The following is a 110,263-nucleotide window of genomic DNA, read 5'->3' on the forward strand; positions in this document are numbered from 1 at the left end:
TTCGTCCGTTCAAACTTTGCCTTTGCCATCGTCGAGGCGCCCCATGTCCGGGGGTCCGGAATGGACCCGATTAAACACGCGGGGCTACCTATTAGGCCAAGGGCCGGAAATCAAGCACCACTTGCAGAATGACCCTGCGACCAAGCCAGGCGCGACACCCGGGTTACGGGTTGGGTGGAGTGGCGGGGCGGGCATGCCCCCCCGTCCGGCGGGCTTCAGCGGCTGCGGCGGCCCGCGCCTCCTCCATCGCCGCCTCGTCCTCGGGGGTGAGCTCGAACCACTCGGGATGCTCCAGCATCCAGTCCTGAACTTCCTTCGCGGCATTGCGGGCGAGGTTGCGGAGCTGGCTTTCCGCATTCTGGGTCAGACCGGAGCCGACGAAGGTCGCGCCCGTCAGATTCTCCCAGATGGTGAGCTGCTTGGGTTCAGTGTTGATCTTCTTGCGCCGGATATCGTCCCAGACGTTGGCGCTGATGACCAGCACCGACTTCGGCGAAGCGACGACGGGAACCCCCGGCGGGCCAAGCGCATAGGCATCCACATTGATCGCGATGTGATAGAGCTTGCGCCCCTCATAGCTTCCGAACCGTTCCTGCACGGCGTCCCGGAGGGCGGTTTCAAGCTGCTCCGTCGTCACCGCGCGCGAGATGGGTACTTTCTGTGCATTCTTCGCCACGACAATGTTGTAGCCGAGACGGAACTCCCCCATCGGCGGCAGTTCGCTTTGCACGACACGTCGCTCGCCGATTCCCCCACAGGCAGCCAGCAGCAGAAGCAGCGCCGGAAGGGCGAGACGATGGAAGGCTCGGATCATCGGGGTCTCCGCATCGGATTTGGCAGCGCTGCGTGGCGGCAAGGTCGCCCCAGCCATAGCCGAGCGCCCCGCGCCGCGCAATCCGCCGTCCTCAGTCACGGGTGAAGCGGTTGTCCCTTGGGAAGCCGCGCGGTGCCATCCGCCCGGTGGAGGAACGCGCGGCCAGCCACTCCGTCAGGTCCGTTTCCGTCCGTGTCCGCCCTGCCGGATCCTTCCAGCTCAGCCCGTCGGCCAGCGTGAAAGTCCGTACGTCGGACAGGCCGCCGTCCTTGTATTTCTGAAGCCGCACACCCTTGCCGCGGCTCATCTCCGGCAGTTCTGTCAACGGGAAGACCAGCAGCTTGCGGTTGTCGCCCACCACAGCGACATGGTCGCCCGAGACGGGTTCACAGATTTTCGCCTTCGCCTCCCCCGACAGGTTCAGCAGCACCTTGCCGGCACGGGTCTGGGCGAGCGCATCGTCCCCCACTACGACGAAGCCGTCACCGGCATCGGATGCGACGATATAGCGCGCGCCCGGACGATGCACGAACAGCGCCACGATCTCCGCCTCGTTGGGCAGGTCCACCATCAGGCGCACCGGTTCCCCCATGCCGCGCCCACCGGGCAGGTTGGCGCCGATAAGCGTATAGACCCGACCGTTGGAGCCGAGGAGCAGGATCCGGTCCGTCGTCTCCGCGTGGAAGAGATAGCCCGGCCCGTCGCCGTCCTTGAACTTCATCTCCGTTCCCGGTGCGGCATGGCCTTTCAGCGCGCGGATCCAGCCCATGCGCGAGCAGACCACGGTGATCGGCTCGCGCTCGATCATCGCCTCATAGGACACGTCCTCGATCTGGCCGGCCTCCGCGAAGGTCGATCGGCGCGCGCCGCCGGGAGCGGACTTGCCGAACTGACGGTCAACCTCTGCCAGTTCCTTTCCGATCTGCTTCCATTGCCGTGCCTCGGAGCCGAGCAGCGCCTCCAGTGCTTCCCGCTCCTGCGTCAGAGCATCATGCTCCCGCCGCAGGTCCATCTCCTCCAACCGGCGGAGAGAGCGGAGACGCATGTTCAGGATCGCTTCGACCTGGACCTCGGTCAACTCGCCGTGCCCCGGCACGGGCGGGCTGTAGTCCTTCTCCGACATGGCGCGGACATGGGCGCGGGACCAGTCCTCCGCCATCAGCGCGCGCTTCGGATCGTCGTCGTAGCGGATGATGTCGATCACCCGATCGAGGTTCAGATAGGCGACGAGCAGCCCGGCCAGCACCTCAAGCCGGTGATCGATCTTCTCCATCCGATGCGAGGAACGGCGGATCAGCACTTCGCGCCGATGGTCGAGGAAGGCGCGCAGCACCTCCTTCAGCGAACACACCTTGGGCGTGCGTCCGTCGATCAGCACGTTCATGTTGAGCGAGAAGCGGATTTCCAGATCGGAATTACGGTAGAGCTGGGCCATCAGCACTTCCGCATCCACGTTCTTGGACCGCGGCTCCAGCACGATACGCACGTCCTCGGCACTCTCATCGCGCACATCGGCGAGGATCGGTACTTTCTTCAGCTGGATGAGTTCGGCCAGCCGCTCGATCAGGCGGGATTTCTGCACCTGATAAGGGATCTCGGTCACCACGATCTGCCAGGTGCCGCGCCCCAGATCCTCCGTTTCCCACCGCGACCTGAGCCGGAAGGAGCCGCGCCCCGTCCGGTAGGCCTCCACGATGGAATCGCGCGGTTCCACGATCACGCCACCCGTCGGGAAATCGGGGCCGGGCACCAGAGCCACCAGCGATTCGTCAGTGATCGTCGGCGTGGCGATCAGCGCGCGGCACGCAGCGACCAGTTCGCCGAGGTTGTGGGGCGGTACGTTGGTCGCCATCCCGACCGCAATGCCGGAAGCTCCGTTGGCCAGCAGGTTGGGGAAGGCGGCCGGGAATACCACCGGCTCCTCCAGCGTGCCATCGTAGTTCGGGCGGAAATCGACGGCGTTCTCCGCCAGGCCCTCCATCAGCGCCTCGGCCGCGGGGGTCAGCCTGGCTTCGGTGTAGCGGGAGGCGGCGGGATTGTCCCCATCGATATTGCCGAAGTTCCCTTGCCCGTCCACCAGGGGATAGCGGACCGCGAAATCCTGCGCGAGCCGCGCCATCGCGTCATAGATCGCGGTATCGCCATGCGGGTGATAGTTCCCCATCACGTCGCCGGAGATCTTCGCAGATTTACGGAACCCCCCGGAGGAGGACAGCCGCAATTCCCGCATGGCATAGAGTATCCGCCGGTGTACCGGCTTCAGCCCGTCCCGCGCATCGGGAAGGGCGCGATTCATGATCGTGGACAGCGCATAAGTCAGGTAACGCTCGCCAATGGCACGGCGGAGCGGTTCCGAACTGGTGGGCAGCCCGTGTTCGATATTGTCGGAGGCGTCGGTCATGGCCCGATCTAGCTTGAGCAGACGGGCACGGTCCAGCGGGAAGTGTGGCGGCAAGGGCTTTCACCGGGGCGCCGGCCGGGCCGTCGACGGATCGCGCGGGAACTGGACCTTCGTGACGCGGATGTGCAAGTTCGCGGCCCCGCCCACCGCACAAGGAAACGCATGACCCGCTCCATCCTCATCACCGGATGCTCCTCCGGCATCGGCCTTGATGCCGCGCGCCGACTCCACACCCTGGGCTGGCGGGTGTTCGCCACCTGCCGGAAGGCGGAGGATTGCGCGCGTCTTGAAGCGGAAGGGCTGGAGAGCCTGCCTCTCGACCTGGCGAGCGAGGACAGCGTCGCCGGGGCGGTCGCTGAGGTGCTGGCGCGCACCGGCGGCGGGCTGGATGCCCTCGTAAACAATGGCGCGTTCGCCTGTCCCGGCGCGGTGGAGGATCTGCCGCGCGGCGCGCTCCGCGAGGTGATGGAGGTCAACCTCATCGGCACACATGACCTGACCCGGCAGGTGATCCCGGCCATGCGGCGGCAGGGGCGCGGCCGGATCGTCACCGTCTCCTCCATCCTTGGGGTGGTGCCCGCTCCATGGCGGGGCGCCTATGTCGCCAGCAAATTCGCGCTGGAGGGGCTGACGGATACGCTGCGACTCGAACTCTCCGACACGCCGATCTGGGTGAGCCTCGTAGAGCCCGGCCCCATCGCGACGCAATTCCGCGTCAATGCCAAGCTTCATTTCGAGCGCTGGATCGACTGGGAAGCGTCCGCGCGCCGGGAACAATACCGCACGAGCCTTCTGGAGCGACTTTACGGCACGCCCAAGAAGGATCGCTGGGAACTGCCCCCCTCGGCAGTGACACGTGTCATCCTCCGCGCGCTGGAAAGCCGCAGCCCCCGCCTGCGCTACACAGTCACTACGCCCGCGCTGCTGGGTGTGACGCTCAAACGGCTGCTGCCGGATCGGGTGATGGATGCGCTGCTCCGGCGGCAGTAAGGGTGGCCTTGCGCCGTGAGGGGGCGTAAGACGAAACAAACACTGAAAGTCGGAGAACGCAGGGCCTTCGCGCGCCAGACCCGGATCGCCTGATCGAGAATCGCGGAAGACCCAGAGCCAACATCGGAGACAGCATGCTCCACGACCCCTTGTTCCTCATCGTGGCGATCGCCTGTTTCGCCGTGCTCATCATCCTGATGATCGGAGTGGGCGGTTTTGCCCGAGGGGGCGAGTTCAATCGCCGCCATGCCAACCGGATCATGCGTTACCGCATCATCGCCCAGGCGGTGGCCGTGATCCTGATCCTGATCTTCGTTTACCTGCGGAGAATGTGATGGTCGTGCTCAACCGCATCTACACCCGCACCGGCGATGGCGGAGAAACCGCGCTTTCCAACGGCGAGCGCGTCCGAAAGGACAGCCTGCGGGTGGAAGCCTACGGCACGGTGGACGAAACGAACGCGACAGTCGGCCTCGCGCGGCTGCACGCTGAAGGGGACATGCACGCGCGGCTCGGCCTTATCCAGAACGATCTGTTCGATCTGGGAGCAGATCTGTCGCGCCCGGGCATGGACCGGGACCATGAGGCAAAGTACACCCCTCTCCGCATCGTTGCCGCCCAAGTGGAACGGCTGGAGGCGGAGATCGACGAGATGAACGCCGCATTGTCACCGCTCCGATCCTTCGTGCTGCCGGGGGGAAGCGCCCTTGCCGCGCATCTGCATCTTTGTCGCACCGTGTGCCGGCGCGCGGAACGTCTGGCCGTCGCACTTGCCGCCGAAGGCGACGTGACGGAGGCGGCCGTGCGGTATCTCAACCGCCTGTCCGACTGGTTTTTCGTGGCGTCGCGCGTCGCCAACGACAACGGCGCGGCCGATGTGCTCTGGGTGCCCGGCGCGAACCGTTGACGCTGCGAAGCAGCACGAAGTGCGAATTTTCCCTGTCCTGTGCCGATCCAACTCGCTAACAAGCCGTTGGAGAGCATGAACCGCGCCTCTGAACGGGCGCACGGAGGGGAGTTGCCCATGAAGATATTGGTGCCTGTGAAGCGGGTGATCGACTACAACGTCAAGGTTCGCGTGAAGGCGGACGGTTCGGGCGTTGACCTTGCGAACGTCAAGATGTCGATGAACCCGTTCGACGAAATCGCGGTCGAAGAAGCGATTCGACTGAAGGAAAAAGGCGCGGCCGAAGAAGTGGTCGTGGTTTCAATTGGCGTGAAGCAGGCGCAGGAAACGTTGCGCACCGCACTCGCCATGGGGGCTGACCGGGCAATTCTCGTCGAAGCCGCCCCGGATGTCACCACCGACATCGAGCCGCTCGCCGTTGCCAAGATCCTCAAGGCCGTCATCGATGCGGAGCAACCGGGCCTTGTCATCACCGGTAAGCAGGCAATCGACAACGATATGAACGCCACCGGCCAGATGCTGGCGGCACTCCTCGGCTGGGCGCAGGCGACATTCGCCTCCGAACTGGTGATCGAGGGCGATTCCGCCGTCGTGACCCGCGAGGTGGATGGTGGCCTGCAGACGGTGAAGGTGAAGCTGCCCGCCGTCGTGACGGCGGACCTGCGGCTGAACGAGCCGCGCTATGCCTCGCTGCCGAACATCATGAAGGCGAAGAAGAAACCGCTCGAGGAAAAGACCGCCGCCGACTACGGCGTCGATGTCACGCCGCGGCTGAAGGTCATCAAGACCGTGGAACCGGCGGGCCGCAAGGCCGGGGTGAAGGTCGGCTCGGTCGATGAGCTGATCTCCAAACTGAAGAACGAAGCGGGGGTGCTCTGATGGCTGTGCTTCTTGTTGCGGAAGTGACGGGTGCCGATCTCGCTGTCGATGCGACGGCGAAGGCTCTGTCGGCGGTGAAGTCGCTCGGCCCGGTGACGGTCCTCGTCGCGGGCGAAGGCGTCGCCGGCGCGGGTGAAGCGGCTGCGAAACTGGATGGCGTGGCCAAGGTGCTCGTCGCCGATGCCCCGCTCTACGGGCACGGTCTGGCAGAGCCTCTGGCCGATCTCGTGGTCAGCCTCGCGGGGGATTACGAGCAGATCGTCGCGCCCTCGACCGCATCGGCCAAGAACGTGATGCCGCGCGTGGCCGCCCTGCTCGACGTGATGGTAATCTCCGACGTCTCCGGCGTGGTGGACGGCTCCACCTTCGAGCGCCCGGTCTACGCCGGAAACGCGATCCAGACGGTGCAGTCCTCCGACCCGAAGAAGGTGCTGACCGTCCGCACCGCCAACTTCCAGGCAGCAGGCGAAGGCGGTTCGGCGCCTGTGGAATCGGTAACGGCGGCAGCTGACCCGGCGCTGTCCTCTTGGGTGGAAGACAAGGTCGCGGCCTCCGACCGCCCCGAGCTCACCTCGGCCAAGATCGTGGTCTCGGGCGGGCGTGGCGTCGGCAGCCAGGAGAACTTCGCCGTCATCGAGAAGCTGGCCGACAAGCTCGGCGCTGCGGTGGGCGCGTCCCGTGCCGCCGTCGATTCGGGGTTTGCACCGAACGACTGGCAGGTGGGCCAGACCGGCAAGGTCGTGGCGCCGGACCTCTATGTCGCGGTCGGCATCTCGGGGGCAATTCAGCACCTCGCAGGGATGAAGGACAGCCGCGTCATCGTGGCCATCAACAAGGATGAGGAAGCGCCGATCTTCCAAGTGGCGGATTATGGCCTCGTCGGCGATCTCTTCACCCTTCTGCCCGAACTGACCGAAAAGCTCTGAGCCTTTCGGCAGCATCAGCGACATGGCGGGGCCTTCGGGCCCCGCTTTCTTTTGCACCCGCCTCTGTTGCCGCGGCGCGGCGCGCGCCCTAAGGTCTGCGCAAAGACGGAGGATGACATGCAAGTGAAAACGGTGGGCGTGATCGGCGCCGGGCAGATGGGCAACGGCATCGCGCATGTGTTTGCCCTGTCGGGCTACGATGTGGTGCTGAACGACATTTCGGCGGAGGCGCTGGAGCGGGCGAAGGGCGTGATCGCCAAGAACCTCGACCGGCAGGTTCAGCGCGAGAAAATCACGGCCGAAGAACGTGAGACCGCTTTCGCCCGCATCAGCACCACGACGTCCCTCCCCGATCTCGGCCCGACCGATCTGGTGATCGAAGCGGCGACGGAGCGGGAGGCGATCAAGCAGAAGATCTTCGAGGATCTGGTGCCGCATCTCAGGCCGCATACGATCCTGACGACGAATACCTCGTCGATCTCCATCACCCGCCTCGCCTCGCGTACTGACAGGCCGGAAAAGTTCATGGGGCTGCACTTCATGAACCCTGTTCCGGTCATGCAGCTTGTGGAGCTGATCCGCGGTATCGCGACCGATGACGAGACGTTCGAGACGATGCTGGCCATCGTGGAATCGCTCGGCAAGACGGCGGCCGTAGCCCAGGATTTCCCGGCCTTCATCGTGAACCGCATCCTGGTGCCGATGATCAACGAGGCGGTCTACACGCTCTATGAAGGCGTGGGTTCGGTGACCTCCATCGATGAATCCATGAAAATGGGAGCGAATCATCCCATGGGTCCGCTTGAGCTTGCGGACTTCATCGGTCTGGACACGTGCCTTGCGATCATGAACGTGCTGCACGAGGGCTTCGGCGACACGAAATACCGGCCCTGCCCGCTCCTTACCAAATACGTCGAAGCGGGCTGGCTTGGGCGCAAGGCAAAACGCGGGTTCTACGACTACCGGGGGGAAAAGCCGGTTCCCACGCGCTGATCAGAACTCCTCGCCGAAACGCCCGGAGACAAGCGTCTCGAGCGCGTCGGCGAGCTTCTCTGCCTCCGCACCCTTCGTCTCGACATGGATCGTGGTGCCCCGTGACGCGGCGAGCATGAGGAGCCCCATGATCGAATCGCCGGAAACAGTCATGCCGTCCTTGGATACGGCCGCCTCCGCATCGTGGCCTTCAACGACCTCGACGAACTTGGCCGAAGCGCGAGCATGAAGGCCCTTCTCGTTCACGATCCGCAATTCCCGTGCGAAGCCCGTCACGAAGCAGCCCGCGGTGCGCAAAGATCAATGCTGTTGATATATTTCCGCCCCGCATCCATCGCGACCTCGACCGCTTCCTGAACAGTGAGGTTCCGCGATTTCGCCAGCTTGATGAGCATGGGGAGATTGGCACCATAAAGAATACGACGCCCTCCCTGCGTACAGGCACGAAGCGACAGGTTGGAGGGCGAGCCTCCAAACATGTCGGTTACCACGACGACGCCGTCTCCAGTGTCCACCGCATCGGCGGCGCCGAAGATTTCTTCCTGCTTCGCCGCGCGATTATGGTCTTCCTCGATGGAGATCGCCCGGATTCCGTCCTGCTTGCCGACCACATGCTCGACGGCTGCCAGGTACTCCCGGGCAAGGCCTCCATGCGCGACGATCACGATACCGATCACGCCCCAGTCACCTCACGCCCTAGTGTCTCGAATGCTGCAGGGGCAACGGACCCTCTGCGCTCCAGTTCCCTATGTCTTTTTGACACCGGCCAGCCCGCTTCCGCAAGCGTCTTGGCCATTTTTTCTGCAGTTGCAACGGACCTGTGCTGTCCCCCTGTGCAACCGAAGGCCACCGCCAGATGCGTCTTGCCCTCCTCAACATAAGCGGGGAGCAAGCTTATCAGGAGATCCCTCGCCTTCACGAAAAAGGGATCGAACCGCGGATCCGCCTCCACGTAATCGGCAACGGCAGGATCGCGGCCATCCTTCTGGCGCAGAAGCGGATTCCAGTGTGGATTACGCAGGAAACGACAGTCGAACACCATGTCCACGCCACGCGGCAGACCCCGTTTGTAGGAGAAGGAATGCACGGATATCGCAAGCGCCCCCCCGCGCTCGTGCGCGAACCAGCGCGAGATTTCCTCCCGCAGATCATGCGGAGTCATTTCTGACGTATCGATAAGGACATCCGCGCGTTCCCGAATCGGGGCGAGAAGCTCAAGCTCCCGCTGAATCCCCAGCGCGGGCTGCTCCGAAGGGGCGAGCGGATGGCGGCGGCGCGTCTCGGAATACCGCCGCACCAAGACGTCCACCGCGCAGTCCAGATAGAGCAGATCGACGTCTATCTCCGGCAGCGCAGTCATGACATCTATGAGTTCGAGCGTCGCATCAGTGGAAAAATCACGGTTTCGCACATCGATACCCAGCGCGAGCGGATGGACGAGCGCTCCGCCTTCCAGCAGCTTCGGCACCATGCGAAGCGGCAAGTTGTCGATCGTCTCGTAGCCCAGATCCTCAAGCGCGGCGAGCGAACTGGACCGTCCGGCCCCGGAAGCTCCGGTCACCAAGACAATCCGGCTCTCGCCGGGAAGATCGTCCTGTCGCGTTCCATCGCCCGTCATGCGATTCGTCCCGCCTTGAGCCATTGCAGCAGCGCTGCGGGAAAATGGGGAGCGTCGACCCTGAATAGCAAGGGGAGTGCGACACCAAGGACATCATGGCTGCGCGGCTCGGGCAGCCGGGCCTTCTCCATCCGGTCAAGATCTGTCACCAGCGCGAGCGGAACGGCCTCCGCGGCAACCGCGGCGAGAATGCCGACCCCCCGCGCCTCCACCCGGCCGTGGATCGTCTCGGGCGACATCGCCATCACGATATCCTCCCGACGGAGGAGCCTCGTCCTGTCATCGGCCACAAGCTCCGCGCCGAACGCCATCAACTGGAGGACGAGGCCCGATTTACCGCTCCCCGACCGGCCAAGGATCAGCAGTCCACGTCCGGCGACGGACACCGTGCTGCCGTGAACCAATACGCCCTCCCCGGCTGTCGCCGCCGGTTGTCGTCCGTCTGCCCCCAATGCGCACCTCTCGCGGTCACGGCTCTCAGGGAGAGTGTATCACCAGCGGACGCCGATGGGTAACCTGACCTTTTGACAGCCTTGTCAACCAGAGCTGAACCGGTATCCCCCGCCATAGAGCGTGCGTATCGCGGCAAAAGCCGGGTCAACGGCACGAAACTTTCGGCGTATCCGCTTGATATGGCTGTCGATGGCCCGCTCTGCCCCACCCGCCCCAAAGGTGTCGAGCAGTTCCTCGCGCGTGCGAAGACGGCCCGGATAGCTGGCGAGCCGGTCCAGAATCGCGAACTCACGCGTCGTCAGCGGAACGGGCGCGCCTTTCCACCGCGCGACACGGCCGGCGCGGTCGAGATCAAGGCCGCCTCTCACAAGCGTATCGCTCTCCGGCACATGGCGGCGCAGAACGGCACGTATGCGCAACGAAAGAAGCGGAGGAGATACAGGCTTGCGCAGGAAGTCGTCGGCGCCGAGGCGGAGCGCGTCCGTCTCCGCCGCCTCTCCATCGCAGCCTGTAAGGAAGATAACCGGAAGACGACTGCGTCGCCGCACCCGGCGGAGCAGGCACAGACCGTCTATCAGAGGCATCCCGATATCCATGATCGCCAGGTCGGGCGGCCGCCGCCCGAAGGCTGCAAGAGCCACCCTTCCGTCCGCATATCGCTCTACCACGAACCCATCCCGCTCCAGCAACCGCCCAAGCGAAATGAGCATGTGACGGTCATCGTCCACGAGTGCGATACGCTCCCCTTCCGCCGCCATCACCCAGTCTCCCGAATCGCCTGCACCTCCCCAATGTAGGGGCAAAAAGGGAACAAACCCCTAACATCCTGTGCACGCCGCGAATTACTGCCAATGATGGCGCTAACCTTTTCGTGCTAGCGCTAACCCATTGAAAGCGTCCTATTCATTCTGAAATCCGTTCTGTAAGATTGATCTGTCACCCACTTCCGCCGCCATCGCACCGCCCGCGACGGAGAGTTATTTTCATCGCCTAATCTGGGGGCATCGGAGCTTGACTATGACAATTGGACACGTGAACCCCGCCTGCCGCCTTGAGGATCAGGGTCTGGCCGGGCTGGGGAACGTCTATTACAACCTCCTTGAGCCCGCGCTGGTCGAAGAGGCGCTGAAGCGGAACGAAGGTACGCTCGGCAAGGGTGGGTCGCTTCTGGTCAATACCGGCAGCCACACCGGTCGGTCCCCGAAGGACAAGCACGTTGTCCGGACTCCCTCGGTCGAAGACAAGATCTGGTGGGAGAACAACGCGCCGATGGCACCGGAGGCCTTCGACCAGCTGTATGAGGACATGATCGCGCACATGAAGGGGCGTGATTACTTCGTGCAGGATCTGTTCGGCGGTGCCGATCCCGCCCACCGGCTGGATGTGCGGCTGGTGACGGAGCTGGCGTGGCACGGGTTGTTCATCCGGCATCTCCTGCGGCGGCCGGAGCGGCAGGAACTGGACTCGTTCCAGCCGGAATGGACCATCATCAACTGCCCGACCTTCAAGGCCGACCCCAAGAAGCACGGCTGCCGGACCGAGACCGTGATCGCGCTCAACTTCGACAAGAAGCTGATCCTGATCGGCAATACCGCCTATGCGGGTGAGAACAAGAAGTCCGTCTTCACGCTGCTGAACTACATCCTTCCCGAAAAGGGCGTCATGCCGATGCACTGCTCGGCCAACCACGCACCCGGAAACATCGGAGATACGGCGATCTTCTTCGGCCTGTCCGGCACCGGCAAGACGACCCTCTCCGCCGACCCGTCCCGCGTCCTCATCGGCGATGACGAACACGGCTGGTCGGAGAGCGGCACTTTCAACTTCGAAGGCGGCTGCTACGCCAAGACGATCAGCCTCTCGCCCGAAGCCGAGCCGGAAATCTACGCGACCACCTCCAAGTTCGCGACCGTGATCGAGAACATGGTGTTCGAGCCCTACACCAAGGCGCTGGATTTCGAGGACGACAGCCTGACCGCGAACATGCGGGCAGCCTATCCGCTGGACTACATCTCCAATGCGTCCGAATCCGGTCTGGGCGGGCATCCGAAGAACGTCATCATGCTGACCTGCGATGCGTTCGGTGTGCTTCCCCCGATCGCACGCCTGACGCCAGCGCAGGCGATGTATCACTTCCTCTCCGGCTTCACCTCCAAGGTTGCCGGCACCGAACAGGGCGTGACCGAGCCGCAGCCGACCTTCTCCACTTGTTTCGGCGCACCGTTCATGCCGCGGCGGCCGGAAGTCTATGGCAAGCTCCTTCAGGAGAAGATCAACAGTCAGGGCGCAACCTGCTGGCTGGTCAACACCGGCTGGACGGGCGGCGCCTACGGCACGGGCAAGAGGATGCCGATCAAGGCCACGCGGGCGCTGCTCGCCGCTGCGCTCGACGGCTCGCTGAATGGCGGCAGCTTCCGCAAGGATCCGAACTTCGGCTTCGACGTTCCGGTTTCCGTGCCGCATGTGGACGCACAGCTGCTGGACCCGCGTTCGACCTGGGCCGATCCGGCTGCCTATGATGCGCAGGCAAAGAAACTCGTGGAGATGTTTGCGGCGAACTTTGCCCAGTACGTTCCCTATATCGATGATGAGGTAAAGGCTGCCGCGATCGGCTGAGCCGCCACCCACGTCAGTCAAGGAAGCCCCGGCGGAAACGTCGGGGCTTTTTCATGGCCATCGGACGCCAGGCGGACAGAGCGCATCTTGTCGGCAGGCAAGAGGGCTGCTAACCCACGCGACGGAAAATTCCCCGGCCCGGCAGGAAAGAGCCGCCTTGCGTCGCGGAGCCAGCCACAGAAAGCAATAACATGTCCACCTCGTCCCAAGCGGCCGCGGAGCCCGCCGCACCCGTCAATTCAAGAACTAACGTCATTCTGGCCAGCCTCGTCGGAACGACCGTCGAATTCTACGACTTCTACGTCTATGCCACGGCGGCCGTGCTGGTCTTCCCGCACCTGTTCTTCCCCGCCGGCAACGATACGACGGCGCTCCTCGCCTCATTCGCCATCTTCGGCGCTGCAATGATCGCCCGTCCGTTGGGCGCGATCTACTTTGGCCACTTGGGAGACAAGAAGGGGCGCAAGCTCACGCTGGTCGGCGCGCTGCTGACCATGGGGATCGCGACCTTCCTGATCGGCCTGCTGCCGACCTACCACATGGTAGGCTGGCTGGCGCCGCTGCTCCTCGTCATCCTGCGGCTGGCGCAGGGTTTTGCCATCGGCGGCGAATGGTCGGGGGCGGCGCTTGTCGCGACCGAAAACGCGCCAAAGGGCAAACGCGCCCTGTTCGGCACCTTCCCGCAACTTGGGGCACCGCTCGGCTTCATCATCGCGAACGGCCTGTTCCTGATCATCGCCGCTGTGATGCCCTCGGATGATCCGTCGCGCCCCTCCGAAGCCTTCCTGAGCTGGGGCTGGCGCATCCCGTTCCTGTTCTCCGCCATCATGGTGATCGTCGGCCTTTACGTCCGGCTGCATCTGGTGGAGTCGGAAGCCTTCACCAAGACGGTGCAGAAGGGCAAGGTCCAGAAAGTTCCGCTGGCCGCCGCGTTCAAGCTGCATTCGCGCGAACTGATCCTCGGCACGTTCTACATGCTGGCGACCTATGTGCTGTTCTATCTGATGACCACCTTCTCGCTGTCCTACGGGCGCGCTGCGACCTCTGCGGCACTGCCAGGGTTGGGCTACGATTACCGCACCTTCGTGCTGATGATGATTCTGGGCGTGGTATTCTTCGGTATCTTCACGATGGTTTCCGGTCCGCTGGCCGACAAACTCGGTCGCCGCAAGACGCTGATCTGGGTGACGCTGGGGATCATCGCCTTCGGTCTCATCTGGGTGCCGATGCTGTCCGCGGGCACCTTCGGCGTCGTGGCGTGGCTTATCCTCGGCTTCTCGCTGATGGGGATGACCTTCGGGCCGATGGGCGCGCTGCTGCCGGAACTGTTCCCGGCCAACGTCCGCTATACCGGCTCAGGCATCTCCTACAACGTCTCCTCCATCCTCGGCGCAGCCGTCGCCCCGTTCATCGCCGTGGCGCTCTGGAGCTATGGCGGGGGCAGCCCGTTCTGGGTCGGCGTCTATCTGTCGGTCATGGGGGTGCTGACGCTCATCGCTTTGCTGGTCGGCAACGAAACCAAGGATGTTGACATCAACCACTGATCCGCAGCGATCATGGTCCCGGGGGCGCGTCGCCGATGCGCCCCTTTTTCATGTCCGCTCGCGGAACCTGATCCGGTTGCCGAACGGATCGACCACCTCAAGCGGAAGCGCCCAGGGGGCTTCCTCCCGTCCGCGTCGGTTGAAGCGATATTGCTTGTCGAGCAGGTCGCGGTGAAAGGCGCGGATGCCCTCGGTCTTCACGAAAGCGGTTGATCCGGGGGGCGGGTCGCCATGGTGTTCGGACAGATGCAATTCGAAGCCGCCGCGCTCCATTCCCATGTAAAGCGGCGCCCGGGGGGCGAAGCGGTGCTCGAACAGGACGCGGAAGCCAAGAATGTCGCAGTAGAACTCCCGCGCCTTCGCCTCATCGAACATGCGAAAGATCGGAGAGCAGCGGGGAAAGCGTATGCCGGTCATGCCACGCCCACCTGTCGCGCGACGATCCCGGCCATGCGGGGGGGAGAGGTCGATCCCCCTCCTCCATCAGCGCCATCCGAAAGGTATCGGCCATCGCCCGCTGTATCGCCATTGGCTGCTCTCCTGATTGTGGAGGCAGTTTACCGGCTCCGCGGCGGAGCGCGCTGCAATTCTCGCCCCTTCACTCACCGCAGTTTCAGCGTCGCCAGCCCCACGAGTGCCAGAATGATGGACACGATCCAGAAGCGGATGACGATCTGCGGCTCCGCCCAGCCCTTCTTCTCGAAGTGGTGGTGGATCGGGGCCATCAGGAATACGCGACGCCCAGTGCGTTTGAAATACAGCACCTGAATGATGACGGAGAGTGCCTCCACCACGAAAAGCCCACCCACGATGGCCAGCACGATCTCATGCTTGGTGGCCACCGCGATCGCGCCCAATGCCCCGCCGAGCGCAAGCGATCCGGTATCGCCCATGAAGACCGCCGCAGGGGGCGCGTTGAACCACAGAAAGCCTAGCCCAGCCCCGATCAGCGCCGCGACAAAGATCACCAGTTCGCCGGTCCCGGGCACGTAATGCAGGCCAAGATAATTGGTGAAGTCCACGCGCCCCACGAAATAGGCGATGATGCCAAAGGAGGCGGCCGCGATCATCACCGGCATGATCGCCAGACCGTCCAGACCGTCGGTCAGGTTCACGGCATTGGCCGCGCCCACGATCACCAGCATCGCGAAAGGAATGAAGAACAGGTGCAGGTTGAACAGCGCGTCCTTGAAGACCGGCAGGGCGAGCTGAAACCGCAGTTCGGAGGGCTGAACCCATGCGCAGGCGATCGAGGCAAGCAGCGCGATCACCAGACCGATGCCGATGCGGACGCGACCGGAGACACCCTTGGTGTTGTTCCGCGTGACTTTCCGCCAGTCGTCGGCAAAGCCGATGGCACCGAAGCCCAGCGTCACGAACAGGACGATCCAGACGTAGGGATTATCGAGACGCGCCCAGAGCAGGGTGGAAGTCGTCAGCGCCGACAGAATCAGCGCGCCCCCCATCGTCGGCGTGCCCGCCTTGGTCACAAGATGGCTCGCCGGTCCGTCATCGCGGATGGGCTGGCCATGCCGCTGCTTTGACTTCAGAAATTCGATGAACGGACGCCCGAATATAAAGCCGATGACCAACGCGGTGAAGAACGCCGCGCCCGCCCGGAAGGTGATGTAGCGAAACAGATTCAGGAAGCCGCCGCCCTGCGCGAACTCCGCCAGCCAATAAAACACTATTCTCCTCCCGCCGCCTGGGCTTCGGGAGTTCCGAGACGGCGCAGCGCCTCCACCACGGGGGGGAGTTTGATCCCCTTGGAACCTTTCACCAGCACAACATCTCCTGCGTCGATCAGATGGCGGAGACGTGGAATAAGGCTCTCCGCCGTCTCATGCCACTCGCCGCGTTTCTCACGCGGCAGCGCGGCATGAAGTGCCCTCATCCGCGGACCGACGCAATGCACGAAGTTGAGGGTGGTCATGGCGGGATGCGCGGCAATCTGCCGATGCATCTCCATCTCCTCCGGGCCGAGTTCGAGCATGTCGCCAAGAATGGCCACCCGGCGGCCCTTCACGAAACGACCCGGCCCATCCTTCGGCTCCGTCGCCGCCAGCAGGTCAAGCGCCGCACCCAGCGAGGCCGGGTTGGAGTTGAAGGAGTCGTCGATCAGATCGAAAGCCATCCGGTCGTCGATGACGTCGAGCAGGATCCGCTCCCGCGCGCCGCGGCCTTCCGGCGGCGCCCAGCGGCCGAGGTCCAGAATCGCCATCGTCAGGTCCAGCCCGAGCGCGTCGCTGACCGCAAGCGCGGCAAGCCCGTTCATCGCGAAATGTCGCCCCGCCGAGCGCACGCGGAACAGGATCGTCCGTCCCTCCGCCAGCGCACGGGAGGAGGTGGCGCTGTCGGTGATTCGCGTTTCAAGAAGTTGCCAGTCACAGGCCGGGGTGGCCCCGAACCAGGTGGTCGCGACCCCCTCGGCCCGCTTTGCAAGAAGTGGCGTGACGGCCAGGTCCCCTGGCAACACCACATGCCCTCCCGGCTCCAGGCCGTCGAGAATGGAGACCTTTTCGATCGCGATCGCTTCCAGAGAATCGAACGCCTCGAGGTGCGCAGGCGCCACTGTGGTAATCAGCGCGACATGAGGACGGGCAAGCCGGGCCAGCGGCGCGATCTCTCCCGGATGGTTCATGCCGATCTCTATGACAGCGAAGTCGCTGTCTGCGGGCATCCGGGCAAGCGTGAGCGGCACTCCCCAGTGATTGTTGAAGCTTCGCACCGCCGCATGCACACGTCCCTGACCGGAAAGGATCGCGCGCAGCATCTCCTTGGTCGATGTCTTGCCGACGGAACCGGTGACGCCGACGACCCGTGCCGCGCTGCGTTCCCGCGCGGCCCGCCCCAGTTCTTCCAGCCCCCGCAGCACATCGGGGACAATCAGCAAGGGCGCATCCTCACCAATCCCCTCCGGCACACGGGAGACGAGCGCCGCCGCAGCCCCCTTGTGGAGCGCTTCGGCCACGAAATCATGTCCGTCACGCACGTCGCGCAGCGCCACGAACAGATCGCCCGGCACAATTTCCCGCGTGTCGATAGCGACGCCCGTCGCCTCCCAGCGCCGCGTGACGCGCCCGCCTGTGGCACGGGCCGCATCCTCCGATGTCCAGAGCACGGTCATATCCGCTTGCCGTCCAGAGCAGCGACGGCGATGGAAGCTTGCTCGGCATCGTCGAACGGATAGTCCTGATCGCCGATCGTCTGGCCCGTCTCATGCCCCTTGCCCGCGATCAGCAGGGCATCGCCCGGCTGGAGCGCGTCCACCGCGCGCAGGATGGCCTCCGCCCGGTCGCCCACCTCGTTGGCCTCCGGCGCCCCACCCTTCACGGCTGCGCGGATCACGGCGGGATCCTCGGAACGAGGGTTGTCATCTGTCACATAGACGACATCCGCATAACGCTGCGCGGCCTCTCCCATAAGTGGTCGCTTCGCCCTGTCCCTGTCGCCGCCCGCGCCGAGGACCACGATGATGCGGCCCAGCACATGCGGGCGCAGCGCCTTCAAAGCGGTCGCCACCGCATCCGGCGTATGGGCGTAATCCACGAAGACCGAAGCGCCGTTGGCGCGCGTGGCGACAAGCTGCATCCGCCCGCGCACGGTGGAGAGCGCCGGGAGCGCCTCGAACACCCGTTCGGCCTTGCTGCCTGAGGCGATGGCAAGCCCCGCCGCCAGCAACACGTTGTCAGCCTGAAAGCCACCGATGAGATTCAGCCGCACCTGACGCGGCTTTCCCTGCCAGTCGAACCGCAGCTCCTGCCCGGTCGCGTCGAACCGCTGGGCGGTAATGCGGAGATCTGCAGAACCGCGCCCCACACCCAAGACAGGAAGGCCCCGGTCATGACAGAGCCGCGCGATTTCGACGCCTTTCGGATCGTCCATGTTCACCACGGCGGAGCCGTCATCGGGCAGAACACGCGTGAAAAGCCCTGCCTTAGCCGCGAAATAGGCGTCGAAATCATGGTGATAGTCGAGGTGATCCTGCGTGAAATTGGTGAACCCCGCCGCGCGGAGCCGTACACCGTCCAAACGCCGCTGCTCCAGCCCGTGCGAGGAAGCCTCCATCGCAGCATGGGTGATGCCTTCGGCCGCCATCTCTGCCAGCAGCCGGTGGAGCGTCAGGGGCTCCGGCGTAGTATGGGTCGCGGGCGCGGAAAAGGCGCCCTCCACCCCCGTCGTGCCGATATTGGCGGCGAGATGGCCAAGCCGCGTCCAGATCTGACGGGTGAAGGTGGCGACAGAGGTCTTGCCGTTTGTGCCGGTGACAGCGACCATCACCTGCGGCTGCGCGCCGAACCATAGGGCCGCCGCCCCTGCGAGCGCGGCGCGGGCATCCTCCACCACGATCACCGGAATATCTGTCCCCGCCAACGCCTCCCGCGCCATCTCGGCACCGGCAGGATCCGTCAGCACTGCGCCCGCCTTCATGCGGAGCGCGTAGGGAATGAATTCCGCGCCATGCATCTTTGTGCCGGCAAGGGCGGCGAACAGATGGCCGGGCTTCACGCTGCGGCTGTCCACCGACAGTCCGGTGATCCGCGTCTCCCGTCCGTCGCGGGCGCGCAGCCCAAGTTCGGAAAGGCTCTTGGTCGTCTCGGGCATCGCAGGCTCTCCGGTCAGTTCCGCACGAGCGTTAACGCAGCGGGCTGCGCCGCTTCAACCTCGGGCCGCAAACCGAGAAGCGGCGCGATCCGCCGGATCATCTCCGCGGCGACGGGAACCGCGGTGAAACCGGCTGTCCGCCGCGGTATCGGGCCAGAGGTTTCAACGGCTTCGTCAAGGCTCACGATCAGCACGTATTTCGGGTCCGACATCGGAAAGGCGGAGGCGAAGGTTGCGATCACCTTGTCGTGAGCATATCCCCGGCCATTGCGGAGCGGTTTTTCCGCCGTGCCCGTCTTGCCGCCGACGTCGTAGCCTTCCACCTTGCCGTAGGTGGCACCCGATCCTTCCTCCACCACTCCGCGGAGCATCTCCCGCGCCATACCGGAGGTGCGTTCGGAAATCACACGCTCGCCCACGACAGGTTTGTCCTGCCGGATAAGCGTCGGATTGACCCGCGTTCCGCCGTTGACGATCGTCGCATAGGCGGAGGCGAGGTGCAGCGGGCTGGCCGACATGCCATGCCCGTAGGCGATGGTCATGGAGGAGATCTCCGACCAGACCTTCGGGATCAGCGGTCGCGCGCCCGGGGCCTCCGTCAGCTCGACTGTCGTCGGTGAGAGGAAGCCCAGCCGCTTCAGGAAGTCCTGCTGACGCGGACCGCCGATCATCTGCGCCAGCCGGGCGGAACCGACGTTGGAGCTTTTCTCGATGATGCGGAGCACGCTGAGCTGCGCGCCGTAGTTGTGCATGTCCTTGATGCGGAACCGGCCCCAGTTGAAGGGGCGCGTGTCAATTATCGTGCTCGGCGTCACGAGGCCGAGATCGATCGCCTGCGAGGCGGCGAAAATCTTGAATGTGGAGCCGAGTTCGTAAAGCCCCTGCACCGCACGGTTGAAAAGCGGGCTATCCGACGGGTCGCCTTTCACTGGCGGCAGGGGGCGGTCGTTCGGGTCGAAATCCGGGTAGGACACCATGGAGATGACCTCTCCCGTATGGACATCCATCAGGATGGAGGTGGCACCCTTGGCGTTCATCAGCTTGACCCCGCCCGCGAGGATCTGCTCCGCCGCGGCCTGCACGGAAAGGTCGATGGACAGCTCCAGCGGCTCGCCACCGTTGGCCGGATCGCGAAGATAGTCGTCGTAGATCTTCTCCACCCCCGCCGTGCCGATGACTTCGGCCGAGGAAACCCCCTCCCGCCCGAAGCCCGCACCACCCAGAATGTGGGAGGCGAGCTTTCCGTTCGGATAAAGCCGCATCTCCCGTGGGCCGAACAACAGGCCGGGGTCGCCGATGTCATGAACCGCCTGCATCTGCTCGGGCGAGAGCTTGCGCCGGATCCAGAGAAACTTGCGGCTGCCGGTGAAATCCTTGACGAGTTGATCTTCCTTCAGATCGGGGAAAATCTCCGCCAGCTCATGCGCGACCCGCACAGGTTCGATCATCTGCTGTGGCTGTGCGTAGAGCGAATGCGTGACAAGATTGGTCGCCAGGACCCGCCCGTTTCGGTCCACGATATCCGCTCGCTGGGCGACGATCGGAGAGCCGACACCTGCAATCGCCGGTTCCTCCGGCTCCACCGAAGCCAGCAACCCCATGCGGGCACCGATCGCGGAGAAGGCCGCGAAGAAGAACAACGACAGAACCAGAAGCCGCCCCTCTGCGCGCACACGCGCCTTGTCACGGGCCGTTTCCGCGCGGAGGCGGATGTTCTCCCGCTCGATGGCATCTGGATTCTCCCCCTTCTCGCGAGCGGAGAGAATGCGGGCAAGCGGGCGGAGGGGGGTCCGGGTCACGGGAGCGTCTCCTGATCGGTCGGGGCGGCAAGCGGATCTGGCACGGTGGGCAACGGATAGGTTACGGAAGCGACGCTGCCGAATTGCGACGGCTCCAGCGGCAGCAGCTTCAAGCGGTCGAAATTGATGATGGTCAGTTCCGCGAGCCGGTCGGGCCGGTTGAGGTAGGCCCATTCTGCTTTCAGAACACCCATCGCCTCATGCAGCGTGCCGATCTCCCGGCGCAGGCGTGCGGCCTCACGGGAAGCCTCCTGCGTGTGGTAATTCTCCTGATAGGCCCAGTAGGCGAGGCCCATCACGGCGAGGGCGGAGAGGACGTAGAACAGGCTCCGCATCTCAAAGTCCTTTCACCGAAGGCAAACCGAGCGCTGCGCGATCCGATTGGCGCGCGGCTGCGGATGTCCGCTCTCCCACGCGGAGCTTCGCAGAGCGCGCGCGCGGGTTTGCCAATACCTCACTCTCATCCGGTCCCACGGCGCGACGGGTGACCAGCCTGAAGGTGGCGGTTTCCTCGGGCAGGTCCGGGGCATACCGGTTTGCGCGCGCTGCAGCCCCTGCCCGGTCCTGAAAGAATCGTTTCACCACCCGGTCCTCCAGCGAATGAAAGGTGACCACGGCAAGCCGGCCGCCGGGGGCCAACGCGCGCTCGGCCGCCTCCAGCCCGGCGATGAGCTCACCGAATTCGTCATTCACCGCGATACGCAGGGCCTGAAAGCTCCGTGTCGCGGGGTGGGTCTGGCCGGGTTTCGGGCGCGGCAGGCAGGATTCGACGATCTTCGCCAGCTCCAGAGTCCGCGTGATGGGCCGCGCCGCGACAATGGCGCGCGCTATGCGTCGGGAGGCGCGCTCCTCTCCGTAGTTATAGAGAATATCGGCGAGCACTTCCTCACGCGCGGTGTTCACCAGATCCGCGGCGCTCGGCCCGGATTGCGACATACGCATGTCGAGCGGCCCGTCCTTGGCGAAGGAAAAGCCCCGGTCGGCCTCATCGAGCTGCATGGACGAGACCCCGAGGTCCAGCACCACACCATCCAGCCCGGTCGCGTAATCGTCCATCCGCCCGAAGGTGCCCTGCACAAGCTCCAGCCGGTCGCCGTACTCACCCGCCCAGCCCGCCGCCAGCCGGAAAGCCAGCGGATCCCTGTCCACCCCGATCACCTTGTCCGCGCCGGCTTCCAGCAGACCGCGCGCATAGCCCCCCGCGCCGAACGTCCCATCGAGCCAGACGCCGCGCACGGGTGCAACTGCGGTCAGAAGCGGACCCAGCAGGACCGGAATATGCGGTGCCTGCACCATTCACTCTACCTCGTCTTCGTCCGGCAGCAGGGAGAGCGGGTCGAAATCCTCCGGCTGCTCGTCCAGCCAGTCGCGGAGTTTCGCCTCCTCCTCCGCCCAGGCATCGGGATGCCAGATCTGGAACGTGGCGCCGGAGGCCACGAAATAGACCTCTCCGCCGCCCGGCGCGAGGTTCAGCCGCTCCCGCACCACGGGGGGCAGCACCAGCCGCCCGTCATCGTCGACCTGCGTGGGAAATGACTGCCCCTGCATCAGACGTTCCAATGCGCGGCGCTGGGGGGAACCCGTCTTCATCCGGGCAATCAGCCGGTCGATCCGGTGCGCCTCACGGACGGTATAGCATTCGATGAATTTGCGGCGGTGATCGCCATAGACCAGCACGATGCCCGAACCGTCACCTGGCTTTCGGTCGGGGTCGCAGGCGTCGAGCACGCGGCGGAACAGCGCGGGGATCGAGACCCGTCCCTTGCCGTCCACCTTGTTGAGGCTTTCGCCCCTGAACGTGTCCACCACTGCCCCGCACTCGTCCCTTCCGGTCCGTTGATCGGACCTTGGTCGGCCCGGAGGATCGCCAAGTCGTCCTCCGGATGGACTACGGCGGACCGGGCCGCTGCCACTGCCCGATCCGCCGCCCTCGTCCCATCACTGGGTGCGTCCGGTATTTCTGCGGCACATCCTGGGGGGATGCTGCTCTGCCGCGCCGGATCTCTTTCATCTGATGAAGGGGGTGCCTGTATGAAACTGCCTTTTGCCGTGGGGTCTTCCGCCCCTTTAGCCCATCCCTCATCGGATGGATAAGGAATGCCATGGGAATTCACGGGAAGCAATGGGAAACTTAGGCACCAGCATGGGAGAAAGCGGCGCAAAATGCCTAGGTTTCGCCGAAAAATTCGCCACGAACGGAATATATTGTGCCGCCCCGGCGCAATTGCGCCAGAACTAGCATGGGGAGGAGTTTGGGGTGTCGGCCGCGATCCTCGCGGATCCGTGGGCTGTTTGTGAGGAGTGATGCCGCAAAGCATCGCCCGCTCACCATGTTCTGGCTCACTTCCAGACGAGGCTTGGCGCATCTCAAAACTGCGCTAGCCGCGAATCGTTCCAGTATTTTTCAGAGATTTCAGGCCATTCCACCCGCGACGAGCCGTTCCGCCAAATGGGCATAGGCCTGGGCCTCGGGCGAGTCGCCTGCGGCGATCGGTGTGCCCGAATCTCCCGCCACGCGCACATCGAGACTGAGAGGGAGTTCCCCCAGAAACGGCAGAGCCAGCCGCTCCGCCTCAGCCCGTACGCCCCCATGACCGAAGATATGAGATTCGTGGCCACAGTTGGGGCAGAAGAAGCTCGACATGTTCTCGATGAGACCCAGCACGGGCGTGTTCAGCTTGCGGAACATGTCGATGGCCTTGCGCGCATCCAGCAGCGCTACATCCTGTGGAGTGGAGACGACCAGCGCCCCGGTGATGTTGGCTTTCTGGCAGAGCGTAAGCTGAACATCCCCCGTTCCTGGCGGCAGGTCCACGATGAGGACATCAAGCTCACCCCAGGCCACCTGTCCCAGCATCTGCTGCAGGGCACCCATCAGCATCGGCCCGCGCCAGACCACCGCCTCATCCTCTCTGAGCATGAAGCCGATGGACATGATGGTGACTCCGTGGGCCGTGAGCGGGATGATCGTCTGCCCATCGGGCGAGGCGGGGCGACGGTTGACCCCCATCATCCGTGGCTGAGAGGGCCCGTAGATATCCGCGTCCAGCAGGCCGACGCGCCGACCCTGGCGCGCCAGAGCGACGGCGAGATTGGAAGACACGGTGGACTTGCCCACTCCGCCCTTGCCAGAGGCGATCGCGAGAATACGGTCCACTCCGCGTACCGGTTGCGGTCCGGCCTGCGGCGTGGGGTGCCGCCCGATCTTGGGCATTGGCGGGGCGGAGCCGGCGGCAGAGGCGGGCGCGGTGAGCACCGCGGAAACCTTTTCCACCCCCTCGAGACCCCGCACCGCCGCCTCGGCCGCCTGCCGCGCGGGCTCCAGCCCCCGCGCCATTTCCGCATCGGCCGCCTCGATCACGAAACGGACCGTAGCTCCCTCCAGCGTCAGCGCTCGCACGAGATCGCGGCTCACCAGGGTGCCACCCCCCGGCACAGGAACGCCGGAGAGAGCAGCAAGAACGGATTCACGCGACAACGACATCTTTTCCCTTTCCTGCAGCGCCGAGGTTGCGAAACCGCAACCCCCGTAACTGCGACATTTTCGCCACCCCTTCGGGGCAATTCGTGGCAGACTGAACACCATCCCGGATCAGAAGGCCAGTTTTACTGGGAAATTCGGCGCGAAAAATAGGTCAGCATGGGTTATGCATCTTCTGCATGGCCGGATTGCCGCTCCCCCCCATTGTGCAGTCGCAGCATAAGCGTATGTTCATCCCCGAAGGCGCAGGACGAGAGAAAAAGCCCGCTGTGCCCGATCACAAGAGAATGGACTTACAATGGCCTACCTGAACCATACCCATGGGGCGGCCCAGAATGCTTCGGGTCTGAGCGATTTCGTTGCCCGTGTCCGCGAAGCCTGGGCGCAGCGCCGCCTGTATCGGCAAACCGTTGCCGAACTGCGGGAACTGAGCGACCGTGAGCTTGCCGATCTGCAGCTCAGCCGCTCGTCGATCTACTCCGTGGCCCGCGAAGCGGTTTACGGCAAGTAAAACGGATTTCGATCGCTCCCTCCTCCCTTGGCGATCGGAAAGGTGACGGCACACTCCTCCTCCCAGTGCCGTCGCCGGAATACGGGGCCTTCGGGTTCCAGACTTTGCGACAATCCCTCCTCCTCCCTGGATTGTCGTGAATAGGCAGCGGTCCTCCTCCCTCCCCGGGCCGCTGTCACCTCCCTCCGGCGGAGCATGCCGGAACAGATGCGCTGCGACCCCTCCTCCTCCCTGGGTCGTATCGCAGGCGAGAGCGGCGGCTCCTTCCTCCTCCCCTGGAGCCGCCGCATCCCCCTCCCGGTCGGGACAGACCGGACGGAATGCGATCGGCCTCTCCTCCTCCCTGGCTTGATCGTCATACAGCGGCAGCCTCCTCTCCTCCTCCCCGGAGGCTGCCGCGCCCCCTTACCCAGAAGCAGTTACATGCGCCCTGGCGCGGAGACTCCCGTCCCGACGCGCCTGCTCGGTAGGATAGCCCGCTTGCAGAGAGGCAGGCTTCCCCGGTGCTTCGCGCAGGGGACAGCAACGTTCCGCTGAACATCCTGAGCGGTCGTCTTTGCCTGCGCGCCAAGGGCTTTCATCTGTCTTTCATCCGGGACGGCAATCGGTCGCGTCCTTCGCCTCCGAACGTGGATGCGTAGGCCAGGCGGCCGGCCGCTGCCAGCGTTTGCAGAGGGGTTGAAGAGCAACATGAAGATCTCGAAAGCGGCGACCTCCGAGGCGGGGATCACATGACATGGCTTGTCACGGAGCTTGCTTTCAGCTCCCGGTTCCCCTGTGCCGTGGCAAGGGCCGATATCATTGAGGCAAGAGCGCACAGGGCGTGAAAAAGGCGCAGAGGAGTGCGTTCATCGAAGCCGGGAAACGGTGCACCGGACTGCGGCAGAAGCCGCCGCGAAGCATGCGCCGGGGCGTGGCGATGCTCGGCGACCGCAGGGCGCCACTCCTTGGAACCGTCAGGGAACAGGATTCGAAAACCCGGACCGGAAACAGTCAGAATTGTGACGCTGCGTCGGCATCTTAGAGGAGACTGGCGACCCCGGCAGGATTCGAACCTGCGACCAACCGCTTAGCCTACCACTTCGGCTTTCGCCGCAGGCCGGAGGCCCTTCGTGGTCTGGACTGTCCCTTCACCCTTCCGCGGTAGGCGGGGCGGGTGCCTGCCGTCCAGTCTCTACACCTTCCCCACAATGGGGCTTGGCTCGGGATTGCCACGCCGCAAGGCAGAGGTTTCCCCGAATTTGACAGGTTCTGCAGCGCCAGTTTCCCGGCGCGCACTCCAATTGAAGGCGGTTGCTCTATCCAGCTGAGCTACGGGGCCGTTAGTGGCTGCATGCCGAAATCACGGCGAAATAGCAAGAGCCAAGAACTCTCCCTTCGACCATGCTCCGTCCATTGGGAAGAATTTTATGAAGATAAGGGGCGGATTGGTGGAAAAACCGAATTAGTCGATAAAAAATTCCGTGATCTCACCGTGTTGGGAGACGGACCTGTCCAAAAAGACAGGTCGCGCGAGGATGTAAAATCTCTTATACCTATACGTGCATCAGGTGGTGTGGCGATTGTATTACCAAGTGTCAGTTTCACGAGTTCAGATCGCCTCGCCACCTGATGCCATCACCGGAAAATCGAAATGTTTAGAAGATCACCAAGCCCCGAGGGGGATGGTGGCCCGGAAGAGATTTGAACTCCTGACATTTCCGATGTGAACGGAACGCTCTACCACTGAGCTACCGGGCCAGCCTGGTCCCTGACGCATCTGCGTCCGGGCTTAAATGGTGCGGTCGAGAAGACTCGAACTTCCACGGGAGTTACCCCACAGCGACCTCAACGCTGCGCGTCTACCAATTCCGCCACGACCGCACTGCCTTGGCTTGGTGCGGCGGGTGATAGCGAAAGGGTTTGAGAAAGGAAAGGGGGAATCTGCAACTTTTTCCGGGCGCCTTTCCGAATCCCATCGTGCGCCATCCGCCCTCCACTGCTGACGACCTGCGGGAGGCGTGGAAACAGGCAACGGTGGTTGCAATCCCGGCGCGGTTCCTGTCTATCCGGCGGTGCGGAGCAGCGCCGCCAGGGCATCCCCGATGACCTGCCGCCGGACGCCCTCACCTCGCGGAGTTCAGCACGATGACCGAGTGGATCATATCAGACAACCGGATCGCCTATCCCGACGCCTTGGAGACGATGGAGCGGCGCGTCGCCGCCATCAGTGCGGGCACCGCTGACGAGGCTGTCTGGCTGCTCGAGCATCCACCTCTCTATACTGCGGGAACATCCGCCCGGCGCGAGGATCTCACAGATCCCGACCGCTTTCCCGTCTATGAAGCCCGCCGGGGCGGACAATACACTTACCACGGGCCGGGGCAGCGCGTGGCCTATGTCATGCTGGACCTCAACCGTCGCGGGCGTGACGTGCGCCGCTTCGTCTGCCGCCTGGAAGACTGGGTGATCGCGACGCTGGCGGAGTTCGGCGTGAAGGGCGAGCGGCGCGCGGGACGTGTCGGCGTCTGGGTGGTGAGACCGGAGAAGGCCCCGAATCCCGATGGCTCCCCGCGGGAGGACAAGATCGCCGCGATCGGCGTGCGCGTACGCCGCTGGGTGACGTTCCACGGCATCTCGATCAACGTCGAGCCAGAGCTGGAGCACTTTTCCGGCATCGTTCCCTGCGGCATCCGCGAGCACGGCGTGACCAGCCTCGTCGATCTGGGCCTGCCGGTGACAATGGGCGATGTAGACGCGGCGCTGGCGCGCACATGGGAGAAAGCCTTTGGCGATCACCCCGCAAGCGCCATCTGCACTCCATAATCGACACGAGCCACTGACAAGGAGCCAGCCATGCGCCGATTCCCCTGCGACGCCAGCGGACTTGCCTTGGCAAGCCTGCTCGCACTGGCATCTCCCTCCCATGCGGACGGCGACGCAGAGGCCGGAGCGAAGGCTTTCGTCAAATGTCGCGCCTGCCACTCCATCACCGCGCCGGACGGAACCGCGATCGTGCGGGGTGGCAAGACCGGACCCGATCTTTACGGGGTCGTCGGGCGCGGCGCGGGACTGGCGTTCAACTATTCTCCAGCCCTGCGGAAGGCACATGAGACGGGCCTCGTCTGGGACGCGGAGGGTCTGACGCAGTTCCTGGCCGACCCCACGGCGTTTCTGAAGGCCTACACCGGCGACGACGGGGTGCGCTCCAAGATGGCATTCCGCTTGACGCGGGGAGCAGAGGACATCATCGCCTATCTGGCCTCCCTCTCCAGCCCGCAACCAGACTAAAGTCCGACGCACAGGGGCAACATTTCCACACCGTGTTGTGATCAGGACGATTGCCCCCCTCGCCTGCGCGCTTTACAACCGCATGCAGAGAGCGGCGCGGGAGGAATGCACCCGGGCGTCGCCCCATCAAGATACGGGAGGCGGCAGCATGGCCGACGCAGCCATCCATGGCCACGAAGGGCACGACAAGCGGGGGTTCTTCACCCGCTGGTTCATGTCAACGAACCACAAGGACATCGGGATTCTCTACCTGTTCACGGCAGGTGCCGTCGGGCTGATCTCCGTCCTGTTCACTGTCTATATGCGGCTGGAGCTGATGCATCCGGGCGTACAGTACATGTGTCTAGAAGGCGCACGCCTCATTCCCTCTTCGGAAGCCTGTACGCCGAACGGCCACCTGTGGAACGTGATGATCACCTATCACGGCGTGCTCATGATGTTCTTCGTCGTGATTCCCGCGCTGTTCGGCGGCTTCGGCAACTACTTCATGCCGCTGCACATCGGCGCGCCGGACATGGCGTTTCCGCGCCTGAACAACCTCAGCTACTGGCTGTTCGTGGCCGGGACAGCGCTCGGCGTGGCCTCGCTCTTCGCTCCCGGCGGCAACGACCAGATGGGATCGGGTATCGGCTGGGTGCTCTATCCGCCCCTCTCCACGCATGAGACGGGTTACTCGACCGACCTCGCGATCTTTGCGGTGCACGTGTCGGGGGCGTCGTCGATCCTGGGCGCGATCAACATCATCACCACCTTCCTGAACATGCGCGCGCCTGGCATGACCCTGCACAAGGTGCCCCTCTTCGCCTGGTCGGTGTTCGTGACCGCCTGGCTGATTCTGCTCGCGCTGCCGGTTCTGGCCGGTGCGATCACCATGCTGCTGACCGACCGGAACTTCGGCACCACCTTCTTCGACCCGTCGGGCGGCGGCGACCCGATCCTTTATCAACACATCCTGTGGTTCTTCGGTCACCCGGAAGTGTATATCATCATTCTGCCGGGCTTCGGCATCATCTCCCATGTCATCGCCACCTTCTCGCGCAAGCCGATCTTCGGCTACCTGCCGATGGTCTATGCGATGGTAGCCATCGGGGTGCTGGGCTTCGTCGTCTGGGCACACCACATGTACACCGTGGGGATGAGCCTTGCGCAGCAGTCCTACTTCATGCTCGCAACCATGGTCATCGCGGTGCCGACGGGGGTGAAGGTCTTTTCGTGGATTGCCACGATGTGGGGCGGGTCCATCGAATTCAAGACGCCGATGCTCTGGGCGTTCGGCTTTCTGTTCCTGTTCACCGTGGGCGGCGTGACCGGCCTCGTGCTCAGCCAGGCGCCGCTCGACCGCTCCTATCACGACACCTATTACGTGGTGGCGCACTTCCACTACGTGATGTCACTGGGCGCGGTGTTCGCCATCTTCGCAGGGGTCTATTACTGGATCGGGAAGATGTCGGGCCGGCAATATCCCGAATGGGCGGGCAAGCTGCACTTCTGGATGATGTTCGTTGGCGCGAACCTCACCTTCTTCCCGCAGCACTTCCTCGGCCGTCAGGGGATGCCGCGCCGGTACATCGACTATCCGGAGGCTTTCGCGACGTGGAACCTCGTTTCCTCTCTTGGCGCCTTCCTGTCGTTCTTCTCCTTCGTGTTCTTCATCGGCGTGGTGTTCTACACGCTGACCCGTGGGCAGCGCGTAACGGAGAACAACTACTGGAACGAATATGCCGATACGCTGGAGTGGACCCTGCCCTCCCCGCCGCCGGAGCATACGTTCGAGACGCTGCCGAAACAGTCCGACTGGGACAAGTCACACGCTCATTGATCGCGCAGACCGATGCCGTATGAATGGGTCAAACGACCGGAAGGAGCCTCGGAGAAGTCCGGGGCTCCTTTGCCTTCGGGCGGTTCCGAGCCTTTGGCGGAATTACACCTCTGGCCCTACCGCTCGCTGCCACGCCGGGGCTTCGTTTGGGTGATAGGGGGTATGGCCGTACTTCTGTCCCTGCCGCTGATCGAGGTATTGGGATCGCCTGTGCTGTGGGGGCTGCTGCCCTTCGTGCTGGCAGCGCTCTGGGGCCTCTGGTTCGCTTTGAGCCGCAGCTATCGGGATGGTGAGATTCTCGAAAGGCTGACCCTCTGGCCCGACAGGGTCGATGTGCTGCGTGACGGACCACGGCGGGCACATTCTGAATGGCACGCCAATCCGCACTGGGTGCGGGTGGGCCTGCACCGACGGGAAGGGCCGGTTTCCAACTATCTCACCCTGTCAGGCGCCGGACGGGAGATAGAGATAGGCGCCTTTCTGTCGGAGGAGGAGCGCCTCTCCCTTTGGCCCGAACTGACCGACCTGTTCCGCCGCGCCTGATACCCAGTCCTTCTACTCTCAGTCCTTATGGGTCTGAGTCTTTATGTTCCGGGAGTCCCTTGCGCTTGGTGGCGGCGAATTCTTCCAGTTGCGCCTCGCTCATGTCGTCGTACATCTCGCGCGACGCGCCCTTGAGGCTGGACACCGGCTCTTCACCACGCTTGGCAGCGAGGGCCGCCCCCGCCGCCTTCTGCTGCGCTTTTGACTTGGCTGGCATGATTGTCTCCACCGCTGGGGTACCTCGAAAAACGCCAGCGTGCCGGCGTTGTTCCCAGCGAAAAGGCCTTAACCCAGCCGTTCCTTCACCTTCGGACCGACGGTAGTAAAATCCATCTGGCCGGTATATTTCGCCTTCAGCGCGGCCATGACGCGGCCCATGTCGCGCACCGATGTCGCGCCGAGGTCCGCGATCGTATCGGCGATCGCCTTCTCGACCTCTTCCGGACCCAGTTGCCGGGGCAGGAATTCCTCGATCACCTTGATCTCGGCCCGTTCCTTTTCCGCCAGTTCCAGCCGGCCACCTTCCTCGTAGGCTCGCGCGCTTTCCTGGCGCTGCTTCACCATACGCCCCAGGATGGCGAGAATATCGGCATCCGCCGCGCCCTGTTCGTTACCCTCCCCGCGGAGCGCGATGTCCCTGTCCTTGATCGCAGCGTTGATGAGCCGGAGCGCGGAGAGCCGGGCGGCGTCGCGGTTCTTCATCGCATCCTTGAGGTGCTGGGAGATCAGATCTCGGAGCTGCATGGCTGTTACCCGTGGCTGTTCGCGAAAGGTTTCAGATATACTCGCACCCGCGCGGAAACAACGGGCGTGATCGCCTTGACCCTGCCGAGAGGTTTGCCTAGTTTCCCGCAGATTTTCCGAAGGAGTCGTCTCATGACCGGTCTGTCCCCCCAGAGCCGCCCGACCGCATGCCTTGCCCTGTCCGACGGCACGGTGTTCTACGGGCGAGGCTTCGGCGCGACCGGCGAGACGGTGGCGGAGCTTGTCTTCAACACGGCGATGACCGGCTATCAGGAGATCATGACCGATCCGTCCTACGCCGGACAGGTCGTGACCTTCACCTTTCCCCATATCGGCAATGTCGGCGTAAACGCCGATGATGACGAAACCGCCGAACCCGTTGCCGCCGGCATGGTGGTGAAATGGGATCCTACCGAACCTTCCTCCTGGCGCGCGACGGGGGAGCTTACGGATTGGCTCCGCCGCAAGGGGCGGATCGGCATCGGCGGGATCGACACCCGCCGCCTGACCCGCGCCATCCGCCAGCAGGGGGCGCCCCATGTCGCGCTGGCCCATGATCCCGATGGCAATTTCGACGTGGCGGCGCTGGTCGCCAAGGCGCGGGGCTGGAAGGGCCTTGTGGGGCTCGATCTGGCCAAGGATGTCACCTGCGCCCAAAGCTATCGCTGGGACGAAAAGCTCTGGGCCTGGCCCGAAGGCTATACGCGTCGCGACGGGCCGGGGACCAAGGTGGTGGCCATCGACTATGGCGCAAAGCGGAACATCCTGCGCTGCCTTGCCTCTGCGGGCTGCGATGTGACGGTTCTGCCCGCCACGGCGACGGCTGAGGATGTGCTGGCGCTGAACCCCGATGGCGTGTTTCTGTCCAACGGTCCCGGCGATCCCGCGGCGACCGGTGTCTATGCCGTCCCGATGATTCAGGCCGTGCTGGAACGTGACCTGCCGATTTTCGGCATCTGCCTCGGGCATCAGATGCTGGCGCTGGCGCTTGGCGCGCGGACGGTCAAGATGAACCACGGCCACCACGGCGCGAACCATCCGGTGAAGGATCTGGAGACCGGCAAGGTGGAGATCACTTCCATGAACCATGGCTTCACCGTGGACAGCCAGACGCTGCCTGCGGGGGTGATCGAAACGCATGTCAGCCTGTTCGACGGTTCCAATTGCGGCATCCGCATGAAGAACCGCCCGGTCTTTTCCGTCCAGTATCACCCGGAAGCCAGCCCCGGTCCGCAGGACAGCTACTACCTGTTCGACCGTTTCACCGCAGCGATCCGCGACAAAAAGTCGAGTTGATCGGATTCCGTTAACTTCGCGTTAAGGTTGATTGACGGAAGTTGATCCCTGTTACAGGGGGTCAGCATGTCCGTCTCGCCGCTTCGGGTCATCCGCTCACGTCCTCAACCGGCGCTGCAACAGGGTCGGCCCGAAATCGGCGCCTTGCTGGTCGGCAAGGGCGCGCTCCTGCCGCCCGACCTCTTTCGGGCGCAAGCGGTGCTCGCGCGGCAGGAGGGTGAGCTTCCCGATATCCTGCTGGCGCGGGGCCTCGTGTCGGAGGCTACTCTTCTTGCAGCCTTTGCAGATCAATCGAACGCGCGGGTCGTCGATCCGCTGGCGGAATACCCGGACGCACGGCTGATCAATACCTTCGGCGCCGCGCGCTGTCTGCGGGAAGGTCTGCTTCCCTGGCGGCGCGCAGGCGGCGTGACCATCGTGCTGTCCTCGCGGCCGGACCGCTTTCACAGGCGGCGGGAAGAGTTGGTGACGCTCTACGGCCCGGTCGCTCTCGCCCTCGCCTCTGCTCCGGCGATCGAGGAAGCCGTGCTACGATCCGCGCGGGAAGAGCTGCGCGATCAGGCCGAATCCACCGTGGGCGAGGGAGAGAGCTGCCGAAACTGGCGGCCACAGCGTCTGGCCCGGATCGGCTTCGGTCTCGCGATCATCATGATACTGCTGCTCGCAATGTCCCCCCGGCTCGTGATGGGCATTCTGGCCACCATCGCGCTGCTTGTGCTGGCAGCAAGCACCACCCTCCGTCTGGCGGCTCTGGTGGCGCGGCTGCCGTCTCTGCTGGCCGAGCGCCGGCCTGCCGTCGCCTCCGACATTGCGGTTCCGCTGATGCGGCTCCCCGTCGTCTCCCTGCTCGTGCCCATGTTCCGAGAGGAGGATATCGCACCGCGCCTGCTGGCACGGCTCGGGCGGATCGACTACCCGCGGGAGCTGCTTGATGTCATTCTGGTCCTCGAGGAACGGGACGGCCAGACGCGAAAGGCACTGGCCGAAGCTGATCTGCCGCCCTGGATGCGGATTGTCACGGTTCCCGACGGACCACTCAGGACCAAACCGCGCGCGATGAATTTCGCCCTCGATTTCGCCCGCGGGTCTATTGTCGGTGTGTATGATGCAGAGGACGCGCCCCATCCCGACCAGATCAATCAGATCGTGCGGCGATTTTACGAAGCCCCACCGGACGTCGCCTGCCTGCAGGGCGTGCTCGACTACTACAACGCAAGGACGAACTGGCTCTCGCGCTGCTTTACCGTGGAATACGCAAGCTGGTTTCGGGTTATCCTACCGGGATTGCAGCGCCTTGGCCTGCCTATCCCGCTCGGGGGCACGACATTGTTCATGCGGCGCGATGCGCTGGAGGCGCTTGACCGCTGGGATGCCCACAACGTGACCGAGGATGCCGATCTTGGGATCCGCCTCAGCCGCCACGGCTATCGGACGGAGGTTCTTCCGACCGTGACGGAGGAGGAGGCGAACTGCCGCGCGCTCCCCTGGGTCCGGCAGCGCTCTCGCTGGATCAAGGGCCACGCGATCACATGGGCGTTTATATGCGCGATCCGGGCAAACTTCGCCGCGACCTGGGTTGGCGGGGGTTCTGGGGGATGCAGCTGATCTTTGCGGGCGCGGTGGCCCAGCCCCTTCTGGCGCCCGTGCTGTGGAGCTTCTGGGCGCTCGCACTTGGCCTTGGTCATCCCCTGTCGGGGATGCTGCCGCCTGCGGGATCGACAGCGCTGCTCACGCTGTTCTTCGGGGCGGAGCTGCTGAACATGGTCTGCGGGATGCTCGCGGTTGCCGTGCCGGGACGCCGGTTTTTGCTGCCCTTCGTCCCGACGCTGCATTTCTATCACCCGCTGGCGACGCTCGCGGCGGCAAAGGCAATCTACGAACTGGCGTCGCGCCCGTTCTACTGGGACAAGACCGCGCATGGCATCTTCGATGCGGCCGCCCCAGCGTCCCCCACCTCCCCGGCGTCCCCTCCTGTCACCGCGTGAGGATCATGCGGTCGCCGGCGATCTCCAGCCGCTCGAAGCGGCGGAGGTAGTCCATCCCGAGCAGTGATCCGGGCATCTCGCCCTCGCTCACCCATGCGATGACGTTACGCTCCGCATGGGGGCCGAGGCGCACCTCCTCCAACCGGACGCGGGCTGTCCGCACGAGGCCGTTTGCCGTCATGGCCTGCCCGAAATAGGGGAGTTCATCCGGATCCAGACCGATGGCGCGGGCATCCTCCCGTGAGAGAACCACGTTAGACGCACCGGTATCCACGATGAAGGAAACCGGCGTGCCATCGACCTCCAGTGTCAGATGGAAATGGCCATCCCGCCCGCGCGGCACCTCTATGCGGGAGCCGTCCTCCATCACCTGCTGGCGCGGCATGACGGTGGAGCGGATATCGCCCCACAGCCCAATGACCGCCAGCACACCGAAGAAAATCAGCCCCCAGAGCGCCGCGTGGCGCAGGAGTGTCATCCCTTCCCCGCGGCGGCGCAGAAGGAAGCTTCCGCCCACGGCGGCGAGAAGCAGCATGAGATAGATGAACTGTCCGGCGTCGTTTCCGCTCAACCCTGCTCCTCCGTTGCCGGAATGTGACATAAACCCCGCCACGGCGGCGACCAGCCCCTGCGACCTATGGTCCCGTCAGCAGCCCCATCTGGCGAATGCCGTCAATCACGAACTGCACCGAAAGCGCCGCGAGCAGCATCCCGAACAGCCGCGTTGTGACCATGATCCCCGTCGGGCCGAGACGCAGCGCGATCCAGCCGGAGGCCACGCACAGCAGATAGACGATCGCCACCACGGCCACCATCAGCAGAAGGATGATGGCCATGCCCAGTATGCCGGTGCCCGACTCGCCCATCAGCAGGATCATGGTCGTCAGCGCGCCCGGCCCGGCGATTAGCGGGATGGCGAGAGGGAATACCGACGGATCGGGCGTCGGCTCATCGGCATTGCGCACACGCCGTTCCGTCCGCCGCTCGAACAGCATGTCGAGCGCGGTAAGAAACAGCAGCAATCCCCCGGAGATGCGGAACGCCGGCATCGAGATTCCGATGGCGGAAAGGAGAGGCTCCCCCAGCAAACCGAAGGCTGCAAGAAGAAGAATGGCCGTGATGCTGGCGCGCAAGGCGATCTGCTGACGCTCCTGGGCATCCATTCCGGCGGTGAGCGTGATGAATGGAGCGACAAGTCCGATGGGGTCGATGATGACGAACAGCGTGACGAAGGCCGAAATGATCGCCGTCAGGGTCATCTACCCGCTCCCCCAGCTTTTGCGGTCCCCCACGTTCAAGGTTCCCGCCCGTTGAGACCCTCAGCCTTCTGCTGCCTCCAGCCGCTCCAAGGCTTTCAGCCAGAGAGCCTCTGCGCGTTGCAGGCCCTCCGCCACCTCAAGGCTCTTGGCCTGCCATTTCCGGGCATCCGCGACACGCTCGGGAGCATATAGCGCGGGATCGGCCAGAATCGCATCGAGTTTCTTGCGCATTTCCGTCAGCTTTTCGATGCGCTCCTCGGATTTGCGAACCTCTTGGCGAAGCGTCTGGACCTCGTCACGTTTGGGACGCGCCTTCTTCTCCGCCCGCTCCTCCCGCGTGTCATCGGAAAGCAGCATCCGGCGGTAATCGTCCAGATCCTCTTCGAACGGCGTCACGTCCCCGTCCTTGACCAGCCACAGCCGGTCGGCCACGAGGCTGAGCAGGTGCATGTCATGGCTGACCAGTACCACTGCGCCCGAATATTCTGTCAGCGCGACGACAAGCGCTTCCCTGCTTTCGATGTCCAGATGGTTCGTCGGCTCATCGAGGATCAGCAGATGCGGCGCGTCAATGGTGGCGAGCAGCAGGCTGAGCCGCGCCTTCTGCCCCCCGGACAGCCGGGCAACGACGGTATCTGCCTGATCCGCACCCAGGCCAAAGCCCGCAAGCCGCGCCCGGAGCCGGGGCTGCCCTTCTGCAGGACGGAGCCGCTGGACATGCTGTAGGGGCGTCTCGTCCAGATACAGCTCATCCACCTGGTGCTGCGCAAAGTAGCCGACACGGAGCCTGTTCGACACTGTCATCCGCCCTTCCAGCGGCGCGAGCTTTCCCGCCAGCAGCTTGGAAAGCGTCGATTTCCCCTCACCATTCCGACCAAGCAATGCGATCCGATCGTCCTGATCGATGCGAAGGTCCAGTTTCTTCAGCACCGCACGCCCGTCATAGCCGACCGAAACCTTGTCCAGCGCGACGATGGGGGGGGAGAGTTCCTCCGGCACAGGGAAGGTGAAGACATGGGCCTTCGCTTCCTCCGGCGCGGTTATCGGCTCCATCCGGGAGAGCTGTTTCAGCCGGCTCTGCGCCTGCCGTGCCTTGCTGGCCTTGGCGCGGAACCGGTCCACGAAACCTTGCAGATGGGCGCGCCGGAGTTCCTGCTTCTTGGCCTCCGCCGCCTGAAGCGCCCGCTGCTCCGCCCTTTGCCGCGCGAACTGATCGTAGTTGCCCTGCCAATAGGTGAGCTTACGGTTGTCGAGATGGAGGATGCCCTGCACGGACCGGTTGAGCAGCTCCCTGTCGTGGGAGATGATGATGACCGTATGGGGATAGCGGCGGAGGTAATCCTCCAGCCACAGCGCCCCTTCAAGGTCGAGATAGTTCGTCGGCTCGTCGAGCAGCAGCAGATCCGGCTGCGAAAACAGCACGCCCGCCAGAGCCACGCGCATCCGCCAGCCGCCGGAGAAATCCGAGCAGGGCCGAAGCTGCGCCTCCGCATCGAAGCCGAGACCCTTGAGGATGGAGGAGGCGCGTCCCTCCGCCGACCAGGCGTCGATGTCGATGAGCCGGGTGTGGATCTCCGCGATCCGCGCGGCATCGGTAGCGGTCTCCGCCTCCGCCATCAGCTCCGCGCGTTCGGTATCGGCGGAAAGCACCGTGTCGATCAGCGATACGTTGGAGGACGGCACTTCCTGCGCCACGCCGCCGATCCGCGCGCGGCTGGGCAGCGCGATCTCACCGCCCTCCAGCGACAATTCCCCCCGGATCAGCCGGAAAAGGGTCGTCTTGCCCGCGCCGTTTCGTCCGACAAGGCCCACCTTGTGACCGGTCGGAATCGTGGCCGAGGCATGTTCGAAGAGCGGTCTGCCCTCCACGCTGTAGCTGATGTCGGTGATCCTGAGCATCGGATGGGCATGTCCTCTGCGCGCAAGCTTGTCAATCCGGCGCCGTGAAATACAGGGCTGCGGGGCGGTACAGGGTCCGTGCCGCGCTGCAGCAGGTGGCGATTCATCCGGCAGGTGGAAGACGCGCGGCTTCCCATCGCGGACATCCCGTGCTAGCAGGACGCGGCAATCTGGGGCGCCCTGTCGGTGCCGCCGGCAAGAGGATATGTGACATGGCTATCGAACGGACTCTTTCGATCATCAAGCCCGACGCAACCGCCCGGAACCTGACCGGCAAGATCAATGCGCGCTTCGAAGAAGCGGGCCTGCGGATCGTCGCGCAGAAGCGCCTCTGGCTCTCCGAAGCCCAGGCCGGCAAATTCTACGAGGTCCATAAGGACCGTCCCTTCTACGGCGAACTGGTGAGCTTCATGGCCTCCGGTCCGGTGGTCGTGCAGGTGCTGGAAGGCGAAGGCGCGATTGCCAAGAACCGCGAAGTGATGGGCGCAACCAACCCCGCCAATGCAGCCGATGGCACCATCCGCAAGGACTTCGCCCTGTCGGTTGGCGAGAACTCGGTGCACGGGTCGGATGCGCCGGAAACGGCTGCCGAAGAAATCGCCTTCTATTTCTCCGGCCTTGAAATCGTCGGCTGAGTGCCTGGGCCGAAAAGCCTGCGCCGAAATGAAAAAGGGCCGTTCCGATCGGGACGGCCTTTCCTTTTGCGCTTCGGCGCAACGGGGGGAGCGCGACAGCGCCCCCGATCCAGTCGGGATCAGATCGATGCCCAGTCGGTGAACTTCGTTTTCCGGCGGGTCTCGAACACGGGCTGCGCGGCCTGACGCTGCGCCGGGCCGGTGTCATCTACACCCATCTGCGGCGCGGGATTGTTGCTGTCGCCCGCCTGTTGAACGGACTGCTGGACGGGCGGTTTCGCGGATGCCATTCCACTGCTCCTTGGTTTGTGGCGATGGGTACTTACTCCCTCCCGACAAGGAAGCAAGGGGCTATCGTACATCCTCCGCAGGCTTGTGATCACACCGCGAGAAAACAGACCGCCGCTGGCAGATTTTTGCGGCCCTATTCAGATTGCGCGGAACCCGATCGAACACAATAATACAATGTAATAAAAGGATATTTTTTGAATCTGACAGAGAGTTTCGCCTATCTGTGCTCGGGAGTCGTCGGGAAGCGGCTAATTAATGTTACGCCAGAAACACTCCGTGACCGATATAGAACTGGCCAATATAGCACAGCGCGCCGGTAGCTGACGTGAGGCGAGGAGCAGAGTATTGTTTCCCCGGAAGCGCTAATCGCGAGGCTTTCCCGCCCCTAAACCCGCCCGCATAAGGGTCTTTCTCACCGGGCCGGCAGAATAGAAGGCGCCCAGCGCCGCTGCGCGCAGATCACGGAGGGGGCGAGACGAGACCATGGAAGCGCGGTTGAGAAGATCGATGCCCGCTTGTCGCAGATGAACATCGCGCTCCCGCTGCTGCGCGAATTGGTGCAGCATCCCGACCCCGCCCAGCCCCGCCGGATCAGCAGCGGCAAGATCGGCAAGCGTCGCGATGTCGGCGAGGCTCATGTTCAGCCCCTGCGCCCCGATGGGCGGGACGACATGCGCGGCCTCCGCCACCAGCGCCACGCGCTCTGCCGTCATCCGTTCCGCCCGCTGGGAGATGATGGGCCAAAGGCTCCGCCGCGTGATGAGGCGGAGTGGCCCCAGCACTTCGGCCGAGCGTTCGGTCGCTGCCGCCTCGAACTCCTCCACCGGCAGGCGGGAGAGACGCAGCGCCTCCGGCCCGCTTTCCATCCAGACCACGGCAGAGGCCGGGCGCCCCTCGCGGTCCGGCAGCGGGACAAGCGTGAACGGCCCGCCGGAACGGTGAACTTCGGTCGAGATACCGCCATGCGGGACTGGATGGGTCACGGCGAAAGCAAGGGCCTTTTGTCCATAGGATATCCGCCGGACGGGAATCGCCAGCGCTTCCCTGACCGCAGAGTTGCGCCCGTCTGCCGCCACCAGAAGCCGGGCGGAAACCTGCGACCCGTCGGACAGCATAATCAGGGCAGCTTCTGTCCGGGTCAGAACGCCTGCCGTCGCCACGCCTGTGCGGAATGCAACATTCTGCATCTCGCCCAACCGCGCCACCATCTCGCGGCGCAACAGCCAGTTCGGAAGGTTCCAGCCGAAGGGCTGATCGGAGATATCGGCGGAGTCGAAGTCGCGCGTAAGCCGGGGGATCGTCTGCGCGCCTCCCGCATCGACGATGCGCATGATGGAAAGCGGCGCGGCAAAGGGGGCAAGCCGCTCCCACAGGCCCGCGCGCGTGAGCAGATCAATCGCTGGTTGGAGGAAAGCGGTCGTGCGCAGATCGGCCGCCGGGTCGCCTTCCTCCACCGTGGGCGGGGTGGGGTCGACGCAGAGCGTGCGGAGGCCGAGAGCGCCGAACACCGCCGCCGCAGTCAGCCCTGCAACGCCTCCGCCCGAGATCATCACGTCAAAACTCTCGCGTCGCATTTCAGCCCCCCTGACCGCCGGCAAGCCGGGCAAGGAAGCCGGCCAGATCGTTCGTGTGATGACGCACGTGCGGCGCGTCCAGCCGTTCCGGCGCGACCAGCACCGTCTGCATCCCCATCTCATGCGGCGCAAGAAGGTTCCGGGGATCGTCCTCGAACATCGCGGCTTCCGCTCCTGTCACGCCCGCAAGACCGAAGACGGTCTCGAAGGCCGCGCGCCGCGGCTTGGGAAGATAGCCTGCATGCTCCACCCCATAGATTCCGTCGAACAGGCCAGACAGTCCACGGGCCTCCAGCACCCGTTCCGCGTAGGGCGCGGAGCCGTTGGTATAGACGAACCGCCGCCCCGGGAGCGCCGCGATCTCTGCCCGGAGCGCCGGATCGGGTGAGAGCACATCGAAGGAAATGTCGTGCACACGGGTCAGATAAGACCCCGGCTCCACGCCATGTTCACTCATCAGCCCGGCAAGTGTCGTGCCGTAGAGCGACCAGTAGTGGTGACGCAGCCGGTCAGCCTCCTGCCGTGCGACGCCCAGCGTCTCCATGACGTATTCCGTCATCCGCAGTTCGATCTGGTCGAAAAGCCGCATGGCCGGGGGATAGAGCGTGTTGTCGAGATCGAACACCCATTGACGGACATGGGCGAAGTCGTTCGACGGAGGTGGGGGTTTGGGTGTCATTGCACCTGTCTAGGCCCGGAAAAGCCCAGCCGCAACGTCCGCTGCGATGTCCAACCGGATGTCTTGCGGCAACGCTTGGCCTTGCCCCCGCCCACCGCGCCCTCTAGCTTCACCCCGACATTCCGAGACATTCGCATGACTGCCATAAAAGAACCGCCGAAAGACGCCTATTCCCTCATCCTCGACGCCATAGATGCCGGTGTCTATCGGCCGGGTGACAGGCTGGTCGAATCCGAGCTTGCCGACCGTTTCGGCGTGTCGCGCACGCCCATCCGGGAGGCGCTGCAACGGCTTGAGACGCAGTCCATGCTCGTCCGGGACGGGCGCAGCATGGTGGTGGCCTCACTCGATCATCACCAGCTCGCGGAGCTTTATGCCGTGCGGGCCGAGCTGGAGGGGCTGGCCGCCCGTCTCGCCGCCCGCCACGCCACGGACGAGGAGGTGCGCGTTCTCCGCGCCATGGTGGAGGAGGATCGCCGTCTTGCCAACGACCCGAACGCGCTGGCCCGCGCCAACCGGCGCTTTCATCACCAGATCCATCTGGCGTCGCACAACCGCTACCTGATCCAGCAGCTCGACCTCGTGCATCGTTCCATGGCCCTGCTGGCCTCCACCTCCCTCGCGGCGGAAGGGCGGGCGGACGCGACCCTTCAGGAGCATCAGGCGATCATCGCCGCAATCACGCAGCGGGATGGAGATACCGCGGCGGAGGCGGTGAAAACCCACATCTCGCGCGCCTACGAGATGCGCCTCAAGCTGGATGCGCAGCAGCCAGAGTAGTTCTGAGGGTGTCGCGCCCACCCGTCGCCCCCATATAGACGAACAAAGGAGGCGCCCATGACCCTGCCGTTTGACAACAGCTATGCCCGTCTGCCTGACCGGTTCTTTGCCCGTCAGCCCGCCACGCCAGTAGGTGCGCCCCGGCTCATTCGGCTGAACCGCCCGCTGGCCGAGCGTCTGGGGCTGAACGCCGACTGGCTCTCTGGCCCGGAAGGTCTGTCGGCGCTGGCGGGCAACACCGTCCCGGAGGGGGCGGAGCCGCTGGCCATGGCCTATGCCGGTCACCAGTTCGGCGGCTTCGTGCCGCAGCTTGGCGACGGACGCGCGGTCCTGCTGGGCGAGGTCGTCGCCCCCGATGGCGCGCGGTTCGACATCCAGCTCAAGGGAGCGGGCCGCACGCCCTTCAGTCGCATGGGAGACGGGCGCGCGTGGCTCGGGCCGGTGCTGCGCGAATACATCGTCTCGGAGGCGATGGCCGCCCTCGGCGTGCCGACGACCCGCGCCCTCGCCGCAGTGGCCACGGGAGAGCCCGTCTATCGCGAGGGGGCGCTGCCCGGTGCCGTGCTCACCCGTGTCGCGGCATCGCATATCCGTGTCGGCACCTTCCAGTTCTTCGCCGCCCGCCGTGACGAGGAGGCGCTGCGCCTGCTGACCGAACACGTGATCGCGCGGCACTATCCGGGAGCGGCGGGGCCGCTCGGCCTGCTGAAGGGCGTGATCGACCGTCAGGCCCGCCTCATCGCCCAGTGGATGTCGGTCGGCTTCATCCACGGGGTGATGAACACCGACAACATGGCCATATCCGGCGAAACGATCGACTACGGGCCCTGTGCGTTTCTCGACACCTATCACCCGCGCAAGGTTTTCTCCTCCATCGACCGGCAGGGGCGCTATGCCTATGCCAACCAGCCGCAGATCGCGCTGTGGAACCTCGCGCAGCTTGGCACCTCGCTCCTGATGATCATGGACGGGACGGAGGACGCAGCGGTGGAGGCGGCCGAGGACGCGCTCGGTGGCTTCGCGCCGATCTATCAGGCCGAGTACCTGCGGCTGTTCCGCGCGAAGCTGGGCCTGCGCGGGGCGGAGGATGGGGATCTCGACCTCATTCAGTCGCTGCTTACGCTCATGGCCGAAGGTCAGGCCGATTTCACCCGCGCCTTCCGGGGGCTGGCCGAGGGCACCGCCCGCGACGAGTTCGCCGACCGCGACGCCTTCGACCGTTGGGCGGCGGTCTGGCAGGGCCGCCTGGCAAGGGAGACCGGCGACCCGGCGGAGGTGATGCGCAGCGCGAACCCCTGGATCATTCCCCGCAATCACCGGGTGGAGGAGGCCATCGCCGCCGCCGTGGCGGAGGACTATGCCCCCTTCGAACGCCTGACGGATGCGCTTTCCGATCCGTTCACCGTGCGCAGTGGGGAGGCCGATCTCGCCCGTGCCCCGCTGAAGGAAGAAGCCGTGCACCTGACCTTCTGCGGCACCTGAGACGCATCCCGCACCCGTTAGCGCCCTCGGTCGCGCTAACGGGGAAAATCCGGCTGGCGAGGCCGGAGCAGATCGCTTAAACCGCCCCAAACACCGAAGGATTGCGGGATGGAAAGCATCATCGCCCGTTGTGAGGCGCGCGGCCTGCGGCTGACCGAACAGCGCCGCGTGATCGCCCGTGTGCTGGAAGCGGCCGACGACCACCCGGATGTCGAGGAACTTTACGCTCGGGCAAGCGCCATCGACCCCAGGATCTCTATCGCCACCGTCTATCGCACGGTGAAGCTCTTCGAGGAGGCCGGTCTGCTGGAGCGGCATGAGTTCGGCGATGGGCGCGCGCGCTACGAGGATGCGGAGCGCGACCACCACGATCATCTGATCGACATCACAACCGGCGAAGTCATCGAATTCGTCGATGAGGAAATCGAGGCGCTGCAGGAAAAGATCGCGCAGCGCCTCGGATACCGGCTGAAGGGCCACCGGCTGGAACTCTATGGGGTTCCACAGCACAGGAAGGACAAGGACAGGGCATGAGCACGATCATCGACATCATCGGTCGCGAGATCATCGACAGCCGCGGCAACCCGACCGTCGAGGTCGATGTGATCCTGGAGGACGGCACGCTGGGCCGTGCCGCCGTGCCCTCCGGCGCCTCCACGGGCGCCCATGAGGCGGTGGAGAAGCGCGACGGCGACAAGGGGCGCTATCTCGGCAAGGGTGTCCTGGAGGCCGTTGCCGCCGTCAATGGCGAACTGGCCGAGGCGCTGGTGGGTGAGGACGCGACCGAACAGGTGGCCATCGACCGGCTGATGATCGAACTCGACGGCACGCCCAACAAGGCGCGGCTCGGTGCGAATGCCATTCTCGGCGTGTCGCTGGCGGTGGCAAAGGCGGCGGCGGATTTCACCTCCCAACCGCTCTATCGCTATGTGGGCGGCACCTCTGCCCGCGTCCTGCCGGTACCGATGATGAACATCATCAACGGTGGCGCGCATGCCGACAACCCGATCGACTTCCAGGAATTCATGATCATGCCCGTCGGCGCGGAGAACATCCGCGAAGCGATCCGCATGGGGTCCGAGGTCTTTCACACGCTGAAGAAGGAACTGTCGGCGGCGGGTCTGTCCACGGGGATCGGCGATGAGGGCGGCTTTGCCCCGGCGCTCTCCTCCGCGCGCGACGCGCTCGACTTCATCCTGAAGTCGGTCGAGAAGGCGGGATATCGGGTGGGTGAGGACATCTTCCTCGCGCTCGACTGCGCCTCGACCGAGTATTTCAAGAGCGGGAAGTATGAGCTGGCAGGCGAGGGCAAGTCGCTTTCCGCCGCCGAAAATGTCGATTACCTCGCCGCCCTCTGCGCCGACTACCCGATCATCTCCATCGAGGACGGCTGCGCCGAAGACGACTGGGAAGGCTGGAAACTGCTTACCGACCGTCTGGGCGACAAGGTGCAGCTGGTGGGCGACGACCTGTTCGTCACCAACCCCGTGCGCCTGGCCGAAGGAATCGCCAAGGGCTGCGGCAATGCGCTGCTGGTGAAGGTCAATCAGATCGGCACGCTCACCGAAACGCTTGCCGCCGTCGATATGGCGACCCGCGCGCGGTTCAACTCCGTCATGTCGCACCGCTCGGGCGAGACGGAGGATGCGACGATCGCAGATCTCGCCGTCGCCACCAACTGCGGCCAGATCAAGACCGGCTCGCTCGCCCGGTCCGACCGGCTGGCGAAGTACAACCAGCTCATCCGTATCGACGAGATGCTGGGCGAGACGGCGGAATACGCCGGTCGTTCCATCCTGAAGTAAGGCTCGGGGGCATGGACGACGCGGAGCGGATCATCGCGGCGCTCGGTCTTGCCCCGCACCCCGAAGGCGGCTGGTTCCGCCAGACATGGATCGCGGAGGCCGCGGCGGGTGAGCGCCCGCCGGGCACCGCGATCCTTTTTCTTCTGCGGGCGGGCGAACGAAGCCATTGGCACCGGGTGGACGCGACGGAGATCTGGCATTTCCATGCCGGCGCCCCGCTCAGGCTCTCCCTCTCGGAACATGCGGAAGGACCGGCGCGGCACCTGCGCCTCGGCCCGGATGTGCTGGCGGGTGACAGCCCGCAAGGCATCGTCCCCAAGGGCCACTGGCAGGCGGCCCGTTCCACCGGCGCGTGGACATTGGCCGGCTGCACCGTCAGCCCCGGCTTCACTTTCTCAGGGTTCGAGCTCGCGCCTCCCGGATTCGATATCGGCGGCTAGGAGGCTTTCTGGAGAGACCTTTGATCTGCATCGGAACGCAAATGTGAGCAAATCCAGCCAGAACTCCAGACATCTTGGGTCATTCCAGACCTGAGGTCGTGTCAAAACTCGCGGCCAGAACATCACGGTGCTGTTCGGTTTCGGTGGAACTGAACTGCCAAGATTCTGCTCCGCGCTTGTTGCAGCGCCGCTTGGGAGAACCGGTTCTGCGCATGTTCGCCTCTGCCCCGCTCGACACAGGCAGGGCCGATTTCCAGAGCAAAAGCACCCCAGAACCCTGCACAGCCGTTCAGGCGGCCCGCGCATCCGGTCGGCTGATCCGGCCGCCTGTCACGGGTCGCGGCACCCCAGTGGTCATCGGGCCGGAGAGTGGCAGGCCACGCAATACACGGACGGCGAGAAAAGCGAAGGCCTGTGCCTCAAGCATATCGCCGTCGAGGCCCAGATCCTCCACCGGCGCGACGTGTGTACCAAGCCGATCTGCCAGCATCCGCATCAATGTTGCATTGTGCCGCCCGCCACCGGTCACCAGCACGCGCGATACCTGGGTCGGGAAATGCCGGGCGCCAGCCGCGACGGTTGCCGCAACCACCGCGGAGAGGGTCGCCGCCCCATCTGCGTCTGATAGTGCTTCGACCGAGGGCAGCAGCCCGGGAAAGCCGTTCCTGTCCAGCGACTTGGGCGGCCTTAGCGCGAAATAGGGATGGGCCAGCAGCACCGCCACGGCGGCCTCATCTACCGTGCCAGAGGCGGCGAGCGCCCCCCCCTCATCCCGCGTGGTACCCCGGCGTTGGCGAAGAAAGTCATCAATCGGGGCATTCGCGGGACCAGTGTCAAAGGCAAGGAGCGCACCTTCGGACTCCGGCGCGGGGCGGCGCGGATCGACCCAGGTGAAATTGCCCACACCGCCCAGGTTCAGGAAGGCTACAGGCTCCCGCTCTCCCGCCCACTGGGCACAGGCGAAATGGAAAAACGGTGCGAGCGGCGCCCCTTGCCCGCCCGCTGCGACATCGGCGGAGCGGAAGTCCCAGATCACCGGGCGGCCCAGCGCCGCCGCCAGGGCCGCGCCCGAACCTGCCTGATGGGTTCCCCGCCCGCCCGGATCATGCGCCAGTGTCTGGCCGTGAAAGCCTGCGACCTCCCCCGCCAGCGGCGACATCAGCACCGCATGGGCGGCCTCCACCACACGCGCGGCCTCCGCCACCCCCGGCTCGCCGGGCCAGCGGCCGAGCGCGGCGCGCAGAACGTCCCGCTCCCCTTCAGTATAGGGGCGGTAGGCGGAGGGGCCGAAGGTCTCTATCCGTTCGCCATCCGTCACGACCGTCGCCGCGTCCACCCCGTCGAGCGAAGTTCCCGACATCGCGCCAAGCGCTGTCATCATCCGGTCCATGACCCCTCCAAAACCGTTCCCCACCGCCATGACGCTTTCCCTTGCAGCCGCCCGGCGGTATAGGCGACGGCACATGGAGAGGCACCACGGGTAAGCCTTGGGATCCATGTCAGACAAGAGAGGATGAAAGGGCAATGGCCTTCCAACCGAAATCCGATTTTCTGAGCGTCATGATCGAGCGTGGCTATGTCGCCGACTGCACCGATTACGAGGCGCTGGACGCGGCTTTGGTGAAGGGGATCGTGCCCGCCTATATCGGCTATGACGCGACGGCGGCGTCGCTGCATGTGGGGCATCTGCTCAACATCATGATGCTGCGCTGGTTGCAGAAAACCGGGCACAAGCCGATCACGCTCATGGGTGGTGGCACCACCAAGGTAGGCGACCCCTCCTTCCGCAGTGAGGAACGCCCGCTGCTGACCCCCGAGCGGATCGACGAGAACATCGCCGGGATGAAGCAGGTGTTCTCCCGTTACCTCTCTTACGGGGAGGCGGGGAACGGCGCGCTGATGCTGAACAACGCCGAATGGCTGGACCACCTCAACTACCTCGAGTTCCTGCGGGACATCGGGCGGCATTTCTCCGTCAACCGCATGCTGTCGTTCGAATCGGTCAAGTCGCGGCTGGACAGGGAGCAGTCGCTCTCCTTCCTCGAATTCAACTACATGATCCTTCAGGCCTATGACTTTCTGGAGTTGAACCGCCGGTATGGGTGCCTGCTGCAGATGGGCGGGTCGGACCAGTGGGGGAACATTGTCAACGGGATCGACCTGACCCGCCGGGTGATCGACAGGGAGATCTACGGCCTCACCTCGCCGTTGCTCACGACATCGGACGGGCGGAAGATGGGCAAGTCGGCGGGCGGCGCGGTATGGCTGAACGCCCAGATGCTCTCGCCCTACGAGTTCTGGCAGTTCTGGCGGAATACCACGGACGCGGATGTGACCCGGTTCCTGAAGCTCTACACCGAGCTGCCGGTCGCGGAATGCGAGCGGCTGGGCGCGCTGGCGGGGTCTGAGATCAACGGCGCGAAGATCATCCTCGCCAATGAGGTCACCACGCTCCTCCATGGTGCAGAGGCGGCGCAGGCGGCGGAGGCCACGGCGCGCGAAGTATTCGAAAGGGGCGGGATCGGGGATGATCTGCCCACGCTCGCGCTCGAAAGCGGGGAAGTGGGCGAGGGCATCACTCTGGCCCAGCTCGTCGTGCGGTCGGGGCTGGCGAAATCGGGCAAGGACGCGAAACGCCTGATCGCCGAGGGCGGCCTGCGCGTCAACGACGCGGCGGAGGCCGATGCGGGGCGCATGTTCGCGCCTGCCGATCTTGCGGAGCCTGTGAAGCTCACCGCAGGCCGGAAGCGTCACGCGCTGGTCGTATTGAACTGACCGGGCGGGGGCCGCAAGCGTTGCGCTTGCGGTCCCCATCCGTATGCTGCGGGCAAGGATCAAGGAGAACACCATGGATATCCGCGCCCTGACTGACGACTATGCCGTCTCGCCCCAGATCGACCCGTCCGACATTCCGGCGATCAGGGACGCGGGCTATACCACCATCATCTCCAACCGCCCGGATGCGGAGAACCCGCCGGAGTTGCGCAACGACGAGATGCGCCGCGCGGCGGAGGCAGCCGGCCTGACATTCGTGGAAAACCCTGTGATCGGCGGCGCGCTCACAGAGGACAACGTGAGCGCTCAGGCCGCGGCGCGGGAAGCGGCGACAGGTCCGGTGCTGGCCTACTGCGCCTCCGGCAACCGGTCGTCCATCATGTGGGCGCTGACGGAAGCGGGCAATCTCGCGACGGATGACATCATCGCGACGCCGTCGCGCTATGGCTACAACCTCGAACCCGTGCGCGGGCTGATCGACGCGCTGGCCGCACGGAAGTGATCCTGCGTTTCGCCGACAGCCACGCCTATCCGGGCTGTCGCGTCGGGCTGGCGGAGGCCGGGGGCGATACGCTGGCGGAATTTTCCGACGGCAGCACCGCCCCTGTCGTGGCAGAGCGGCAGGGCACGGGCTGGGACATTCGGATCGCACCTTACCGCACAGCGCGGGGCACCGCCATCGCCGCCGCGAACTGGCGGTTGTCGCGCGTCGGCGACGGCTGGAAGGTCACGGCTCGGCTCGGCGGGTGATGCGGCAGCCTGTACCGCGCGAAACAGAGGCTGAGAGAGCGCAGCATCTCAGCCGGCTTGCGGCAGGGCGCTTTCAGCCACATGTGGGCGGAGCACGCCCGGCCCGCTGCCGAAAGCCTCCATATCGACGCGTACACAGGGGGCCGGGAAGTCCGGCTGCCTGCATCAAGGCGGGCGCAGGGACCGGGAAGCCCGCGACCCGCGATCTTCAATGCATCGACACGAAACCATGGGCCTCGAACAGCGCACGGATCGGATCGGAAGACAGGAAGCTGACGAAGCCATCCGCTTCGGACGGATGGGGCGGCTCCTTCGTCACCGCGATCGGATAGAATATCGGCGCGTGGCTTTCCGGCGGGAGGGTGGCAACGATGGTCACCGCTTTTTGCGCGACCGCATCAGTGCCATAAGCGATGCCATAGGCCGCCTGCCCTCCAGCGACGGCGGCAACCACACCCGGCTCCGTCTCGGCGATCAGCAGATGCGGCTCCACCGTCTCCCACACACCGAGATGGCGGAGCGATTCGCGCCCGTAGACGCCAAGCGGCAACCCCTCCGCCGCCAGGGCCACCTTACCTTCGGCCAGAAGTCTGGCGGCATCCGGGCTTTCGAGCGGGACGGGCTCCGTATGTCCCGGCCCGCCGATCAGCACGAGCGTGTTGCCGAGCAGATCGAATCGCTTGCCCTCTGCGATGAACCCGCCCGCATCCAGCAGGTCCATGGATTCCGCATCGGACGAGAGGAACACATCCACATCCGCGCCCTCCGCAACCTGTCGCGCCAGTTCCGAGCTGGCCCCGTAGGTGATAAGCGCACGCTCTCCGCTCGTGCGCGCCCACTCCGCCGCGGCGAGGTCGAGCGATGCCTTGAGGCTGGTGGGTGCAAAGACCACCACCGGCTCTGCCGCGTGAAGGGGCAGGCTGGCGAGGCTCAGCCCAGCGGCGAGAAGAAGGCGGCGTGTCAGATCGAACATGGGGTTCCTCCTTGGATCGGAACGAGGGGCGCGCCGGAAGAGGCGCATGTCAGAGCGGCACGGGGGTCAGCACTTCCGGCTCATGCACCGTCACCCCGGGCAGCCCCGCCTGCAGGACCGAGGCGTCCTGCGCGAGCAGAGGGAAGGTCCGGTAATGGCTGGGCAGGACAAGCGAGAAATCGAAGAATGTCTTCGCGGCATAGGCGGCCCGGGTCATGTCCATCGTGTAGTGCCCGCCCGCGCAGAGGATGCCGATATCGGGCGCGTGCAGATCAGCGATGATCTTCATGTCGGCCATCACATCGGTATCGCCGGAGAAATAGATCGTCCGCCCTTCGCCCGCGATGACATAGCCCGATTCCGTGCCGGCATAGATCGTCTGGCCATCCACGGTCATGGAGGAGGAATGCGTGGCGTTGACCATCGTCACCTTTGCGCCGTTCAGATCGACCGTGCCGCCCTTGTTGAAGTCGATGGTCTCGCAGCCGTGGCGCTCCGCGAAATAGCCCATCAGTTCGGGGATACCGACCAGCGGAATGCCCAATTCCTTCGCAATGGCGAGCATGTCGCCGGTATGATCGTTGTGGCCATGCGTCAGCACGATATGGGTCGCGCCCCTGATGGCATCCGCGCGCCGTCCCTCCGGGAACATCGGGTTGCCGGTCAGCCACGGGTCCACCAGCAGAACCGCGCCCTCGACCTCGATGCGCCAGCCGCCATGGCCAAGCCAGATGATCTGCATGGATTTCTCCTCTACTGTTCCATCCGAAAGGTAGCCGCGCCGCGCGGGAATGGAAACGCATGGACTGGAGCCGGACGATAGACGCCTATTGTGAGCGGACGGACACCTCCTTCTGGTCGGAGCCCCTGAATGCCGTCACCAACCTGGCGTTTCTCATCGCCGCCCTTGTGTCCTGGGGGCGGATTCGGCGGGAGCGGCTGCCGCTGGCCGGTGTGCTCTGCGCGCTCCTGGCGCTGATCGGCATCGGGTCCTTCCTGTTTCACACTTTCGCGACCCGCTGGGCGGCGCTGGCCGATACGGTGCCGATCCTTGCCTTCATCCTCGTTTATCTCTTCGCGGCGAACCTGCATTTCCTGCGACTCCGCTGGCCCTTGGCGCTGATCGGGGTAGCGTCGTTTCTCCCTTGCGCTGCTCTGGTCACCCCGTTTCTGGCGGAGGTGCCGCTTCTGGGCCGATCCGCCGCCTATCTGCCGGTGCCGCTCCTGATACTGTTCTATGCGCTCCTGATGTCCTCGCGCGCGCCGGGGACCGCCGGCGGGCTGGTGCTCGGGGCTGGTCTCCTGCTCCTGTCGCTCACCGCCCGCTCTGCCGACGGGCTGGTCTGCGCCCGCCTGCCGATGGGGTTGCATCCGCTCTGGCACGTGCTGAATGCACTGATGCTCGGGTGGATGATAGAGGTCTATAGGCGTCACATGCTTGCGGAACGGGGCCTGCCTCGCTAAACGATCCCGGTCCTGACGCGGAGACACCCCATGTCCATCGACACCGATACCGCGCGCCGCGTGGCGCATCTTGCCCGTATCCGGGTGGAGGAGACCGACCTGCCCGCATTGGCGCAGGAACTGTCGAATATCCTCACCTTCATGGAACAGCTCAATGAGGTGGATGTGGAGGGCGTGGAGCCGATGACCTCGGTCACGCCCATGCGGCTCAAGCGCCGTCAGGACGTGGTGACGGAAGGGGAGATGCAGGACAGGATCCTCGCCAATGCCCCCGATGCCCGCGAAGGATTCTTTGCCGTGCCGAAGGTGGTGGAATGACCGAAGTCCTGCCGAACCGTCTGACCATCGCCGATGCGCGCGACGCGCTCCGCAAGGGCGACATCACCTCCGTCGAACTGACGGAATCCTGCCTTGAGGCGATTGCCGCCGCAGGGTCGCTGAACGCCTTTGTCCACACCACCCCCGAGATCGCGCTCCACCGCGCGACGGAGGCCGACAAACGACTGGCCGGGGGCGATGCGCCCGCCATGTGCGGCATCCCGATCGGGGTGAAGGACCTGTTCTGCACCGAGGGCGTCGCCTCGCAGGCCGCCTCTCGCATTCTGGAGGGCTTCCGTCCGGGCTACGAATCGACCGTCACGCAGCAGTTGCGCGACGCGGGCGCGGTGATGCTGGGCAAGCTGAACATGGACGAATTCGCCATGGGCAGTTCCAACGAAACCTCCGCCTACGGCGATGTGGTGAACCCGTGGAAGGTGGACGGGCGCAACCTGACGCCCGGCGGCTCCTCCGGGGGATCGGCGGCGGCGGTGGCCGCCGACCTGTGCCTTGGCGCCACGGGGACGGATACCGGTGGCTCCATCCGCCAGCCCGCCGCCTTCACCGGCATCGTGGGCATCAAGCCGACCTACGGGCGCTGCTCCCGCTGGGGCACAATCGCCTTCGCCTCCTCACTGGATCAGGCGGGGCCGATGACCAAGACGGTGCGCGACGCGGCCATCATGCTCGAAGCGATGTCCGGGCCAGATGCAAAGGATTCCACATCCGCCGACCTCGCCGTGCCGAATTTCGAAGCCGCGCTCACCGGTGACATCCGGGGCAAGCGCATCGGCATCCCGCGCGAATACCGCATGGACGGAATGCCCGACGAGATCGAGGCCCTCTGGAAACAGGGCACAGAAATGCTCCGCGACGCCGGTGCGGAGATCGTGGACATCTCCCTTCCCCATACGAAATACGCGCTTCCGGCGTATTACGTGATCGCGCCGGCGGAAGCGTCCTCGAACCTCGCACGATACGATGGCGTGCGCTATGGCCACCGGGCAAAGCTCGGGCCGGGCGAAGGCATCGTGCAGCTTTATGAAAAGACCCGCGCCGAAGGCTTCGGCAAGGAAGTCCAGCGCCGGGTCATGGTCGGTACCTACGTGCTCTCCGCCGGGTTCTATGACGCTTATTACAACCGCGCCCGCAAGGTCCGCGCGATGATCAAGCATGACTTTGACGTCGTATTCGGGGATGGGATTGACGCGATCCTGACACCGGCCACGCCGTCTGCGGCATTCGGTCTGGGTGAAATGGCCGATGCGGATCCGGTAAGGATGTATCTCAACGACGTCTTCACCGTGACGGTCAACCTCGCGGGTTTGCCGGGGATTTCGGTGCCGGCGGGCCTGGACCGGCAGGGTCTGCCGCTGGGCCTCCAGCTCATTGGCCGGCCGTGGGAGGAGGGCGAGCTTCTCAATGCGGCCTTCGCGCTTGAGACCGCTGCGGGATTCGTTTCCAAGCCCGCGAAATGGTGGTAAGTCGCTAGAAAATTAAATGGGTTGCCCGATGCGCCTTACTTTCGCTGTCCTTGCTCTCTCTGCTCTTGCTGCCTGCTCCTCCGAGGGGAGCTATCAGGAATACATGCACATGCGTGAGGAGGGGGCGGCCGGCGGCGCTCCAGCCAGCGCGATCGGGGGGCCGTCGGTCTCGTCCTCCTCGCTCGGCGCGCCAGCCGCCACCTACGGCGACACGGCGCCAGCGCAGGAGCGCGCGGCGGTGTTCACCGGCATCTCCGACGAGCAGAGCTTTGCCGCCGTCCGCTCGCGCGAAACGATCGAGAGCGACAAGGCCCGCATCGAGGCCAACGCACGCAGCTACCAGCAGGTGGCGACGGTTCCCCTGCCCCAGCGCACCAATACCGGGCCGAACATCGTGGCCTATGCGCTCCAGACCACCAACAACGTGGGGGAGCAACGTTACAGCCGGGTGAACCCGTTCCGGGGCAATATGAACGCCAGCGCCTGCGCGCGCTATGCCTCGCCCGATCTCGCCCAGCAGGCGTTCCTTGAGGCGGGTGGCCCGGAAAGCGACCGGCGCAGCCTTGATCCCGATGGCGACGGTTTCGCCTGTGACTGGGATCCGACACCCTTCCGCAACGCGATGCGCTGAACCATGCCCTCGCCGAACTTCGGCGAGCGTCGGGACGGCGCGCGGCCCGACATGGTGGTGATCCACTACACCGCCATGGCCGACTGCCGCGCGGCGGAGGCGCGGCTGTGCGATCCCGCGGCGGAAGTATCGGCCCACTGGCTGATCGGCAAGGACGGTACAACGCTGCCGCTGGTGGAGGAGAGCCACAGGGCATGGCACGCAGGGGCCGGCCAATGGGGCACCGTGACCGACGTGAACTCCCGCTCCATCGGCATCGAGCTTGACAATACAGGCGCAGAGCCGTTCTCCGCCCCGCTGATGGCATCGCTGGAGCGGCTGCTGGCCGACATCCTCGACAGATGGACCATTCCGCCGGAGCGGGTGATCGCCCATTCCGACATGGCGCCCGCACGCAAGATCGACCCCGGTCCCCGGTTCGACTGGCGGCGGCTCGCGCTGTCCGGTCTGTCGGTCTGGCCTGAGTCGGCAGAGGAGGACGGAGCACGTCAGAGCGGGCTTATGGCCTCTCTCCACGCTTTCGGCTACCCGGAGGGCGATGCCGCGTTGCTTCTCTCCGCCTTCCGGCTCCGCTTCCGCCCCTGGGCCGATGGACCCGCCGACCCCGTGGATGCGGCGCTGGCCGCCGACCTTGCCCGTCGCTTTCCCGTTGACCGGACGCGGGGGAGCGTCTAGCTCTCTCCCCGCGCGGATGGCCGGATGACCGCGGGGGCCGCAAGGCTCGCGAGGAAAGTCCGGACTCCATGAAGCAACGGTGCCGGGTAACGCCCGGCCGGGGCAACCCGAGGGAAAGCGCCACAGAGAACAGACCGCCCGCGGTTCGCCGCTGGCAAGGGTGAAACGGTGGAGTAAGAGCCCACCGCGGGACTGGCAACAGGACCGGCTTGGCAAGCCCCACCGGGAGCAATGCCGAATAGGGGCCTCGCGCCTTCCGCTCCGGCGGAGGCAGGGACGCTTCAGCCCGGAGGCCCGGGTTGGCAGCTTGAGCCCGGAGGTAACTCCGGGCCTAGAGGAATGGTCATCCAGGGGGTCCGCCCCCGGACAAAATCCGGCTTACAGGCCATCCGCGCATACAATGACCCCCGATACCGGGAGCAAACCGCCAGAAAAACTGTGGAAGCCCCCTAAGCCCCCCGCGGAGGATGCCATGACAGACGACCGGACTCAGAAACAACGGATGCTGGCTGGGGAACTCTATCTGGCGAACGATCCCGAGCTGGTGGCAGAACACCTTTCGGCGCAGCACCTCCTTGCGACCTTCAATGCCAGCGCAGCGGATGAAACGGCGGTGAGGGATCATCTGCTGTCCCGGCTGTTCCGCCACTGGGGCGATGGGGCAGTGCTGAAGCCCGCCTTCCGCTGCGATTACGGTATCCACATCTCCATCGGCGCCCGCAGCTTCGTGAACTACGATTGCGTCTTTCTGGACTGCAACCGCATCGACATCGGGGAGGAGGTGCAGATCGGCCCGGGCGTGCACATCTATACGGCAACCCATCCCCTCGACGCCGCCACCCGGCGCTCCGGCCTCGAATCAGCCCTGCCCGTGCGGGTGGGCGACGGTGTGTGGATCGGCGGCGGCAGCATCCTCTGCCCCGGCGTGACGGTGGGCGCGAACACCGTCATCGGCGCGGGCAGCGTGGTGACGCGCGATCTGCCCGGCGGGGTGCTGGCGGTGGGAAATCCCTGCCGTGTGCTCCGGTCGATTTAGAATCGTTCCAGAAATCTTGACTTTCCCTGTCGGAATCGACATCTTGGCCGCAACAGGAGACAGCCCATGTTCATCCAGACAGAGACGACCCCGAACCCCGCCACGCTGAAGTTCCTTCCCGGCCTGACCGTGCTTGAGGTCGGGACCGCAGATTTCCCGAACGAGGGCGCGGCCGACCGTTCCCCCCTCGCCCGCCGCATCTTCGCGGTGGAAGGCGTGACGGGTGTGTTCTTCGGCACCGATTTCGTGACGGTGACCAAGGCCGAAGGCGTCGCCTGGGAGCATATCAAGCCCGCGATCCTCGGCGCGATCATGGAGCATTATCAATCCGGTATTCCGGTGATGGAAGGAGAGGCCCCGAAGGCCAACTCCGGCCATCGCGAGCATACGGGAGAAGACGCGGATATCGTCGAGCAGATCAAGGAACTACTGGACACGCGTGTCCGCCCTGCGGTGTCGCAGGACGGCGGCGATATCACCTTCCACGGGTTCGACCGGGGTGTGGTCTATCTGCACATGCAGGGGGCCTGCGCGGGTTGCCCGTCCTCGACCCTCACGCTGAAGATGGGGATCGAGAACCTGTTGCGCCACTATATCCCCGAGGTGATCGAGGTCAGGCCCGTTGCCGCCTGAGCCGCTGATTCTTGCCTTCGACACATCGGCCGCGCATTGCGCGGCCGCTTTGCTCTCCGGCGACCGACTGCTTGTTTCGCGGCAGGAGGATATGGAGAAGGGTCAGGCGGAACGGCTGATGCCGCTGCTGGAGGAGTTGCTGGCGGAGGCGCAAGCCGGATGGCGCGATCTCTCGGCGCTCGGCGTGGGCGTGGGGCCGGGCAATTTCACCGGCATCCGCATCGCTGTGGCCGCGGCGCGTGGGTTGGCGCTGTCGCTCGGCCTGCCCGCCATCGGGGTAAGCCGGTTCGAGGCGCTGGCGGTGGGTACGCGGCGCCCGGTTCTCGTCAGTCTCGACGCACGCCGCGATCATGTCTGGCTCTGCCCACTGCGCACGGAGGGCGAGTTGCTGTCGCAAGGAATCGGTGAAGGCGCTGTACTTGTCGACCCGAATTGCCTGCCGGAGGGACTGGCAGAGAGCCAGCTCCCTGTTCTGGGGCACAGAGCTGTGGAGATCGCGCACCTGACGGGGGGAACGGCACTTGGGCCGGGGATGCCGGTGGCGGAGGGCGTGGCCCGGCTCGCAGCGGAGCGGCGGCATCGACCTTCACCTCCCCCGGCCCCTCTCTATCTCCGCCCTGCCGATGCGGCGCCGCCTGCTGATCCGCCGCCGCTCATCCTGCCATGACGCCGGCGGAGCTTGCACAGCTTCACGCGGAAAGCTTCACCACGCCCCGCCCCTGGTCGGAGCGGGAGATGGCGGAGGTACTGGCCGGGCGTGGTGTCTTTCTGCTGCGGGAGGACGCGGCCTTCCTCATCGGCCGGGTCATCGCGGATGAGGCGGAGTTGCTGACGCTTGCCGTCTCCTCCGCGTTTCGCCAACGGGGTATCGGGCGACGGCTGGTCGAGGGGTTTGCGGCGGAAGCGGCGCGGCGCGGCGCGGCAAGCGCGTTCCTGGAAGTCGCCGCCGACAATGCCCCGGCACGTGCGCTCTATGCGGCGACAGGTTTCCGGGTAGCCGGGCACCGCAGGGGGTACTACGCCACCCCCGATGGTGGTTCCGTCGATGCTGTGGTCATGACGCGGGCACTCCTCCCCTCCTGAACCGTCCCGACAAAGCCTGCGCCAGAAATCTGTTGACCGCCCGCAGGGGCTGCGGGCAAATCGTGCTGGGCGAAGACCCGGCTGTCGCCACTGGAACCGGGCGGCTGGCAGACAGGCAACAAGGAGACATTTCATGGGTTTGATGCGGACCTATCTCGGCGCCGCCGCTGCGCTCGTTCTGGGCGCGGGCGTTGCCGCAGCCGATCCGGCGCTGATCTTCGATCTCGGCGGAAAGTTCGACAAATCCTTCAACGAAGCCGCCTATGGCGGAGCGCAGCGCTGGGTCGCGGCATCGGGTGGCAGCTACCGTGAGCTTGAGATGCAGTCGGAGGCGCAACGGGAGCAGGCGCTCCGCCGTCTGGCCGAAAGCGGCTCCAACCCCATCGTAATGACCGGCTTTGCCTTCGGCGACGTGTTGAACAAGGTTGCCCCCGATTATCCCGACACCAAATTCGTCATCATCGACATGGTTGTCGATCAGCCGAACGTGCGCTCCGTCGTATTCACGGAGGAACAGGGATCCTATCTTGTAGGCATCATGGCCGCGATGGCCTCCAAGACGGGCACGGTCAGCTTCATCGGTGGCATGGACATACCGCTCATCCACAAGTTCGCCTGCGGCTTTGTGCAGGGTGTGAAGGCGACGAACCCGGACGCAAAGATCATCCAGAACTACGTGGGCACTACGCCCGCCGCCTGGAACGACCCGGTGAAGGCCGGCGAGCTGACACGCGCTCAGAAGTCGCAGGGTTCGGACGTGGTCTATGCGGCGGCAGGCGGCTCCGGCATCGGTGTTCTGCAAGCCGCGGCGGATGAGAAGATGCTGTCGATCGGTGTCGATTCGAACCAGAACTTCCTGCATCCGGGACAGGTTCTGACCTCCATGATCAAACGCGTGGACAATGCCGTGTTCGAGGCATTCACCGAAGGCGGAAACCTGGCCCCGGGGATCAAGGTGATGGATCTGGCGTCCGAAGGGGTAGGTTATGCTCTGGACGAGAACAACGCCGCTCTCGTCACCCCGGAGATGAAAGAAGCCGCGGACAAGGCAGCCACGGAAATTGCAGCCGGAACGCTCAAGGTGCACGATTACATGACCGACAACACCTGCCCTGTGCAGTGAGGGAAGCCATGACGGGAGGCGGCGGCGACAGGGAGACGGCGGCGCCTCTTGCAATCGAACTCAGGGGCGTTTCCAAATCCTTCGGCGCGGTTCAGGCCAACCGGGACATCTCGCTCAAGGTGCGCAAGGGCACGATCCACGGCATCATCGGCGAAAACGGCGCTGGGAAATCGACGCTCATGTCGATCCTGTTCGGGTTCTATCAGGCAGATGCGGGCGAAATTCTGATCGACGGCAAAGTGACCGCGATCCCGGACAGCCAGTCCGCGATCAAGGCGGGCATCGGCATGGTGTTCCAGCATTTCAAGCTGGTGGAGAACTTCACCGTGCTGGAGAATGTCGTGCTCGGCGCGGAGGGCGGGCGCCTGCTGCGCCCCTCGCTCGCACGGGCGAGGAGCCTGCTTGTGGACCTTGCCCGTGACTATGAACTGAACGTGGATCCGGATGCGCTGGTGGAAGAGCTTTCCGTGGGCCATCAGCAGCGAGTGGAAATCCTCAAGGCCCTCTACCGTCAGGCCAATATCCTGATACTCGACGAACCGACTGGCGTGCTGACACCGGCGGAGGCGGACCACCTGTTTCGCATACTCCGCGCGCTCCGGGACGAGGGAAAGACAATCCTCCTCATCACCCACAAGCTGCGCGAGATCATGGAGGTGACCGATGCCGTCTCCGTCATGCGGCGCGGGGAGATGGTGGCAACGCTGCCCACGCGAGACACCACGCCAGAGGCGCTGGCCGAGCTTATGGTAGGGCGCAAGGTGCTCCTCCGGGTGGAGAAGGAGAAGGCGACGCCTGGCCCCGTCGTGCTGTCGGTCGAAAACCTGACGGTGCGCGACACCACCGGCGTGGAGCGGGTCAGGGATGTCTCCCTCACCGTGCGGGCCGGCGAGATCGTCGGCATCGCGGGGGTTGCAGGAAACGGACAGTCGGAGCTTCTGGCGGTGCTGGGCGGTATCATGCCCGCCGCCTCCGGTCAGATCCTGCTGAACGGCCGCGCCTTGCCGCTGTCGGGGCGGGAGGCGAACGGACGGAGCCGCAGAAGTGCGGGCATCGCCCATGTGCCGGAGGACCGCCATCACCTTGGCCTGATCCTCGACTTCACGGCATGGGAGAACGTGGCCTTCGGCTATCAGGACGACCCGGCCTACCGGCGCGGCCCGTTCATGCAGAACGGCGTGCTGATCGGGGAGACGGAGGCGAAGATGCAGCGTTTCGACGTGCGCCCGCCCCTTCCCCGGCTTGAGGCCAAGAATTTCTCGGGCGGCAACCAGCAGAAGATCGTTCTGGCACGGGAGATGGAGCGCAACCCGGACCTGCTGCTGATCGGCCAGCCGACGCGGGGTGTGGATATCGGGGCTATCGAATTCATCCACCGCCAGATCGTCGCCCTGCGCGATGCGGGCAAGGCAATCCTGCTGGTTTCCGTGGAGCTGGACGAGATCCGGGCGCTCTCCGACCGGATCGTCGTGATGTGCGGCGGTGAGATCATGGGCGAACGCGCGCCGGAAACGACCAATGAGCGGGAACTTGGCATGATGATGGCGGGAATGGACGGGAAGGCCGCGTGATGCCGAAATGGGCTGACGTCTTTCTCGTGCCGCTGATCAGCATCCTGCTGGCCTTAATCATCTCCGCGCTGGTGATCCTCGCCATCGGCGCCGACCCGGTGGAGGCGATCCGCACGATGGTGACGGGCGCGCTCGGCTCCTCCTATGGCTGGGGGTTCACGCTCTATTATGCCACCTCGTTCATGTTCACCGGGCTGTCGGTGGCCGTGGCGTATCACGCGGGCCTGTTCAATATCGGCGGCGAGGGGCAGGCGACGCTGGGTGGCCTCGGCGTAGCGCTTGTCTGTCTGGCGCTGCCATGGACCCATTGGTGGCTGGCGCTTCCCGCCGCGATGATCGGCGCGGCGGTGTTCGGTGCGGTCTGGGCCGCGATCCCTGCCTGGCTTCAGGCGCGGCGCGGCAGCCACGTCGTCATCACCACCATCATGTTCAACTTCATCGCCGCGGCATTGCTGAACTATCTGCTGGTGAACATTCTGCGGCCCATAGGCTCCATGGATCCGGCGACGGCCCGTTTTCCCGCAGGGGCCACCCTGCCCCGCCTGTCGGAAATCCTCGCGCTCGTGGGTATTCCGTTCAACAACCGCAATCCGGCCAATATCACCTTTCTGATCGCGGTTGCCGCCTGCATCGCTGTCTGGCTCCTCATCTGGCACACGCGTCTGGGCTATGAGATCCGCGCCTTCGGCAAATCGGAATCCGCCGCGCGCTACGCAGGTATATCGCCCACGCGGATCACCATGTGGGCCATGCTCATCTCCGGCGGGCTGGCGGGGATGATGGCCATCAACAACGTCATGGGGGAGGCCCAGCGGCTGGTACTGAACTCCGTCGAGGGGGCGGGCTTCATCGGCATTGCGGTGGCGCTCATGGGCCGTTCCCATCCGGTGGGGATTTTCCTCGCCTCCCTGCTGTTCGGATTTCTCTACCAGGGCGGCGCGGAGCTGTCGCTCTGGATGGCGATCCCGCGTGAACTGATCACCGTGATACAGGCGCTGGTCATCCTCTTCACGGGCGCGCTCGACAACATGGTCCGCCTGCCGGTGGAGCGGTTGTTTTTGAAATTCGGGAGGAAGGGCTGATGGACGCGGCCACGATCCTGCAGATCCTCGACAGCACGATCCGCCTCGGGACACCGCTGCTGCTGGCCTGTCTGGCGGGGATGTTCTCCGAACGGGCGGGGATTTTCGACATCGGGCTGGAGGGCAAGATGCTCGCCGCCGCGTTCCTGTCGGCGGCGGTGGCGGCGGTGACGGGGAATGTCTGGATCGGCCTGCTGGCGGGGATAGGAGCCTCGCTGGCGCTGTCGGCCATCCACGGCCTCGCCTCTATTACCTTCCGCGGCAATCAGCTCATCTCCGGCGTGGCGATCAACTTCCTGGCCTCCGGCCTGACGGTGCTGATCGGGCAGAACTGGTTCCAGCTCGGCGGACGCACACCCTCGCTGGAGGGCGCGGCGCGGTTTCAACCCATCACTCTCCCCTTCGCAGAGACATTGCGCGATGTCCCCGTCATCGGCCCGATCTATGCGGAGCTGATCTCCGGTCATACCATCCTCGTCTACGTCGCGTTCCTGCTCGTCCCGGCGAGCGCGTTCCTCCTCTACCGCACGCGGTTCGGTCTCCGGCTCAGGGCGGTGGGGGAGAACCCGGCGGCGGTGGACACGGCGGGCGTGTCCGTCACGCGGCTGCGCTACGCGGCCGTCGCGATCTGCGGGGTGCTTACCGGGCTTGCGGGTGCCTATCTGTCGACCGGGCTATCGGCGGGCTTCGTCAAGGAGATGACCGCTGGGCGCGGCTATATCGCACTGGCCGCGCTGATCTTCGCCAAGTGGCGGCCATGGTACGCTCTCGGCGCGACGATGCTCTTCGGCTTCCTGGAGGCGCTGACCAACCGGTTCCAGACCATTGAACTTCTGGGCATCACCGTTCCGGTGCAGGTCATGCAGGCGCTGCCCTATGTGCTGACGGTCATCATTCTTGCCGGCTTCGTCGGTCGGGCTGTTCCTCCGCGCGCGGGCGGGGTAGCCTATGTGAAGGAGCGGTAGCCGCGGGCGCGCCGAACCGCCCGCGCGGGGAATGAGATGCTGCAAGTCTATCTGCCGATCGCTGAGGTTTCCGTCAACGGCGGGATCGTCTTCGCGATAGGCGCTATCGTTGGTATTCTGTCGGGCGTTTTTGGCGTGGGCGGCGGGTTCCTCATCACTCCCGCTCTGTTCTTCATCGGCATTCCGCCGCCCATCGCAGTCGCAACCGGCGCGAACCAGGTGGTCGCCTCCTCCGTCTCGGGCGTTCTTGGCCACCTTCGCCGCAAGACCGTGGATCTGAGGATGGGTACCGTGCTGCTCGTCGGCGGGCTCATCGGTTCATTGATCGGGATCTGGCTGTTCAACCGGCTGAAGGCGCTGGGGCAGATCGACCTGATCGTGCAGCTTTCCTACGTCGTGCTGCTTGGGACGGTCGGCCTGCTCATGTTTCAGGAAAGCCTTCGCGCGCTGCGACGGCAGCGGATGCAAGGCCCGGTCCGCATCCGGCGGAGCCAGCATCTTTGGGTCCACCGATTGCCCTTCAAGATGAAGTTCCGGGCGTCCGGCCTTTATATCTCCGTCATCCCACCGATGCTGGTGGGGTGTCTTGTGGGGATCATGGCGGCCATCATGGGCGTGGGTGGCGGTTTCCTGATGGTGCCCGCGATGATCTATCTGCTCGGCATGCCCACCAAGGTCGTGGTAGGCACGTCGCTTTTCCAGATCATCTTCGTCACCGGTTTCACGACGCTCATGCAGGCGTGGACCAACCATGCTGTGGATCTCATCCTCGGCACTCTGCTGATCATCGGCGGCGTGATCGGGGCGCAGATCGGCACGCGTCTCGGTGCCAGACTCCGGGCGGAGCAGCTCCGGGTGTTGCTGGCGATTCTCGTGCTGCTCGTATGCGGGAGGCTGGCCTATGATCTCGTCGTGACGCCGCCGGAGCTTTTCTCCATCGCGCGGGGGGGCGGGTTCTGATGCGCTTTTTCCCGCTGTTTCTCCTCCTCCTCACTCTCCTGCCGTTCACCGCAGACACGCAGACCCGCCCGACGGGTGAAAGGATCGTCGCAGGCTTCAGCCACGACTTCATCGACATCAGTGCGCGTTTCGACGGGTCGGAGATCCTCGTCTTCGGCGCCGTCCGGCGGGAGCAACCGATTCCAGAGGACAACCCCCTGGGTATCATCGTCACCGTCGAGGGACCGCCGGAGACGCTGACCGTCCGGAAGAAGAGCCACGAGTTCGGCATCTGGATGAACACGCAGAATGTTCGCATCCGCTCTACGCCGAGCTTCTATGCCGTCAACACATCCTGGCCCGTTTCCTTCATGCTGACGCCGGAGCAGGACCGGCAATATGGTATCACCCTGCCTCGGCTCATCTATATCGCCGGGCGGGACGTATCGGAGGAGGAGGAACCGGCCTTCGTCGATGCGCTGATCCGAATTCGCCGGGAATCGGGAACATATCAGGTCAACGAGCGCGCTGTTTCGCTGGAGGAATCCACGCTGTTCCAGACGCGGGTGGAGCTGCCCTCCACGCTGGTGGAGGGAACTTACATCACCCGCATCTATCTCACACGAGAGGGGCAGGTGATCGACCGGTATGAAAGCCACCTGCCCGTGTACAAGGTGGGAGTGGAGCGGTGGGTGCATCTCCTGGCGGTGGAGCAGCCGCTGGCGACGGGGATTCTCGCCCTTCTGGTGGCGGTCGTGGCAGGGTGGGGCGCCTCGGCGCTGTTCCGGTCGCTCCGCCTCTGACCCGTCAGAACGCCTTGAACGTCATGGTCGTCAGGCTGCGCTGGATATCGGCAATGTCGAAAAGGTTCTCGGCCAGCCAGCGACCGGTATCCTCTTCTTCGGGGATGTAGATCTTGGCGAGGAGGTCCCATTCACCGGAGGTGGAGTAGAGTTCGGAGACCACCTCCCGGTCATAGATCGCATCGGCAACCTCATAGGTCTTGCCGGGAGTGCAGCGAAGCTGAACAAAGATGCAGCGCATGGCATTTCCTTTCCAATCATCCCGAACGGGAGTCATTCTTCCGCTTCAGCGGCGAGTTCCAGCGTGGCCCGTGCGCCGGACAGATCGGCGACACCCAGCGCGGCCGTGGGTCGTGCCAGCCGGTTGCGCACCACCCAGAGCAGCCGTTTCTCCGCCCGCGTGATAGCCACATAGGCAAGCCGCTTCCACAGAGGAAGCCCCGCCTCCATCCGCCCCGTCTGCGCCGCGGCCCAGAGATCGGGGGCAAAGACCTGCACGGCCTCCCACTGCGAGCCTTGCGCCTTGTGGATCGTTACCGCCGCGCCGTGCAGAAATGTTGCGCCCATGCGAGCGGCAAAGGGGATGAAAGGCTCCTCCTCATCCGGCTTCTCTATCTTGACAATGGAGGCGGCGGAGACCTGCGGATCCTCCGCCCCCAGCACATGCAGGCGCGAGAAGCCCGGCTTGCGCCCCTCACCAAGGTAGATGACTTGCGCGCCCTTGATGAGCCCGCGCGCCTCAAGGTCGATCCGCTTCTTGCGATGCTTCAGCGGCAATTCGACCCCGTCGCAGATCAGCGGCTCACCGGGCAGCAGTGCATCCTCCGGCGCGCCGAACGCCGCCCGGAACGCCTGGATGAGCCGGATACGCGTCACATTCCGCCAGACCAGCACCGGGGAGCGCGCCATCAGATCGGACTCCACCCGCTGGCTCACCACCACGCGGGGGTCGCGCCGGGCCGCGTCCTCCACCATCGCCTCGAACCGCTCGAAGGTCAGCGCCGGATCGGCCAGCGCATGGGCCAGATCGAGGATCGGGTTATCCTCTGCCTGCCGGTGGATACGGGAAAGGTGCAGGACCCGCTTCTCTCCCAACCCCTCGAAGGCCATCTCTCCCGACTGCCCCACCGGCGCCAGCTGCGCCGGATCGCCAAAGAGCACAAGCGTCGGAAAGATTTCCTGCAAATCCTCGAACTGGCGGGCATCGAGCATGGAGGCTTCGTCCACGAAACCGATGTCCAGCGGATCCTCCCGCCGCTTCCAGCCCCGAATGAAGTCGGACCCGCGCAGCCCGGCGGTGGCAAGCGCGCCGGGGATCGATTTCATCTGTTCGTAGAACGCCTTCGCACGGTCCAGCGCGACCTCTGCCATGCCCTCCACCACCGGGCGCTCTCCGCCGTTGGCGAGCCATTCGGCCAGCCGCTCATATTGCGGATCATAGACAGGCGTATAGAGGATACGGTGGATCGTCGTCGCCGGCACCCCGCGGGAGCGAAGCACGCTCGCCGCCTTGTTGGTGGGGGCGAGCACTGCCAGCGTCCGCCGCTCCTTCCGCCGCCGTCCTTCCCAGTCACCGGAGACAATCTCGACCCCGGCATCTTCCAGCGCCTTCGTCAGGCTGGCGAGCAGCATCGTCTTTCCCGAACCCGCCTTGCCGGTGACCGCAAGAACCGAAGGCCCTCCTTCCCCCGCAGGCTGAAGGGTGCCATCGACAAGATCCACCCCGGCTCCGGCCAGCATTTCGGCAAGGCGATCCCAGGCCTCGGCCTGATCGGGAGAGAGGGGAAGTATATCGGCAGCCATGGCGCGACCCTATCCCGACAGCCGGGCGCGCGCCAGCCGGATCAGCCGGGCTGTGGGGGAGGATGCGAAGCATCCTGGGGAGCGGCATCGATTTCTCGCCGCGCCACCTCCTCTGCGATCACTATCTGATCGGAGAGAAGCGGCAGACCGTTCAGTTCTGAAAAGCGGCGCAAATCCGCGAGGACATCAAAAATCCAGTCATGCCGCGTCACAAATGCTCTCCATTATCGAAACATCTTGAGGGTAGCATGTCTTTCGCCCGCAACCGTGCGCAAATCAGCAGCATTGGGGAGACGCTCAAGCTTGCCGCGGCAGCCCGCGAAGCCTATCTTCTCGACATGACAGCGCCGTTGATCGATCCATTTGCCCGCGCAATACGTTACCTCAGGGTATCGGTGACAGACCGTTGTGATTTCCGCTGCGTTTACTGCATGGCCGAAAACATGACCTTTCTGCCGAAGGCGGAACTTCTGACACTGGAGGAGCTGGACAGGATCTGTTCGGGCTTCGTCGCGCTCGGGGTCGAGAAGCTCCGGATCACCGGGGGTGAGCCGCTTGTCCGGCGGGGGATCATGACCTTTTTCCGGGCGATGGGGCGCCATCTGGAAAGCGGCGCACTTAAGGAACTTACGCTGACGACCAACGGCTCCCAACTCGCGCGTCATGCTGCGGAGCTGGTGGATTGCGGTGTCAGGCGGGTGAACGTCTCTCTCGACACGCTGGACGCGGGCCGCTTTGCGGAGATCACCCGCTGGGGGCGGCTCTCACAGGTTCTGGAGGGGTTGGAAGCGGCAAAAGCTGCGGGTCTGCGCGTCAAGATCAATACCGTGGCGCTGAAGGGCGTCAACGAGGATGAGCTTGAGACGCTCGTGCAATGGTGTGCTGCCGAAGGTCATGACCTGACCTTCATCGAAGTCATGCCGATGGGCGATATCGGCAATGAAAACCGGCTGGACCAGTTCTGGTCGCTTCGCGATCTGCGGGCGCGCCTCGCGCAGAGCTGGACATTGACCGACCTTACGGAGCGGACGGGCGGCCCGGCCCGCTATGTGCGGCTTGAGGAAACCGGCCAGAAGATTGGCTTCATCACGCCGCTGTCGCATAACTTCTGCGAAAGCTGCAACCGTGTCCGCCTTACCTGCACAGGGGAGCTTTTCATGTGCCTGGGGCAGGAGGACAAGGCGGACCTGCGCGCGCCACTGCGCGAAGGCGCAGGCGATGCAGCGCTGGAAGCCGCTATCCGCGCCGCCATCGCGCGGAAGCCCAAAGGTCATGATTTCGACTATTCACGCCAGACAGTGGCAGGACTCATGTCCCGGCACATGAGCCATACCGGCGGCTAGGGTCGTCAGTTCACCTGACCGGAAAGACGCGCCAAGAGGTTGTCCACCATGTCACCGGTGAAGGGCTCCCTGAGCAGCAGCCATCCCTCCGACAATGCCTCTTCTTCCGCTAGCGAACCGCTGACGATAATGACTTGCCCTCCCCGGTCTTTCACGGACCGGTGGAGACCGGAGTCGAGGATCGCCTGCTTTCGCATCGACAGGAACGCCGCTGTAACATCCGACATCTCTGCCATGGCATGATGAGCGATGTCGGGAAGGGGAAATACCTGTACATCACACTCCCCCGCCGATCCGCGGATCGCTTCCACAATGTCGGTCGCGATAAGCGGCAGGGGTTCGACCACAATGAACCGCGCAAATTCGGGTCGCCGTATTACGGAAAATCCAGATCCTTCCGTCAAGGCTCCCTCCATATGTTCGCATGTCGCATCATGCATTTGGAACATTCCATCGCCGCCGTCATTAAACCACGACATATCAAAAGGAGCGACCGGCATGACGGTATCGTGTACTGCCTGCCCTCTTCGTTGCCGCCCCGCCTTCCTTCCCATGACATCCGAAGAGCTCCGTTTCATGGAGCGTTTCAAGCGCGGTGAAATGATCGCATCACCCGGCACTCCCCTATTCAGCGAAGGGGAACAAAGCCGAAACATGTATACGGTCTTCTCCGGAATGGGTTTGAAATACAAGAGCTTGGAGGATGGCCGCCGCCAAGTGGTGAACTTCGTGTTTCCTGGAGATTTTATCGGGCTGCAAAACGCGATCAGCGCCGGAATGCAGTTCGGGATAGAGGCCACCACTTCCATGACGCTATGCGTATTTGACCGGTCACGATTGGGGGATTTGTTCACGACCCAGCCCACACGCGCTTATTCGCTGACATGGATCAGCGCGGCGGAGGAGTATTTTCTAGGTGACGCATTGGCGACAATCGGCCAGCGGGACGCGCGGGAGAGGCTGGCCTGGGCCATGGCGCGCATCTTCGGGCGACTGACCGCGCTTGGTCTGGCAGAGGGGCAGACAGTGCCGTTCCCCTACCGGCAGCAGGATCTTGCAGATGCGGTGGGGCTGTCGCTCGTCCATACCAACAAGATGCTGGCACGCCTAAGACTCGACGGGCTGGCCGATTGGGCGGGCGGGCGGCTCACCGTGCCGGATGTCCAGCGGCTGGCGGCGGCGGCGATGATGGATGAACTCATCCCGCCGCCGCGCCCGATCTTCTGACCGCCCTCAAGCGGCGCGGAGACGCTGCTCCACCAATTCCGCCCAGAACGACGCACCCGCCGGGATCGCCTCATCGTTGAAGTTATAGGCGGGGTGATGGACATCCGCACTGTCGCCATTGCCGATCTGGATATAGGCGCCGGGCACGACCTCCAGCACGTAGGAGAAATCCTCCCCTCCCATCAGCGGCTCGGCGTTGGTATCCACGTCGCCCGCCACAGTGCGGGCCGCTTCGGCGGCGTAGCCGGTCTCTGTCTCCCAGTTGACCGTCGCGGGGTAACCGGGACGCCAGTCTATTTCGGCGTTGCCGCCGAAGGCTCCGGCGATCTGCGGCACCAGTGCCTTCAGCCGCTCCTCGCCCAGCGTGCGCAGTTCCTTTTCGAAGGTTCGGACGGTGCCGCGCAGGGTCACCCGCTCGGGGATGACGTTGAAGGCTTCCGTCTCGGTGCGGAAACTGGTTACGGACACGACGATCGACTTGACCGGATCGGCATTCCGCGAGGCGATAGATTGCAGGGCGATGACGATATGGCTCGCGATCAGCGTGGTGTCGATCGCGGCATGGGGCTTCGCGGCGTGGCCGCCCTTGCCGGTCACTGTGATCTCGAACTCATCCGTCGCAGCATAGAAGGGGCCGGGCCGGATGGAGAACTTGCCCACCTCAAGCCCCGGAGAATTGTGCATGCCATAGGCTTCGGTGATGCCGAATCGCTCGATCATACCATCGTCCACCATGGCCTTGCCGCCTGCCCCGCCTTCCTCCGCGGGCTGGAAGATCAGCGCGACCGTGCCGTTGAAGTTCCGCGTCTCCGCCAGATACTTCGCCGCGCCCAGCAGCATGGCCGTATGCCCGTCATGCCCGCAGGCGTGCATCTTGCCCGGCGTGCGGGAGGCATAGGGAAGCCCCGTGGCCTCATAGATCGGCAGCGCATCCATATCGGCGCGCAAGCCGATCACCCGGTCCGATCCGCTCCGCCCCCGGATGATGCCGACGACGCCGGTGCGGCCGATCCCCTCCACCACCTCGTCGCAGCCGAACTCCCGCAGCTTTTCCGCCACGATGCCTGCCGTGCGGTGGACATCATACATCAACTCGGGGTTTTCGTGGAAATCGCGGCGCCATGCGGCGATCTCCTCCTGTAATTCCGCCAGACGATTCTTGATCGGCATGTCTTGTCTCCTGTCAGACGCCGGGGCCGAGTTCGAGTTTCGACCCATCGGTAAATCGGGACCAGCGAAAGCGGGTCATGTCGTGGCCTGCCGGGCGGCCCGTCACCATGTCGGCGACGATCCTGCCCATGGCGGGGCCGATGCCGAAGCCATGCCCGCTCATCCCCGTCGCCAATGTCAGCCCCGGCAGGGCGGGTATGTGGTCCACCACGGGCACGGCATCCGGCATGGCGTCGATCATGCCCGCCCATGCACGGGCGATGCGCACGGTGCCGAGCTGCGGGAACGCGCGCTGGAACCGTGACCGGAACTGCTCGACGATCCGCTGGTTCGGCTGCGGGTCCAGCACACGCATCCTCTCGAAGGGCGTAACTCCGTCGGGCTTCCAGCGGCGCGGAGTGCTCCATGCGTCGGGATAGCCTTCCGGGGCCTTCCAGACGAAATGGTTGGAGGCGAAGTCGTCGAACAGTGCGGGCAGATACCTGCGGAAGTGGCGGAATGCGTCCGGCCCGATCAGCACCTCGTGGAAGCCGCGGGGAGCGAGCGTGTAACCGCCGTCCTGTCGCCGCCGGAAGGCGTGATCGGTAGCATAGACATTCCCGCCGAACACCTCCGGCAACGGCTCCGTTGCAGCGACGGTGGAGCGGACGGAAAGCTGCGGGATCATGACGCCATGGTTGCGCAGGAAAAGTGAGGACCACGCTCCGCCGGCCAGCACCACCCTGTCGCAGGCCACGCGCCCCTGCTCCGTCACCACCCCCGAGATCCGTCCCGCCGCGATATCGAGCGCGCGGACAGCGCAGTTCTCCAGCACGGCGACGCCCCTGCGCTGCACGGCGCGCGCCAGCGCCGGCACCGCGACCCACGGCTCCGCGCGCCCATCGGACGCCGTCCATAGCCCGCCGACCGCCTCCTGTCCGGCCATCGGCACCATGGCGGAGACTTCCGCCGGAGTCAGCACACGGGTGTCGAGCTGATGCGGCACGGCATTCCGTTCGCGCCAGTCCTCATAATAGGCGAGTTTCTGCGCGTCCCCGGCGATGTAGAGCACCCCCTCGCGCCGGAAGCCCAGGTCTTCGCCCGCGGCCTCCGCCAGCCCCTCCCAGATGCGGCTCGCCTCCATCATGATCGGAAGTTCCGCATGGTCGCGGCCCTGCTGGCGCACCCAGCCCCAGTTGCGGGAGGATTGCTCCCCCGCGATCCGGCCCTTCTCGCAAAGCACGACCTTCTCGCCGCGCTCCGCGAGATACCATGCCGTCATCACACCGATGATGCCGCCACCGATCACCACGACATCTGCCTGCGCGGGAAGCGGGTCGGTGAACTGCACGGGTGTTGTCGCGGTGATGCCCGCCCGAACCGTGAATGCCATGCTTTCCCCTCAGGCCGCCAATTGCCCTACAAGGCGCTGCATGAACGCCCAGCCCGCGTCAAGCTGGGCCACGGTGATATATTCGTCGGGCTGGTGCGCCTGCGCGATATCACCGGGGCCGCAGACGATGGTGGAATAGCCCTTGTGTTGGAAATGTCCGGCCTCCGTGCCATAGCTGACGACCCCTGCCGCGTTCTCTCCGGTCAGGGCGCGGGTGATCTCCTCCGCCCGGCCACCGGCTTCGGGTTTCAGCAGCGGCACGAAGAAGCGCTCCGTCACGGTGATGCTCGCGGCCGGGTTGATGGCCTTCATCCCCGCCTCGACCTCCGCCACGCGCTCGGCCAGACGCCGGCGGTAATCCGCGTTCTCCTCCCCCGGGACGACGCGGAAGGCCATGTCGAGCCAGCAATCCTCCGCCGTGATGTTCCCCGCCGTGCCGCCCCGGATGGTCCCGACATGGATCGTCGTCCACGGCGGGTCGAACATGTTCGCAAGGTCGGTTCGCGGCTTCGCTCGGTTTTCCGCATTCACCTCGTTGGCCCACATGATGAGCCGCGCCGCCTCATGGATCGCGCTGACGCCCTTGTGGAGCATCGAGGAATGGACCGGCACGCCCCGCACATGAACGGCAAGCCCGGACCCGCCCTTGTGGCCCGAGATCGGCTTCATCATCGACGGCTCTCCCACGATGACGGCAGACGCACGCGGCAGCCGCTCCGCCATCTCTGCCACCATCGAAGGAGCACCGACGCAGCCCACCTCCTCGTCATAGGAGAGCGCGATCTGCAACGGACGCCTTACACCTGCCGAAAGCGCCAGCGGCACTGCCGCCAGCGCCAGAGCATCGAACCCCTTCATGTCACAGGCTCCGCGCCCGTAAAGCCGGCCGGCACGCTCCGTCAGCACCCAGGGGTCGCTCGTCCAGCTCTGCCCATCCACTGGAACCACGTCGGTATGGCCTGACAGAACCACACCGCCTTCGGTGTCGGGGCCGACATGGGCGTAGAGGTTGGCCTTGGTGCCTTCGGCATTATAGACGCGATGCGCGCTCACGCCGTGCCCGGCCAGGTAATCCTCCACCCAGTCGATGAGGGGGAGGTTGGAATCGCGGCTGACGGACTGGAAGGAAACCAGCTTCTCCAGGATCTGCCGCGGGGTAAGGGTGGTCATGGTCTTCTCCGGCCCGGCCGTCCCCGCCGGGCGCTCATTCAGGATTGAAGGACGAAGTGGCCCGGACCGACCTCATCGTAGAGGGAGGGAGGGGGCTCGTGGCCGACAGGGAAGATCGGCGAGGGGATGGGCTTGAAGCTCAGATCCTCGCGGATCTTCTTGCGCGACGGATCGGCCACCGGAACGGCGGAGAGCAGAGACCGGGTGTAAGCATGGCGGGGATCCTCGAAGATCGCCTGCCGCGGCCCTATCTCCACGATCCGACCCAGATACATCACACCGACGTGGTGGGAGACCCGCTCCACCACCGCCATATCATGGCTGATGAACAGGAAGGACAGTCCCAGCTCAGCCTGCAGTTCCATCATCAGATTCAGCACCTGCGCCTGCACGCTCACATCGAGCGCCGACACCGCCTCATCGGCGACGATCAGCTGCGGGTTCAAAGCCAGCGCCCGCGCGATCGCCACCCGCTGCCGCTGCCCGCCGGACAGTTCGTGTGGATAGCGCCGCAGGAAGGAGCGCGGCAGTTCCACCCGGTCGAACAGGCCAGCCACGCGCTCTTCCAACTCTGCGCCACTCATCAACCCATAATTGACGATCGGCTCCGCCACCTGATCCGAAAGGCGGCGCTGCGGGTTCAACGAGGCGAAGGGATCCTGAAAGATCATCTGCATCTCGCGCCGCATATCCCGCAACTGAGAGTCGGAAAGCAGGCGCACGTCCTTCCCCTGCATCCAGATGCGCCCCTCGTCCGGCTCCACCAGCCGCAGGATCGACCGGCCCGTGGTGGACTTGCCGCAGCCGGATTCGCCGACCAGCGACAGGGTTTCGCCCACATTGAGCCGAAAGCTCACATCCTCCACCGCGTGGACATTGGCGACCGTCCGTCGCATCAGTCCGCCCTTCACCGGGAAGCGCGTCGTCAGATGCTGGACGTCCAGCAGCACCTTCGGCTCCCGAGCAGGGATGAGGGCGTCTGCAACCTTGGCTGGTTCGGCGCCCATGATACGCATGGGTTCGGGCGCTGACTTGCCACGCATTTCCCCGAGCTTGGGAACGGCGGCGAGCAGCGCCTTGGTGTAGTCCTTCTGCGGGTTGGAGAAGATCTCGTCGACCGTCCCCTCCTCCACCATGTTGCCGCGGAACATCACCACCACCCGGTCGGCCATCTGGGCCACCAACGCCATGTCGTGCGTGATGAACAGCACAGCCGTGCCATGCTCGCGCTTCAGCCGGTCGATGAGGGCGAGGATCTCCGCCTGGATCGTCACGTCGAGCGCGGTGGTCGGTTCGTCTGCGATCAGCAGGCGCGGCTCGCAGGCCATGGCCATGGCGATCACCACGCGCTGCCGCATGCCCCCCGACAGCTCATGCGGATACTGCTTCAGCCGCCGCTCCGGTTCCGGGATGCGCACCTGCCGCATGAGGTCGAGCGCCCGCTCCCGCGCTGCCTCCTTCGACATGCCCTTGTGAACGCGCAGCCCCTCCATCAACTGCCGCTCCACCGTGAACACCGGATTGAGCGAGGTCATCGGCTCCTGAAAGATCATGCCGATCTCGTTGCCGCGGATCGTGCGCATGAGTGAGGGACCCGCCTGCGACAGATCGACCGTCTCCCCCGACTCGCGAGTGAACATGAGCTTGCCGCCCGCGATCTTGCCGCCGCCGTACTGCACAAGCCGCATGAGCGACAGCGAGGTGACAGATTTCCCGGAACCCGATTCGCCGACGACGCAGACTGTTTCTCCCGGGCGGATGGCAAAGCTCACATCCTCCACCCCGACCACGACCCCATCATTGGTATCGAACTCCACCCGGAGCTTTTCCACCGAGACAAGGGGCCTCGCGGCAGTGGGATCGTCAAGCATATGAGTCTCCTTCAAAGGATGGGTCACGCTAGGGAGCAGCCCATGAAAAAGTCAAACTCCGCTTCCCGCGCCGCGTACCCGCCCCGGACGATGGTCTATATTTTGAGCTTATCGCTCATCCCTTGGGCAAAAACCACTGTTTGCGCCGATGAATAGCCTGATCGCGACACAGAGATGATTTGACTTCGTCACACGCCGCGCTTGCAATCGCATCTTCCCGTGACAGAGTGTGGAGGCGAAACGGTCATCGGAAAGCGCCGAGCGGTCAAGGACAAGCAGCCAGAAATGTCGTCCGCCCACAGCCCTCACAGTCCGTCGATCGGGGAAGGAACCCCGGCAGACCGCGCAGTTTCAATTCCAGCAAGGAGACTTCCATGAGACGAACCACGGCCCTGAGGGGAGCGGCGGCGCTGATCGCGCTTCTGCCTGCCGCCGCCATGGCGGAACGCGGCGCGGATGGCCATCTGAACATCATCTATTATCAGGCCCCCTCAATCCTGAACCCCTATCTGTCGGGGGGCACGAAGGACATCGAAAGCTCCTCTCTCATCATTGAGCCGCTCGCGCGATACGACGAAAAGGGTGAGCGCGTCCCCTATCTGGTGGAAGAGATCCCGACGCTGGAGAATGGCGGCGTGTCGCAGGACATGACCTCCATCACCTGGAAGCTGAAGCCGGGGCTGAAATGGTCCGACGGCTCGCCGCTGACCTCCGCCGACGTCGTGTTCACCGCCGAGTACTGCATGGACCCCGAGGGGGGGTGCGCGCAGCTTTCCAAGTTCGAAGGCGTCAAGACGGTCGAGGCCGTGGACGAGCTGACGGTCAAGGTGACCTTCGAAGGACCGAAGCCGAACCCCTACCTGCCCTTCGTCGGCGGCCAGTCCCCGATCATCCAGAAGGCGCAGTTCGCCGAATGTCTCGGCACCAAGGCGCCCACCTGCACCAGCGCGAACTTCGGCCCCATCGGCACCGGGCCCTTCGTGGCGACCGAATTCCGCCCCAATGACGTGATCTCGCTGAAGGCAAACCCCAACTACCGCGACCCGGCGAAGCCCGCCTTCGCCACCGTGACGTTCAAGGGCGGCGGCGATGCGGCGGCGGCGGCGCGTTCGGTGCTGGAGACGGGCGAGTTCGACTATGCCTGGAACCTGCAGCTTCCACCCGAGGTGCTGGAGAAGATGGTGGCCGCCGGCAAGGGAGAGCTCGTCACCGGCTTTGGCACGCTGGTGGAGCGGCTTGAGCTGAACCTGACCAACCCGAGCCCGGCCCTCCCGGCGGAGACGCGTTCGACCCGCAAGGAGCCGCACCCCTTCTTCTCCGACATCCGTGTGCGCAAGGCGCTCTCCATGGCGATCGACCGTCCGCTGCTGACGGAGATCGGCTATGGTCAGGCGGGCCGGGCGACCTGCAACCTCGTCCCCGCCCCGGAAGCCTTCGCCTCCACCGCCAACGACGCCTGCCTGACGCAGGACGTGGCCGGCGCCAAGGCGCTTCTCGACGAGGCAGGCTGGGTTCCAGGGCCGGACGGCATCCGCGTGAAGGATGGCCAGAAACTCGCCATCATCTTCCAGGCACCGGTCAACGCGATCCGTCAGGACTTCCAGGCCCTCATCAAGCAGTGGTGGCAGGATATCGGTGTGCAGACCGAGCTGCGCACTGTCGATCCCTCCGTGTTCTTCGGCGGCGATCCCGGCAGCCCGGACACGTTCCAGAAGTTCTATGCGGACGTGGAGATGTACGCGAACAACTTCGACGGGACGGACCCGGAAGCCTATCTCGCCATGTACAAGTGCAACAACGAGCCGCGCCCGGAAACCGGCTGGCAGGGCGAGAACATCAACCGGTTCTGCGATCCGGCCTATGACGCGCTGATCGACAAGCTGGGCGAGACCGGCGTGTTCGAGGAGCGCACGAAGATCGCCAAGGAAGCGCACGACCTCTACATGCAGCAATCCGTCCTGCTGCCGCTGGTCGATCGCGGTCGGGTATCGGGCAAGTCCAAGACCCTGGGCGGCGTCGTCCTGAACACCTGGGACAGCGAGCTGTGGAACGCGGCCGACTGGTACCGGATCAAGTGATCTGATCCGTCGGGCGTCCCGCCTTTCCGGGTGGGGCGCCCCTCCCCCGGCCATCTCCGCCGCACGCTCCACGAGGCGCCATGTTCACCTATACGCTCCGCCGGCTCCTGCTGGCGATCCCGACCCTGCTGTTCATCTCGCTGGTCATCTTCCTGCTTCTCGACCTCGCTCCCGGCGATCCGATGGCGCAGATGCCGCTGACCATTCCCCCCGAAGTGCGTGACAAGATGCGCGAGGCGCTCGGCCTCAACGAACCGATCTATGTCCGCTACGGGCTGTGGCTCTACCAGTTCTTCTGGGTGGAACCGCTGCATATCCTCGGCAATCTCACCGGCCACGAATTCGCCGCCGGTCAGCAGCGCATCCTGTCCTGGCAGAGCCGCAGCCCGGTGGCCGATGTCATCGCGCAACGCCTCCCGCAGACGCTCTGGGTCGTGGGCCTGTCCTATGTGGTCGGCGTGCTGCTCGCGCTGCCCATCGGGATCATCTCCGCCTATCGGCAGTATTCCTGGTTCGACCAGATCGGCACTTTCGTCTCCATGATCGGTTATTCGGTGCCCACCTTCTTTACCGGGGTGCTGATGATCGTGATCTTCTCCGTCTATCTCGGATGGTTTCCCTCCATCTACGATACGACGCTGGTGGTGAATTCCTGGGACACCTTCCTCCAGCAGGCGCGGCAGATGGCGATGCCGGTCTTCGTGCTCGCGCTCTACAACGCCAGCCAGATCAGCCGGTTCATGCGCGCCTCCATGCTCGACAATCTCAACCAGGACTACGTGCGGACGGCACGGGCCAAGGGGCTGTCGGAAAAGACGGTGGTCCTTACCCATGTGCTGCGCAACTCCCTGATCCCGGTCATCACGGTAATCGCGCTTGGTGTGCCGACGATCTTCGGGGGAGCGATCATCACGGAACAGGTTTTCAAGGTGAATGGCCTGGGGCAACTCCTCATCACCGCGATCTATGCCAATGACATCCCGATGGTGCAGACCCTGACCTTCATCTTCGCGGTGCTGATCGTGCTTTTCAACCTGATCGCCGACATTCTCTACGGCATTCTGGACCCGAGGATCCGCTATGACTGATGCAACACTGGCCAAGACCGCGGCCAAGCCGCCCCGCAGTCAGTGGGTGGACATCTGGCGGCAGTTCCGCAGTCACAAGGGTGCGCTGATCGGTGCGATGGTGTTCCTGCTGATCGTGTTCGGCGTCGTCTTCGGCCCCTATCTGTGGCACGCGGATCCGACGACCATCGACATCCGCGCGCGCAATCAGGGCCCGAGCCTGCTGCATCCGCTGGGCACCGATCAGCTTGGCCGCGACATGCTGGCGCGGATGATGTCGGGGGGACGGGTTTCCGTCGCCGTGGGGCTGACGGCGATGGTGTTGTCGATGATTCTCGGTACGCTGGTGGGCGTGGTCGCGGGATATTTCCGGCGGCTGGACGGCCCGCTCATGCGGCTGACGGACCTGTTCCTCGCCCTGCCGCTGCTGCCGCTGCTGCTGGTCATGGTGCTGCTGTTCCGGGAGCCGCTTTCCGGCTGGCTCGGGCCGGAGATGGGCACCTTCCTGCTGATCGTGACCGCCATCGGCGTCACGAGCTGGATGCACACCGCGCGCATCGTGCGGGGTGACGTTCTTGCCATCAAGGAACGGGAATTCGTGCTCGCCGCGCGCTCCATCGGCACGCGGCCGAACAAGATGATCCTGCGTCACATCCTCCCCAACATCCTCTCGCCGATCATGGTTTCCGCCACGTTGGGGATCGCCACAGCGATCATCACGGAAAGCTCGCTCTCCTTTCTCGGTCTGGGGTTCCCGCCCGATTTCCCGACCTGGGGAAGGCTGCTCTACGATGCGGTGGACTACCTCCAGCAATACCCCGAGCGAGTGATCTGGCCGGGGTTGGCCATCTCACTCACGGTGCTGTCGGTGAACTACATCGGCGACGGCCTGCGCGACGCGCTCGATCCCCGTATCCGGGGCCGGTGAGACTTCCGGCAGGCAGGCAAGGCGCCCCCGGGGGCGCCTTTTCGTTTCGCACAGATCGTTTCGCTCAGAACAGGACGCGCCAGAAAAAGCTCCGCGGCGGGGTGGCGCCTCCCCTCTGTCGGCCAGCCGTAGCGGCGCTGTCGCAATGGATGCATTCGCGCGGGGCATCGGAACAAAGGAAGAAATAGCCCGCCGCCGCAGTCTTCGGAAAAGCCAGCATGATGAAATACCTCAAATGAAAAGGCGCCCGGCAATCACCGGGCGCCTAATATTTTAGCAGATTATGGCTGTTTCAGCCAGTCTCAGTTGATCAGCGGCAGGAGCTGGTCCAGCGACTTCTTGGCATCGCCGTAGAACATCCGCGTGTTGTCCTTGTAGAACAGCGGGTTCTCGATCCCCGAATAGCCGGTTCCCGCGCCACGTTTCGACACGAACACCTGCTTGGCCTTCCACACCTCCAGCACCGGCATCCCCGCGATGGGGGAGTTCGGATCTTCCTGTGCAGCGGGGTTCACCACGTCGTTGGAGCCGATGACGATGACCACATCCGTGTTCGGGAAGTCGTCGTTGATCTCATCCATCTCCAGCACGATGTCGTAGGGCACCTTCGCCTCGGCCAGCAGCACGTTCATGTGCCCGGGCAGACGGCCCGCGACCGGGTGTATGCCGAAGCGCACTTCCTTACCCGCCGCGCGAAGCTTGCGGACCAGTTCCGACACCGACTGCTGCGCCTGCGCGACCGCCATGCCGTAGCCCGGCACGATGACGACGGAATCCGCATCGTTCAGCGCGGCGGCAACACCCTCCGCGTCGATGGCGATCTGTTCGCCGGTGATCTCCATCGCGGGGCCCGTGGTGCCGCCGAAGCCGCCGAGGATCACGCTCACGAAGGAGCGGTTCATCGCCTTGCACATGATGTAGGACAGGATCGCACCCGACGAGCCGACCAGCGCGCCCACCACGATCAGCAGGTCGTTGCCCAACGTGAAGCCGATCGCCGCCGCCGCCCAACCGGAGTAGCTGTTCAGCATGGAGACCACGACGGGCATGTCCGCGCCACCGATCCCCATGATCAGGTGCCAGCCGATGAAGCCCGCGAGGATCGCCGTGACGATCATCGTCCAGATGCCCGCACCGTTGAAATACATCACCCCGAGGATGATGCAGACCAGCAGCGCGGCGAGGTTGAGCAGATGGCCGCCCGGCAGCTTCTTCGGCTTGCCATCCACCTTGCCGGCCAGTTTGCCGAAGGCGACGACGGAGCCGGTGAAGGTCACCGCGCCGATGAAGATGCCGAGGAACACCTCCACCTTCATGATGGCGAGTTCGACGCCGGACTTGTGCGCCAGAACCGCCGCAAACCCGGAGAAGGTCTCCGGCGCGGCGCCGGAAGCGAGCAGGCGCGCGACCCGGCCCGCCTCAAGCTCCGCGTTGAGCGCGATGATCACGGCGGCGAGGCCGACGAGGCTGTGCATCGCCGCGACGAGCTGTGGCATCTCCGTCATCCCGACGCGGGAGGCGAGCACCACACCCGCCGCACCGCCGATGACGACCATCAGCAGGACGAGCCAGTCGCCGTGCACGCCGGGCGCCAGAAGCGTCGCGATGAAGGCCAGCGCCATGCCGGCGATGCCATACCATACCGCGCGTTTCGCGCTTTCCTGACCGGACAGGCCGCCCAGCGACAGGATGAACAGGACCGCCGCCGCGACATAGACGGCAGCAACCATTCCAAGGGACATGATTTCCGCCTCCTCAGCTCTTCTGGAACATGGCAAGCATCCGGCGCGTGACCAGGAAGCCGCCGACGATGTTGACGGAAGTCATAAGCACGGCAAGCGCCGCAAGGATCGTGACGAGCCAGGAGCCGGAACCGATCTGCAGGATCGCCCCCACGATGACGATGGAGGAGATCGCGTTCGTCACAGCCATCAGCGGCGTGTGCAGCGAATGGCTGACGTTCCAGATCACCTGGAAGCCGACGAAGCAGGCCAGCGCGAACACAACCATATGCTGCATGAAGCTCACCGGTGCAAAGCTGCCGAGCACCAGCAGGATGAGCGTGCCGACCACGAGCAGACCCACCTGGTTGAGTGTCGCCTTGCGGAAGGCAGCGGTTTCGGCTGCGCGCTTCTCTTCCGGCGTCAGTTCCTTTTCCTTGGGCTTAGGCTTCGCCGCGGCGATGGCCTGCACCTTGGGCGGCGGCGGCGGGAAGGTGATCGTATTGTCCTTCACCACGGTCGCGCCGCGGATCACGTCATCCTCCATGTTCTGAACAACCTGCCCGTCCTTGGCGGGGGTCAGGTCGGTCATCATATGGCGAATGTTGGTCGAATACAGCGCGGAGGACTGCGTGGCCATCCGGCTGGGGAAGTCGGTGTAGCCGACGATGGTCACGTCATTGTCGGTGACGATCTTCTGGTCCGGCACCGTCAGCTCGCAGTTCCCGCCCCGTTCGGCAGCGAGATCGATGATGACGGAGCCGGGCTTCATCGCCTCGACCATGTCCTTCGTCCAGAGCACCGGCGCGTCCCGGCCCGGGATCAGCGCGGTGGTGATGACAATGTCCATCTCCGGCGCCAGCTCACGGAACTTGGCAAGCTGCTTTTCACGGAACTCGGGGCTGGAGGGCGCGGCATAGCCCCCCGTGGCAGCGCCGTCCTGGCTTTCCTCGAAGTCGAGGAACACGAAGTTGGCACCCATGGATTCGATCTGTTCGGCCACTTCCGGCCGCACGTCGAAGGCATAGACGATGGCACCGAGAGAGGTGGCCGCGCCGATGGCGGCAAGACCTGCCACACCGGCGCCCACGATCAGCACCTTTGCGGGGGGCACCTTGCCCGCCGCCGTCACCTGCCCGGTAAAGAAGCGGCCGAAGTTGTTCGCCGCCTCGATCACTGCCCGGTAGCCGGCGATGTTGGCCATGGAGGAGAGCGCGTCCATCTTCTGCGCGCGAGAAATCCGCGGCACCATGTCCATCGCGATGACGTTGGTGCCCCGGTCCTTCAGACGCTCCATCAGGTCCTTGTTCTGGGCCGGATAGAGGAAGGAAATCAGAAGCTGGCCGGAATGAGTGAGATCTGCTTCTGTCTCCGTCGGCGGGCGCACCTTGGCGACGATGTCGGAAAGCTGGAACAGCTCCTCCTCCGTCGGCACTACGCGCACGTTCGCTGTCCTGTAGGCTTCATCCGTGAAACCCGCCTTCAGCCCCGCTCCGCTCTGGATCAGGCAGTCGTATCCAAGCTTTTGAAGCTGAAGCGCGCTGTCGGGCGTCATCGCCACGCGCGCTTCTCCCTCGAAGCTCTCCTTCGGCGCCCCTATTCTCACACTCGTGTCCCTCTCTTGGATCGTTCTTCGTTGCGAGCCGGTATGGCCAATGAAATGTGGCTTCGCAACAAACTATGCGCCTCGCCGCCGGGCAGAGGCAAAAATGGCCTAGAAAATCGCATTTGCGCAACGCCGTTCCACGAGCCTGCCATCGGGTGGAACGGCAGTCTCAAGATCGTTAGCGCTAACCCCGAACGGGGGCGCGCCATGCCGCACGAATCGTCACAGGTTTGTCGGAATTTTCTGCAGAACCGGCAGGAGTGTTGCCATTTCCGGGCCGTGATCCATGCCCGTCAGCGCCTTGCGGAGCGGCATGAACAGGCCGCGCCCCTTGCGCCCCGTCGCCGCCTTCACCGCGCCCGTCCAGGTGCCCCACGTGGTTTCGTCATGCGGTGCGGGCGGCAGAAGCGAGAGCGCGGTGGCCACGAACTCCTCGTCCTCCGGCGCGACCACGGGCTCCGCGCCCTCCGATACCAGTTTCCACCACCCGTCGAGGTCGGCGAGCACGGTGATGTTGTCCTTCACCGCGTTCCAGAAAGGCGCCGCCATTTCCTCCGGCACGCCAATCGCCGCGAGCCGCTCCTTCACCGCGGAAAGCGGCAGGGACTGCACGTATTTCTGCGTGAGCGGGAACAGATCGTCCGGGTCGAACTTGGTCGGCGCCGCGCCGAACTGGTCGAGCGAGAAGTTCTCCGCGATCTCGTCGAGGGAATGAAACAGCTCCACCGGTTGAGAGGAGCCAAGCCGCGCCATAAGCGACAGCAGCGCCATCGGCTCCACCCCCTGCGCCCTCAGGTCGCGGAGGGAGAGCGTGCCGAGCCGCTTGGACAGCCCCTCGCCCTGCGCACCCGTCAGCAGGCTGTGGTGCGCGAAGTCGGGCGGCGTTGCACCCAGCGCCTCGATGATCTGGATCTGCGTCGCGGTATTCGTCACGTGGTCAGAGCCGCGCACGATATAGGTCACGCCCATATCGACGTCATCGACCACCGAGGCGAAGGTATAGAGCACTTGCCCATCCGCCCGGATCAGTACCGGATCGGACACGGAAGCCGCGTCGATGGAGATCTGGCCAAGGATCCCGTCCTGCCACTCCGTCCGCTCCTGATCGAGCAGGAAGCGCCAGTATCCCGGCTGCTCCAGCCGCTTGGCATCCTTCTCCGCATCCGTCAGTTTCAGCGCCGCGCGATCATAGACCGGAGGCTTGCCCATGTTGAGCTGCTTCTTGCGCTTGAGGTCCAGCTCCACCGGGGTTTCGAACACCTCATAGAGCCGCCCCTTCTGGCGAAGCTCCGCGGCGCAGGTCTCATACCGGTCCAGCCGGTCGGACTGCCGCTCCAGCCGGTCCCACGTCAGCCCCAGCCATTCGAGATCCTCCATGATCCCGTCGGCATATTCCTGCTTGGACCGCTCCCGGTCGGTATCGTCGAGACGCAGGATGAAGGTTCCCCCCGCCTTCCGCGCGATCAGGTAGTTGAACAGCGCGGTGCGAAGGTTGCCGACATGGAGATAGCCGGTCGGCGAGGGCGCGAAGCGGGTCGTGGTCATGGTCGGACTCCTGTTGAGGCTGCTCTTTCACAGACGGTCGCTTTTGTCCATAACAGCGACAGGAGACATGCCATGACCGAAGAAGAACTCGACGAGAATCTGCTCTGGGCGGGCACCACCCCGCCTTCGCTTGAGGATATGGAGGCGCTGGCGCGGGAAGCCATCGCCGCGCTGCCGGGCCAGTTCCGCGCGGAGGCGCTGAAGGTCGCACTCCGCGTCGAGGATTTCGCGCCGGAGGATCTGCTGGCGGAGATGGAAATGGAGGATCCGTTCGAGCTGACCGGCCTCTACGAAGGCATCCCACTGCCGGAGAAATCCGTGATGGATCAGCCGATGCGGCCCGATACGATCTGGCTGTTCCGCAGGCCCATCCTGGACGAATGGGTGGCGCGGGGGGATGTCGCACTCGGCGATCTGGTCGGCCATGTGGTGGTCCATGAACTGGCTCACCATTTCGGCTGGTCGGACGAAGATATCGCCACCATCGACCGCTGGTGGGAATGACGTCAAGGTCGGGCGCTGCTCCTGAGCAGACATCCCGCAGGAGAGCCGGACTAGTCCGGGTCTGCCTAAGCGGGCCTGCCTGACCGGGCCGGCGGTCGGGAGGCCCAACACCGCCTCGCCAGCGAAACGGCCGTGCTGCGCGGGCTCGACCATGCCGTTTCCTCGCCGGCGCGGCGGGCCATATTTTTTGTGGGCCGTATCGTCTGCGGAGGGCAGCGGAGGACGAGGTGCGTCGGGTCTCCTGAGAAGCCAAACAGCGCATTCGCAAAGCTCGGCGGGACAGCCGGGAGTGATCTCTGCCGTGTCGTGGGATCATCCCTTGCTGCTCTCCAGTAAACCGGGGGCGGTTCAGAGCGACCCTTCGACCTGCCGGACCATAGCCGCCGGAGGGCTGCCCTACCGAGCCGGACCCCATCTTCCCCGATGGAGCCACGCACCCTCCGGTTCGCGATCAGAGGCTGTCTTCACAAAGCGCATAACAGCCACACGCACGCAAAGACCGGCGCCTCCCCGTGCCGGATCGGCCGGGAGCGTGCCGAAACTCGGCTCCAGCGATGTGCAGAGAAGCTTTGCTCCCCTCTGTGTCCAATGACATCTTCTTGCGGACTGATGTCCTGAATGTTGCGTGTGGTTGGATTTCTATTTTAAATCAATGCGATAAGATGAGGAACCGCCCCACCCCTCCTCAACTCGCAGCCGGAGCTTGCTACCGAAGCTGCGGGCTGCGGGCTGCGGGCTGCGGGCTGCGGGCTGCGGGCTGCGGGCTGCGGGCTGCGGGCTGCGGGCTGCGGGCTGCGGGCTGCGGATAAAGCCATTGGCAGCCGTATCAACCACTTTCTCGCTCCTTCGCACACCTTCATGGCGGAGTCGTCGTCCCCCGCTTCAATCACGAAACGGTTGAGATAACCGTTGGCCGGAGCAGCCAAGGCGTAACGGCATAATCATACCCACAGCAACGATTTCCCAAGGGTGCTGGCGTGCTGGCGTGCTGGCGTGCTGGCGTGCTGGCGTGCTGGCGTGCTGGCGTGCTGGCGTGCTGGCGTGCTGGCGTGCTGGCGTGCTGGCGAACACGCGCGCACCCGTTCCATTGTCCACCGCCTTCCCTGCGGCGTCGCGTCGCAGCGGGGACAATCAGGCGCAGACTTCTCCGATCCCTGCGCTACCCTTCAGGGCCAAAGCAGCACAGGAGAACCGCCATGACCGGATTGACCCGCCGGACGGCCCTGGTGAGCGGAGTTGCCGCTCCGTTTCTCGCGACCCTTCCCGTCGTTTCCCCAGCCAGCGCAGCCGCGCCCGCACTCGGAATCTCCATGCCCACGCATTATCGCTTCCCCCTTGGCGCGATGGAGGTGACGACCGTCCTCGCAGGCTCCGGCGCGATGCAGGATATCCATGCGACCTTCGGCCTCAATGCCAGCGCGGAGGAATTCGCCGCGCAAGCCCACGCCTATTTCCTGTCCGACAGCGAGGGGCGGAACGGCTATGCTCCGACCGTGGTGAATACGGGGGAAATGTTGCTGCTGTTCGATACCGGGCTGGACGGCACGGCGACGGCGGCAGCGCTCGGCGGCGCGGGTATCGATCCCGCCAGCATCGACGTCGTTGTCCTCACCCACATGCACGGAGACCATATCGGCGGGCTGATGACACAGGGCGCACCCACCTTCGCCAATGCACGTTACGTAATGGGAAGGGCTGAGTTCGACTACTGGGCGACGACGGGCAATGAGCGCTTCGAGTCCCACGTCCGCCCGCTGGCCGACAGGACAGCTTTCATCGCGGGCGGTCATGAGGTCGCACCGGGCATCACCGCGATCGAGACCTTCGGCCACACACCCGGACATCTCTCCTTCCGTGTGGAGAGCCAAGGGCGGGTTCTGATGATTCTGGGCGATGTAGCGAACCATTACGCCTTCTCTCTCGCCAAGCCGGACTGGCACGTCCGCTTCGACATGGACAAGGACAAGGGCGCCCAGACGCGGCGCGCCATTCTCACCCGGCTGGCGGAGGAGCGGATCCCCTTCATCGGCTACCACATGCCTTTCCCGGCTGTCGGCTTCGTCGGTGCCGAAGGGGAGGATTTCCGCTTCTTTCCCGCGACGTACCAGTTCCTTCTTGGCCAGTCTTCGGACTGACCGTTCGGCGCTGCGCTCCGGGGGTGACGGGCATTCCCCGAACTGGCGTCGCCGCCGCGTGGGTTTCGGCACCCCTGACAGAAGGGGATTTCCGCATGATCGACCTGGACCCGTTACGGCAGGCGCAGGCTCTCTGGGCCGTGATGGAGCGAGCGACCTGCGGAAGATACATGTCGGACCCGACCCGCTGCACCTGCACCTGCACCTGCACCGACAAATATCCGCTCCGCACAACCGGAAACCGTGGGGTGCACCCTTCTCCGCCGGAGCGATCCCGTGGCAGGCGCGGGCATATTTCTCCGAAGCTGCCTGCCGCGCGCTGGCTGGATCGAAAGCCCGCTCCCTTGGCCGTGGGTATTTCAGAACTCTGCCCCAGCTTGGCGCAGCCGGATTCTCCTTCAACTCGGTGACCAATGACCAATGACCAATGACCAATGACCTCATCTGCCTGCGTTAATGGCCTGCAAACAGCCTCAGGACGAAATTTCACTCCACATCGCTGCTGAAAGACGATCTTTGAAACAGCTTCTCCCGCTCCAAACCCAAGGGGCGCTTACCTCTCGACATGCCTCGGACGTAGATCTGGCCCCGTTCCATCGACACCGCCTGGAGCGCAGGCAAAGACCCGGACGCAGTTCCACAGAGCAACCGCCGGAGAGGGGCGAGAGTGGGCATCGCGGTAAGAGGGTGCAGTATGGAGCGCACCGAGCCTACTGGAGCGAGGGCACGTACGGGATCGATGCATTTCTTCCGGTAGTTGCTCGTCACTGATGGAGGGAATATCGCCTGCCTCAACGATGCAGCCAGCCGAAGCTCCTGCGCGCGCAGGCGAGAGGACCCATACAGTATCAGCATCGTCATCGCTGTCTGGCCGAAGTTCCCGCGCGCAGGCAGGCGAGAGGACCCCATTCGACACGGAACCCAATGAGCCACTGCGGGCGGGGTAGATCGCCGGACAGCATGGTGCGCGTCAGACGCGGCGGGTGACGGGTGCCGGTTTCTCTGCCATCGCTGCTTCCAGATGCGCGCGCAGGAGCCTGTCCATCGCCGCCCGCGCCTGAAGACTGCCCACCCGGTCGAAGCCGAAGCTCCGCACCATGCGCCAGTGACCATGTACAAGGCTTACGAAGACAAAGGCTATCTCCTCGCAGGCGGCGGGCGACAAGCTCGGATAGCTTTCCGATGTCGCCGCGACGATGGACAGCCGAAGTTCATCCTGCCGCGCCGCCAGCGCCTCCAGCAGATCGGGCGCACGACAGGCCAGCACGACCAGCGCATCCTCCACCGGTTGGAGCGCTCCGCGCGGCTGGTCCCCCTCGTCCAGCAGGCCAAGGTGATAATCGAACAGCACACCCAGCCGGCTTTCGTCGCTGCGGGTAAGCCCAGTCTCCATTCCGCCCTGCTGGCTTTCCGAAATGGCCTGCGATACCGCGCTTATCAGACTTTCCGCATCGGGAAAGTAGTGCCGCACCAGCTGACGCGACATTCCCGCTTCTCTCGCCACAGCGTCATAGGACAGAAATGGCAGGCCCTCCCGCTGAAGCGCAGAGACAGCGCTCGCCACAATCTCCTGACGTCTGAGATCCGCCACAGACTTCGGCATGATTGTTCCCCCCTTGGGCACCTCCCCGTGCCTTTCACAATGCTAACGCGCTCCGGCGATCCTGCCAGCCCCCATTGCACGCGATGCCGCTTGAAGAGTTGATTTCTCAAAGATTTTGAGATTTTACCGCCCCCGACACCAACGGCGGCAGCGCCGCGACGCAGAAGGAGCGGGCGATGGCGGAGACGCGGGACCATGGCGGCGGCCTCGACGCGGCGCGCGCGCGGCATGGCGGTGATGCGGCAGAGTGGCTGGACCTGTCCACAGGCATCAACCCGGAGGCCTATCCGCTTCCCGTCTTCCCCCCCGAAATCTGGAACCGCCTGCCTGATCGGGATGCAGCAGCGGCGTTGGAGGAGGCTGCCCGGACGTTCTGGCGTGTGCCGCGGGCAGCGGCGGTGCTCGCGGCGCCGGGGGCCTCCGCGCTGATCGCGCGCATCCCGCGGCTGCTGCCACCGGGCCGGGTGGAGATACGGGGGCCCACCTACAATGAACATGCCGCCTCCTTTCTGGCGGCGGGCTGGAAGGAGGGACCGGGAGGCGCGCGGGTGCTGGTGCACCCCAACAACCCTGACGGCAGGCTTCACGCCGCGCCGGGGGCAGGCGGGGGGCCGGAGGCGCTCACCGTGATTGATGAGAGTTTCTGCGACGTGCTGCCCGGGGCGAGCCTCATTGCCCTCTCCGCCCGACCCGGCACGCTGGTGCTGAAAAGCTTCGGCAAGTTCTGGGGACTGGCAGGGGTGCGGCTGGGCTTTGCCATCGGCGACCCCGTGCTGATCGCCGGTCTGGGCGAAGCGCTCGGCCCCTGGCCCGTCTCCGGCCCCGCGCTGGCGATCGGGCGCGCCGCGCTGTCCGACGAGGGTTGGGCCGCGCGGACCCGCGCACGGCTTGGACATGATGCAGTGCGGCTGGACGGCATCATGACAGCACGCGGCGCGCGCCTGGCGGGCGGAACCCCGCTGTTCCGGCTCTATGATGTCGATAGCGCGCGGGAGTGGCAGGAGCGTCTGGCCCGCGCCCGTGTCTGGAGTCGCATTTTCCCCTATAGCGACCGCTGGCTCCGCCTTGGCATGCCTCCGGGCGATGGCTGGGCACGGCTGGAGGGGTCATGGTGATGCAGCCGCTGGCACTCGCGGCGGCTCTGGCTCTGGACGCAGTGTTCGGCGAGCCGGAAAGGCTCTGGTCGCGGGTGCCGCATCCCGCGGTCATCATGGGTCGCATGATCGACGCGATGGATCGCCGCTTGAACAGGGGAGCCTGGAGACGGGCGAAAGGGGCGGTGGGGCTCGGCCTGCTCGTGCTCCTTGCCCTGCTGGCGGGACGGCTGGTCGCGGCGCTGCCGTGGGGCGGGCTTCTGGAGGTGCTGGCCGCCGCAGTTCTGCTGGCGCAGCGAAGCCTTGCCGATCACGTGGCGGCCGTGGCGACCGGTCTCCGCGCGAGCCTCGCCGAAGGCCGAAGGGCGGTAGCCCGGATCGTCGGGCGGGATACGGCGGCGATGGATGCGCCCGCCGTCGCGCGCGCGGCGATAGAAAGCGCGGCGGAGAACCTCTCGGACGGCGTCGTCGCCCCCGCCTTCTGGTTCCTTGTCGGCGGGTTGCCGGGCATTCTCATCTATAAGCTCGTCAACACCGCCGACAGCATGATCGGCCACCGCACCCCCCGGCATGAGGAGTTCGGCTGGGCAGCGGCGCGGCTGGACGATCTTCTGAACCTCGTCCCCGCGCGGCTGACGGCGCTGCTGATCGCTCTCGCCCACGGGCGAGCCGACGCATGGCGGGTCATCCTGCGGGATGCGCCGCTGCATCGCTCGCCGAATGCAGGCTGGCCGGAGGCGGCGATGGCAGCCGTGCTCGGCATCGCACTCTCCGGTCCTCGGAGCTACCACGGAGAGCGGCGTGACTTTCCCTATGTCAACGCTGAGGGGCGCCATGACATCGGTGCGGCGGAGATCGACGCGGCCGTGGCCGCGCTCTGGCGGGCATGGGCGCTGATGCTGGCGCTGGTGCTTCTGGTCTGGCTCATTACCTGACAGGTTTCTGAATAAGGCTTTTGGGGCTGTATTGGAGCGGGAAGCATCCGCAAGCCGACAAACTTCGGCCCGAAATCCAGACATTTCGGATCACACCGGGCCGATTTCCCGATTTTCAAGCGTTGGGTATGAGACGCGTGAACTTTTACAGCAGCCTGCCAAGGGCCTTGCCCGGATACCACCCCGCCCTAGCTTCGCGAAAGGAGGACCCCCATGCGCGCCACCCTGTTCCCTGCCCTGCTGGGCCTTGTCGCCCTCGCGGGCACCGCATCCGCCCAAAGCGTGCCCTGCGGCGGCGACTTCGGACGCTTCGTCGCCGGCCTGAAGCAGGAAGCGGGCGCGAACGGTCACTCCGCACAGGCCGCCGACCGCTTCTTCGCCAACGTGCGCCGCGACCCCAAAGTGATCGCCGCCGACAATTCGCAAGGCGTCTTCCGCAAGACATTCACCGATTTCTCCAGCGCGCTCATCAGCGGGAACCGGATGGCCAACGGCGTGGCCAACGGCAAGAAATACGCCGGACTGCTCAAGGAGGCGGAGCGGCGCTACGGCGTGCCGCCGGGGGTGATCCTTGCCTTCTGGGGATTCGAGACCGACTACGGCGCCGTGCAGGGCAACTTCAACACGGCGAATGCGCTCGTCACCCTCGCGCATGACTGCCGCCGTCCCGACCTGTTCCGCCCGCAGGTATTCGCCGCGCTCTCACTCTACGAAAAGGGCGCGTTCGACCCGGCCACCACCACCGGAGCCTGGGCAGGGGAGATCGGGATGATCCAGATGCTGCCCAAGGACATCCTCGAACGCGGGGTGGACGGCGATGGCGACGGGCGGGTGACGCTGAAAACCTCCATCCCCGACGCGATCATGTCGGGTGGACGGATGCTTGCCGATCACGGCTGGAGGCGTGGGGAGCCATGGCTTCAGGAAGTCACGGTTCCCGACCAGATGGACTGGAGCCTGAGCGGGCTGGACACGCCGCGCCCCGCTGCGGACTGGCTGCGCATGGGGGTGAAGCCGCGCGGCGGCGGCAAGGTCGCCGCCAACCTGAACGCGGCCCTGCTACTGCCGCAGGGGCGCAAGGGCCCGGCATTCCTCGCCTATCCGAACTATTATGTGTTCTTCGACTGGAACAAGAGTTTCGTCTATGTGACGACCGCCGCCTATTTCGCCACCCGCCTCTCGGGCGCCCCGGCCTTTGACCCCGGCAACCCGGACCCGCCGCTCACCGACGCGCAGATGACCCTGCTTCAGCAGAAGCTCACCGCGCACGGTCATGATGTGGGCGCGATAGATGGCGTCCTGGGCGCGATGACCCGCAGCGCCGTGCAGAAGGAGCAGGCGCGCCTCGGCCTGCCCGCGGATGCATGGCCCACCCGAACCCTTCTGGACAGGCTCTGACCCATGACGCAAGCGACCGCTGAAACACTTGCCGATGCTCTACCCCATGTGCTTGCCGCGCCAAAGGACGATGCACCGATCAGGACGCTCTGTTTCCGCCGGGGCTTCGGAAAGCGCGACTTCCGCGACAGCCTGACCCTTACCGTCGCGGAGGGCGTGCCCGGCGAGCGCTGGATGAAACATCCCTGGATGAAGCTGGCGGATGGTAGCCCTGACCCTCGCATACAGATATCCATTCTCGGCACCCGCGTGGTGGAGGCTGTGGTGACAGAGCCGGAGATGCTCCATCCCGGCGACACCATCGTCGCGGATATGGATTTCTCGGAGGAGAACCTCCCCGTCGGCACACGGCTTCGGATCGGTACAGCAGTGGTGGAAGTATCCGACCTGTGGAACGATGCCTGCGTGAAGTGGAAAAAACGCTACGGCAAGCCCGCCTTCGACTGGATCCGTGCCCCCGGTCACGCAGAACTGAGGCTCCGGGGTGTGCTCTGCCGGATCGTAGAGGACGGGGAAGTGACGCTGGCGGATCGCATTCGCAAGATTTAGCGCCGCTGCAGGAACCGGGTCGGGTCGTGAACGTTTCCACTGCATTGAAATGGAGGAGGAAACCATGGCAAAAACTTACCTCGTCGCAGCCCTTCTTTGCGTTTCGGTCGTCGCCGCTTGCGGCAATACACGTGGGCAGCGGGTTGCCACCGGTGCGCTTGGCGGCGCCGCTGCGGGGCAGGTGATCGCCAAGGAGCCCATCGCAGGGGCGGCCGTCGGTGGACTTATTGGTGCTGTCCGCTAAGCATCAGATAGATTCCTGACAAATATCCGACGCGGAATGATAGCTGCCAGATTGACGGCAGTTTAACAAGCGAGGGCGAGTCGCTCACAGCGGGATTGCGCTACCCGAGGGAAGCTGCGGGCGCAGGTGCGTTGGCGGGCTTCTGAGAAGCGTCTTGCCCAAGCGCCGGAAATCCGCAAATCGGCGCGAAAACGCCGGAAGTGTAGTGATTTCCAGCTGAATTTCTTCAGATTGCGAACTATTTTCGCTCCAGCACAGCCCAGAAAGCCTTTTCAGCGCCTGCTGGACGAGGGTTCTGTGCTTGCAGGGTTAGGGGGTCAAATGGGTTAACGCTCAGGACCCACTGATGTGAGTCGCTCGATCTGATTCAGGCTCCTGAGGAGGCTGGATATAAGTGACCTGTATTGGCTGACGGACGAGCGGATGGCTCGGCTGGCGTGTTATTTTCCCAAGACCCACGGCAAGCCGCGTGTTAACGACCACCGAGTGTTGAGCGGGATCATCTTCATCAACCTCAACGGCCTGCGCTGGCGGGATGCGCCGGCGGCCTATGGCCATCGTGCCGCGTCAGCGGGCTATGCCGCATTGTGTCGCTGACAGAGGCTCGGTCGGCGGGCGGGGGGTTCGGATGCTGAGCGGTGTTGAATCGGTCTGCCTCGATCCCATGAAATCCGCTATCGGCTCGGCCTCCCACCCTCCAGACGCGCGGCTTTGGGGGCCGAACCGCCGTGCGACCGGCCTGTGGCGTTCTAAGCCTCCGTTTCCGACTTCGGATGAGCGGCCGAGCCATGTTTCTCGATCGCCACTGGACGGCGCCAATACCGCGAACGCCCGCGCCAGCACCTCCACCTCCGCCTGACCCAAGCGGACTGACGATGTTAAAGCATCTGCTGTGGGCAATAGACCGCAGGCGCGGCCTTCAGCGCATGGTTCGGTTCGGTATAAGGACGATGCCCGGATCAACCCCGGGTGCGACCGGATACCAATTCCGAGGGTTCCGCGGCAACGGAGGCAGAAGCCAGCCAAACGGCCATGAATCGGCCAGAACGCGCAAGCTGTTCCCTGCCTCATCGCCGACGATTACGCTTTAGCCAATCGAACGATCCCATTCACGGGTCCGGGACTATGCCACCAGTGCCTCCGCCCGTGTCAGATCGACGGAGACGAGCTGACTCACCCCCTGCTCCTGCATGGTGACACCGAACAGGCGGTCCATCCGGGCCATCGTCACCGCGTGATGCGTAATGACGAGAAAGCGGGTGCCGGTGCGGCGCGTCATCTCGTCCAGCAGATCGCAGAACCGACCGACATTGGCATCGTCCAGCGGGGCGTCGACCTCGTCGAGCACGCAGATCGGCGCGGGATTGGCAAGAAACACCGCAAAAATCAGCGCCATCGCGGTCAACGTCTGTTCCCCGCCTGACAGCAGAGACAGGACGGAGAGCTTCTTGCCCGGCGGCTGGCACATGATCTCCAGCCCGGCCTCCAGCGGATCATCCGACTCCACCATCACCAGATCCGCCTCTCCGCCCCCGAACAGATGCGTGAAAAGCTGACGGAAGTTGCGGTTGACCTGATCGAAGGCGGCCAGCAGCCTTTCCCGCCCCTCCCGGTTCAGCGCGGCGATCCCCGCGCGGAGCTTGGTGACGGCGGCATCCAGATCGGCCCGCTCCACGGCCAGCGTCCCCTGCTCCTCGGCCAGCGCGCGGGCATCCTCCTCCGCTCGCAGGTTCACCGCGCCCAAGGCCTCCCGCGCGCGGCGGAGCCGGTGGATCTCCTCCTCCGTCTCGCCCGCGGTCACGGTGACCTCACCCAGACTCGCAGCCAGCGCGGCGGGCTCCGTCTCCGCCTCCTCCCGGATGCGGTCGGCGGCCTCCGCGCCCACAAGCGCGGCGGCATCGGCACGGGCGATGGCCGATGCCCGCTCCTCCCGGTTGTCCGAGGCAAGACGCTCGGCCGCCCGCTCCGCCGCCTCCGCCTCCGCCAGCGCGCGTTCCGCCGATTGCAACGCGGGGCGTGCGCGGGCCTCCCGGGCTCCGGCGAGGTCAAGATCAGCAGCGAGCGCTTCCGCCCGCGCGGCAAGCGCCTCCGGCACGGCACGGGCGCGGGCAAGATCGGTAGCGACAGCCGCCTCCCGCCCGTCCATCTCACGGGCACGTCCCTCTGCGGCGGAGAGCCGTTCGGCCCAGCGCGCCTGTTCGCGCGAAACCTCCGCCGCCCGCCGCTCCCGCGCAGCGCCCTGACGGCGGATGTCCTCCGTCGCGGCACGGCGGTGCAGTGTGGTGGCCCGCGCCTGCTCCACCGCGCGCCGTGCGGCGGCTGCATCCTCGCGCAGTCCGTCAAGCGGCGGGAAGGCGGCCATCGCCACACGGGCCTCCTCCACCTCCTCCGCCGCGCGTTCTGCCTGCTCCCGATGCCCATGGGCGGCGAGGCGGGTCGTCTCCATCCGGCCTTCGGCCACCGAACGCTCCGTCTCCGCCCGGTTCAGCGCCCGGCTTGCCTCCGCCAGCCGCTGCTCCGCCTCCTTGCGGGCCATCCGGGCGGATTTCTCGGCCACGGCTGCGGCGGCAAGGGCGTCCGCCAGCGCCTCATGTCCCTCGCGCAGCGTCTCCGCCCGCGCCTCCGCCTCCGCCAGTTCCACCCGCAGCGTGGCGAGGCGGTTGCGCTGCGCCAGTTGCCGGGCAGCATCCGACACGCCGTCCCCCGCGACGCGGACGAGCCCGTCCCAGCGGAACAGATCCCCCTCTCGCGTCACGAGCCGCACTCCGGGCATGAGCGCCGGGAGCAGCGCCGCCGCCCGATCCGCCGTCGCTACGCCGATGCGCGACAGCCGACGGGCAAGCGCCAGCGGGCCATCGACATGCCGGGCCAGCGGCTCCACCCCCTCGGGCAGTCGGTCCTCCCGCAGCGGCGGCAGGTGTCGCCAGCCGGATCCGTCGCTCTCCCGCTCCGGCAGGTCGAGGTCATCGGCGAGCGCCGCGCCCAGCGCCTTTTCATAGCCTGCGGAGACCGCCACCTGATCCAGCACCCGGCTGCTCTTGCCGCGCGCCTGCTCCACCATCCGGCCGAGCGTCGTGACCTCGGCCGAGATCGCACGCACGACGGCTTCGGCGGCGGTGCGCTGGGTGCGGGCCTCGCCCTCCTCTCCCTGAACGCGCCGAAGCCGGGTCTCCGCCGCAATGATCGCTTCCTCCGCGATCTCCAGGGCACAAGCGCCTGCCTCCTGTCCTTCTGCCGCGGCCTCCACGGCTTCGACGGCACGCGCGCGGAGCTGCTCGGCCTCCTCCGCTTGCGCGCTGGCCCGGGCGGCGTCGCGGAGGCTCCGTTCCGCCACGGTTTCGGCGGCGGAGAGCCGCCTCTGGCCGCTCTCGTGATCGGCGACGGCGCGGGCCAGCGTTTCCGTCAGTCCCACAAGCCGCGCCTCCGCTTCGGCAAGCACAGCTGCCGCGGTCTCCGCCGACTCCTCCGCCTCCTCAAGACGTTCCTCATGCCCCTCGCCCGCCTGCAGAAGCGCGTGTGCCTCCTCCTCCAGCCGGCGGAGCGTTTCGCCCGCGTCCCGGTGGAGCGCGGCTTCCCGCTCCCGGTCGGCGGCAAGCTGGTCCGCCCGCGCGCGCAGGGCCGCAACCGCCTCTCCCGCGCGTGCCTCCTCCTCCGCAAGGGCCGCCTGCTGGAGACGCAGACGTTCCACGACAGCGGTGGCGATGGAGGCCTCCTCCCTCAGCCCCGGAATTTCGGCGGCGAGGTCCGTGCGGAGGGCGGCGGCTTCCTCTGCCGCGACCCCTGTCTCCGCAGCTTTGCGGGAGGCCTGCTCCGCCCCGGTCCGTGCTACTTCCGCGGCGGCGACAGCCTCCTGCCAGCGGGCAAGCAGCAAGGCGCCCTCCGCCCGGCGAAGCGCCGCGCCGATCTCCCGGTAGCGGGCCGCCTGCCGTGCCTGCTTCTCCAGCATGCGCATCTGCTGGAGAAACTGCTCCAGCATGTCATCGACGCGCTCAAGATTCTGGGTGGTGGCGGACAGCCGCAACTCCGCCTCGTGCCGGCGCTGATAAAGGCCGGAGATCCCCGCCGCTTCCTCCAGTATCCGCCGCCGGGCCTGCGGACGGGCGTTGATGAGTTCGGCGATCTGACCCTGCCGGACCAATGCGGGCGAATGCGCGCCTGTGGAGGCGTCCGCGAACAGCATCTGCACATCCCGCGCCCGAACATCCTTGCCGTTCACCCGATAGGCCGAACCCTGATCGCGGGTGATCCGTCGCACGATATCCAGCGCATCGGTGTCATTGAAGGCGGGGGGGGCCAACCGCTCGCTGTTGTCGATGCTGAGCGCCACCTCTGCAAAGCCCCGCGCGGAGCGGGAGGCCGCGCCCGCAAAGATCACATCCTCCATCCCGCCGCCCCGCATCGCGCTTGGCCGGGTTTCCCCCATCACCCAGCGCAACGCTTCCAGCAGGTTCGACTTGCCGCAGCCGTTCGGACCGACGACCCCCGTCAGCCCCTCGGCGATGACGAGGTCGGTCGGATCGACGAAACTCTTGAAGCCGTTGAGCCTGAGCCGTACGAAGCGCAAGGAGAACCTTCCCTCTGGAGTGGAGCGGCATCCTAGGGCTAAACCTGCTGCCTGTCGATCACATCCCCAGCAGCGGCAGCCAGACCCGGCATTGCCACAACATCTGGACCCAGACATGATCTCGATCACCCCCGAAAGCCCCCTCACGCCGGATGGCCGCGCCCTTGTCGCGGAAAGTCAGGCTCATATGGAAGCGGTGTTTCCGGAGGGCGGGATCTTCACCCTGACGGCGGAGGAGATCGCCGCCGCCTCCGGCGTCTTCCTGATCGCGCGGGAGGAGGGACGGGCGCTCGGTTGCGTGGCGCTGGTGACCCGGACAGGTTACGGAGAGGTCAAGCGGCTCTGGATGCGCCCCGCCGCCCGCGGACGGGGCGTGGCACGCAGCCTCATGATCACGCTCGAGCGGGAGGCCCATTCCGCGGGCTGCCGCCTGATGCGGCTGGAGACCGGCCCGGCGCTGCCTGCTGCCGTGGCGCTCTATCGCACGCTCGGCTACCGCGAGCGGGGGCCATTCGGCGACTACGATCCCCACCCCGACAGCCTGTTCATGGAAAAGTCCCTCCCGCGCGAAGGGCACTGCCTCTGCGGGCGTATCCGGTACCGCGCGGAGGGGGAGGTGATCTGGCAGCTTCATTGCCACTGCGAAAGCTGCCGCCGAGCGACCTCCTCCCCGATGACGAGCTTCTTTGCAGTCAGGGATGGCGGCTGGCGCTGGATGGGCGAGGAACCGGCGAGCTACGCCTCCTCCCCCGGTGTTACGCGCTATTTCTGCCCCACATGCGGCTCACCCATGGGTTATCGTCCGGCAAAGGGCGGCGAAATGCATTTCTATGCCTGCTCCCAGGACGATCCTGCTGCCTTCGCGCCCGAAGGCCATGACTTCCCGGAGGAGCGCCTGCCCTGGCTTCCCCCGTCTGATCGCGGATCCTGACCTCGGCGCGCATCGGTTGGACGAAAGTCCCGCAGAGATCACAAGGCACTCCGCTTCGGCGCTCCCGCATCCTCACACAGGCAAACCTCCGGCCCATGACACCCCGTATCGCGACCCCCACAGATTTCCCGCAGATCCTCCGGCTGATCCGGGAGAGCTTCGCCTATATGGACGCGCGGATCGACCCGCCCTCCTCCATGCACCGGATGTCGGTCGCCTCCATCGCCGAGCAGGCGGAAACGGGGGAGGTCTGGCTGATCGACGGGCCTGCGGAGCCGCAGGCCTGCGTCTTCCTGACACCGCAGGCAGAGGCGCTCTATCTCGGCAAGCTCGCGGTGGCGGCGGCGGCGCGCGGCCAGGGCCTCTCCCGGCGGCTGGTGGCCTTGGCGGAAACACGCGCCCGTGCGCTCGGCTACGCAGCGCTCGAACTCCAGACCAGGGTGGAACTGGTGGAGAATCACGCGATCTTTGCCGCGATGGGGTTCCACCGCGTCGCGGAGACAGCCCACCCCGGCTATGCGCGTCCGACATCCTTCACCTGGAGAAAGGCCGTAAGCGCAGAAGCGCCGTCTCCCGCCGCCTGAGCCATCCCGGCGGCCGACGGGATGGTAGCCGCCCGGTGCTTGCCGGAGACCCTTGGCAAAAGGTGCAGAGCTTCCCTTCTGCGCGATACTTCCCGGAGCGCCGGCCCGCGCCCTGCCGTGCTCTCGCCGGATCGTGGAGAACGGCCGTGAGCGCAGAAGCATTGTCTCCCGCTGGCTGAGCCTCCCCCGCTTGGCGCGCAGACCCTGCGGAGTCGTCCACCATGCACGCCGCTCCACGCGATGCGTCCCGGAATACCGGTGCGCGGCCCGGCTCGCACGCTCGCCGGATCGTTCCGAAAGACCGGATCGTGGAGAAAGAGCGTGAGCGCAGAAGCGTTGCCGCCCGCCGTCTGGTGAACACCGCCGCATCTGCCCGACCGGCCCAGCCCGTCTTGCACCTCCCGCCCCAGCGGGCGTAGCTTCGGAGGTAGCCCCATACGGCGGGCGCGTCCGCTATCGCTCCCGCTGCAGGCGTAGCCTCTGGCCATCCGCAAAAGGTCGCCTCCATGATCCTGCCTCTGTTCTTCATCCTCGCCTGCCAGCTTGTCGGCGAGGCACTGGCCCGGCTGTTTCCGATCCAAGTGCCCGGGCCGGTCATCGGCATGGTGCTGATGGCCGCGGCATTGGTGCTGTCGCCCCGGCTGGTCCGGGCGATCCGGCCCGTGGCGACCGGCATCCTCGGCAATCTGTCGCTGCTGTTCGTGCCCGCCGGTGTCGGCGTGATCGGGCATCTGCCGCTTCTGGAAAGCGAGGGGCTGGCCATCGGCGCAGCGCTTGTCGGGAGCACGATCCTCGCCATCGCGACTGGGGCCCTCACCTTTGTCACGGTGGCTCGACTGATGAAGGGCAAGCGGCATGACTGACTTCGCGGAAATCTGGAGCTACCTGTCCCACGCGCCGCTGCTGTGGCTCACCCTCACGCTCGGTGCTTACGTGATCGCGGACGCGGCCTTTCGTGCATCGGGGCGCAAACCCTTCGTGAACCCGGTGCTGCTCTCGGTCATCATGATAGGCGGGCTGCTGCTGGCGACGGGCACGCCCTATCCGGTGTATTTCGAGGGGGCGCAATACGTCCATTTCCTGCTCGGCCCGGCAACGGTGTGTCTGGCGCTCCCGCTTTACGACAACCTGCCGAACCTGCGAACGGCCCTCATCCCTCTTGTCGCGGCTTTGTTCGTCGGATCGCTGACCGCCATGGGGTCCGTGCTGGTCATCGCGCATCTGCTGGGGGCGAGCCACGAGACGCTGCTGTCGCTCGTCCCGAAGTCGGTCACCGCACCCGTAGCCATCGGCATCACGGAAAAGATCGGCGGCTCCCCCACCCTCGCTGCGGCGCTGGTCCTGCTCACGGGGATCATCGGGGCCATCGTCGTCACGCCGCTGCTCAACGCGCTCGGCGTTCGGGACTGGCGGGCGCGGGGCTTCGCGGTGGGGGTCGCGGCGCATGGGGTCGGTACCGCGCGAGCGTTTCAGGTCAACGAGACGGCAGGCGCCTTCGCCGGTATCGGCATGGGGCTGAACGCCGTGCTGACCTCACTCATAGCACCGTGGATCGCGCGGATTTTCCTCAACTGACCGGGGCAAGGCCTCGCACACGCGACGCAAGCCACTCGAGATCGGTGTCTTCGAAGCCCAGCGTCTCCAGATGGCCGACGGTATTGTACAGGTAGTCGCTGTTCGGGCCGCGCCCTCCCACCGCTGCGGCGATGATGCGGGCCTGCTCCTCCAGCGGCAGGTTCGCGCAATACTGCACATGGTCGGGGTCGATGACATAGGTCAGCGCCTCTACCCGTCTGCCGTCCTCCAGTGTCACGGGCTGCGAGGTCTCAAGATAGGCGGAACTGACGAGCTCCCGCTCCCTCAGCATCGCGAGCACTTCGGCCGCCTCCTCCGCCGCGACCGCCAGCGCCACGCCGTCGCAGAAGGCGCCCTCCTGCCGGTCGAGCGCGAGGACGAGCCCCGGCGCCTCCACCGTGCCGCGATGGTGGATGGAGCGCATGCAGAAGCACCTGTGCCAGCCCTCCAGCCGCGCCCGCTGGCGGGCGACCGGGTGGAACTCCGGCTCCCACATCAGCGATCCATATCCAAATACCCAGAATGCGATCTCCGCCACCTGCATCCCCATCTGTTGCTTCGCCACCTCCCGATATAGACAGAAGGAGCACAGCGTGAAGGGAAAGACCATGCGCTTCATCCTCGGCTTCGCCCTTCTCCTGCTGCTCGGCTGGACGGGATGGTGGTTCTTCGCCGCCTCAAGGGTGGAGCATGGTGCGGCGGCCTTCATCGCGGAGCAGCAGGAGCACGGCATGGCGATCGGACATCAGGGCCTGTCGGTCCGGGGGTTTCCCTACCGTTTCGACCTGGAACTGACCGCACCCGACATCCGCGACCCCCGCAGCGGATACGGCTGGCAGGCGCCCTTCCTGCGATTGCAGGCGCTGGCCTACCAACCCAATCACATCATCGCCACCCTGCCCGACACCCAGACTGTCCACCTGCCTGACCAGACGCTCACCGTCGCCTCCACCCGGATGCAGGGCAGCATCCGCACGCGCCTGCCGCCCGGCATGGCGCTGCAACGGCTGGTCACGGAGGGGGAGGCGGTGACGCTTGCTTCCGACCGGGGATGGTCTCTGGCGCTGCCGAAGGTCGTGGCGGCCCTGCAGCCGACGGAGCAGACGGGCGCGGCACCGGACACCTATGATCTCTCGCTCTCTGCTACGCAGCTTGCGCCGGGCGGCACTCTCAAGCTCGACATCGATCCGCGGAGCCGCCTGCCGGAGGAGATAGAGGCGGTGACGCTCAACGCGTCGCTCACCCTTGATGCGCCGCTCGACAGGGCGATGTTCGACAGGAATGGTGTCACGCCGGAGATTAGGGCAATCGGCATCCGCGATGCGGGCGTCATCTGGGGAAACGCCAACCTGCGGCTTTCCGGCGATCTGGCCATGGGCGCGGAGGGATTGGCGGACGGAGCGTTGCATCTGCGTGTGAGCGGCTGGGAAACGATCCTGAACATCGTCATCGCCCTCGGCATCGTGCCGGAGGAGAACCGTTCCGTGGCGGAGGTGGCTCTGCGCGTCATGGCGGGAACCACGCTCGGAGCAAAAACTCTGGACGTGCCGCTACGCGTCTCTTCCGGCGTGGTATTCCTTGGCCCGGTTCCGCTGACGACCATCCCCCCCGTGCTGCGGGAACGGCGGGGATAGGCTCGGTCATCGGGGGTTCTGCGGCCGGCAATTGGCTGCAACCACACGATCAGGCAACGGTGATCCCATGCCGACACGCTGGCCGACAGCCCCCGAATCAGGGCGCGATCGGTGTCATCATCGCCCGCGGGGACCCTGAGGCCGCGCACCCCGGCACACCGGACGCAGGCCCTGGACTTAACCGGCTTGTGAACAGATCTCCTGAACCTGAGTCGAGCGAAGATCGACCGAAATCCGACGGACCGACTGCCATGTCGGCAATCTACGGGACGGGTTTCGTATGCAGAGGCTTGGCGCTTCGGGACTTCTTTGGCAGCCTTTCAGGTCGGCACGGATCGCAACGTGCTACGGTCGCGCGCTGGACGATACAGATCGACCAGTCCGCCCCCGGCATCAGCATAACACCCCTCTAGGACGGGCGAATGGCACGCCGCGTCAGCGGCAGTAGGCGCTGCCGTTGCGTCGAAGGGCAGTGTCAAAATGCATGTGGTCTTCATGATAGCCGTCGGATCCGGGGCCGAGCGTGGTACTGAAGATCCCGCAGCCCTTGCTGTATGCGGTCTTCAGGATCTGCCCCGCCTGCCCCCTGCCCCAGTCCCGCGCGACATTGAGCGCCTGACCATTCGCCAGAACCACAGCCGCGACATCAACCGCCCTGCCGCGCCCATGTTCTGAGATCTTGCCGCCCGCCAGATTGTTGCGCGGACGGCAGGCATAAGTTCCGGCGATCTGGAGCGATTTCACCCCGCCCCCCTGCTGCCCGACAGCGGGTTTCAACGACGTCCTTACCCATTGGTCGAGGGCGGTCGCCGTCTGGCAGTCCACCATCGCCGGCTGGCTGAGCTGGACGCCATCGACCGCCGTGACTTCCACCGCCTCGGGAATGCCGCAACCGGCAATGCGCGAGGTGACGGGGGCGATCCGCCGTCCGGTCAGCTTCGGAACCCCGCAAAGGCCAGAGCCTTGCCGCGATATGGCACCGGGCGTTGCCGGCGCGATGAAGGACACGCTCTGCACCAGCGGCGCGGCTTCCCGCATGTGCTTCGCCGCGATCTGCGGCGGGCGGGGCATGGGGCGGAGCAGCGCGTCCAGCAACGCCATCCCCTCCCCCGCCGCGACGACTTTCCGCTGCGAAGCGGCAAGCCCTGCGGGCCGGGGCAGCGGGCGTGTTGCGGAAAGCACCGCCCCGCCCGGACCGGTGGATACCGGAGAGGTAGTGGATGCGAAGGGGCGCAGCTTCGGGGCGTCGGATCGCAGCGGCCCCGCCTCCCCCGCAGTGGCAAAAGCGACACCCGTGAGACAGAGCCAGAAGGCGAGCGCGCGCCGCCGCCTCACTCAGTCGCCCGCCTTCGTGCGCCCGAAGTCGGGGGCGGCTGTATCCTGGCCCGCCTGGATGATGCCGCGCCGAATGGCGCGCGTGCGGGTGAAATAGTCGAAGAGCATCTGGCCGTCCCCCATCCTGATCGCGCGTTGCAGCGCGAAAAGCTCCTCCGTGAACCGCCCGAGGATCTCCAGCGTGGCCTCCCGGTTGGTGAGGAAGACATCGCGCCACATCGTCGGATCGGAAGCGGCAATGCGCGTGAAGTCCCGGAAGCCCGCCGCAGAGAACTTGATTACCTCGCTATCGGTGACCCTGCCAAGGTCATCTGCGACGCCGACCATCGTATAGGCGATAAGATGCGGAGTGTGAGAGGTGACGGCGAGGACGAGGTCGTGATGCTCTGCATCCATCGTCTCCACATTCGCGCCCATGCCGCGGCAAAGCGCCTCCAACCGTTCCAGCGCCGCGTCCGATCCGCCGGGAAGTGGGACCAGGATCCACCAGCGATTGCGGAACAGCTCGGCGAAACCGGAGCGAGGGCCGGAATGCTCCGTCCCGGCAAGCGGGTGGCCGGGGATAAATTCCACCCCCTCCGGCACGAAGGGTGCTACAGCGTCGATCACCGACTGCTTGACGGAACCGACATCGGTCAGCGTCGCGCCGGGCTTCAGATGCGGACCGATCTCCCGCGCCACATCGCCCATGCCGCCCACCGGAATGCAGAGCACGACGAGATCCGCATCCACCACCGCTTCCGCCGCCGTCTCCGTCACCCTGTCGCAGAGGCCGATCTCCAGCGCCGTGGCCCGCGTTTCCGGGCTGCGGGCATAGCCGACGATCTCCCGCGCGAGGCCGGCCTTCCGTATCGCATGGGCCATGGAGGAGGCAATGAGGCCAAGTCCGATCAGCGCCACGCGATCATAAAGCACCGCCATCAGACCGCTCCGCCTTCGCGTGCCTTGAACTGGCCCACCGCATGCGCCACGCGGCGGCAGGATGCCTCGTCTCCCACGGTGATGCGCAGGCAGTTGGGAAGGCCGTAACCGGCGACGCGCCGCACGATCAGGCCCTGCGACTGAAGGTAGGCGTCACAGGCCTGTGCCTCCGCCTCGTCCGCAAACCGGGCAAGGATGAAATTCGCTGTCGAGATGTCCGAAGGCACGCCCTTCTCCGCCAGAGAGGCGGCGAGCCATGTCCGCAGACGGGCGTTCTCCGCCCGGCAACGCGCGACGTAATCCTGATCGCGGACCGCCGCCTCCGTGGTCTCAAGCTGCGCGCTGGACAGGTTGAACGGCCCGCGGATGCGGTTGAGCACATCCACGATCTCCTTCGGACCGTAGCCCCAGCCGATCCGCAGCCCGCCAAGGCCGTAGATCTTGGAAAACGTGCGCGTCATGAAGACATTGGGCATCCCCGTCGCCAGAGCCGCCCCGGCATCATAGCCTTCCACGTATTCGGCATAGGCGCCGTCCAGCACGAGGATCGCCCCCGACGGCAGGCCGGACGCCAGCCGCTCCAGTTCCGGCAGGCCGATCATGGTGCCCGTCGGGTTGTTGGGATTGGCTAGATAGACGAGCCGCGTCCGCTCCGTGCAGGCGGCAAGGATCGCATCCACATCGGTCGTCCGCTCCCGCTCCTTCACCGCGACGGGCGTGCCACCCGCGGCCAGCGTGGAAGTCCGGTAGAGCAGGAAGCCGTGTTCGGTAAACACAACCTCATCCCCCGGCCCGACATAGGCCTGTGCGAGAAGGTTCAGGATCTCGTCCGATCCCACGCCGCAGATGATCAGGGACGGGTCCAGCCCATGCACCTCGCCGATCGCCTGACGGAGCGCCGCATGATCGGTCGAGGGATAGCGGTGCAGCTTGTGCACCGCGCGGGAGAAGGCTTCCTTCGCCCGATCGGAAGGGCCGAAGGGGTTTTCGTTGGACGAGAGCTTGATCGCATCCGTCTGACCTGCGACATGCGATGCTCCGCCTTCATAGAGAGCGATCTCCATGATACCGGGCTGCGGGCGGATGTCGGACATGGGGCACCTCTCGCCAGAATTGCGCACCGGTCTTAAACGCGCGACCCTTTTTCCGCCAGCGACAAGTTGGCTGATGTGGCGCGCCGGCATCGCCTTGCGGGGCCCTCGGCTCTTCCTGTCGGAGCGGGACCGTCCGAAGCCGGCCATGCAGCGGGACGGAAGCTCTTCCCCGGCGCCGCTGCGAAGGCACGACCCTTCGTCAGTCTCCGACGAGCGTCGCCAGCCGGCGGAGTGCCAGCAGATAGCCCTCCGTCCCGCAGCCCGCGATCACCCCGTCGGCGCGGAGCGAGACATAGGAGTGATGGCGGAAGCTCTCCCGCTTGTGGACGTTGGAGATATGCACTTCCATCACCGGCCCCTCGAAGGCATTCAAGGCATCGAGAATCGCCACCGACGTGTGGGTGTAGGCCGCGGGGTTCATGACGATGCCCACCGCCTCCTCCCGCGCAGCATGGATCCAGTCCACAAGCTCCCCTTCGTGGTTGGACTGCCGGAAGACGATGGAAAGCCCAAGCGAATGCGCCAGCTTTTCGCAGGCGCTTTCCACATCGGCGAGCGTTTCGTGTCCATAGATGTCTGGCTGACGGCGACCGAGGAGGTTGAGGTTCGGGCCATTGAGAATATGGATTGTTTTCATGGTGCGGCTCCCTTCCGCTCCCTGCTTATCCCATGTTCCGACCCGCGTCAGCGGACCGGTACAGGCCTGCGCACAGATAAGCGGCTCCAACGCAGGTGCGTGCCCGGAGTGGGAGAAGGTAGATGTCGAATGCGGTCGCGCCCGTGCCCCGGCGTGGGCAGACCGGCGTGGGCAGACCGGCATGGGCAGACCGGCATGGGCAGACGGGCGCCGGTGTCGCATTGTCGCCCGCAACGGTCGGCGACGGCCATCGCGCCCTTGACCCTTGCCGTGCTCCGGAGAAAATGATGCATGTTCCCGTTTCGCGATCATAATCCCGCCTCCCGTCAGCCCGTCATCACATGGTTGCTGATTGCGCTCAACGTCGCTGTCTTCGTGATGATGTTACCGCTGATGGCGGACCCGGCGGGGCTGGGCGCCTTCTATGATCGTTGGGGACTGGTTCCAGCCCGCGTCATGGCGGGAGAGAGGCCGGAAACCGCGTTGACGTCGATGTTCCTGCACGGCGGCTTTCTGCACCTCCTCGGCAATATGCTGTTTCTCTATGTCTTCGGCGACAATCTGGAAGACCGGATGGGGCGGCTGCCGTTTCTGGCGTTCTACATCGCCTCCGGGCTGGGTGCGGGAGCGTTGCAGATCGCGGCGGGACCGACGTCTTCCGTGCCGATGGTCGGCGCCTCCGGGGCGATCGCCGGCGTGATGGGAGGCTACCTCCTGCTGTTCCCGAAGGCGAAGGTCGATCTTCTCGTCATCTTCATCTTCTTCATACGGATCATCACGCTGCCCGCCTCCCTCGTGCTGGCCTACTGGTTCCTCATCCAGATCGTTGCCGGAGCCTTCACGCCGGAGGCGGATGGCGGGGTTGCGCACTGGGCGCATGTCGGGGGCTTTGTCGTGGGAGGTCTGCTCGCGGTTCCGCTCTGGCTCCGGCTAGGCGGCCCGGCATTCTGGCAGGCGACGGAGGGTATTCCTCCACATCCGCCGGCTGCGACGCGGCTCCGGCGGACGCAAGTTCCGGTGATCCGCCGACGCCGCTGACCTCCGCCCCGCCCCCCCGGGGGGGTTGGAGCGTCCCTCTCCCATGCCTACCTTGAAAACAACCGCACGTCGCGGATCACCGGAGGACCCAAATGACAGACACCAAGCAAAAAACCCTCCCCGTGCAGAAGACGGAGGCGGAATGGCGCGAACAGCTTTCCGATCTTGCCTATCGCGTCACGCGGGAGCAGGCAACGGAGCGCCCGTTCAGCCATGACGACTTCCCACAGGGGGCCGCCATCTATCGCTGCGTCGGCTGTGGCACGGAACTCTTCGATCAGGCGGAGAAGTTTGACAGCCATTGCGGCTGGCCCGCCTTTACCGCCCCGACTGAGGGCGCGCCCGTGGGCGAGAGCGTGGACCGTAGCCATGGCATGGTGCGGGTAGAGGTGCATTGCGACAACTGCGGCGCACATCTGGGTCACGTATTTCCCGACGGCCCGGGTCCGACGGGGCTGCGCTACTGCATCAACGGCGTGGCGCTGGTCCACGAGCCGAAGGGCTGATCCTCGCCCTCTGATGCTCTGTCAGCCGGTGAGGTCGCGCCACGCGGCGCGATCTTACCGGTCTTCGGGCAGTATCTGGTCAAGGCTCGGCGTGCCGAGGTTGCGCAGGAGCTGCGTGACGAAGCTGACGTTGGAGATGCCGGATTCGGTCACACGGCGCGAGAGAACGACGACATTGCCGTCCTGCAGCCCGAATCGCTCGATATTCGCGACATGGCCATTCGGGGCAAACGAAATAGCCAGAACCTGCCGCTCCACGTTCTCCGGCGCGAGCGCGCCATAGTTGCGGAAGCGGTCCTGCACAAAATACCAGGCGGAATCGCCCATCACCCCATGCGTGCTCGGCTGACCGATGGATTGCGCAACCGTCTCACGCGTATCGACGCCAACGCGCACCTGTTCCAGCTCATGTTCCGTCGGAACATAGCCATGGTCGCGATAGACGGGGCTACAGGCCACCAGGAACGGCAGGACGAGGCAGACAATGCTCCGCCACGCCAGATACCGGAGCTTGACCATTCCGTCCCCTTGTCTTTTGCTTCCAAGCGTCCCCATTGGCTTACAGAAGGTCACGCCCTGGTTCAAGGAAGGAAGATATACCCTTCGTCGGATGCAGCGATGCGGCGCTTGCGCCTGCCGTTGCTTCGCCTATCTGGAGGGATGAGCTGCAGCGGAAACGCTGCGTCCTGCCACCGCCCGCGACGGGCCTCGAGATCGCCGGAGTGCCCATGCCCCTGTCCTTTTCCCATCCGATCCGCATCAGCAGCCTCGGCCCGCGCAAGCCCACCCGGTTCGATCTCAAGCCGGACGGCGAGGAACTCGCCGACCTTGCTGCCGCCGTAGGTGCCTCCAGCCTCTCGGGCGTGCATTTCCGCGGTGAAATTCGCCCTATTGGCCGGGAGGACTGGATGCTTGAAGGGCATCTGACGGCCGAAGTCGTTCAGCCCTGCATCGTGACGCTCGATCCTGTCACCACCCATATCAGCGAAGACGTGCAGCGGCGGTATCTCGCCAATCCGCCCGAACCCCCGGCGGAAGAGACCGAGATCCCCGAGGATACCGATGCGGAGCCGCTCGGGTCCACCATCGACCCCGGTGCGGTCATGGCGGAGGCGCTGGCCCTTGCCATGCCGCTCTATCCGCGGGCGGAGGGTGTGGAGGTCGGCGAACAGGTGTTTACCGAGCCGGGTGTTGCACCGATGCGCGACGGCGACGTCAAGCCGTTCGCCTCCCTTGCGGAACTGCGTGAAAAGCTGGCAAAGAAGGACTGAACCGTCGGGTCCACCCTGATGGCGGATCAGAAAGGGCTTGCGCTCACGGCGAATCCGGCTATGTTCCCGGCCTCGTTTAACCGCTGGCTGCCACACTCCCGGAAGGAAGAGGGCGGCTGGCTCATGTGCTATCAAAGGGGCCTGTCCCCCAGAGTCGAGGTTGTGACATGGCTGTCCCTCAGAATCGCGTTACCCGCTCCCGTCGCAACATGCGCCGTGCGCATGACGCGCTCGTCGCCGCCAATCCGAACGACTGCCCGAATTGCGGCGAACTGAAGCGCCCGCATCACGTGTGCCCCTCCTGCGGCCATTACCACGAACGTGAAGTGGTCGCCGCCGGTCAGGACGTCGATCTGGACGAAGACGCGGCATAAGTCGCAGTCGGGATACGGCAGAAAGCCACGAGTTACGGACCGCATGGAGCCCCAGACGGACACCACACGCATCGTCATCTCCGTCGATGCGATGGGCGGTGATCGCGGCCCCTGTGCGGTCGTCGATGGTATCGCGGCGAGCGCTGAAAAGAATCCCGATGTTTCTTTCCTCGTTCACGGGAACGAGGCGGAGTTGAAAAAGCTCGTTGCGCGTCGCAAGCCCCTTGCGGCGCGCTGCGAGATTCGTGCGACCGAACGGGTCGTCACGATGGATGAAAAGCCGTCCTACGTGATGCGGAACGGCGCGGGCACTTCCATGTGGTCCGCCGTGGACAGCGTGCGCAATGGAGAGGCCGCCGCAGCCGTTTCCTGCGGCAATACGGGCGCGCTCATGGCGGTCTCCATGCTGCGGCTCAGAAAGTTGCCCGGCGTGAACCGCCCCGCGATCGCAAGCGCTTGGCCATCACGGAATGCGCATGAGTTCAATGTCATGCTCGACATGGGCGCCGATGTGCGCGCCGATGCCGAAGATCTGGTGCAATTCGCCGTCATGGGTGCCTCCTATGCCCGTAACGCGCTCGGTCTTGCGGCACCCCGCGTCGGCCTGCTGAACGTGGGGACGGAGGAGAACAAGGGCCGGGCAGAGCTGAAGGCCGCGCATGAGATGATGCCCACCGCCGCGGGCATCAGCAACTTCGCCTATATCGGTTTCGTCGAAGGCAATGACATCCTGGGCGACCGGGCCGATGTGATCGTCACGGACGGCTTCACCGGGAATGTCGCGCTCAAGACGGCGGAAGGCACTGCGAAGCTTGTGGCCGATTCGCTGCGGGAGGCATTCCAGAAGACACCGCTCTCCCGCATGGCGGCATTGCTCGCGATGCCATCGCTCAAGCGATTCTCCCGCCGGATGGACCCGCGCCGGTCCAATGGCGGCGTCTTTCTCGGGCTGAACGGGATGGTGGTGAAGTCTCACGGCTCCGCCGATGCGACGGCGATGGCCGCGGCCATCAACCTTGCCATCCGGCTCACCCGCGCGGGGTTCCAGGATCGCCTCGCCTCCCGCGTCGCCACGGCGCTCGCCACCCTCCAGACCGGCGAGACCGCCGGGTCCACCAGCAGCGGAGCCACCGAATGACGAGACGTGCCGCCGTCCGGGGCGTGGGGCATTACCTGCCTGCCCGGATCGTCCCGAATGCCGAGTTCGAGGCGACGCTCGAAACCTCCGACGAATGGATCCGCAGCCGGTCCGGCATCGAACGCCGGCATTTCGCTGCGGAGGGGGAGGCGACATCCGGCATGGCCGCCGAGGCCGCCCGAGCGGCGCTTGCCGATGCGGGCCTGCACCCCGGTGACATCGACGCCATCATCGTCGCCACCTCCACCCCCGACCTTACCTTCCCTTCCGTCGCCACCATGGTGCAAGAACGCCTCGGCATGACGACGGGCTTTGCCTATGACGTTCAGGCGGTCTGCGCGGGCTTCGTCTTTGCGCTGGCCAATGCGAACGGCATGATCCTTTCCGGTCAGGCGGAGCGTGTTCTCGTCATCGGCGCGGAGACGTTCAGCCGCATCCTCGACTGGACCGACCGCGGCACCTGCGTGCTCTTCGGCGACGGTGCGGGCGCTCTCGTGCTGGAAGCCACGACCGGCGATGGGCTGCCCGGCGACCGCGGCATTCTTGCGGTCGATCTGCATTCGGACGGGCGCTATCGCGACATTCTCTACGTGGATGGCGGCGTCGCCACCACTGGAACAGCGGGTGTGCTGAAGATGCAGGGCAAGGAGGTCTTCCGTCAGGCGGTGGAAAAGCTTGCCGAGACCGCCCACACCGCGCTCGCCAAGGCGGGGCTGGAAGCGCAGGACGTGGACTGGATCGTGCCGCATCAGGCGAACCTGCGCATCATCAAGGCCACAGCGCAGCGCATGGGCCTGCCGATGGAAAAGGTCGTGGTCACTGTGCAGGATCACGGCAATACCTCCGCCGCCTCCATTCCGCTCGCCCTTTCGGTGGGCAAGGCGAACGGGCAGATCAAGCGTGGCGATCTCGTCGTCACCGAGGCGATCGGCGGCGGGCTCGCCTGGGGATCAGTCGTCATCCGCTGGTGACCGGCATGTTGACTTGGCCCGCTTAATCCCTGACAGTCATATGGATTTCCAGTGATCTGTTGCGAGGATAGACCATGAGCCAAGGCACTCTCACACGCATGGATCTGAGCGAGGCCGTCTTCCGCGAGGTCGGCCTGTCTCGGAACGAGTCGGCCGCGCTCGTCGAGAGCGTGCTTCAGCACATGTCGGACGCGCTGGTGGCGGGCGAGCAGGTGAAAATCTCCTCCTTCGGCACATTCTCCGTGCGCGACAAGTCTGCCCGCGTGGGCCGCAACCCGAAGACCGGGGATGAGGTACCGATCCTGCCGCGCCGGGTGATGACCTTCCGGCCCTCCCACATCATGAAGGATCGCGTCGCCGCCGGAAACCGGGGCTGATCTTGGCGATCGGGGTAGAGAAATCACCTGAAGCGTTCCGCACGATCAGCGAGGTCTCCGACGAGCTCGGTGTGCCCGCCCATGTGCTGCGTTTCTGGGAAAGCCGATTCACCCAGATCAAGCCGGTGAAGCGGGCGGGCGGACGGCGCTACTACCGCCCGGAGGATCTGATCCTCATCGCTGGGATTCAGCGGCTGCTGCACGAAGAAGGGCTGACTATTCGTGGCGTGCAGAAGATCCTGCGCGAACGCGGCATTCAGCATGTCATTGCAATCGGTCTGGGGGAGGAGATGGGCACCGCCTATGATGCCCCTCTCCGCCCGGCGGCGATGGTCCGCACCCTCCGCCCGCGAGAGGCACGTGCCGCGCGGGAGCCATCGCCGATTCCCGACCCCATCCCCGAACCCGGCCCGCCACCCGAGCCGGAACCGGACCCGGATCCCGCTCCCGGGCCGGGCCTGCCGGTCGCCCTCTCCCCCTCCGGTCCGGTGGAAGACACGCCGGCTTACGCGCCGCATTCCGCAGCGGTTCTCTGGCTGGATACGCATGCGCTGCTGGCACGCCTCCGCAGGTTGCCGCCCGCGGCCTTGCCAGAAGCCGCCCCGCT

General features: G+C 65.2%; 112 protein-coding genes, 2 tRNA genes, 1 other RNA gene and 2 pseudogenes (1 of these 117 cut by a window edge). 68 read left to right on the top strand and 49 right to left on the bottom strand.

All coding sequences use genetic code 11. The features are described 5' to 3' along the window. Positions 1-163: 163 nt before the first annotated feature. Both CG51_RS02210 and parC read right to left on the bottom strand, forming a co-directional pair. On the bottom strand, positions 164-814 hold the full coding sequence (locus CG51_RS02210) for a hypothetical protein (RefSeq protein WP_051929990.1): 651 nt from the start codon (positions 812-814) through the stop codon (positions 164-166). A gap of 91 nt (positions 815-905) precedes the next feature. Continuing rightward, complete coding sequence (parC, locus tag CG51_RS02215) at positions 906-3,215, bottom strand: DNA topoisomerase IV subunit A (protein WP_035741985.1); 2,310 nt, start codon at positions 3,213-3,215, stop codon at positions 906-908. Between the two features lie 162 nt (positions 3,216-3,377). On the opposite strand from parC, the gene CG51_RS02220 reads away from it, so the two are divergent. The 6 genes from CG51_RS02220 to CG51_RS02245 all read left to right on the top strand — a co-directional run bounded on the left by CG51_RS02220 (position 3,378) and on the right by CG51_RS02245 (position 7,910). Next, positions 3,378-4,205, top strand: a complete 828-nt coding sequence (locus CG51_RS02220; RefSeq protein ID WP_035741411.1) for an SDR family NAD(P)-dependent oxidoreductase — start codon at positions 3,378-3,380, stop codon at positions 4,203-4,205. Between the two features lie 134 nt (positions 4,206-4,339). Next, complete coding sequence (locus CG51_RS02225; RefSeq protein WP_035741415.1) at positions 4,340-4,540, top strand: twin transmembrane helix small protein; 201 nt, start codon at positions 4,340-4,342, stop codon at positions 4,538-4,540. Continuing rightward, on the top strand, positions 4,540-5,112 hold the full coding sequence (locus CG51_RS02230) for a cob(I)yrinic acid a,c-diamide adenosyltransferase (protein ID WP_035741418.1): 573 nt from the start codon (positions 4,540-4,542) through the stop codon (positions 5,110-5,112). The genes CG51_RS02225 and CG51_RS02230 overlap by 1 nt, the downstream gene beginning before the upstream one ends. Positions 5,113-5,229: 117 nt before the next feature. Next, on the top strand, positions 5,230-5,991 hold the full coding sequence (locus CG51_RS02235; RefSeq protein ID WP_035741419.1) for an electron transfer flavoprotein subunit beta/FixA family protein: 762 nt from the start codon (positions 5,230-5,232) through the stop codon (positions 5,989-5,991). Then, a complete protein-coding gene (locus CG51_RS02240; protein WP_035741422.1) occupies positions 5,991-6,917 on the top strand; it encodes an electron transfer flavoprotein subunit alpha/FixB family protein in 927 nt (308 codons plus the stop codon). The genes CG51_RS02235 and CG51_RS02240 overlap by 1 nt, the downstream gene beginning before the upstream one ends. A gap of 117 nt (positions 6,918-7,034) precedes the next feature. Continuing rightward, positions 7,035-7,910 carry a 3-hydroxybutyryl-CoA dehydrogenase gene (locus CG51_RS02245; RefSeq protein ID WP_035741425.1) on the top strand — a complete coding sequence of 292 codons (876 nt, stop codon included), beginning with the start codon at positions 7,035-7,037 and terminating at the stop codon, positions 7,908-7,910. Here CG51_RS02245 and CG51_RS02250 read toward each other — a convergent pair whose 3' ends face one another. The 5 genes from CG51_RS02250 to CG51_RS02270 all read right to left on the bottom strand — a co-directional run bounded on the left by CG51_RS02250 (position 7,911) and on the right by CG51_RS02270 (position 10,739). Next, on the bottom strand, positions 7,911-8,186 hold the full coding sequence (locus CG51_RS02250; protein WP_035741988.1) for an HPr family phosphocarrier protein: 276 nt from the start codon (positions 8,184-8,186) through the stop codon (positions 7,911-7,913). Continuing rightward, complete coding sequence (locus CG51_RS02255) at positions 8,183-8,587, bottom strand: PTS sugar transporter subunit IIA (protein WP_035708542.1); 405 nt, start codon at positions 8,585-8,587, stop codon at positions 8,183-8,185. The genes CG51_RS02250 and CG51_RS02255 overlap by 4 nt, the downstream gene beginning before the upstream one ends. After that, positions 8,584-9,528, bottom strand: coding sequence for an RNase adapter RapZ (gene rapZ / locus CG51_RS02260; RefSeq protein WP_051929991.1), 945 nt, complete (start codon positions 9,526-9,528; stop codon positions 8,584-8,586). Before rapZ ends, CG51_RS02255 begins: the two co-directional genes overlap by 4 nt. Further along, positions 9,525-9,932: an HPr kinase/phosphorylase gene (locus CG51_RS02265; RefSeq protein WP_035741427.1), complete on the bottom strand. Its 408-nt coding sequence runs from the start codon at positions 9,930-9,932 to the stop codon at positions 9,525-9,527. Before CG51_RS02265 ends, rapZ begins: the two co-directional genes overlap by 4 nt. Before the next feature lie 132 nt (positions 9,933-10,064). After that, positions 10,065-10,739 carry a response regulator transcription factor gene (locus CG51_RS02270; RefSeq protein ID WP_035741429.1) on the bottom strand — a complete coding sequence of 225 codons (675 nt, stop codon included), beginning with the start codon at positions 10,737-10,739 and terminating at the stop codon, positions 10,065-10,067. 259 nt (positions 10,740-10,998) lie between these two features. Between CG51_RS02270 and CG51_RS02275 the strand changes: the two genes are divergently transcribed. Both CG51_RS02275 and CG51_RS02280 read left to right on the top strand, forming a co-directional pair. Continuing rightward, positions 10,999-12,597, top strand: a complete 1,599-nt coding sequence (locus tag CG51_RS02275; RefSeq protein ID WP_035741430.1) for a phosphoenolpyruvate carboxykinase — start codon at positions 10,999-11,001, stop codon at positions 12,595-12,597. A gap of 191 nt (positions 12,598-12,788) precedes the next feature. Further along, positions 12,789-14,141, top strand: a complete 1,353-nt coding sequence (locus CG51_RS02280; RefSeq protein ID WP_035741432.1) for an MFS transporter — start codon at positions 12,789-12,791, stop codon at positions 14,139-14,141. A gap of 48 nt (positions 14,142-14,189) precedes the next feature. Here CG51_RS02280 and CG51_RS02285 read toward each other — a convergent pair whose 3' ends face one another. The 10 genes from CG51_RS02285 to CG51_RS02325 all read right to left on the bottom strand — a co-directional run bounded on the left by CG51_RS02285 (position 14,190) and on the right by CG51_RS02325 (position 24,029). Then, positions 14,190-14,516 (bottom strand): glyoxalase superfamily protein, encoded by a 327-nt coding sequence (locus CG51_RS02285; RefSeq protein WP_233141163.1) that lies wholly within the window; start codon positions 14,514-14,516, stop codon positions 14,190-14,192. Beyond that, positions 14,506-14,670, bottom strand: coding sequence for a hypothetical protein (locus tag CG51_RS20340; protein ID WP_158212518.1), 165 nt, complete (start codon positions 14,668-14,670; stop codon positions 14,506-14,508). The genes CG51_RS02285 and CG51_RS20340 overlap by 11 nt, the downstream gene beginning before the upstream one ends. Positions 14,671-14,743: 73 nt before the next feature. Beyond that, positions 14,744-15,829: a phospho-N-acetylmuramoyl-pentapeptide-transferase gene (mraY, locus tag CG51_RS02290; protein ID WP_035741434.1), complete on the bottom strand. Its 1,086-nt coding sequence runs from the start codon at positions 15,827-15,829 to the stop codon at positions 14,744-14,746. After that, positions 15,829-17,268, bottom strand: coding sequence for a UDP-N-acetylmuramoyl-tripeptide--D-alanyl-D-alanine ligase (locus tag CG51_RS02295; protein ID WP_035741437.1), 1,440 nt, complete (start codon positions 17,266-17,268; stop codon positions 15,829-15,831). The genes mraY and CG51_RS02295 overlap by 1 nt, the downstream gene beginning before the upstream one ends. After that, complete coding sequence (locus CG51_RS02300) at positions 17,265-18,746, bottom strand: UDP-N-acetylmuramoyl-L-alanyl-D-glutamate--2,6-diaminopimelate ligase (protein ID WP_035741440.1); 1,482 nt, start codon at positions 18,744-18,746, stop codon at positions 17,265-17,267. Before CG51_RS02300 ends, CG51_RS02295 begins: the two co-directional genes overlap by 4 nt. Positions 18,747-18,760: 14 nt before the next feature. Next, a complete protein-coding gene (locus CG51_RS02305; RefSeq protein WP_035741442.1) occupies positions 18,761-20,545 on the bottom strand; it encodes a peptidoglycan D,D-transpeptidase FtsI family protein in 1,785 nt (594 codons plus the stop codon). Next, a complete protein-coding gene (gene ftsL / locus CG51_RS02310; protein ID WP_035741445.1) occupies positions 20,542-20,880 on the bottom strand; it encodes a cell division protein FtsL in 339 nt (112 codons plus the stop codon). Before ftsL ends, CG51_RS02305 begins: the two co-directional genes overlap by 4 nt. A gap of 1 nt (position 20,881) precedes the next feature. Then, positions 20,882-21,841 (bottom strand): 16S rRNA (cytosine(1402)-N(4))-methyltransferase RsmH, encoded by a 960-nt coding sequence (rsmH, locus tag CG51_RS02315; RefSeq protein ID WP_035741448.1) that lies wholly within the window; start codon positions 21,839-21,841, stop codon positions 20,882-20,884. Further along, a complete protein-coding gene (locus CG51_RS02320; RefSeq protein WP_306424954.1) occupies positions 21,842-22,351 on the bottom strand; it encodes a division/cell wall cluster transcriptional repressor MraZ in 510 nt (169 codons plus the stop codon). Between the two features lie 607 nt (positions 22,352-22,958). Then, on the bottom strand, positions 22,959-24,029 hold the full coding sequence (locus CG51_RS02325; RefSeq protein ID WP_035741450.1) for an Mrp/NBP35 family ATP-binding protein: 1,071 nt from the start codon (positions 24,027-24,029) through the stop codon (positions 22,959-22,961). Positions 24,030-24,324: 295 nt separating this feature from the next. Between CG51_RS02325 and CG51_RS02330 the strand changes: the two genes are divergently transcribed. After that, complete coding sequence (locus CG51_RS02330) at positions 24,325-24,537, top strand: DUF1127 domain-containing protein (RefSeq protein WP_035741453.1); 213 nt, start codon at positions 24,325-24,327, stop codon at positions 24,535-24,537. Positions 24,538-26,202: 1,665 nt separating this feature from the next. Here the strand turns inward: CG51_RS02330 and CG51_RS02335 are convergent. Together CG51_RS02335 and CG51_RS02340 are read right to left on the bottom strand one after the other, a co-directional pair. Further along, a tRNA-Val gene (locus tag CG51_RS02335) sits at positions 26,203-26,277 on the bottom strand. Positions 26,278-26,313: 36 nt separating this feature from the next. Next, positions 26,314-26,400 (bottom strand) — tRNA-Leu (locus CG51_RS02340). 264 nt (positions 26,401-26,664) lie between these two features. Here CG51_RS02340 and lipB point away from each other — a divergent pair. The 4 genes from lipB (at position 26,665) to CG51_RS02360 (ending at position 30,169) form a co-directional block, all read left to right on the top strand. Beyond that, a complete protein-coding gene (lipB, locus tag CG51_RS02345; RefSeq protein WP_051929992.1) occupies positions 26,665-27,342 on the top strand; it encodes a lipoyl(octanoyl) transferase LipB in 678 nt (225 codons plus the stop codon). Between the two features lie 30 nt (positions 27,343-27,372). After that, the gene (locus CG51_RS02350) at positions 27,373-27,807 is read left to right on the top strand and encodes a c-type cytochrome (protein WP_035741455.1); all 435 of its coding nucleotides are present in this window, start codon (positions 27,373-27,375) and stop codon (positions 27,805-27,807) included. A 148-nt stretch (positions 27,808-27,955) separates the two neighbouring features. Next, on the top strand, positions 27,956-29,626 hold the full coding sequence (ctaD, locus tag CG51_RS02355) for a cytochrome c oxidase subunit I (RefSeq protein WP_035741457.1): 1,671 nt from the start codon (positions 27,956-27,958) through the stop codon (positions 29,624-29,626). Positions 29,627-29,638: 12 nt separating this feature from the next. After that, positions 29,639-30,169, top strand: a complete 531-nt coding sequence (locus CG51_RS02360) for a DUF2244 domain-containing protein (RefSeq protein ID WP_035741459.1) — start codon at positions 29,639-29,641, stop codon at positions 30,167-30,169. Between the two features lie 25 nt (positions 30,170-30,194). Here the strand turns inward: CG51_RS02360 and CG51_RS02365 are convergent, their stop codons facing one another. Next, positions 30,195-30,386: a DUF3008 family protein gene (locus CG51_RS02365; protein ID WP_035741460.1), complete on the bottom strand. Its 192-nt coding sequence runs from the start codon at positions 30,384-30,386 to the stop codon at positions 30,195-30,197. Positions 30,387-30,454: 68 nt separating this feature from the next. Continuing rightward, positions 30,455-30,913, bottom strand: coding sequence for a GatB/YqeY domain-containing protein (locus CG51_RS02370; RefSeq protein ID WP_035741462.1), 459 nt, complete (start codon positions 30,911-30,913; stop codon positions 30,455-30,457). Positions 30,914-31,045: 132 nt separating this feature from the next. Between CG51_RS02370 and carA the strand changes: the two genes are divergently transcribed. From carA to CG51_RS20660, 3 genes are all read left to right on the top strand, one after another. Continuing rightward, complete coding sequence (gene carA / locus CG51_RS02375; protein WP_035741464.1) at positions 31,046-32,209, top strand: glutamine-hydrolyzing carbamoyl-phosphate synthase small subunit; 1,164 nt, start codon at positions 31,046-31,048, stop codon at positions 32,207-32,209. 66 nt (positions 32,210-32,275) lie between these two features. After that, positions 32,276-33,814, top strand: a complete 1,539-nt coding sequence (locus CG51_RS02380) for a glycosyltransferase (RefSeq protein ID WP_233141164.1) — start codon at positions 32,276-32,278, stop codon at positions 33,812-33,814. Next, positions 33,805-34,194 carry a glycosyltransferase family protein gene (locus tag CG51_RS20660; protein ID WP_233141165.1) on the top strand — a complete coding sequence of 130 codons (390 nt, stop codon included), beginning with the start codon at positions 33,805-33,807 and terminating at the stop codon, positions 34,192-34,194. Before CG51_RS02380 ends, CG51_RS20660 begins: the two co-directional genes overlap by 10 nt. On the opposite strand, the gene CG51_RS02385 is transcribed toward CG51_RS20660, so the two are convergent. The 3 genes from CG51_RS02385 to CG51_RS02395 all read right to left on the bottom strand — a co-directional run bounded on the left by CG51_RS02385 (position 34,184) and on the right by CG51_RS02395 (position 37,352). Continuing rightward, on the bottom strand, positions 34,184-34,765 hold the full coding sequence (locus tag CG51_RS02385; protein ID WP_035741465.1) for a retropepsin-like aspartic protease family protein: 582 nt from the start codon (positions 34,763-34,765) through the stop codon (positions 34,184-34,186). The two genes, CG51_RS20660 and CG51_RS02385, sit on opposite strands and share 11 nt — an antisense overlap. Before the next feature lie 64 nt (positions 34,766-34,829). Beyond that, on the bottom strand, positions 34,830-35,453 hold the full coding sequence (locus tag CG51_RS02390; protein ID WP_035741467.1) for a MarC family protein: 624 nt from the start codon (positions 35,451-35,453) through the stop codon (positions 34,830-34,832). A 60-nt stretch (positions 35,454-35,513) separates the two neighbouring features. Continuing rightward, positions 35,514-37,352 (bottom strand): ABC-F family ATP-binding cassette domain-containing protein, encoded by a 1,839-nt coding sequence (locus CG51_RS02395; protein ID WP_035741468.1) that lies wholly within the window; start codon positions 37,350-37,352, stop codon positions 35,514-35,516. Positions 37,353-37,564: 212 nt separating this feature from the next. Between CG51_RS02395 and ndk the strand changes: the two genes are divergently transcribed. Continuing rightward, positions 37,565-37,987 (top strand): nucleoside-diphosphate kinase, encoded by a 423-nt coding sequence (ndk, locus tag CG51_RS02400; RefSeq protein ID WP_035708607.1) that lies wholly within the window; start codon positions 37,565-37,567, stop codon positions 37,985-37,987. Between the two features lie 119 nt (positions 37,988-38,106). Here the strand turns inward: ndk and CG51_RS19900 are convergent, their stop codons facing one another. The 3 genes from CG51_RS19900 to CG51_RS02410 all read right to left on the bottom strand — a co-directional run bounded on the left by CG51_RS19900 (position 38,107) and on the right by CG51_RS02410 (position 40,531). Beyond that, the gene (locus tag CG51_RS19900; protein ID WP_156961326.1) at positions 38,107-38,277 is read right to left on the bottom strand and encodes a hypothetical protein; all 171 of its coding nucleotides are present in this window, start codon (positions 38,275-38,277) and stop codon (positions 38,107-38,109) included. 363 nt (positions 38,278-38,640) lie between these two features. After that, on the bottom strand, positions 38,641-39,852 hold the full coding sequence (locus tag CG51_RS02405) for a UbiH/UbiF family hydroxylase (RefSeq protein ID WP_035741470.1): 1,212 nt from the start codon (positions 39,850-39,852) through the stop codon (positions 38,641-38,643). A gap of 1 nt (position 39,853) precedes the next feature. Continuing rightward, the gene (locus CG51_RS02410) at positions 39,854-40,531 is read right to left on the bottom strand and encodes a pyrimidine 5'-nucleotidase (RefSeq protein ID WP_035741472.1); all 678 of its coding nucleotides are present in this window, start codon (positions 40,529-40,531) and stop codon (positions 39,854-39,856) included. 135 nt (positions 40,532-40,666) lie between these two features. On the opposite strand from CG51_RS02410, the gene CG51_RS02415 reads away from it, so the two are divergent. The 5 genes from CG51_RS02415 (at position 40,667) to CG51_RS02435 (ending at position 45,038) form a co-directional block, all read left to right on the top strand. Beyond that, positions 40,667-41,311 (top strand): GntR family transcriptional regulator, encoded by a 645-nt coding sequence (locus CG51_RS02415; protein WP_035741473.1) that lies wholly within the window; start codon positions 40,667-40,669, stop codon positions 41,309-41,311. Between the two features lie 57 nt (positions 41,312-41,368). Continuing rightward, positions 41,369-42,793, top strand: a complete 1,425-nt coding sequence (locus tag CG51_RS02420; protein WP_035741474.1) for a protein adenylyltransferase SelO — start codon at positions 41,369-41,371, stop codon at positions 42,791-42,793. Between the two features lie 108 nt (positions 42,794-42,901). Then, positions 42,902-43,327 (top strand): Fur family transcriptional regulator, encoded by a 426-nt coding sequence (locus tag CG51_RS02425; protein WP_035741476.1) that lies wholly within the window; start codon positions 42,902-42,904, stop codon positions 43,325-43,327. Beyond that, a complete protein-coding gene (eno, locus tag CG51_RS02430; protein ID WP_035741478.1) occupies positions 43,324-44,598 on the top strand; it encodes a phosphopyruvate hydratase in 1,275 nt (424 codons plus the stop codon). The genes CG51_RS02425 and eno overlap by 4 nt, the downstream gene beginning before the upstream one ends. 11 nt (positions 44,599-44,609) lie before the next feature. After that, positions 44,610-45,038, top strand: coding sequence for a cupin domain-containing protein (locus CG51_RS02435; protein WP_035741480.1), 429 nt, complete (start codon positions 44,610-44,612; stop codon positions 45,036-45,038). A 289-nt stretch (positions 45,039-45,327) separates the two neighbouring features. Here CG51_RS02435 and CG51_RS02440 read toward each other — a convergent pair whose 3' ends face one another. Continuing rightward, positions 45,328-46,458, bottom strand: a complete 1,131-nt coding sequence (locus tag CG51_RS02440; protein WP_233141166.1) for an anhydro-N-acetylmuramic acid kinase — start codon at positions 46,456-46,458, stop codon at positions 45,328-45,330. Positions 46,459-46,562: 104 nt separating this feature from the next. Here CG51_RS02440 and tyrS point away from each other — a divergent pair, with 104 nt between their 5' ends. The 3 genes from tyrS to CG51_RS02455 all read left to right on the top strand — a co-directional run bounded on the left by tyrS (position 46,563) and on the right by CG51_RS02455 (position 48,563). Further along, positions 46,563-47,813, top strand: a complete 1,251-nt coding sequence (gene tyrS / locus CG51_RS02445) for a tyrosine--tRNA ligase (protein WP_035741481.1) — start codon at positions 46,563-46,565, stop codon at positions 47,811-47,813. A gap of 73 nt (positions 47,814-47,886) precedes the next feature. After that, the gene (locus CG51_RS02450; protein WP_035741483.1) at positions 47,887-48,315 is read left to right on the top strand and encodes a protein tyrosine phosphatase family protein; all 429 of its coding nucleotides are present in this window, start codon (positions 47,887-47,889) and stop codon (positions 48,313-48,315) included. Further along, positions 48,312-48,563: a hypothetical protein gene (locus tag CG51_RS02455; RefSeq protein WP_035741485.1), complete on the top strand. Its 252-nt coding sequence runs from the start codon at positions 48,312-48,314 to the stop codon at positions 48,561-48,563. The genes CG51_RS02450 and CG51_RS02455 overlap by 4 nt, the downstream gene beginning before the upstream one ends. A 208-nt stretch (positions 48,564-48,771) precedes the next feature. Here CG51_RS02455 and modA read toward each other — a convergent pair whose 3' ends face one another. Beyond that, the gene (modA, locus tag CG51_RS02460) at positions 48,772-49,536 is read right to left on the bottom strand and encodes a molybdate ABC transporter substrate-binding protein (protein WP_035741486.1); all 765 of its coding nucleotides are present in this window, start codon (positions 49,534-49,536) and stop codon (positions 48,772-48,774) included. Positions 49,537-49,585: 49 nt separating this feature from the next. Next, positions 49,586-50,278 (bottom strand): metal-dependent hydrolase, encoded by a 693-nt coding sequence (locus tag CG51_RS02465; protein WP_035741488.1) that lies wholly within the window; start codon positions 50,276-50,278, stop codon positions 49,586-49,588. Between the two features lie 59 nt (positions 50,279-50,337). On the opposite strand from CG51_RS02465, the gene CG51_RS02470 reads away from it, so the two are divergent. From CG51_RS02470 to CG51_RS02540, 16 genes are all read left to right on the top strand, one after another. After that, on the top strand, positions 50,338-51,000 hold the full coding sequence (locus CG51_RS02470) for a ceramidase domain-containing protein (RefSeq protein ID WP_035741490.1): 663 nt from the start codon (positions 50,338-50,340) through the stop codon (positions 50,998-51,000). Positions 51,001-51,030: 30 nt separating this feature from the next. Beyond that, entirely contained in the window at positions 51,031-51,318 is a 288-nt protein-coding gene (gene gatC, locus CG51_RS02475) for an Asp-tRNA(Asn)/Glu-tRNA(Gln) amidotransferase subunit GatC (protein WP_035741492.1), read from the top strand. Beyond that, entirely contained in the window at positions 51,315-52,802 is a 1,488-nt protein-coding gene (gatA, locus tag CG51_RS02480; protein WP_035741494.1) for an Asp-tRNA(Asn)/Glu-tRNA(Gln) amidotransferase subunit GatA, read from the top strand. The genes gatC and gatA overlap by 4 nt, the downstream gene beginning before the upstream one ends. Before the next feature lie 28 nt (positions 52,803-52,830). Continuing rightward, the gene (locus CG51_RS02485) at positions 52,831-53,433 is read left to right on the top strand and encodes a hypothetical protein (protein WP_051929993.1); all 603 of its coding nucleotides are present in this window, start codon (positions 52,831-52,833) and stop codon (positions 53,431-53,433) included. Positions 53,434-53,436: 3 nt separating this feature from the next. Continuing rightward, entirely contained in the window at positions 53,437-54,108 is a 672-nt protein-coding gene (locus CG51_RS02490) for an N-acetylmuramoyl-L-alanine amidase (protein ID WP_233141167.1), read from the top strand. A 12-nt stretch (positions 54,109-54,120) separates the two neighbouring features. Next, positions 54,121-54,505: RNase P RNA component class A (gene rnpB, locus CG51_RS19035), an RNA gene on the top strand. Positions 54,506-54,580: 75 nt separating this feature from the next. Continuing rightward, positions 54,581-55,144, top strand: a complete 564-nt coding sequence (locus tag CG51_RS02495) for a sugar O-acetyltransferase (protein ID WP_035741496.1) — start codon at positions 54,581-54,583, stop codon at positions 55,142-55,144. 66 nt (positions 55,145-55,210) lie between these two features. Continuing rightward, positions 55,211-55,777: a NifU family protein gene (locus CG51_RS02500; RefSeq protein WP_035741497.1), complete on the top strand. Its 567-nt coding sequence runs from the start codon at positions 55,211-55,213 to the stop codon at positions 55,775-55,777. Beyond that, a complete protein-coding gene (gene tsaB, locus CG51_RS02505; protein ID WP_035741499.1) occupies positions 55,767-56,444 on the top strand; it encodes a tRNA (adenosine(37)-N6)-threonylcarbamoyltransferase complex dimerization subunit type 1 TsaB in 678 nt (225 codons plus the stop codon). Before CG51_RS02500 ends, tsaB begins: the two co-directional genes overlap by 11 nt. Next, on the top strand, positions 56,441-56,860 hold the full coding sequence (locus CG51_RS02510) for a GNAT family N-acetyltransferase (protein ID WP_035741500.1): 420 nt from the start codon (positions 56,441-56,443) through the stop codon (positions 56,858-56,860). Before tsaB ends, CG51_RS02510 begins: the two co-directional genes overlap by 4 nt. 133 nt (positions 56,861-56,993) lie before the next feature. Beyond that, positions 56,994-57,983 (top strand): BMP family lipoprotein, encoded by a 990-nt coding sequence (locus CG51_RS02515; RefSeq protein ID WP_035741502.1) that lies wholly within the window; start codon positions 56,994-56,996, stop codon positions 57,981-57,983. Positions 57,984-57,991: 8 nt separating this feature from the next. Then, the gene (locus CG51_RS02520) at positions 57,992-59,554 is read left to right on the top strand and encodes an ABC transporter ATP-binding protein (protein ID WP_035741503.1); all 1,563 of its coding nucleotides are present in this window, start codon (positions 57,992-57,994) and stop codon (positions 59,552-59,554) included. Next, positions 59,554-60,636 (top strand): ABC transporter permease, encoded by a 1,083-nt coding sequence (locus CG51_RS02525; RefSeq protein ID WP_035741504.1) that lies wholly within the window; start codon positions 59,554-59,556, stop codon positions 60,634-60,636. The genes CG51_RS02520 and CG51_RS02525 overlap by 1 nt, the downstream gene beginning before the upstream one ends. Next, positions 60,636-61,601 carry an ABC transporter permease gene (locus CG51_RS02530; protein WP_035741505.1) on the top strand — a complete coding sequence of 322 codons (966 nt, stop codon included), beginning with the start codon at positions 60,636-60,638 and terminating at the stop codon, positions 61,599-61,601. Before CG51_RS02525 ends, CG51_RS02530 begins: the two co-directional genes overlap by 1 nt. A gap of 39 nt (positions 61,602-61,640) precedes the next feature. Next, positions 61,641-62,561: a sulfite exporter TauE/SafE family protein gene (locus CG51_RS02535; protein WP_035742002.1), complete on the top strand. Its 921-nt coding sequence runs from the start codon at positions 61,641-61,643 to the stop codon at positions 62,559-62,561. Continuing rightward, positions 62,561-63,343: a TIGR02186 family protein gene (locus CG51_RS02540; RefSeq protein WP_035741507.1), complete on the top strand. Its 783-nt coding sequence runs from the start codon at positions 62,561-62,563 to the stop codon at positions 63,341-63,343. The genes CG51_RS02535 and CG51_RS02540 overlap by 1 nt, the downstream gene beginning before the upstream one ends. Positions 63,344-63,347: 4 nt before the next feature. Here CG51_RS02540 and CG51_RS02545 read toward each other — a convergent pair whose 3' ends face one another. The 3 genes from CG51_RS02545 to CG51_RS19905 are packed head-to-tail and all read right to left on the bottom strand — an operon-like array spanning position 63,348 to position 65,358. Continuing rightward, on the bottom strand, positions 63,348-63,584 hold the full coding sequence (locus CG51_RS02545; protein WP_035741509.1) for an Lrp/AsnC ligand binding domain-containing protein: 237 nt from the start codon (positions 63,582-63,584) through the stop codon (positions 63,348-63,350). Between the two features lie 32 nt (positions 63,585-63,616). Further along, a complete protein-coding gene (locus tag CG51_RS02550; RefSeq protein ID WP_035741511.1) occupies positions 63,617-65,146 on the bottom strand; it encodes an ATP-dependent DNA helicase in 1,530 nt (509 codons plus the stop codon). A gap of 41 nt (positions 65,147-65,187) precedes the next feature. After that, positions 65,188-65,358, bottom strand: coding sequence for a hypothetical protein (locus CG51_RS19905; protein ID WP_156961327.1), 171 nt, complete (start codon positions 65,356-65,358; stop codon positions 65,188-65,190). 126 nt (positions 65,359-65,484) lie between these two features. Here CG51_RS19905 and moaA point away from each other — a divergent pair, with 126 nt between their 5' ends. Further along, entirely contained in the window at positions 65,485-66,489 is a 1,005-nt protein-coding gene (gene moaA, locus CG51_RS02555; RefSeq protein WP_035742005.1) for a GTP 3',8-cyclase MoaA, read from the top strand. A 5-nt stretch (positions 66,490-66,494) separates the two neighbouring features. Here the strand turns inward: moaA and CG51_RS02560 are convergent, their stop codons facing one another. Next, the gene (locus CG51_RS02560; RefSeq protein ID WP_143412835.1) at positions 66,495-66,989 is read right to left on the bottom strand and encodes a hypothetical protein; all 495 of its coding nucleotides are present in this window, start codon (positions 66,987-66,989) and stop codon (positions 66,495-66,497) included. A 154-nt stretch (positions 66,990-67,143) separates the two neighbouring features. On the opposite strand from CG51_RS02560, the pseudogene CG51_RS21015 reads away from it, so the two are divergent. Next, positions 67,144-67,284: pseudogene (locus CG51_RS21015) on the top strand (Crp/Fnr family transcriptional regulator); the annotation flags it as partial. Between the two features lie 12 nt (positions 67,285-67,296). After that, on the top strand, positions 67,297-67,716 hold the full coding sequence (locus CG51_RS21020) for a Crp/Fnr family transcriptional regulator (protein ID WP_332888840.1): 420 nt from the start codon (positions 67,297-67,299) through the stop codon (positions 67,714-67,716). 6 nt (positions 67,717-67,722) lie between these two features. Here CG51_RS21020 and CG51_RS02570 read toward each other — a convergent pair whose 3' ends face one another. From CG51_RS02570 to CG51_RS02585, 4 genes are read right to left on the bottom strand one after another with little or no spacing between them, the layout of a single operon-like run. Then, entirely contained in the window at positions 67,723-68,886 is a 1,164-nt protein-coding gene (locus CG51_RS02570) for a M20 aminoacylase family protein (RefSeq protein WP_035741515.1), read from the bottom strand. Between the two features lie 13 nt (positions 68,887-68,899). Then, positions 68,900-70,258 (bottom strand): NAD(P)/FAD-dependent oxidoreductase, encoded by a 1,359-nt coding sequence (locus CG51_RS02575; RefSeq protein WP_035741517.1) that lies wholly within the window; start codon positions 70,256-70,258, stop codon positions 68,900-68,902. A 9-nt stretch (positions 70,259-70,267) separates the two neighbouring features. Next, positions 70,268-71,428 (bottom strand): acetylornithine deacetylase, encoded by a 1,161-nt coding sequence (argE, locus tag CG51_RS02580; protein ID WP_035741519.1) that lies wholly within the window; start codon positions 71,426-71,428, stop codon positions 70,268-70,270. A gap of 38 nt (positions 71,429-71,466) precedes the next feature. After that, positions 71,467-73,299, bottom strand: coding sequence for an ABC transporter ATP-binding protein (locus tag CG51_RS02585; protein WP_035741521.1), 1,833 nt, complete (start codon positions 73,297-73,299; stop codon positions 71,467-71,469). Positions 73,300-73,673: 374 nt separating this feature from the next. Between CG51_RS02585 and CG51_RS02590 the strand changes: the two genes are divergently transcribed. The 3 genes from CG51_RS02590 (at position 73,674) to CG51_RS02600 (ending at position 77,372) form a co-directional block, all read left to right on the top strand. Next, a complete protein-coding gene (locus CG51_RS02590) occupies positions 73,674-75,377 on the top strand; it encodes a peptide ABC transporter substrate-binding protein (protein ID WP_035741523.1) in 1,704 nt (567 codons plus the stop codon). Between the two features lie 80 nt (positions 75,378-75,457). Further along, a complete protein-coding gene (locus CG51_RS02595) occupies positions 75,458-76,465 on the top strand; it encodes an ABC transporter permease (protein ID WP_035741526.1) in 1,008 nt (335 codons plus the stop codon). Beyond that, positions 76,458-77,372 (top strand): ABC transporter permease, encoded by a 915-nt coding sequence (locus CG51_RS02600; RefSeq protein ID WP_035741529.1) that lies wholly within the window; start codon positions 76,458-76,460, stop codon positions 77,370-77,372. Before CG51_RS02595 ends, CG51_RS02600 begins: the two co-directional genes overlap by 8 nt. Before the next feature lie 302 nt (positions 77,373-77,674). On the opposite strand, the gene CG51_RS02605 is transcribed toward CG51_RS02600, so the two are convergent. From CG51_RS02605 to gltX, 3 genes are all read right to left on the bottom strand, one after another. Continuing rightward, a complete protein-coding gene (locus tag CG51_RS02605) occupies positions 77,675-79,114 on the bottom strand; it encodes an NAD(P)(+) transhydrogenase (Re/Si-specific) subunit beta (RefSeq protein WP_035741531.1) in 1,440 nt (479 codons plus the stop codon). A 13-nt stretch (positions 79,115-79,127) separates the two neighbouring features. After that, the gene (locus CG51_RS02610) at positions 79,128-80,699 is read right to left on the bottom strand and encodes a Re/Si-specific NAD(P)(+) transhydrogenase subunit alpha (protein WP_035741534.1); all 1,572 of its coding nucleotides are present in this window, start codon (positions 80,697-80,699) and stop codon (positions 79,128-79,130) included. A 222-nt stretch (positions 80,700-80,921) separates the two neighbouring features. Then, a complete protein-coding gene (gene gltX / locus CG51_RS02615; protein ID WP_035741537.1) occupies positions 80,922-82,244 on the bottom strand; it encodes a glutamate--tRNA ligase in 1,323 nt (440 codons plus the stop codon). 72 nt (positions 82,245-82,316) lie between these two features. Here gltX and CG51_RS02620 point away from each other — a divergent pair, with 72 nt between their 5' ends. Together CG51_RS02620 and CG51_RS02625 are read left to right on the top strand one after the other, a co-directional pair. Next, entirely contained in the window at positions 82,317-82,748 is a 432-nt protein-coding gene (locus CG51_RS02620; protein ID WP_035741539.1) for a metallopeptidase family protein, read from the top strand. 1,196 nt (positions 82,749-83,944) lie between these two features. Continuing rightward, positions 83,945-84,883, top strand: coding sequence for an MBL fold metallo-hydrolase (locus CG51_RS02625; protein WP_035741541.1), 939 nt, complete (start codon positions 83,945-83,947; stop codon positions 84,881-84,883). Between the two features lie 970 nt (positions 84,884-85,853). Here CG51_RS02625 and CG51_RS02635 read toward each other — a convergent pair. Beyond that, positions 85,854-86,486, bottom strand: coding sequence for a TetR/AcrR family transcriptional regulator (locus tag CG51_RS02635; RefSeq protein WP_035741544.1), 633 nt, complete (start codon positions 86,484-86,486; stop codon positions 85,854-85,856). Positions 86,487-86,662: 176 nt separating this feature from the next. Here CG51_RS02635 and CG51_RS02640 point away from each other — a divergent pair, with 176 nt between their 5' ends. From CG51_RS02640 to CG51_RS19365, 6 genes and pseudogenes are all read left to right on the top strand, one after another. Further along, complete coding sequence (locus CG51_RS02640; RefSeq protein WP_035741546.1) at positions 86,663-87,601, top strand: aminotransferase class I/II-fold pyridoxal phosphate-dependent enzyme; 939 nt, start codon at positions 86,663-86,665, stop codon at positions 87,599-87,601. After that, on the top strand, positions 87,601-88,515 hold the full coding sequence (cbiB, locus tag CG51_RS02645) for an adenosylcobinamide-phosphate synthase CbiB (RefSeq protein WP_035742007.1): 915 nt from the start codon (positions 87,601-87,603) through the stop codon (positions 88,513-88,515). The genes CG51_RS02640 and cbiB overlap by 1 nt, the downstream gene beginning before the upstream one ends. A gap of 213 nt (positions 88,516-88,728) precedes the next feature. Further along, positions 88,729-89,913 (top strand): lytic murein transglycosylase, encoded by a 1,185-nt coding sequence (locus tag CG51_RS02650; protein ID WP_035741547.1) that lies wholly within the window; start codon positions 88,729-88,731, stop codon positions 89,911-89,913. A 3-nt stretch (positions 89,914-89,916) separates the two neighbouring features. Then, positions 89,917-90,462 (top strand): MOSC domain-containing protein, encoded by a 546-nt coding sequence (locus CG51_RS02655; RefSeq protein ID WP_035741550.1) that lies wholly within the window; start codon positions 89,917-89,919, stop codon positions 90,460-90,462. Positions 90,463-90,526: 64 nt separating this feature from the next. Next, a complete protein-coding gene (locus tag CG51_RS02660; protein ID WP_035742008.1) occupies positions 90,527-90,706 on the top strand; it encodes a hypothetical protein in 180 nt (59 codons plus the stop codon). Between the two features lie 390 nt (positions 90,707-91,096). Beyond that, positions 91,097-91,261: pseudogene (locus CG51_RS19365) on the top strand (transposase); the annotation flags it as partial. Positions 91,262-91,829: 568 nt separating this feature from the next. Here CG51_RS19365 and CG51_RS02665 read toward each other — a convergent pair. After that, entirely contained in the window at positions 91,830-95,270 is a 3,441-nt protein-coding gene (locus tag CG51_RS02665) for a chromosome segregation SMC family protein (RefSeq protein ID WP_035741552.1), read from the bottom strand. A 115-nt stretch (positions 95,271-95,385) separates the two neighbouring features. On the opposite strand from CG51_RS02665, the gene CG51_RS19020 reads away from it, so the two are divergent. The 4 genes from CG51_RS19020 (at position 95,386) to CG51_RS02690 (ending at position 98,360) form a co-directional block, all read left to right on the top strand. Then, positions 95,386-96,201, top strand: a complete 816-nt coding sequence (locus tag CG51_RS19020; protein ID WP_084694996.1) for a GNAT family N-acetyltransferase — start codon at positions 95,386-95,388, stop codon at positions 96,199-96,201. A 95-nt stretch (positions 96,202-96,296) separates the two neighbouring features. Beyond that, positions 96,297-96,785 (top strand): GNAT family N-acetyltransferase, encoded by a 489-nt coding sequence (locus tag CG51_RS02680; RefSeq protein WP_035741555.1) that lies wholly within the window; start codon positions 96,297-96,299, stop codon positions 96,783-96,785. Between the two features lie 506 nt (positions 96,786-97,291). Beyond that, positions 97,292-97,648 (top strand): CidA/LrgA family protein, encoded by a 357-nt coding sequence (locus CG51_RS02685; RefSeq protein WP_035741556.1) that lies wholly within the window; start codon positions 97,292-97,294, stop codon positions 97,646-97,648. Then, a complete protein-coding gene (locus tag CG51_RS02690; protein ID WP_035741558.1) occupies positions 97,641-98,360 on the top strand; it encodes an LrgB family protein in 720 nt (239 codons plus the stop codon). The genes CG51_RS02685 and CG51_RS02690 overlap by 8 nt, the downstream gene beginning before the upstream one ends. On the opposite strand, the gene CG51_RS02695 is transcribed toward CG51_RS02690, so the two are convergent. Next, positions 98,353-98,904, bottom strand: coding sequence for a gamma-glutamylcyclotransferase (locus CG51_RS02695; RefSeq protein WP_035742013.1), 552 nt, complete (start codon positions 98,902-98,904; stop codon positions 98,353-98,355). The two genes, CG51_RS02690 and CG51_RS02695, sit on opposite strands and share 8 nt — an antisense overlap. Before the next feature lie 49 nt (positions 98,905-98,953). Here CG51_RS02695 and CG51_RS02700 point away from each other — a divergent pair, with 49 nt between their 5' ends. Then, positions 98,954-99,994, top strand: coding sequence for a DUF2125 domain-containing protein (locus CG51_RS02700; RefSeq protein WP_143412838.1), 1,041 nt, complete (start codon positions 98,954-98,956; stop codon positions 99,992-99,994). 435 nt (positions 99,995-100,429) lie between these two features. Here CG51_RS02700 and CG51_RS02705 read toward each other — a convergent pair whose 3' ends face one another. The 4 genes from CG51_RS02705 to aroQ all read right to left on the bottom strand — a co-directional run bounded on the left by CG51_RS02705 (position 100,430) and on the right by aroQ (position 103,981). Then, positions 100,430-101,329: an extensin-like domain-containing protein gene (locus CG51_RS02705; protein WP_051929995.1), complete on the bottom strand. Its 900-nt coding sequence runs from the start codon at positions 101,327-101,329 to the stop codon at positions 100,430-100,432. Then, on the bottom strand, positions 101,330-102,250 hold the full coding sequence (locus tag CG51_RS02710; protein ID WP_035741563.1) for a prephenate/arogenate dehydrogenase family protein: 921 nt from the start codon (positions 102,248-102,250) through the stop codon (positions 101,330-101,332). Then, positions 102,250-103,344 carry a histidinol-phosphate transaminase gene (gene hisC / locus CG51_RS02715; protein WP_035741565.1) on the bottom strand — a complete coding sequence of 365 codons (1,095 nt, stop codon included), beginning with the start codon at positions 103,342-103,344 and terminating at the stop codon, positions 102,250-102,252. Before hisC ends, CG51_RS02710 begins: the two co-directional genes overlap by 1 nt. 199 nt (positions 103,345-103,543) lie before the next feature. Continuing rightward, a complete protein-coding gene (aroQ, locus tag CG51_RS02720) occupies positions 103,544-103,981 on the bottom strand; it encodes a type II 3-dehydroquinate dehydratase (protein WP_035741567.1) in 438 nt (145 codons plus the stop codon). Between the two features lie 291 nt (positions 103,982-104,272). Here aroQ and CG51_RS02725 point away from each other — a divergent pair, with 291 nt between their 5' ends. Together CG51_RS02725 and msrB are read left to right on the top strand one after the other, a co-directional pair. Next, entirely contained in the window at positions 104,273-105,019 is a 747-nt protein-coding gene (locus CG51_RS02725) for a rhomboid family intramembrane serine protease (protein ID WP_035741569.1), read from the top strand. A gap of 92 nt (positions 105,020-105,111) precedes the next feature. Beyond that, the gene (gene msrB, locus CG51_RS02730; RefSeq protein ID WP_035741573.1) at positions 105,112-105,525 is read left to right on the top strand and encodes a peptide-methionine (R)-S-oxide reductase MsrB; all 414 of its coding nucleotides are present in this window, start codon (positions 105,112-105,114) and stop codon (positions 105,523-105,525) included. A 54-nt stretch (positions 105,526-105,579) separates the two neighbouring features. Here msrB and CG51_RS02735 read toward each other — a convergent pair whose 3' ends face one another. Continuing rightward, the gene (locus CG51_RS02735; RefSeq protein ID WP_035741575.1) at positions 105,580-106,044 is read right to left on the bottom strand and encodes an outer membrane protein assembly factor BamE; all 465 of its coding nucleotides are present in this window, start codon (positions 106,042-106,044) and stop codon (positions 105,580-105,582) included. 209 nt (positions 106,045-106,253) lie between these two features. On the opposite strand from CG51_RS02735, the gene CG51_RS02740 reads away from it, so the two are divergent. The 6 genes from CG51_RS02740 to CG51_RS19375 form a co-directional block, all read left to right on the top strand. Beyond that, positions 106,254-106,796 carry a YceD family protein gene (locus CG51_RS02740; RefSeq protein WP_084694997.1) on the top strand — a complete coding sequence of 181 codons (543 nt, stop codon included), beginning with the start codon at positions 106,254-106,256 and terminating at the stop codon, positions 106,794-106,796. A gap of 167 nt (positions 106,797-106,963) precedes the next feature. Then, positions 106,964-107,170: a 50S ribosomal protein L32 gene (gene rpmF, locus CG51_RS19370; RefSeq protein WP_084684014.1), complete on the top strand. Its 207-nt coding sequence runs from the start codon at positions 106,964-106,966 to the stop codon at positions 107,168-107,170. A 43-nt stretch (positions 107,171-107,213) separates the two neighbouring features. Next, positions 107,214-108,308 carry a phosphate acyltransferase PlsX gene (gene plsX, locus CG51_RS02750; RefSeq protein WP_035741578.1) on the top strand — a complete coding sequence of 365 codons (1,095 nt, stop codon included), beginning with the start codon at positions 107,214-107,216 and terminating at the stop codon, positions 108,306-108,308. Continuing rightward, entirely contained in the window at positions 108,305-109,279 is a 975-nt protein-coding gene (locus tag CG51_RS02755) for a beta-ketoacyl-ACP synthase III (protein WP_035741580.1), read from the top strand. The genes plsX and CG51_RS02755 overlap by 4 nt, the downstream gene beginning before the upstream one ends. A gap of 74 nt (positions 109,280-109,353) precedes the next feature. Then, positions 109,354-109,656 (top strand): integration host factor subunit alpha, encoded by a 303-nt coding sequence (gene ihfA, locus CG51_RS02760; protein WP_035708692.1) that lies wholly within the window; start codon positions 109,354-109,356, stop codon positions 109,654-109,656. Positions 109,657-109,658: 2 nt separating this feature from the next. Then, positions 109,659-110,263 carry the 5' portion of a MerR family transcriptional regulator gene (locus tag CG51_RS19375; protein ID WP_332888839.1) on the top strand. Its footprint extends 49 nt past the window's final position, so 605 of the gene's 654 nt are visible here — the first part of the coding sequence; it begins with the start codon at positions 109,659-109,661; its stop codon lies off the right edge, out of view.

The organism is Haematobacter missouriensis, from assembly GCF_000740775.1.
Taxonomy (GTDB): Bacteria; Pseudomonadota; Alphaproteobacteria; order Rhodobacterales; family Rhodobacteraceae; genus Haematobacter; species Haematobacter missouriensis.

Excerpts from the sequence above, each read along its gene's own strand:
- CG51_RS02210 (WP_051929990.1), bottom strand. The coding sequence starts at position 814 with ATGATCCGAGCCTTCCATCGTCTCGCCCTTCCGGCGCTGCTTCTGCTG.
- parC (WP_035741985.1), bottom strand. The coding sequence starts at position 3,215 with ATGACCGACGCCTCCGACAATATCGAACACGGGCTGCCCACCAGTTCG.
- CG51_RS02220 (WP_035741411.1), top strand. The coding sequence starts at position 3,378 with ATGACCCGCTCCATCCTCATCACCGGATGCTCCTCCGGCATCGGCCTT.
- CG51_RS02225 (WP_035741415.1), top strand. The coding sequence starts at position 4,340 with ATGCTCCACGACCCCTTGTTCCTCATCGTGGCGATCGCCTGTTTCGCC.
- CG51_RS02230 (WP_035741418.1), top strand. The coding sequence starts at position 4,540 with ATGGTCGTGCTCAACCGCATCTACACCCGCACCGGCGATGGCGGAGAA.
- CG51_RS02235 (WP_035741419.1), top strand. The coding sequence starts at position 5,230 with ATGAAGATATTGGTGCCTGTGAAGCGGGTGATCGACTACAACGTCAAG.
- CG51_RS02240 (WP_035741422.1), top strand. The coding sequence starts at position 5,991 with ATGGCTGTGCTTCTTGTTGCGGAAGTGACGGGTGCCGATCTCGCTGTC.
- CG51_RS02245 (WP_035741425.1), top strand. The coding sequence starts at position 7,035 with ATGCAAGTGAAAACGGTGGGCGTGATCGGCGCCGGGCAGATGGGCAAC.
- rapZ (WP_051929991.1), bottom strand. The coding sequence starts at position 9,528 with ATGACGGGCGATGGAACGCGACAGGACGATCTTCCCGGCGAGAGCCGG.
- CG51_RS02270 (WP_035741429.1), bottom strand. The coding sequence starts at position 10,739 with ATGGCGGCGGAAGGGGAGCGTATCGCACTCGTGGACGATGACCGTCAC.
- CG51_RS02275 (WP_035741430.1), top strand. The coding sequence starts at position 10,999 with ATGACAATTGGACACGTGAACCCCGCCTGCCGCCTTGAGGATCAGGGT.
- CG51_RS02280 (WP_035741432.1), top strand. The coding sequence starts at position 12,789 with ATGTCCACCTCGTCCCAAGCGGCCGCGGAGCCCGCCGCACCCGTCAAT.
- CG51_RS02285 (WP_233141163.1), bottom strand. The coding sequence starts at position 14,516 with ATGTTCGATGAGGCGAAGGCGCGGGAGTTCTACTGCGACATTCTTGGC.
- CG51_RS20340 (WP_158212518.1), bottom strand. The coding sequence starts at position 14,670 with ATGGCGATACAGCGGGCGATGGCCGATACCTTTCGGATGGCGCTGATG.
- CG51_RS02295 (WP_035741437.1), bottom strand. The coding sequence starts at position 17,268 with ATGACCGTGCTCTGGACATCGGAGGATGCGGCCCGTGCCACAGGCGGG.
- CG51_RS02300 (WP_035741440.1), bottom strand. The coding sequence starts at position 18,746 with ATGCCCGAGACGACCAAGAGCCTTTCCGAACTTGGGCTGCGCGCCCGC.
- ftsL (WP_035741445.1), bottom strand. The coding sequence starts at position 20,880 with ATGCGGAGCCTGTTCTACGTCCTCTCCGCCCTCGCCGTGATGGGCCTC.
- rsmH (WP_035741448.1), bottom strand. The coding sequence starts at position 21,841 with ATGGTGCAGGCACCGCATATTCCGGTCCTGCTGGGTCCGCTTCTGACC.
- CG51_RS02325 (WP_035741450.1), bottom strand. The coding sequence starts at position 24,029 with ATGTCGTTGTCGCGTGAATCCGTTCTTGCTGCTCTCTCCGGCGTTCCT.
- CG51_RS02330 (WP_035741453.1), top strand. The coding sequence starts at position 24,325 with ATGGCCTACCTGAACCATACCCATGGGGCGGCCCAGAATGCTTCGGGT.
- lipB (WP_051929992.1), top strand. The coding sequence starts at position 26,665 with ATGACCGAGTGGATCATATCAGACAACCGGATCGCCTATCCCGACGCC.
- CG51_RS02350 (WP_035741455.1), top strand. The coding sequence starts at position 27,373 with ATGCGCCGATTCCCCTGCGACGCCAGCGGACTTGCCTTGGCAAGCCTG.
- ctaD (WP_035741457.1), top strand. The coding sequence starts at position 27,956 with ATGGCCGACGCAGCCATCCATGGCCACGAAGGGCACGACAAGCGGGGG.
- CG51_RS02360 (WP_035741459.1), top strand. The coding sequence starts at position 29,639 with ATGCCGTATGAATGGGTCAAACGACCGGAAGGAGCCTCGGAGAAGTCC.
- CG51_RS02365 (WP_035741460.1), bottom strand. The coding sequence starts at position 30,386 with ATGCCAGCCAAGTCAAAAGCGCAGCAGAAGGCGGCGGGGGCGGCCCTC.
- CG51_RS02370 (WP_035741462.1), bottom strand. The coding sequence starts at position 30,913 with ATGCAGCTCCGAGATCTGATCTCCCAGCACCTCAAGGATGCGATGAAG.
- carA (WP_035741464.1), top strand. The coding sequence starts at position 31,046 with ATGACCGGTCTGTCCCCCCAGAGCCGCCCGACCGCATGCCTTGCCCTG.
- CG51_RS02380 (WP_233141164.1), top strand. The coding sequence starts at position 32,276 with ATGTCCGTCTCGCCGCTTCGGGTCATCCGCTCACGTCCTCAACCGGCG.
- CG51_RS20660 (WP_233141165.1), top strand. The coding sequence starts at position 33,805 with ATGCAGCTGATCTTTGCGGGCGCGGTGGCCCAGCCCCTTCTGGCGCCC.
- CG51_RS02390 (WP_035741467.1), bottom strand. The coding sequence starts at position 35,453 with ATGACCCTGACGGCGATCATTTCGGCCTTCGTCACGCTGTTCGTCATC.
- CG51_RS02395 (WP_035741468.1), bottom strand. The coding sequence starts at position 37,352 with ATGCTCAGGATCACCGACATCAGCTACAGCGTGGAGGGCAGACCGCTC.
- ndk (WP_035708607.1), top strand. The coding sequence starts at position 37,565 with ATGGCTATCGAACGGACTCTTTCGATCATCAAGCCCGACGCAACCGCC.
- CG51_RS19900 (WP_156961326.1), bottom strand. The coding sequence starts at position 38,277 with ATGGCATCCGCGAAACCGCCCGTCCAGCAGTCCGTTCAACAGGCGGGC.
- CG51_RS02405 (WP_035741470.1), bottom strand. The coding sequence starts at position 39,852 with ATGCGACGCGAGAGTTTTGACGTGATGATCTCGGGCGGAGGCGTTGCA.
- CG51_RS02410 (WP_035741472.1), bottom strand. The coding sequence starts at position 40,531 with ATGACACCCAAACCCCCACCTCCGTCGAACGACTTCGCCCATGTCCGT.
- CG51_RS02415 (WP_035741473.1), top strand. The coding sequence starts at position 40,667 with ATGACTGCCATAAAAGAACCGCCGAAAGACGCCTATTCCCTCATCCTC.
- CG51_RS02420 (WP_035741474.1), top strand. The coding sequence starts at position 41,369 with ATGACCCTGCCGTTTGACAACAGCTATGCCCGTCTGCCTGACCGGTTC.
- CG51_RS02425 (WP_035741476.1), top strand. The coding sequence starts at position 42,902 with ATGGAAAGCATCATCGCCCGTTGTGAGGCGCGCGGCCTGCGGCTGACC.
- eno (WP_035741478.1), top strand. The coding sequence starts at position 43,324 with ATGAGCACGATCATCGACATCATCGGTCGCGAGATCATCGACAGCCGC.
- CG51_RS02435 (WP_035741480.1), top strand. The coding sequence starts at position 44,610 with ATGGACGACGCGGAGCGGATCATCGCGGCGCTCGGTCTTGCCCCGCAC.
- CG51_RS02440 (WP_233141166.1), bottom strand. The coding sequence starts at position 46,458 with ATGGCGGTGGGGAACGGTTTTGGAGGGGTCATGGACCGGATGATGACA.
- tyrS (WP_035741481.1), top strand. The coding sequence starts at position 46,563 with ATGGCCTTCCAACCGAAATCCGATTTTCTGAGCGTCATGATCGAGCGT.
- CG51_RS02450 (WP_035741483.1), top strand. The coding sequence starts at position 47,887 with ATGGATATCCGCGCCCTGACTGACGACTATGCCGTCTCGCCCCAGATC.
- modA (WP_035741486.1), bottom strand. The coding sequence starts at position 49,536 with ATGTTCGATCTGACACGCCGCCTTCTTCTCGCCGCTGGGCTGAGCCTC.
- CG51_RS02465 (WP_035741488.1), bottom strand. The coding sequence starts at position 50,278 with ATGCAGATCATCTGGCTTGGCCATGGCGGCTGGCGCATCGAGGTCGAG.
- CG51_RS02470 (WP_035741490.1), top strand. The coding sequence starts at position 50,338 with ATGGACTGGAGCCGGACGATAGACGCCTATTGTGAGCGGACGGACACC.
- gatC (WP_035741492.1), top strand. The coding sequence starts at position 51,031 with ATGTCCATCGACACCGATACCGCGCGCCGCGTGGCGCATCTTGCCCGT.
- gatA (WP_035741494.1), top strand. The coding sequence starts at position 51,315 with ATGACCGAAGTCCTGCCGAACCGTCTGACCATCGCCGATGCGCGCGAC.
- CG51_RS02485 (WP_051929993.1), top strand. The coding sequence starts at position 52,831 with ATGCGCCTTACTTTCGCTGTCCTTGCTCTCTCTGCTCTTGCTGCCTGC.
- CG51_RS02490 (WP_233141167.1), top strand. The coding sequence starts at position 53,437 with ATGCCCTCGCCGAACTTCGGCGAGCGTCGGGACGGCGCGCGGCCCGAC.
- CG51_RS02495 (WP_035741496.1), top strand. The coding sequence starts at position 54,581 with ATGACAGACGACCGGACTCAGAAACAACGGATGCTGGCTGGGGAACTC.
- CG51_RS02500 (WP_035741497.1), top strand. The coding sequence starts at position 55,211 with ATGTTCATCCAGACAGAGACGACCCCGAACCCCGCCACGCTGAAGTTC.
- CG51_RS02510 (WP_035741500.1), top strand. The coding sequence starts at position 56,441 with ATGACGCCGGCGGAGCTTGCACAGCTTCACGCGGAAAGCTTCACCACG.
- CG51_RS02515 (WP_035741502.1), top strand. The coding sequence starts at position 56,994 with ATGGGTTTGATGCGGACCTATCTCGGCGCCGCCGCTGCGCTCGTTCTG.
- CG51_RS02520 (WP_035741503.1), top strand. The coding sequence starts at position 57,992 with ATGACGGGAGGCGGCGGCGACAGGGAGACGGCGGCGCCTCTTGCAATC.
- CG51_RS02525 (WP_035741504.1), top strand. The coding sequence starts at position 59,554 with ATGCCGAAATGGGCTGACGTCTTTCTCGTGCCGCTGATCAGCATCCTG.
- CG51_RS02530 (WP_035741505.1), top strand. The coding sequence starts at position 60,636 with ATGGACGCGGCCACGATCCTGCAGATCCTCGACAGCACGATCCGCCTC.
- CG51_RS02540 (WP_035741507.1), top strand. The coding sequence starts at position 62,561 with ATGCGCTTTTTCCCGCTGTTTCTCCTCCTCCTCACTCTCCTGCCGTTC.
- CG51_RS02545 (WP_035741509.1), bottom strand. The coding sequence starts at position 63,584 with ATGCGCTGCATCTTTGTTCAGCTTCGCTGCACTCCCGGCAAGACCTAT.
- CG51_RS02550 (WP_035741511.1), bottom strand. The coding sequence starts at position 65,146 with ATGGCTGCCGATATACTTCCCCTCTCTCCCGATCAGGCCGAGGCCTGG.
- moaA (WP_035742005.1), top strand. The coding sequence starts at position 65,485 with ATGACAGCGCCGTTGATCGATCCATTTGCCCGCGCAATACGTTACCTC.
- CG51_RS02560 (WP_143412835.1), bottom strand. The coding sequence starts at position 66,989 with ATGCCGGTCGCTCCTTTTGATATGTCGTGGTTTAATGACGGCGGCGAT.
- CG51_RS21020 (WP_332888840.1), top strand. The coding sequence starts at position 67,297 with ATGACGCTATGCGTATTTGACCGGTCACGATTGGGGGATTTGTTCACG.
- CG51_RS02570 (WP_035741515.1), bottom strand. The coding sequence starts at position 68,886 with ATGCCGATCAAGAATCGTCTGGCGGAATTACAGGAGGAGATCGCCGCA.
- CG51_RS02575 (WP_035741517.1), bottom strand. The coding sequence starts at position 70,258 with ATGGCATTCACGGTTCGGGCGGGCATCACCGCGACAACACCCGTGCAG.
- argE (WP_035741519.1), bottom strand. The coding sequence starts at position 71,428 with ATGACCACCCTTACCCCGCGGCAGATCCTGGAGAAGCTGGTTTCCTTC.
- CG51_RS02585 (WP_035741521.1), bottom strand. The coding sequence starts at position 73,299 with ATGCTTGACGATCCCACTGCCGCGAGGCCCCTTGTCTCGGTGGAAAAG.
- CG51_RS02590 (WP_035741523.1), top strand. The coding sequence starts at position 73,674 with ATGAGACGAACCACGGCCCTGAGGGGAGCGGCGGCGCTGATCGCGCTT.
- CG51_RS02595 (WP_035741526.1), top strand. The coding sequence starts at position 75,458 with ATGTTCACCTATACGCTCCGCCGGCTCCTGCTGGCGATCCCGACCCTG.
- CG51_RS02600 (WP_035741529.1), top strand. The coding sequence starts at position 76,458 with ATGACTGATGCAACACTGGCCAAGACCGCGGCCAAGCCGCCCCGCAGT.
- CG51_RS02605 (WP_035741531.1), bottom strand. The coding sequence starts at position 79,114 with ATGTCCCTTGGAATGGTTGCTGCCGTCTATGTCGCGGCGGCGGTCCTG.
- gltX (WP_035741537.1), bottom strand. The coding sequence starts at position 82,244 with ATGACCACGACCCGCTTCGCGCCCTCGCCGACCGGCTATCTCCATGTC.
- CG51_RS02620 (WP_035741539.1), top strand. The coding sequence starts at position 82,317 with ATGACCGAAGAAGAACTCGACGAGAATCTGCTCTGGGCGGGCACCACC.
- CG51_RS02625 (WP_035741541.1), top strand. The coding sequence starts at position 83,945 with ATGACCGGATTGACCCGCCGGACGGCCCTGGTGAGCGGAGTTGCCGCT.
- CG51_RS02635 (WP_035741544.1), bottom strand. The coding sequence starts at position 86,486 with ATGCCGAAGTCTGTGGCGGATCTCAGACGTCAGGAGATTGTGGCGAGC.
- CG51_RS02640 (WP_035741546.1), top strand. The coding sequence starts at position 86,663 with ATGGCGGAGACGCGGGACCATGGCGGCGGCCTCGACGCGGCGCGCGCG.
- cbiB (WP_035742007.1), top strand. The coding sequence starts at position 87,601 with ATGCAGCCGCTGGCACTCGCGGCGGCTCTGGCTCTGGACGCAGTGTTC.
- CG51_RS02650 (WP_035741547.1), top strand. The coding sequence starts at position 88,729 with ATGCGCGCCACCCTGTTCCCTGCCCTGCTGGGCCTTGTCGCCCTCGCG.
- CG51_RS02655 (WP_035741550.1), top strand. The coding sequence starts at position 89,917 with ATGACGCAAGCGACCGCTGAAACACTTGCCGATGCTCTACCCCATGTG.
- CG51_RS02660 (WP_035742008.1), top strand. The coding sequence starts at position 90,527 with ATGGCAAAAACTTACCTCGTCGCAGCCCTTCTTTGCGTTTCGGTCGTC.
- CG51_RS19020 (WP_084694996.1), top strand. The coding sequence starts at position 95,386 with ATGATCTCGATCACCCCCGAAAGCCCCCTCACGCCGGATGGCCGCGCC.
- CG51_RS02680 (WP_035741555.1), top strand. The coding sequence starts at position 96,297 with ATGACACCCCGTATCGCGACCCCCACAGATTTCCCGCAGATCCTCCGG.
- CG51_RS02685 (WP_035741556.1), top strand. The coding sequence starts at position 97,292 with ATGATCCTGCCTCTGTTCTTCATCCTCGCCTGCCAGCTTGTCGGCGAG.
- CG51_RS02690 (WP_035741558.1), top strand. The coding sequence starts at position 97,641 with ATGACTGACTTCGCGGAAATCTGGAGCTACCTGTCCCACGCGCCGCTG.
- CG51_RS02695 (WP_035742013.1), bottom strand. The coding sequence starts at position 98,904 with ATGCAGGTGGCGGAGATCGCATTCTGGGTATTTGGATATGGATCGCTG.
- CG51_RS02710 (WP_035741563.1), bottom strand. The coding sequence starts at position 102,250 with ATGGCGGTGCTTTATGATCGCGTGGCGCTGATCGGACTTGGCCTCATT.
- hisC (WP_035741565.1), bottom strand. The coding sequence starts at position 103,344 with ATGTCCGACATCCGCCCGCAGCCCGGTATCATGGAGATCGCTCTCTAT.
- aroQ (WP_035741567.1), bottom strand. The coding sequence starts at position 103,981 with ATGAAAACAATCCATATTCTCAATGGCCCGAACCTCAACCTCCTCGGT.
- CG51_RS02725 (WP_035741569.1), top strand. The coding sequence starts at position 104,273 with ATGTTCCCGTTTCGCGATCATAATCCCGCCTCCCGTCAGCCCGTCATC.
- msrB (WP_035741573.1), top strand. The coding sequence starts at position 105,112 with ATGACAGACACCAAGCAAAAAACCCTCCCCGTGCAGAAGACGGAGGCG.
- CG51_RS02735 (WP_035741575.1), bottom strand. The coding sequence starts at position 106,044 with ATGGTCAAGCTCCGGTATCTGGCGTGGCGGAGCATTGTCTGCCTCGTC.
- CG51_RS02740 (WP_084694997.1), top strand. The coding sequence starts at position 106,254 with ATGCCCCTGTCCTTTTCCCATCCGATCCGCATCAGCAGCCTCGGCCCG.
- rpmF (WP_084684014.1), top strand. The coding sequence starts at position 106,964 with ATGGCTGTCCCTCAGAATCGCGTTACCCGCTCCCGTCGCAACATGCGC.
- plsX (WP_035741578.1), top strand. The coding sequence starts at position 107,214 with ATGGAGCCCCAGACGGACACCACACGCATCGTCATCTCCGTCGATGCG.
- CG51_RS02755 (WP_035741580.1), top strand. The coding sequence starts at position 108,305 with ATGACGAGACGTGCCGCCGTCCGGGGCGTGGGGCATTACCTGCCTGCC.
- ihfA (WP_035708692.1), top strand. The coding sequence starts at position 109,354 with ATGAGCCAAGGCACTCTCACACGCATGGATCTGAGCGAGGCCGTCTTC.